Here is a 115,343-nt window from a genome sequence, read left to right as displayed (position 1 = left end):
TCCACTCGACGCCGAACTTCAGGCCGCTTACGACGCCTACATGGCCGAAGAGCCGGAGCTGGCGCCGGTGAGCCTTGAGAAGCTGCCGGGGATCCGCGCGGAGGTCGACGCCGCTGTGGCTGCGCTGGAGGACCTCAGCTGCGGCGGGCGCTTCACCGTTTCCCAGCCGTCGGTGCCCGGTCTGCATGGCGATCCCGAGATCCCGCTGCTGATCTGCACGCCCATCGGCGCACCCACATCGCGGCCGACGCTCTACTACATGCACGGCGGCGGCCTGAGCGCCGCGCTCGCCCTGACCGTGCGCGACAAGGGCGGTCCCCGCCTGCTCGGCCAACTGCTGATGTGCCCCATGCTCGATGACCGCAACGACAGTGCCTCAGCCATGCAGGGAGGTCCTCGAGTACGCCGGCCGGATCTGGCAGGCGGGCGGCAGGGCCGAGTTGCACGTGTGGCCCGGCGGAATCCACGCCTTCGATCGGGAGGTTCCCGAAGCACGGATCAGCAAGGCCGCTGTCGCGGCGCGCCACAACTGGCTGGAGCGCCTCCTCACCACCGGCTGACAATCCCTTCCGGCAGTAGTCCGTGGCGGATGGGCGGCATGTTCGACCCGCCCCCGCATGGCCTCATCCTTGCAGAAGCCGAACTCAAAACGGACGTTCCACCCGCCCCCGGAGCCGGTCGCCGAACTCACCACGATCCCAGCAACACCATCACGACGTACTCGCCTGGCTCGCCGACTACAGCATCAAGCTCAAACCCCAGGGGTAGCCATCCACAGGTATTGACTATTCGTCTCGGCAACCGGGCTAGCTTTTCGCTCGGCGGCGCTGCCCCCGGCCTGTCCGTACCTTCGGCCCGCCAACCGGAGCTAGGCCTGGGAGCGCCAACCGGCGTGCCGGACCGTTGATCTCGGTGACCGGATTCGCTTTCCACTCACGCGCGCTGACCTGACCCGCCAGATCTTCAGCCATTCAGGTGATCCCGGTGCGAATGGCCCATTCGCACCGGTTCACGGCTTGAAAACCCCTGCTCAGACCCTATCCCCTGTAGACTGGAGCAGGGACACCCCCCGGGTTGGGTGGGGGACTGTCTTCTTCTTGTAGTGGGGGTTAAATCGGTTTGGGGTTCTGTGCTGTTGGTTGGGGTGGCGTCACGGCCAGACTTGCCACCATTGGTCGTTGTAGCCGAGGATGCAGTCGTAGTTGACGGCGTTCGCGCCGTTCTGGCCCTGGTCGGAGGGGACGGCGAGGCAGCGGCCGCTCTTGTAGTTGCGGAAGCGGTAGTGGAGGTTGTCGGGCATGAGCTCGGGCAACCACCATTGGTCGTAGTAGCTGTCGACGCAGTCGTACTGGACCATGCGGGCGCCGTTGTTGGGATTCGCGGCGGCGACGCATCGGTCGGTGCGCTGGTTGCGGATCCGGTAGTAGCCGGGGGCCGCGGCGATGGGCTCGAACCGCCAGTACTGATCTGTGAACGAAGAGTAGCAGTCGTAGTGGATCAGGGGCTTGCCGTTGCGGTTGTCCGCCGAGTTCACGGCAAGGCACTTGCGGTGGTAGTTGTTGATCAAGTTCTGGTACGTGCCCGGGTTGATGCCCTGTACCGCCGGTTGCGTGGACTCGGTTGCGGACGCTGCCGGTGACAGGCACAGCATTGCCGCCGCGGCCGCCGCGAACGCCAATGCCTTGCGTAACCAGATGCTCATCCATCCTCCAGGAAACGAGGCCGGTCTGACCCGCTCAGCGTTGCCGCCGGGTCATGAGCATTTCGTTGGTATCACATGAGTGCCCTGGTCAGGGCCGTCAGCGGATGCCTCGGGTTCTGCTGGCCGCCGCCAGCGCGCCGACGCTCAGCAGGGATGCGGCCAGCAGGTAGTACGCCGGGGAGGTCTGGGAGCCGGTCCCGGCGATCAGTGCCGCGGCGATCGTCGGAGTGAAGCCGCCGAAGACGCCGACCGCCATGTTGTAGCTGAACGAAAGCCCGGTCGCTCGAGCGTCCACAGTGAACGCGTCGGACATCACCGATGGCAGGGCGGCGAAGTAGACGGCCTTCAACAGACCGAGAATCGTCATGCACAGCGCAAGGGTCAGGAAGGATGGAGCCGTCGTCAGCCAGACGAACAGGGGGACGGCACTCACGCCGATCAGCACCGCGGACGGCACCATGATCCTCAGTCTGCCGAACCGGTCGGCGAGCAGGCCGACGACCGGCGTCACCACTGTCAGGATGACGCCCGTGATGAACAGGGCGACGAACGACAGGGAGTCGTCCAGGCCCAGTTCCTTGATCCCGAAGGTCGGCATGTACTGCAGGATGAAGTTGAGCGCGGTCGAGACCACCAACGCTCCACCGGCGATCAGCAGACCGGCCCAGTGGTCCCGGAACACCGTACGGATCGGCGAGGACTTCTTGGCCTGCTGCGTCATCGCCGGCGACTCGTCCACATGCCGGCGGATGTAGTAGCCGACTGGGCCGACCAGCAGGCCGAACACGAACGGCACCCGCCAGCCCCACTCCACCATCTGTTGCTGGGACAGCACTGCCGTCAGCCCGGCGGCGAATCCTGCGGCCATCAATGTGGACAGTCCCTGGCTGGCGAACTGGAAACTGCCGAGCAGGCTCTTGCGTTTTTCGTTCTGCTCCACCAGGAACGAGGTGGCGGCGCCGAACTCGCCGCCGGCCGCGAATCCCTGGATCAGGCGCGCGACCACGATCCCCATGGGCGCGAAGATCCCCAGTGTGGCGTAACCGGGCATGATCGCGATCAGTAGTGTGCCGATGAGCATCAGCCAGATCGTCACCATCAGCGCTTTCTTACGCCCGTGCCGGTCGGCGTAAGCGCCGAGGACCAGCCCGCCGAGCGGGCGGATCAGGTACGTCACACCGAAAACCGCGTACGCCTGCACCACCTGGACGCCAGGATCTCCGGGCGGGAAGAACGCCTTTCCGATGTAGACAGCCATCAGCGCGTAGACGGCCAAGTCGAACCACTCAAGCGCGTTGCCGATTGTCGCGGCCGCGATCGCACGCTTCGTGGACACTCTGGGCGCAGGCGTCACAGTCGTCATTGACTGTCCTTTCCGGACGATACCTGGTTGCCGAGGGCATGGAACAGGGCGATCGCAAGCACAATCCCCTCGCGAGCGATCGGGCGGAGCATGTGTTCGTCCGGCGCGTGCTGCAGACAGCCCGGATACGAGTGCGGCAGCCACAGCGTGGGCAGGCCGAGAATGTCGGTGAAAACGTGGTTTGGCAGGGAACCGCCGATGTTGGGCAGGACGGCGACGGGCTTGCCGGTGACTTGCTCAAGCGTCTGCTTGGCCCACTGCGGCCATGTGCCGTCGATTTCGGTACGGCTGGCCGGAAAACTGTTCAGCATGGTGACGCCGACCATCGGATAGCCATGGGTAGCTAGATGCCTAGCGATGACCTCGGTCAGATGGTCCACGTTTGTTCCGGCGACATATCGCAGTTGCAGGATCGCGCGCGCCCGGCCCGGGATGGCGTTGACGGGGTTGTCGACGTCCGCGGCCCCGAGCGAAAGGACTTCGAGTGTGTTCCAGCCATAAAGCCGCTCGGCGGCAGTCAGGCTGGTGTCGCCCCAGCCTTCGTCCGCAACCGGGTCGCCAGGGCTGTTCGCGACCTGGACACCGGCCAGAGCCGCACGCACGGCGTCCGGGAGTTCGGGCGGCAGCAACTCCGGCACCTGGATGCGACCGTGCCCGTCGACAAGGCTCGCGATCGCTCCGGCGAGAGTTGTCGCCGGATTGCGCAGGACGCCGCCCCAGTTGCCGGAGTGGTACGCATCAGGCCGCAGGTCGACGTCGAGCATGATCCCCACGCCACCCCGCGCTCCCAGAAACAACGTCGGTGTGGTCGCGTCGAGCCTCGGGCCGTCCGAGGCGATCAGGACGTCCGCCTTCAGTTCGTCGCGATGCGCGGCCGCGAACTCGGCAAGGCCGGGAGAACCGATCTCCTCACCGGTTTCGAACAGCCAGGTCAGGTTGAACCCGAGCGCGCCCTGGTCGGCGAGCAACAGCCGCAACGCCGTGATGTTGACCAGGTGCTGCCCTTTGTTGTCGGCCGCCCCACGGCCGTACCAGCGGTCCCCTTCGGCAGTAAGGGTCCACGGGTCGCGGCAGTCACGCCACTGCCCGGACTGACCGTCGACGACATCGGCATGGCCGTAGCACAGCACTGTCGGCGACTCGGGCGACTCGACCCGGGTCCCGACCAGGAACGGGCCGCCGGCGGGATCCGGGTTGGGGTACTCGGTCACCGAACATCCCAGTCCGGCCAGTGCCGGCGTCAGGATCTCGTCGAGGTATGCCTTGAGGGCAACGCGGCCGCCCGCACTGGTGCTTTCCGTGCGATAGCCGACCATCGTCGCCAGCTCGCCGAAGAAGGCGCCGAAGTCGACGTGATTCTCGGCCTGTTCGATCAGTTTCGCGGAGATCACCGGGCATGCTCCAGGATTGACGGTCGCTGCGCTGATCAGCAGCGTAAGCCGCTCGCCGGTCACCGGCCATTGCCGTTTGCGCCACTCAGCGTTCTAATATCGGCAAACCGAGCACGGAGGCCCCGATGCAGTTGCTGCCCGTAGGCATCACCTATTTCCTCGAGGTCGCCCGCACCGGAACGCTGACCGAGGCCGCACAAGCGCTGACCGTCGCACCGTCGGCGATCAGCAGGCAGATCGGCAAGCTCGAGTCCGGATTCGGCGTGCCCCTGTTCGTCCGGCACGCCCGGGGCATGACGTTGACCGACGCCGGATCCCGGCTCCTGGCGCATGCCCGCCGCAGCGAAGCCGAGGCCGCCGCCTTGGTCCACGAGCTACGCGCAGGCCCTGACGTGGAAACCCGCACCATCACCGTCGCCTGCTCGGAGGGCTTCGGGCGCCGGATCATTCCCCGTGCGATGGCGGCATTCCGGCGCGAAAATCCAGACGTGACCTTCCAGCTGGACGTCGTGTCCCGCCAGGAAGCGACTCGCCGGGTCGTCGAGGGGATCGCCGACATCGCCGTCACGTACACAATGGGGCCACAGCACAACGTACGAGTGGAATGCGCGGTCGAGGTACCCGTGGCCGGAATCGTCCCCATTGGACACGAGCTGGCCGGACGAGACCGGGTCGGCCTGGCGGAACTCTGCGAATACCCGCTCGCCCTCGGTTCGACCGCGACCAGCCAGCGCGAACTGTTCGACATCGGCGTGCAGCTGGAAGGCCTGACCATCCACCCGGTACTGGTCTGCGACGCACTGGCCCCGCTGTACGAATTCGTCCGCTGCGCCGGCGGCGTCGCACTCGTCGGCGACCTGGGCGACCTCGACGTCGACGGAGTCGCCTACGTACGACTCGACCATCCGGTGTTCCGCCAGCGCGAGGCCCAGGTCCAGACCATGCCCGGCCGTCGCCTGCCCTGGTCGGCCACCCAGTTCACCAGCAAGCTGGTCTCGTTGCTCACTTCCCCAGGATCGGCAGGATGATCGCGGACGGGTGTTGCGGGTCGTGGTACGCACTCTGGTCAGCGGCCAGAAGCGTAGTGGCGGTCGCGCGTGACTCGCCGGTACCGGGATTGCGTGCGTAGCGTGGGAAAGCACCGCTGGAGACCTGCACCCGGATTCGGTGTCCACGCTTGAACCGGTACGCGGTCGGCCAGAGTTTGACGTCCACGCGTTGTGAAGTCTCGGCGTCGGTGACGCTGACCAGGCCGTCACTGACGTTCCAGGAACGCCCTTCCTGGTCGACGTCGCAGAGGCGGACGAACACGTCCGCGTGGGGCAGGCTGGAGGAGAACCAGATCTGGGCGCTGACCTCACCGATGACCTCGACGTCCTGGTCGAGGATCGGGGTGGTGTAGGTGAGCACATCCGGACGGGCCTCCAGTGTGGTGTTGTCCGCGCGGCCGCTGTCCTTGACCATGCGTACGCCGCCGACGGCCGGGGTCGGGTCGTTCGGGTCGTAGCGGTAACTGTCCGGTTTGGACTCAGTTGGCGGTTCGGACGTCAGTACGCCACCGGAACCGAGGTGGAAGGACTGCGGCGAGTAGCCGGCGGGCGGCCAGGATTCAAAGTCGTGCCAGGCGTTCTCGCCCATGACGTACAACCGGACCGGGGCGCGTCGCGCCGGTTGTTCACCGCGAGCGTAGGCAAGTCCAAACTCGACAGCCTGCTCGACCGGCGTGCTGTTGAACTCCGCGTGGGTCCATGGGCCGACCGTCAGCCGGGCTGGATTTCCGTTTTCCTGCAGGATTTTGAAGTCGCGGAGCTGACCTGGCAGGAAGATGTCGTACCAGCCGCCGATCGAGCTGACCGGCACAGTCACGTCGGCCACGCGGCTGGAGTGGTCGAAACCGGCCCAACGCGGCGCGTCCGCGTCGTGGGCGAGAATGTCCTGAATGTACTCGGAACGCTCGCCGAACGCGGCGATGTCGGCCCGGTTGAGCGGAAGCGTCCGTATCGCCCGCGCCGCCTTCCTCGCCTGCGGAAACCTGCGCAACAGCGCCAGCGGGCGAGTCTGGGTGCCGACCAGGACTCCCCATTCGAACGGCGTCTCCAGTGACATGCCGTCGCAACGCAGGAACTCCAGCGTCAGCGCCGACTCGGTCACCACCGGGATCATCGCCTTGACCTGCGGTGGTAATTGATCGGCGACGGCCCACTGCACATACCCCAGGTAGCTCAGGCCGTACAGCACGATCGCGTCGCCGGACCAGGGCTGCTTCACGACCCAGTCGATGGTCGCCAGACCATCCGCGCGTTCCTGACGCATCGGATCGAAGGCGCCGCCGGAGCCGAACCCGCCGCGCACACTCTGGATCAGCACCTGGTACCCGCGCTCAGCCAGTGGCCTGGCAAAGATCATGCCGAAAGCGCCGCTGCGGCCGTACGGGGTGCGGATCAACGCGGTCGGCAGACCCTTACCGCCGGCCCGCGGTGCCCACCGGTCCGCCAGCAGTTCGACCCCGTCGGGCATCGGCACGCGCAGATCTCGCTGGACCACCACGTCGCGGGTCAGTGGCGGCGGCAGCTTGAGCTGACGCTGGATGATGTGGCTCATCAGGTTCATCGGACATCCTCCGCATCGATTCGGCCTGTGGCAGTCATCAGCACGGACATCACGTCCAAAAGCCGATCGGTGAACGCCTCGGGATCAAGCGGGTCGTCGCCCTCGACGACCCAGCTTGTGATGAAGGACCCCGCACCCCCGGTCAGCAGGACGGCGAGATCGTCGACGACCTGCCGGCTGAGCCGATCGCCGTACAGTTTCCCGATGGCCTGCCGGTTGATCGGCAGGAGCAGGCTGATCAGCCCACGATCCAGTGCGAACGCGCAGGAACCGGTCAGCAGGGCGCGGTAGAACGCCCGGTGATCGGCGAAATGCCGGGCCGTCGCGAGCGTCTGCTCACGCCCGGTCGCCTCCTGCGGGGTCTCCGCCAGGCGTGGCAACAACTCTCGTCGCGCGAGATCGAGACCAGCCTCCAGCAGCAACGTGTCACGGTCCCCGAAGTGCTGGTACACCACTCGGCGGCTCACGTCCGCAGCCCCGGCGATGTCGGAAAGCGTGACGGCCGCCGTGCCACGCTCGCTGACCAACTCGACTGCGGCCCGCATCAGCGCTGCGCGCGAGCGGCGCACCCGGCGATCCCGCGCCGGTTCAGCCTCGTTCAGGTCCATATCGAGATAATGCACAGATGTAACTAAAGGAGCAAGTGTTACTTTGATCCTGAGTGGCCGTCCGCATGCCCTGGAAGTACCTTGTCGATGATCATCGGGACGGGAGCGGTTCATGGAGCTGACCAGGGTCAACCCTGAATTGCGCAAAGCAGTGAAACGCGTTCCCTCGCTGCCGCTGAGCCGTACATGGGTACGCCGGCTGCTGAGGGCGGCGCAGCGTCGGCTCAGCCGGGACGCGGTGGTCGACGGGGTCCGATTCCAGGACGTCGACGCGGGTGGAACGCCCGCGCGTGTCTACCGGCCGCAGTCCGGCGCGTCCGGCGCCGGACTGCTCTGGATCCATGGCGGTGGCCTGGTCATGGGCATACCCGCGCAGGACGACCGCCTCTGTTCCACCATCGCACGCGAGCTGGGCATGGTCGTGGTCTCGGTCGACTATCGCCTGGCGCCAGAGGATCCGTTCCCGGCGGCGATCGACGACTGCGCCACGGCGTGGGACTTCTTCCAGCGCTCGGCTGAGGATCTCGGCGTGGACCCGGCGCGGATCGCGATCGGGGGCCAGAGCGCGGGCGGCGGTCTGGCCGCCAGCCTGGTCCACAGGATTCACGACGAAGGCGGGCCCCAGCCGCGCGCCCAACTGCTGTTCTGCCCGATGCTCGACGACCGGACCGCGGCCAGGACGGAACTCGACGACATCCGGCATCACGTCTGGAACAACCGCTCCAACCGGTTCGGCTGGCGCGCCTACCTGGGCCACCCCGGACAGGCGGCAAAGCCCTATTCGGTGGCTGCCCGACGCGAGGACCTCAGCGGCCTTCCCCCGGCGTGGGTCGGCGTGGGCGATATCGACCTGTTCTACGACGAGGACACCGACTACGCGCGACGGCTGCGTGAAGCCGGCGTCGACTGCGAGCTGGACGTGGTTTCCGGCGCGCCCCACGGATTCGAGTCATGGGCAGCCAGGACGACCTTGGCCGAGGACTTTGTCGCGCGTGGCCGCGAATGGCTCAGGCGGGCCACCGCATAGACACTTGCGGCGCGCGATGCTCCGAACGCATGAATCCATGATCACCTCTTGCCTCGTGCTACTACTCCTAACGCAGGAGCAAGGGGAGGACCATTAGATGGACCGCAGGCTCAAGCGGGCCGCGTTCGGGGTTGCCGCGTGCGCGGCGGCGGCTGTCGCGACGCTGCTGGTGAATCAGCCCGACCAGCCCGTCGGCACGCAGATCGTTGTGCCGCAGGCGCGGTATTCCGAAGCGGATGTACCGAAACCGCCGCAGTCAAGCGTTTCCGTGCCGCTCCCGTCGCCGTCGATCGGCACTGTGAGCAGAACGCCCGCACCATCCACTTCGGAGTATCGCCAGCCGGTCATGCCTTCGCCGAGGCCACCCTCACCGACCACTCCGCCGAAGCCCGCAGCCGTGGATTACCAGGCCGAGGACGCCCGGGTCTACTACGCGAGGTTCGCGGCCAACCACAGTGGATTCACTGGCTCCGGATTCATCGACTACGACAACGCGCAGGGTGGAGCGATCGAATGGACCGTGACCACGGCCGCCGCGGACATCGTCTTCAGGTTTGCCAACGGTAGCGGTGAGGCGCGGATCGCGGCCATCACCGTCAACGGGACTGTGGTCGAGTACGCGTTCTTCCCGGTGACCAACGGCTGGTCGGACTGGCGGACGCTGACCGTTCACGCGACTGTGCCGGCCGGCACCACCAAGATCAGGGCGACCGCGATCACCAAGACCGGCGGCCCGAACATCGACAAGATCACCCTCGTACCGCCGGTGTGATCCGGTACTTTCCGCAATCGAAGGCGCGCCGGCCGGCGGCCTGCGCGCGGCACGCACCATCTCCCGGTACACAGGTGGCCACATGATCGAGGTAACGGCACTGCTGCGCGAGTACGACCACGCCCGCGCATATACCGACGAGCTGTGGAAGGACCTCAGCCCGGACGAGGTGACCTGGCGGCCCAGTGAGGACTCCAGCGCCATCGGCTGGCACCTCGGCCACCAGGCCCACGTCGCGCACTTCATGATCCGCAACCTCACCGCGGCCGAGCCCAGCCCCGACCCCGAACTGGACGGTCTGATGGACTCCGCACAGCCCGAACGGTTCCGCGGCGCACTGCCCACCATCAAGCGGCTCACCGAATTCCGGGACACCGTCGCCGAACGCGTGCACGCCCGGATGAACGACATCGCCGCCGGCCGTGTCGGCGCCCCGGCCCAGCTCACCGTCGTGGCGACTCATCTGCTGATCGCCTTGATCAACCACGAGTACCAGCACGACCAGTGGATCGGCGAGGTCCGCGCCAACGACCTCGGCCACGCCCTCCCGCCCGACCCGGACACCGGTCAGGTGTCCCGTTTGGACGGATACCTCGTCCTCAATCCTCTTGCGTAGGCTTCTCGTCGACGCAGGCTTGGTCGGTGTCCACCGCGAGCACCACCTGCACCAGCTCGCCCAGTGCGCGAGCCAGGTGCGCGTCGGCCAGTGCGTAGCGGACCTGGCGGCCCTCATAAGTGGCCACGACCAGGCCGCAGCCGCGCAGGCAGGACAGGTGGTTGGACACGTTCGAGCGAGTCAACCCGAGCTGCGACGCCAGCTGACCCGGGTAACACACCCCGTCCAACAGCGCCACCAGGATGCGGCAACGGGTCGGGTCGGCCAGCGCCCGCCCCAGCCGGGCCAGCGCCGATTCCCGCGTCTCACACGTCAGCATGACTAAAACAGTACAGCGACAGCTGACACAGATGTGTCCTGAGTGTTGTCCCCTTCGTCCGCACGGGATTCACCTGAATGGCGCAAGGGGGTGAGGCGGCACTGCGAAGGCTCAGCTGGGGATCTGGTCTCCTATCAAGGCTAGGCACTGGATGGCGGCCAGTCCATATTGGGCGGTGGCGTTGGTTGATACCCAGGTTGCTTCGTCGACTGGGTTGAGGACTGCGGGGCCGGATATTCTTGTGCTTGTCCACGGGCTTGTTGTGGGGTAGCCGGCTTCGCCTCGGTCGAGTTCGGTCCAGGCGCGGGCGGCCAGGGTTGGGTTGTTTGTTTTTGCTGCGGCGTAGGCGGTCAGGCGGGCGTGTGCTTGTTTCAGGTTGAGGGTTCCGAAGGACTGGCCGACGGCGGCTGTTTGCTCGGCGGCGGTGGCGTTGTAGAGCGTGCAGTACTGGAGCCAGGCGCGTTCGAACTCGGGAAGGGTGGCCGCGGCGATGATCTCGCTGCACATTTCCACCAGTCCGAACACCGCGCTGAGGTGTGATACGGAAACTGCCACGGTGTCGGTGGCGAACTTGCCTGTGGTCAGGTTGTAGCGGCCTTCGCCTGTGATGAATCCGTTCGTCAGTTTGCCGATTGCGGTGCATGTGTCTGTCAGCTTTGTGCGCGCGATTGGGTCGCCGGCTCTTTCCCATTCGGTGAACCAGGCCGCGGCGAGTGCGCCCCAGTCTGTTCCCAGGCTGACGGCCAAGGCTTTGGGGTCGGGCTCGTAGGGCTCTGTGCGGATTTTGCGCAGTGGGTCGAGGGCGAGGAATGTCTTGTCCGCGTCGACCAGATCGTGCAGTAGGTCGCCGATGCGTTCGTCGGCGGTGAGGAAGTAGAGGAACCTGCGGTTGGCGGCGGTGCTGATCCGCAACTGCTTGGCGCTGTCGGCCCAGTGCTGGACGCCGTGGCGTGTGCCGAGGTCGGCGTACTTGCCGATGTGGTACACGTCGACCTCGCCGGTGTGACGGGTCATGGCTTCGGCCATGCGGAAGATGTCCGCTCGTCCGGTCCTGAGGTAGCTGTACCACAGCCACAGGTCGGTGCTGAGCTCCGAGTTGTCCCACGCGTAGCCGCCGATGTCGTAGCGCCACTCGTGCCGGTCGTTGTCGTAGGTGTGCATTACGTCGCCGTAGTCCCAGAATCCGTACCATCGGCGCTGGTCTACTTGCTTGCGGTGGAAGTCGAAGAGGAAATCGAGCCGGTCCTCGATCCGCGCCTTGGCCGGCGTCGATCTGTCCACAGGGGACCAGTCGCCGAACACGCCCGCGTCCCGCATCCGCTGCGGAGCGGTGACCAGCACAGGCGGAGTGCGAACCACTGCGGCCTGCGCGGCGAGCCGTTCCGCTGATGGTGTTGCGTCCAGCGCCCAGAATGTCAGCTCGCTTGTCCGGGCTATGCCGTACGGGTCGCCGAATCCGGGTTCGTAGTCCTCGTAGGTGATCTCCAACCCTTCGAGCTGCTTGGGATACGTGTCCATGCCCATGCCGTCGTGGTAGAACCGCAGATCCATCGGCCTGGCGTCCGGCGACCACAGCCACAGAGTGACCTCGGCCGACGTTCCCGCGGCACCACGGATGTCCAGCTGTGTCGGGTGTAGCTGCCAGAAGTCGCGCATGCCGAAGGCAAAACCGCCGCTCGCCCCACCGACGTAGCCGAACCCGCCCGCCCGAGTGCCCGCGGCGGCCTGGATCCAGCTGTGGCCCGGTTTCGTCCGCTTGCGGATCACGAATCCGTCGGCCGTCAACTGGCTGAGTGTGTAGTCATTCCAGGCCGGGATCAGCTGAAGCCGCGAGCTCACCCGCGTGTCCCAAGTGGACACGTCAGGCGTGGCGCGGCCGGCGACCTGTGCGGCACGGACAGCCGAGCCCGGATCACGGCGCAGCCCGGTGATGCCACGCACCGCCTCGGTGAACAAGCCTCCTTCGGCACTGGCGAACCGGACATGCCGGTTGTGCGGTTCATCGTTCAACGGCACCTGGAAGCGGACACCGAGCCCTCGGATGAAGTCCTTGCCGGCATTGCCATCGAAGACAAAGCTGTGCACCATCCGGAAGTTCTCCGCACCCGCGTGGAAGTACAGCCTGACAGTGAAGGGCAGCCACTCCCGGCCACGGTTCTTGGCACGGTGCTTGCCATCGATCCGCAACACCGCGCGGACCGGTCCGCTCTGTTCGACCGTCACCCGCTGCACTTCGCCGGTATACCTCTCGACCTTACGGCCGCCTTCGTCGTTCTCGTCGGGATCGTTCTGGTGCAAGCAGACCAGCTCACCTGCCCTCGCCACCACCTTGCCGCCTCGCGAGACGGCATCGATCAACACCTTTCCGCCCATGTTGATCGTGCACCGCAGCAGCCCGGTATCCACCACGATCCGGCCTGCCTGCCAGGTCACGGTGACCGCTTTCGCCGGTGCCGCAGCCGGTCCGGGCGCCAACAGGTACCGCTCAGCCGCTGGTGCACCGGCGGCCATGGCGTGCGCACTCCACTTCAACGAGCCGTCAGGCCAGTAGCCGATTGGCCATGTCTGCACAGGCACCGTGGTTCCGTCGGCTGTGCGCAGGCTGAACGACTGATCCGGTCGCAACTTCCCCTTCGGCCAGGGCAATCCCCATGTCACACCGGTCATCTCGCCGGGCACACCGCCTTCGAGCCAGTGCACCTCAGTCGGTTCGGCGGCCTCTGCCGCCCTGCCTACCTGCGCGGATAACGTCAGCGGCAATACGGTGCCGCCGGCCAACAGGGTCCGTCGGGTGAAGGGGGACATTCGTCGACTCCGTTCCGGGTCCGAGGTGCCGACTCCAGGAAAACGCTTTCCGAAGCCGGCCGCAAGGGGGACGGTGACACGGACGTCGAATCGCTTCGACTGCACGCACGTACGGGGGTGCCGTTGCCGCCGGCACCCCCGCAACGGATTCCGGCTGTCAGGAGGAGGAAACGGAGTAGCTGTTGGCGGTGAAGTTCATGCCGCCCGCCGACGAGGTGATCTCGAAGCCGAACTGGACTTCGCCGAGGGTCACGTCGCCGTACCAGCCACGGTTGCGGATCCAGTTCAGCACTGCGAGCACATCGACCGAACCGGAGTTCGTGTTGGACGTGCGCACGAAGGAGAACACGGCGTTGGAACCGTTGCTCCCGCGATAGACGTCCCATGTGTGGCCGCCGACCGTCGCCGTGGCCTGTTTCGAGCCGATCGGCCCCACGGCGCCTTGCTTGTTCATCCACAGCATGACTTCGTAGGCGTTGTTGTTCGCCCAGATGTCGTAGGCCGTCGCGTAGGCTCCGCCGCCTGGCCTGGACACGTTGAAGTTGCTGACCAGGCTTCGCAGGCCGCTCAGGTTCCGGCCGATGTTGCGGCCCGCGTGCGGATAGGACTTCACGCCGCCGGTGTTGGGGTGGTTCGCCCAGACTCCCCAGTTGCTGTACGAGTTCGCCCAGATCGACTGCGGGCCGGCGCCACCACCCCAGACGTCGTTACGGACTGTGTAGCCACCGTTGGACCAGGTTCCCCATTTGTCCGTCGATGACCAGGCGGCCGCCTGTGCCGTCCCCACTGGCGCCAGGGTGACGAGGAGGACCGCGGCGATTCCGCTCACCAGCGAACGTAGTGGATTGCGCATGGATGGGTTCCTTCCGGGCGTCGTTGCACGGACAGGTGCAGGGTCGCGCCAATCGAAGCGCTTCGACGACTATGGCACTGACAGAGCGTGACGGTCAAGAGTTACCCGGTCATGTCCGATATGGACCCTCGGCGGACCGGGCTCTCCCGGCGAGGACGAGGTAGGCACTGGCTGTCCACGTATACGCCCGGTCGCGTAGCCCCTCGCCGGTCAGGGCATCGAAGTTCTCCGCGAACCCTGATTTCTCACATGTGGCACGGAAACGTTCGCTCACCTGGTCGGCGAGTTCGACGGCGCCGCCTCGGCGCAGGCCGTCCTCGATCAGGACGGTGGCCGGCGCCCACACGGGCCCTCGCCAATATCCGTCGGCCTCGTAGTGCGGCGAACCCGGCAGCTCCGTGGCCAGTCCCACCGAGGTCAGATGCTCCGTGACGCCTGCGCACAGCCGGCTGAACACGTCGCGTGGCAGGTACTCGCCCAGCACGACGGGCATGAGGTCGAGCAGGCTGGAGCTGGACCGGACTGTCCCAGTGGTCACGCCGCGACTGACGAACCTGGTGCCGTTCCACAGTTCGTTCATCATCGCGTCGAGCATGCTGTCGGCACGCTCTGCCCATCGAGCGGACTCATCGCCCAGTTCGGCTGCCAGAGTGGCGAGCTCCTTCATCTGCAGCACAAGGAAAGCAGCGAGATCCGCGGATTGGACAAGACGTTCTTCGCCGAACACGGTGGAGTTGTCCCAGCCGCTGTCGTTGCCGTGTTCGTAGTACGCCAGGTTCTGGCCAGGTGCACGCCGGTGGTTCAGCCAGAAGGATGTCCAGGCCGCGAGCTGGCGGTAGGCCAGTTCGGGGTCGGGGAGCCCGCCGGGGAGACGTTCGCGCAGGCGGGTCAGGGCCCAGCCGTGGATGGGCGGTTTGACGAAGTTGTGGAGCACTTCCGCGTGTGTGACCGAGTCCGGCAGCGCGCCCTGGGCGTCCTGGTGGTCGAACATCACCTGGAACTGGTCCCAGGCCAGGCCGGGCGCGCCAGGGGCGAGGCTCAGCGCGTTGAAGCAGTGGTCCCAGCTCCACACCTTGTCCATCCAGTGCTTCGACATCAGCACCGCGGGGCGGGTGATGAATCCGGCGGGATTCACAGTCGCGGACCAGATCACGTAACAGGCCAGCTCGGCGGCCGGCGTCCGGTCGTCGCGCCACGGCGCCACCGCGTCGGTGAACTGGCCGAAGGCATCGCGCGTAGCGGTAACTGTTGCCGGAAAGTCTGCTGCGGGCGTAAACGACGGCCGCGCGGTGGTGAGCTCCTCGACAACGAGCTCCCATGAGCCGTCGTCACCTCCCACGACGACCGTTCGATCGGCTTCACCGAGTTCCTGTTCACCGGCTCGATCGAATTGTCCGAAAAGGACTGTCAGGCGGAAGCGGTGCCCGGTCTCATAGGAGGTGAATACCAGCCCGCCGACGGGATCACCGAAGAAGTACGTGCCGGTGAACGGAGTCAGGACCGGTTCGGCCGCACTGATCCGCATTCCCATGCCGGTTCCGGAGATCCGAAGCGTGTCCGGGGAGGCGAACACAGCAGTGATCCGCTTGTCCCCCGCACTCCAGGTGAGCGTCGCGGGCTCGGCTGTGATCTCCGCGGTCGCGGGCTGGCCGTCGGCCACGGGAACGAGCGACAACACAGGGTGCATGCCGTTGCGATGGGACACCAGGTGAACGTCGTCGGCATAGGTTGCCAGGCCTACCACGGGTGAGAGGTTGAACCAGGCGCCGGACCGGCTGAAGGGGATCTCCCTGACGGAGAACTCGGGTACCACAGAGGAGTTCCTTTCAGTCTTTGACGGCCCCGGCGGTGACGCCGGCGGCGACATAACGCTGGGCCACCACGAGAAGCACTGTCGCGGGAACGGAAGCGACCACGGCCGTTGCCATGATGGAGTTCCATTCCTGGTTGTTGTTGCCGATGTAGCGGTAGATCCCCAGGGTGAGCGGCTGCATCCGGCCGCCTGCGTCCAATGTGGCCGCGAAGATGAAGTCCGACCACGCCCACAGGAACGAGAACAGCGCCGCGGTCACCACGCCGTTGCGGCTGGCGGGCAGCACGATCGAGACGAACGTCCGCCACGGCCCGGCGCCGTCGATCCGAGCGGCCTGCAGCAGTTCGCCGGGCACGGATGCCATGAAGGACGTGAGGATCAGCACGGCGAACGGCACCGCGATGGTCGAGTCGGCGAAGATCAGGCCCCAGACCGTGTTGGTGATGCCCAGGCTGACGTAGATACCGTAGAAACCCAGCGCCATGATGATGCCGGGAATCATCTGGGCGACCAGCAGGACGAAGCCGAGTGTGCCGCGCCCCCGCGGACGAAGCTTGGCCAGCGAGTACGCGGCGGGCGCGGCCAGCACCAGGGTCAGCACGACCGTACCCAGCGCGACGAGCAGGCTCGTCCCGAAGTAGGGCAACTGCTCGCGCAGGACCCGTTGATATCCCTCGAATGTCGGCGCGGCCGGGAACAGGCTGGGCGGTGACTTGCGCATGTCGCTCGCGGGCGTGAGCGACACGTTGACCATCCAGTAGACCGGGAACAACATCACCGCGGTCAGCAGCAGACCGATGACCGTGCGCCAGGACCCACGCCTCATGCCGCCTCCTGCCTGCGCTGCATGCGGATGTACACCAGCCCGGCGGCCAGCGCGATCAGGATGAGGACGTTGCCGACCGCGGCGCTGGGCCCGAACCGGGGCACCATGCTGCCGAACCCGAGTTCGTAGGACCAGGTGGCCAGCGTGGTGGAGGAACCGCTCGGCCCGCCCTTTGTCATGATCCAGATGATGTCGAACACCTTCAGCGTGTAGACCAGGCCGAGCAGCAGGGTGATCGCGGAGACCGGGCGCAGCATGGGAAAGGTGATGTGCCGGAAGGTCTGCCAGCCGCTCGCGCCGTCCAACGAGGACGCCTCGTACACCTCGCGGGGGATGTTCTGCAGTCCACTGTAGAGCACGGCGAGGTTGAACGGGATGCCGATCCAGATGTTGGCGATGGTCACCGACACCAGCGACCAGGACGGCGAGGTCAGCCAGTTGACCGGGTCCACGCCCACGAGTCCCAGTGCCGCGTTGACCAGGCCGGACTCACTGTTGAGCAGCCAGGCCCAGGTGGACGCCGACACGATCAACGGCAGCAGCCAGGGCACCAGGAACAGCCCGCGCAGGGTCGCCGACAACCGGAAGCCGCGGGCGAAGAACACGGCCATCGCCAGGCCGATCACGTACTGGAAAGCCAGTGACGCGACGGTGAAGACGACCGTGTTGATCAACGCCGTGCCGAAGGTCGGGTCACCGAACACTGTGACGTAGTTGGTGAACCCGGCCAGCGGCGCGCCGCCGTGGACGAACGTACGGACGGTGTAGTTGCGGATGCTCAGGTCGATGTTGGTGAACAACGGGTAGGCGTAACACACCAACAGGTAGGCGACCAGAGGTACCAGGAACGCCCATCCGGTGAGTTGCCGGGCGACGGCCTGCGAACGCGCCTGCATCTACTTCGCTGACGCCGCAGCGGTTTGGGCGTCCTTGAGCGCCGCCTCCGGCGTCTTCGCACCGGTGAGGGCAGCCTGCACGGCACCCCACAGCGGCTGTGAGATCCGCGGATAGCGCGTGCCGAGATTGTCGCCGGTGCGGCCTTTCGCGCTCTTCACCGCCGCCACCCAGACAGCCAGTTCCGGTTGTGCGGCAACCTGTTGCTGCTGCACGGACGCCACGGCCGAGACGTAGGTCAGCGCGGTGTCCGTGGCCATCACCTTGTCCGGGCTGGTCAGGCAGGTGGCGATGCGACCAGCCTTCGCCTCGCTGTCCTTGTTGTCCTGCACGGTGACGGTCACGAACTCACCACCTGTCGGCGCGGGTGCCGTGGCGCCGCTCTTGCCGGGGATCGGGATGACGCCGTACTCGAAGCCGGTCTTCTTCGCGTTCTGCAACTGCCAGGTGCCGTTCTCGGCGAACGCGTACTCACCGGTCGCGAACTCCTGCCAGCTGGTGGTCTGGGTGTTGTTGACCACCGAGTTCGGCGCGTACCCCTTGTCCAGCCAGGACTTCCACAGCGACAGCGCCGAGACCGCGTCGGCCGAGGAGAGATCGGTGAGCGCCGCTCCGGAGCCCCAGAACCACGGCAGGAACTGGAATGTGCCTTCCTCGGTGCCGATCGCGGAGAATGTGATGCCCTTCTTGCCCGCGGCCTTCACCTTCCCCAACGCCGCGTCCAGGGACGCCCAGTCCTTGACCGCCGCCGGATCGACACCGGCAGCGCTGAGCACGGCCTTGTTGTAGTAAAGCGCCAGGGTGTTCGCACCGATCGGCACGCCGTAGGTCTGACCACCCTGCGATCCGGCGGACACCAGGTTCGGCGACGCCTGCGACGCGTCCAGCCCGACCTCCTGGTTGGCTTTGAGCACGCCTGCTTCGGCGAGCGTGGACACCACCGGGTTGTCCAGGACGAGCACATTCGGCGCGGTGCGTTGCTGCGCGGCCAGCAGGACCTTGTTGGTCAGGTCGGTGGTGTCGTAGGCCTGGCGCTCGATCTTCACGCCCGCCTCCGTCCCGCATTTGTCGATCACCTTCGCCCACTCGGAACCGGCGTCGAACTGCGGATACGGATCCCAGAGCGAGAAGGTCCCCGGTGTGGCGGGGCCACCGGCATCGGGTGCCGACGAGCACGCAGCCAGGGACACGACCAGGCCGGCCAGCACAGCCGGGAGTCGTCGGGAGAGAGATGTGCCGTGCATGGTGATCCTTCCTGCCGGCTTCACTGACGACGTTCATCGAACCGGTTCGATGCGCGGAAAGTGCGGCTAACGTAAACCCCGAGCCGACCACGCGCAAGTACGAGATGCCATACGATGACCTGAGGTCGAACCGGTTCCCCCAGACGGGCCCGGAGACGGGACACGGACATGAACATCGGGGAGATCGCCAAGCGGGCCGGGGTGTCGCGGAGCACGGTGTCCTACGCCCTGAGCGGCAAACGGCCGGTGTCCGCGGCGACCGTGCGCCGGATCAACGACGTCATCGCCGAACTGGGCTACCGGCCCAACGCCAGCGCCCGCGCGCTGGCCGAAGGCCGCACCCGGACGTTCGGCCTGGTGATCCCCCCGGCGAGCACCCGGCTGACCGATGTCCAGCTCGAGTTCGTGGCCAGCGTCGTGGAGGCGGCCGCGGTCCATGACCACGACGTGCTGCTCTCCCCCAGCGGGGGTGACCACGACCGGTCCTTCGAGCGGATCGTCACCGGCCGCCGGGTCGACGGGGTCATCCTGATGGAGATCCTGCTGGCGGACCCGCGGGTCGACCGGCTCAGCCAGGCCGGCCTGCCCTTTGTGACGATCGGCCACGTCGAGCACCCCGGCGCGTCCTGGTGGGTCGACGTCGACTACGCCGGACTCATCAGCCGCTGCGTGCGTCACCTCGCTGACCTGGGACATCAGCACGTCGTGCTGATCAACCGCTCCGATGAGCTGGTCGCCGCAGGCTATGGTCCGGCGCTGCGCTCGACGGCCGGATTCCTCGAAGCGGCCGGGCAACGCGGCCTGACCGCGCACAACGTGTGCTGCGCCGACGACCCCGCCGCCGGGCTGGCGTGCTTCGAGCAGATCCGCGAGCGCTGGCCGGGAGTGACCGCCGCGGTGACGATCAACGAGGCCGCGCTGCCCGGCGTGCAGCGTGCGTTGCATCGCGCGGCGCTGGACGTGCCACGGGCCTTCTCGCTCACCGGGGTGATCGCCGACCGGCTCGCCGAGGACTTCTACCCGCCGCTGACCGCCGCGGACGTGCCCGCCAGGCAGATGGCCCGGCTTGCCGTGGACCTCCTGCTGGAACAGATCAACGATCCGTCGGCCACGCCACGCCACGCCCTGCTGGAACCGGCGATCACCCTGCGCTCCAGCACCGGGGCCCGTCACGGCTGACAGTTCGCCGAACCGTTTCGATACGCCTGCCTCTTGCCTAGCAGCGCTCATCACGCGTACGTTCACTCGCTAATCGAACCGGTTCGATTTCCTGTGTCCGCCGACCTGTTCGGAGCACCCATGGTTCAACGGCGAACTGTCCGTGGTATCGCGCTGTCCGTGATACTCGCGTCGACCGCGCTGCTTCCCACAGCGACCGTGAGCACGGCCGCTGCCAGCACACTCACCATCGATCTCGACACCAGCACGGGACCGTTCCACGGCGGCGCCGCGGGTTCGCTCTACGGGGTCTACGGCCCTGGCGTGCCCAGCGACGCTGTCCTGGCGGGCTTCTACCCCAAGACGCTCGCGACCAAGGCCCAGGACGGCCCGCAGCACCCCGGCGCGGACGCACTCGAGGTGGCAAAGCCGTTCGTGGCCAACGGCGGCCGGGATGTCTACATCTACATGACCGACATCTACCGGGGCTTCCCGTACCAGCGCGCCCAGGGGCAGGCAGGCCGCGACGACTTCCGTGCCAAGGTCCAGACCCAGGTCCGCCAGGTGCTCGCGTCCGGCTACCGCGACCACGTCGTCTACGTGCCGTTCAACGAGCCGGAGGGCAACTGGTACGGCACCGGCCAGTACAGCTACAACAACATCAACTGGCTGGACGACCCGCGCTACTTCTTCGAGGAGTGGCAGCAGGTCTACGGCCTGATCAGGAGCATCGACCCGAAAGCCCGGATCGCCGGACCGAACACCAGCGTGCTCTACAACCAGGTCAAGGGATTCCTGCAGTACTGCAAGGCGAACAACTGCCTGCCGGACGTGATCACCTGGCACGAGCTGTCGTCACCGGGTGCGGTGCGATCGAGCGTGGCGACGTATCGCGGCTGGGAACGTGAGCTCGGCATCGCGCCGCTGCCGATCAACATCGACGAGTACGCCTTCCGATATCACCTGTCCGTGCCCGGCCAGATGATCCAGTGGATGGCCGCACTCGAAGAGTCCAAAGTCGACGGCGATCTGGCGTACTGGAACATCGACGGAAACCTCAACGATTCGACGGTCGAGGCCAACAAGGGCAACGGCCAGTGGTGGCTGTTCAACGCCTACGGCCAGATGACCGGCAACACAGTACGCGTCACGCCGCCTTCCCCTGGCCAGCAGTACACCCTGCAGGGTATCGCCACGCTGGACCGCGACAAGCGGCAGTCCCGCGCCATCTTCGGCGGCGCCAACGGGTCGGCCGATGTTCGTTTCACCAATGTGGACAGAAACATCTTCGGCAACACCGTGCACGCCAGTGTGCGTGAGATCCCGTGGACCGGTCAGGTCGGCGACTCACCCGAGCCGGCACCCGTGCTGAACACCAAACTCGCGGTCGCGGCCGACGGCAGCGTGTTGCTGCCCTTCACCGGAATGAACGAGATGTCGGCCTACCAGGTGATCCTCAGCCCAGGCGGGAGCGGTACCGCGGCCGCGGTGAGTACCCCGTGGCGCCGCACTTACGAGGCCGAGAACGCCGCCCACACCGGCTCGGGCTGGAGCCGCAACGGGCCGGAGGGAAACCCCAACGATGTCAGTAAGTTCGCCACTTCTGGCGTCTACAACGTCGGTGGCTTGCGCACGGGATCGAACGTGGTGCTGTCGTTCGACGTGGACGTCCCGCAGAACGGTGTCTACGACCTGAGCGTCTTCTCCAGCACCTACAACAAATACGCCAGCGTCGTGCCCCAAGGTCCGACCAACGTGTTCCTGCGAGTCGACGGCGCACAACCACAAGAGCTACGACTGCCAGTGTCCTACGGGTGGGTCGTGTGGGACCACACGAACACACGCGTCCAACTTGGTGCCGGTAGGCATACGATCACCTTGGCAGCGTCCGATCCGCAGCTGGGCACGACCCGCGGTGACGCGATCATCGACAAGATCGACCTTGCCCTGGTCGACCCGGTCACCGACGGACAGTCAAGCTACGAAGCGGAATACGCGGACCTCGCCAAGGCCAAGATCCGTTACGGTACAGCCGATTCCTCCGGGCCGGGCGTCGTGGCCTTGCCGTTTGGGGCGTCAGCCACGTTCTGGGTGCACGCGGACCGCGACGGGCACGCCCTGGTGTCCTTCGACCACTTCGGGGGCGGCCTTGCGTCGGTGAAGCTGAACGGCCAGAACGTCGACGGCGTGATCGTCGGTGGGACACGGCGAAACCAGTCGGTGCCACTGTTGCTGTCGGCCGGGATCAACCAGCTCACCGTCACCGGCACCATGGGAAATCTCCTGCTCGACCGCGTTCGCACCATGCCGGCCGTGCAACCCGCGCCGGTGAAAGTCGAAGCGGAAACCGGAACTGTCACCGGAGCGGCCAAGGTGAGCGGTGACTTCTCCTTCGCGTCCGGGACAGTGGTGACCGCCGTGGGCGACGGCCCGGCCAACGCGCTCACCATGAAAGTCTCCGCACAGCGGCCAGGCCAGCACATTCTGGTGGTCCGCTACGCCAACGCCCAGGAGTCCATCCCCACCCACTACAACCCGGACCCGGTCACCAGGCACGCGGACATCTCCGTCAACGGCGGGCTCCCCCGCCGCGTGGAGTTCCCGAACACGTTCCATTTCAACCAGTTCCGCGACCTGGCCGTTCCGGTCTGGCTCAGCCCGGGAGTGAACACCATCCGGTTCACCTCCCAGGAACTGCCGAACTGGGATGGCAGGACGTACAACGAGTACGGCCAACGCTCGAAGTACGCCCCCAACATCGACTACATCACCTTGGCTGCTCTGCGGGGCCAGTGAACCCGGTTCTTGGCGCCACTGTGGACAGTGGCGCCAAGAACGCTGTCAGCCTTCCCTCAGCGGGCCGGCGACACTCAGCTGATCGTGTTCGATGAGCCATCGGACGGATTCGAGTACTGCCTCTTCGGGCTCGTACCGTGGCGCGTAGCCGAGGAGCTTGATGGCTTTCTCGATGGTGAGGCAGTGGCTGCGCAAGAGGTGGTCCCAGGCGGCTTCCGCGTACTCCGGCGTGGTGGATCGGCGGAAGTGGTCCCAGGTCACTGTTTCCAGCGTCGCGGTCTGCCCGAACCAGGAGGCGGCGATTTCGGCGTAGCCACGGACGTTGAGCGCGGTCGGGGCGACGACGTTGAAGTCCTCACCGGCGGCCGCGTCCCGGCGCTCGACTGCTTTCTCGAATGCCTGGGCAACGTCGTCAGCGTGCACGTGATGCATCAGCTCGACCCCGATCCCGGGGATCTCCAACGGCTCTCCGGCCGAAAGGGTGTACCAGACGGCAGGATCCAGGTTCCCGAGCGGCCCGATCGGGTGCCAGCCGGGCCCGACGATGTGACCGGGGTGCAGGGATGTGGTCACCAGCCCGCCGGAGGCGGTTTCCTCCTTCAGCATCCGCGCGATCAGGTCCTTCTGGATGCCGTAGTCCCCGACTGGCGCCGTGCCGGAGCCGGTGTGCTCGGAGATCGGCAACTGCCGGCTCGGACCGTATCGCCAGAGCGTCCCGCAGTGCAGCAAGTGCCCGGCCGTCCCGCGAAGCCGGTCGACCAGCGCGGTCGCCGATCCGAGGGTGAAGCAGACCAGGTCGATGACGGCATCGGCCTGCAGCTCCGCGACCCGATCCCCGAACGTGCCCTCGCGGTCCTCTTGTTCACGGTCGGCGACAACCTGACGAACTTGCTGCCATTCGGGGGCGTCGGCATAGGTTTTGTGGGTCCCACGGCTGATGTTGACGACCTCGTGCCCGGCACGCACCAGCCGGGGGACGAGGAAGGTACCGATGTGACCACTACCACCGATGACGACGATTTTCATGGTTCTCCGATCGTTCGTGCGGCGTCAGCAGAGTCCCTGCATCCTTACACGTCGATGTGCGCGCCCATGATGACCGTGCGTTCCCGTGGCAGGGCGAAGTGTTCGGCGGCATCAGCAGCTATGTACGAGGTGGCGATGAAAAGCCGCTTGCGCCAGGCTGCCATCGTCGGCCGATCGCCGCGCTGCAGTTCGATCTTGGACAGGAAGTAGGACGCCTGGTCGAGCGGGATTCTTCCTTCGGTCGTGGCCGGGTCCAGCATCGCGAGCGCGCCCGGCACATCGGGGGTTTCCGCGTAGCCGAACTTGGCTGTGACGTGGGTGATCCCGTCGTCGGCGTAGCCGAGGTCGTCCACGACGACCCGTTGATCGGCCGGAACACGCGGCACCGGCTCGGTTTCGATCGACATGATCACGACATGGTCGTGCCGCACGTGGTTGTGCTCCACATTGGCCCGCATCGCCAACGGCGCCGTCCGTTTGCCCCGATTTAGAAAGATCGCCGCGCCAGGGACTCGCCGCATCGGCTTTTTCCCGTTGCGCAACTGGTCGATGAACTCGTGCAGTGACCCTTCGCGCCGTTCGCGTTCGCTGGTGACGATCTCGCGGCCCCGTTGCCAGGTGTTCATGACCGTGAACATCGTGAGGCCGATCAGCAGCGGCAACCACGCGCCGTGCACAAGCTTGGTCATGTTGGCCGCCAGGAACAACAGATCCACCGCGATCAGCAGCCCTCCGCCAGCACCGACCAGCCACAGCGGCGCGTGCCACCGTTGGCGGGCAACGTAGAGGAACAACGAAGTCGTGATGGTGATCGTCCCCGTCACCGCCATGCCGAACGCGAACGCCAACGCCGCCGAGCTGCGGAACGCGAACACCAGCGTGAGCACCGAGACCATCAGCAGCCAGTTCACCCACGGAACGTAGATCTGCCCGATTCGGGACTCCGACGTGTGCGCGATCCTCAGCCTGGGCAGATAGCCGAGCTGGGCGGCCTGGGACGCCACCGAGAACGCGCCGGTGATCACCGCCTGGGACGCGATCACCGTGGCCGCCGTGGCCAGCACAACCATCGGCAACCGTCCCCACTCGGGCACAAGCAGGAAGAACGGACTGCTGATATTGCGGGAATCCTCGAGGATCAGCGCGCCCTGGCCCATATAGCTGAGCACACACGCGGGAAACACCAGAATCAGCCAGGCCCGCGTGATCGGCCGTCGGCCGAAATGCCCCATATCGGCGTACAACGCCTCAGCACCCGTCACCGCGAGCACAACAGCTGCCAATGCGAAGAACGCGATACCGAAATTGCCAACGAGGAAATTCAACGCGTACATCGGCGACAACGCTTTGAGAATATCGGGATGATGCGCGATACCGGCAACGCCGCAGGCGCCGATCGCCACGAACCAGACGATCATCACCGGCCCGAACACCCGCCCGACCGCCGCGGTCCCCCGCTTCTGCACCAGGAACAGCAGCACAATGATCACTGCGGTGATCGGCACGACCAGCTCGTCCAGCGACTCCTCGACAACCTTGAGCCCCTCCACCGCCGACAGCACCGAGATGGCCGGAGTGATCATACTGTCGCCGAAGAACAAGGCCGCCCCGAAAATACCCACCCCGGCCAGCACGGCGGCCGCCCGGCGCCCCCGCTGCGCACTCCACCGCCGCAACAACGTGATCAGGGCCATAATGCCGCCCTCACCATCATTGTCCGCCCGCATCGCCAGCAATATATAGGTGACCGTGACGATGATCATCACCGACCAGAACACCAGCGAGACAATCCCGAACACATTCTCCGTGCTGACCGGTACCGGATGGGGATCACCCGGATTGAACACCGTCTGAATGGTATAGATCGGGCTCGTCCCGATATCGCCGAACACCACCCCGAGCGCACCGACGATCAAGGCGAGCCGCACAGCCGATCCAGTGTCCGAAGTGGTCGCTTGCTGACGGTCGGTCACAACGATCCTCCTGCCGTACGGCGCATCCAGGCGGACAATACCGCCCTGCCGGCCTGACCGCCGATGGTTGTTCCGGTGTTGTCGAGCTTGACCGGCGTCCACTTTGAAGTTCGGTCTTGCGAACGATCCCGCCAGTGTCCGGAGTGGATAGTCTTATGTGGCTAGCCGTTTCCAGGGCTCGGTAACCGGGCCAGGTTCGCGACCAGGGGCGCTAACCGGGGCTCGCGCCTTCGCCTCGGCAACCATTGTTCGTCGCTTTGATCAGTCCCGGTGGCGGCTGGGTGGTGTCCGGCTTGGCTGTTGGTGGGGCCTGGGTGGGGTTGCACGTGCCGTTGCGGCATGTGCTGTTCTTGGGGCATCACAGCATGAAAGGGTCCGTTTTTGATGTACCTTTCCGTCACGCCTCCGCGTCAGGTCAAGATCGGTGATGCTGCCGCCTTCGCCGGGACAACTCCGCGCGCCATCCGCCACTACCATCAGATTGGGCTGCTTCGGGAGCCTGAGCGTGGCGGGGACGGCCGGCGCCGCTACGGCTACGACGACATGATCCGTCTGCTGTGGATCCGCAAGATGGCAGGGGTTGGGATCAGGCTTGACGATATGCGGGCCGCGTTCGACGAGACCCGGGACCTCGAGGAAAACCTGGGCCTCCTGGACGAAACCTTGGCTGTCCAGGAGGCCGCCATCAGACGTCAGCGCGTGGCCATCCAGCGCCTGCGGGCCGTGGGTAGCCCGCTGGGGCTGCTTTCCGACCTGGTGACGGACCGGCTCAGCCACCTGCCTCCTGGTGCGCTGCGTCCCTCCGAGCTGGATGCCCTGCTGGTCACGGAACGGATCTTCGGCCCGCTGGGCGCCGCCGTCCAGGCCAGTACGTTCATCGCGCTGGCTACCCATCCTGGCCTGCGGGCTGAGGAGGACCGGCTCGACGCGGCTGAGGCCGCCCTCGACGACGGCGTCGAGCCTGATGATCCGCGCGTCGAAGAACTTGCCACACAGCGATACGCCCACCATAAGGCCCTGTGCCAGGCCATCGAGGCTGCTGGGCTGGATATGGCCGAGGAGAAGCTCTTCGAGATCGACGGCGATCTGGACGGGGAGCACGACACGCAGATGAGCGCCTTCGAAGCGTTCACCAAGATGCCGTACGACTTCTCTCCCGCTCGGATGCGCTGCATCGAGCGCACGGGACAACTCCTCGGTCAGGACCTCGCGGACAGCTGACGCCCGTGCGGGGCACTCGAACTGGCCTCACCCGCTTTGCCGGAAACCCCGCCCCACAGGCAGGGTTTCCGGCGAAGTCCGCTGCTGTGTTCACCCCTGGTTCTGGGTGGTGTTCATCCAGGCTGTCTCCCAGTGGTGGCCGTCGAGGTCGGTGAAGGTGCGTACGTACATGAATCCGTGGTCCTGGGGGGCTTTTGGTTCGGAGCCGCCTGCGGCGAGGGCTTTGTCGGCGAGTTCGTCGACTGCGGCTCGGGTTTCGGCGCTCAGCGCGATGATCACCTCGGTAGTCTTGGTTGCGTCGGCGATCTCTTTGTCGGTGAAGTCCTTGAAGTGGGGTTCGGACAGCAGCATGGCTGTGATGTGCTCGCTGATCACGATGCAGGCTGACTGGTCGCCGGTGAACTGCGGGTTGATCGAGTAGCCGAGTCCGGTGTAGAACCGCTGCGCCGCGGCGACATCCTTGACCGGCAGGTTCACGAAGATCTGGGTGGCCATCGGTGGGTCCCTTCTGGGCTGGTCGGTCAGGCTCTCTGCCTGGCTCGCACCCATAGGTCGAAGGGGTCCTCGGCCGATCGACACGGGCCTCGAACTTTTTTCGCCGACTTTTTCCTTCGGGGCATTGCGGCGTGGCTCGGTGGTGTCTGAAGGGGTGAAACGAGGGAGAACAGATGAGTCCAGAGGACGAGCGGGAGTTCCACGACTTCGTGACTGCCCGGTCGCCTGTGTTGCTGCGCACGGCATACCTGCTGACTGGGAACGTGCACCATGCGCAGGACCTGCTGCAGACCGCGTTGATGGGGACCGCGCGGCGTTGGTCGCGCATCCGTCGGCGGGATCAGCCCGATGCCTATGTCCGGCGTGCGATGTACAACTACCAGGCGCGATGGTGGCGGTTACGGGCTCGTCGGCCGGAGTCGCCGGTTGCTGAGCCGCCCGAACGGGCTGCGAGTGGTGACCATGCTGAGCAGATTGCCGCACGGGACGCGCTGATAGCCGCTCTTTGGCAGTTGCCTCCCCGGCAGCGTGCCGTCGTGGTGCTGCGTTACTACGAGGACCGGTCCGAGGCGGAAGTCGCCGATGTCCTGGGCATATCGCTGGGCACTGTCCGCAGCCAGGCCTCCAAGGCCCTGGCGAAGCTGCGTGCTCTCGAGCCCTCTCTTGCCGATTCACCGACCTCACAGGAGGCATGGTTATGACCCACCCCGACAAGCTCCGCGACCGGCTGCACGCGCTGCCGATGCCGCCCACGCTCGTTCCTCCTGCCGATCTGGCTGACGGTGTAGTCGCGTCGGCGCGCCGCCGGAGCCGCAATGGCTGGATCGGTGCCACCGCGGCGGCTGTGGTCGCGGCGGGTGTGGCCACGCCGTACCTCCTGCAGGCGGGTGGACCGGGACCGGGAGGGCAGCTCGATGTCGCCGCCAGCCCGGTCGTGCCCACCACGAGCAGTCCGGCGAATGCGGGCAAATTGGTGCCTGGGCCTGCGCCGTCGCTCGGCACGTTCCCGTTCACGCCGGGCAAGGCGCACGCTTACCGGCTCGGTCGCCAGGGTGCGGGCACGAAGCTGACGTCGTCCAGCAATAACCGCCATATCCCGTCGGGTCCGGACGTCTATGTCGTTTCCGACCCGAAGCTGCCGACCGACGGTCAGGCGACCGGCTCGACGACCACCACTGTGCGCGGCATGTCCGCCACGGTGACCCGGATGAAGGACAAGGTCAAGGTCACCTGGCAGGAGAAGCCCGGCCAGTGGGTAGTGGTGGAATCGGGCGTCGTGCCCGAGGCGGACGTGGTGCGTTACGCGCAGGAGTTGCGCCCGGACCCCCAGCCGATCCCCATGCCACTTGACTTCGCCTGGCTTCCCGCGGGCATGAAGGTCGCCGCCACCTCGGACGGCGCCGTCGACGAGTCCGTGGCGTTCGCCTCCGAGAAAGGGGGCGACAGCGGCCCGATCATTGTCAGCCGCACGGGCAACGACGTCGGCAAGGTCGGCGACCCCGTATCGGTCGGCGACCGCACGGGCCTGGTCAGCCACCAGAACGGGGTCACGATCCTGTGGGTGCCGTTGCCAGGGCACGGAAACCTCAGCATCGACGTGCCGGACGCCCTCGGGTTCACCCAGGCGGACCTGGTTCAGTTCGCACAGGGCATTTCGAACCCCTGAGCAGTGCTCGTCGGTGGCCGTGACGGCCACCGACGAGTTCCTCTGTTCGAGATTGGCCAACCGAGTCCACAAAGCCCGGAATTCAGTTGCCCACACCGAGTCCGGACATGAACATGGCCGGGTACCGGTCGCCGCGTGCCGCGCCTGCCGGCACGGCCTTCTCGATCTCGACGAGGTCGTCCTCGGTGAGGTCGAGCTCCATCGCGGGCAGCGCTTCGGCCAGTCGCTCGCGGGTGCGTGCGCCGACCAGCGGCACGATGTCCTTGCCCTGTGCGGCAACCCAGGCGATGGCCAGCTGAGCGACTGTGCACCCCTTCGCCTCGGCGACCCTGCGCAGAGCCTCCACCAGGGCCAGGTTGTGTTCCACGTTCTCGCTGGAGAACCGGGGGCTGACGCTGCGGCTGTCCCCTGGGCCGGCGGTGCGGCCGGTGGACCAGTGCCCGGAGATGAGGCCACGGCCGAGGACGCCGTACGCGGTCAGGCCGATGCCGAGCTCCCGCAGCGTGGGCAGGACGTCCGCCTCCACCGCGCGAGAAATAAGCGAGTATTCGATCTGCAGGTCGGTGACCGGGTGCACGGCGTGTGCCCGGCGGATGGTCGCAGCATCAACCTCGGAAAGGCCGAGGTGCCGCACGTACCCGGCGTCGATCATCTCCTTGATCGCGCCCACCGTCTCCTCGATCGGTACCGCCGGGTCGAGCCGGGCGGGACGATAGACGTCGATGTAGTCGGTGCCCAGCCGGGTCAGGGAGTAACCCAGGAAGTTCTTCACCGCCTCCGGGCGGCAGTCCTGCCCGCCGAACTGCGGACCTGGCCCGCGCAGCATGCCGAACTTGACGCTCAGCTGGTAGCTGCCGCGATCCCGGCCGCGCAACGCCTGCGCGAGCAGCAACTCGTTGTCGCCCATGCCGTAGAAGTCGCCGGTGTCGATCAGTGTGACACCGGCCTCCAGCGCGGCGTGCACGGTGGCGATGCTCTCCGCGCGGTCGGCAACGCCGTAAGCACCGGACATACCCATCGCGCCCAGGCCCAGGGTTCGTGACTGCATTACTTTCTCCTTCGTCGTCGATCTGTCACCCACCATGGGCCAGCGCCGCGACGCGCGGGAGCGGAGAGTTCATCGTGGGAGCGCGGCTCCCTGGATGAGCTCGCCGCTGCGAGAGACCATGGAGCCATGCAACGTGACGAGCTCGCCGACTTCCTACGCCGCCGCCGTACGGCAATCCGGCCGGCCGAGGTCGGCATCGCGCACGGCCCTCGCCGCCGCACCACCGGCCTGCGCCGGGAAGAGGTGGCCATGCTCGCCGGCATGTCGGTGGACTACGTCGTACGCCTTGAGCAGGGCCGCAGCAGCCAGCCTTCGACACAGCTACTGGCCGCGCTGGCCCGGGCGTTGCGCCTGTCCGACGACGAACGCGATCACCTGTTCCACCTGGCCGGTCACCAGCCCCCGCCCGCTGCCGGCGTGGCCCGCCTGGCCCGCGCCGGCCTGATGCGCATGCTCGACCTGCTCGGCGACACGCCGGCCATGGTGCTCTCCGACCTGAGCGAAGTCCTCGCCCAAAACCACGCAGCCGTCCTGCTGACAGCCGACCACACGGTTTTCACCGGCGACCAGCGCTACCTCATATACCGGTGGTTCACCGACCCCGATGCCCGCACCGTCCACTCGCCCGAGGAGCACGAGTACCACGCTCGTCGGCTCGTCGCCGACCTACGCGCAGTCGTCGGCCGTCGCTCCGGCGATCCCACAGTCACCGGCCTCGTCGACCGGTTGCAGGCCGCGAGCGCCGACTTCCGCCGACTCTGGGCGGAGCACGAGGTGGAGGTCCGGCGCGCCGACCGCAAGACCCTGCTGCACCCGCGAGTCGGCCCCATGCTGATGGACTGCGAAACCCTGGTCACACCCGACCAGCGCCAGCAACTGCTGGTGCTCACCCCGGCGAACGACGAGGCCCGCGAACGGCTGGAACTCCTGCGGGTCGTCGGCATCGAGGAATTCCCAGCGGGCACGCGGTAAAGCCGTCAGGCAAAGTACTTCCCGACGATGCCGGGAGGGCAGGCTCCACTTCGGACTCTCTGCTGATGTTCGCAACTTCGCCAGCACAGCAGCCTCGACACGATCCACCGGAATCTCGGCCTTCGCAGGTTCCGTCTGTGCTGTTGTCGGCCGCGGAGGCTCGTCCGGCGTCGTGCACCCCGCCACCACGGGGCTGTGTGTCAGTGGCTGTGTCAGGTGGGGGACAGGGCTGTGTCAGGGTGGGCGGTGACAGTGGGCGCATGACGAGTTCAGCGATTGTTGCTTCGGGGCTGAGGAAAGCCTATGGGGACAAGGTCGTGCTCGACGGCATCGATCTGGATGTGCGGGCGGGTACGGTTTTCTCTCTGCTCGGCCCGAATGGGGCCGGTAAGACGACGATGGTGAATGTACTGACCACCTTGTTGGATTCTGACGGTGGGACTGTGCGTGTTGCCGGATATGACATCGCGTCCGAGACCAGGAAGGTGCGGGCGGCGATCGGGGTCACTGGGCAGTTCGCGTCGGTGGACGAGCTGCTGTCCGGGGAGGAGAACCTTCAGCTGATGGCGGATCTTCTCCATCTCAAGGACAAGCGGGTCGTCAAGGACTTGCTGAGACGGTTCGATCTGGAGGCGACGGCCGGCAAGCTGGCTTCGACCTATTCCGGGGGTATGCGGCGGAAACTGGATCTGGCGATGACGCTGGTCGGCCGGCCTCGGATCGTTTTCCTGGACGAGCCGACGACGGGACTGGATCCGCGCAGCCGCCGGACTATGTGGAACATCGTCCGTGAGTTGGTGGCCGACGGGATGACCATCTTTCTCACCACTCAGTACCTGGAGGAGGCCGACCAGCTCGCTGACCGGGTCGCGGTGCTCGACCAGGGCCGGCTGGTCGCCGAGGGCACTCCCGACGAGCTCAAGCGGCAGATCCCCGGCGGCCACGTCCGGTTCCGGTTCGCCGGCACCGTCCAGCTTGACGCGGCGACGCGGGTTCTGACCGGGTCCACCCCGGATTCGGAGAGCCTGGTGCTGCGGGTGCCCAGTGATGGTGGCGTCAAATCCGTGCGGGGACTGCTGGACCGGCTCGACGAGTACGCGATCGATGCCGAGGAGTTCACCGTGCACATGCCGGACCTCGACGACGTTTTCCTTGCCCTGACCGGTCATTCAAGCACGGAGGCCTCGAAATGAGCACCGCTTCGGCGATCATGCTGCGCCGCAACTTCAAGCACACCGTCCGCAATCCCGTCACGCTGTTCAACGCGATCTTCATGCCGATCATCATGATGCTGATCTTCGTGTACGTGTTCGGGGACGCTTTCAGCGTCGGCACCGACTACATCGACTACGCGACACCCGGCATGCTCATGATGACCCTCGCGTACGGCCTCTCGGCCACCGCGGTCGCCGTGAACTCGGACATGGCAAAGGGAATCATCAACCGGTTCAAGGTCATGGACGTCTCCCGGGGCGCGGTGCTGACCGGCCATGTCGTGGCCACCATGGTGCGCACCGTGGTGGCATTGGCAGTCATCGTCGGGGTGGCCTTCCTGATGGGATTCAGCCCGTCCGCGACCTTTCCGCAGTGGCTCGCCGTGGCCGGGGTCCTGCTGCTGACGAGTTTCGCGGTCAGCTGGCTCATCGTGGCCTTGGGACTGGCCGCGAAAACCGCCGAGTCCGCAGGCTTCGCCAGTGTGCCGCTGCTGATGCTGCCGTTTCTGTCCAGCGCGATCGTGCCGGCCGACAAGATGGGCCCCGGGATCCGGGAGTTCGCGGAATACCAGCCGTTCACGCCGATCATCGAATCTGTGCGCGGATTCCTCAACGGCACACCGTCGTCCGGGCACACGATCGCAGCGATCGCCTGGTGCGTCGGGATCGCTGTGGTCGGTTACGTGTGGGCACGCACGAAGTTCAGCAAGCGAGCGTGACCGCGGCCAGTTCACGCCAGTCCGCTTGCGCCCCTTGCTGAGTCGCCTCGGTGAATCGCTTGTCACCGAGGCGATTCCGCGCGTCCCGCTCGATCCGGGCGGCGTCCGGCTGGGACCGGTCCGGCAGTCCACGCACGTGGTCGCTCGCCGCGAGCAGCCGTGCGGCCTGCTCGTACTGTTCTTCGCGCAGGGCCAGGTCCGCGATTCCGACAAGTACCTGCGCGACCAAAGGGGCATGGCCCGACTCGGACACCGCCTCGAAGGCCGCGATGCGGTGTTGCCTTGCCTCTTCGAGGTTCTCGGCGAGGTAGCCGAGCGTGTCCTGTGTCATCACGTGGATGTTCGCCTGCTCGGTGTCGCCCAGCAGGGCAGCGGCTATGCCGAGTTGCCGGAGTGCCTCCTCGGCGTCACCGTTCCAGCGCGCGAGCTCCACCTTCGCCAGGGCCAGCTCAGTCAGCGCATCCGGCCAGGCGATCCGTTCCGCGTACCGCTGCGCCTCCGCCATGGCAGCCGCACTCGACTCCTTGTCTCCTGCCACCCAGTACAACTGGGCCTGCCGCGACCGCATCGGCACGACATCCTCGATGGCACCGAGTTCGGTGACGGCTGCGATTGCCTGTTCGTAGTGCTCGCACGCGCTGGCGAACTCGCCCCGCATGGCAAGCCGATCGGCCAGTTGCGTCGAGGCGAACGAGACCCCCCACCGTTCGCCGAGCGCACGGAACTCGGCGAACGCCATTTCCAGGTACGCGTCCGCTTCCTCCTCGTCCTGGCCAAGCAGGATCCGCTGCTTACCGAGCTGTAACCGGGCGATCGCGCGTGCCCAGGGGTCCTCGTCGGCGAGCACCGGTTCGAACGCGGCCACGAACGCGTCCGGCCCATCCAGCAGGCGTTCCAGTGCGGCGGTGAGCCCCATCACCGGGTGACGGCTCTGACTGAGCCGGCCGAAGTGGGTCGCCTTGCGGATCCACTCCTCCGCGTTGTACTGGTTGCGCCGCCCGGCGCTCATGAACCCCGCGGCGAACGCGTAGACCTGGGCCCGGATCTCATCGGCCACCTCGCCAGGCATATCGACCGCCGCCATGAGCAGTTCAGTGCCCTCGGCCTTGCGGCCGCCAAGCCACCAGTACCAGCCACCGACAGCCGCGAGCCGCATCGCTCCCTGTGCGTCGCCTGCCGCGAGCGCACCACGCATGGCCGCACCGATGTTGTCGTGCTCGACCTTGAGCTTGGCGAGCCATTCCACCTGCTCAGCGCGGCGAAGGTGCGGCTCCGCGGTTTCGGCGAGTTCGGTGAAGTACGCGAGGTGCGCACGACGCGCCAGGTCCGATTCGCCCGCTTCGGTCAGCCGCTGGCCGGCGTATTCCTTGATCGTGCCGAGCATCCGGTAGCGCGGTGCCCCCTCGTCCTTGGTGACCACCAAGGATTTCTCGGTCAACGCGGTCAGCAGCTCGAGCACGTCCCCCGCACCGGCCGGATCGTCCGCGCAGACACGTTCGGCCGCTTCCAGGCTCGCGCCACCGGCGAACACCGAGAGCCTGCGCAGGACCATCCGTTCGGCATCGGTGAGCAGTTCCCAGCTCCAGTCGACCATCGCACGCAACGTCCGGTGCCGCGGCAACGCCGTACGGCTGCCGCCGGTCAGCAGGCGGAACCGGTCGTCGAGCCGATCGGCGAGCTGATCGAGGGTCATGGTGCGCAACCTGGCCGCGGCGAGTTCGATGGCCAGCGGCATACCGTCCAGCGCCCGGCAGACACGCGCCATGGTCGACAACGTCCGGACGTCGGCCACGAGGTCCTTACGCACCGCGCCGGCTCGGTCCCGCAGCAGCTGGACGGCCGCTGAGGACTCGATCTCGGCGGGAGCGGCGTTCTCCGCAGGCAGCGCCAGCGGCACGACCTGCCACAGTGCCTCACCGGTGATGCCGAGCGGTTCCCTGCTCGTCGCGAGGATCCGCAGCCGGCGGCACTCCCCCAGCACCTGATGGGCGAACTTCGCCGCCGCCTCGATCACATGCTCGCAGTTGTCCAGGATCAGCAGTGCTTCCCGGTCACGGACCGCGGCGATGACCCGGTCCGTCGGCTCCGCGTCCGGTGACCCGCTGAACAGCCCGTCCCGCTGGCCGAGCGCGGAGAGCGTCGCCTGGGCAACGTCACCGCCCGCACCGATGGATGCGAGCTCCACCATCCAGGCCCCGTCCGGCAGGTCGTCGACCAGCCCGCGCACGGTTTCCGTGGCCAGCCTGGTCTTCCCTGAGCCACCCGGGCCGATCAACGTGGTGAGCCGATGGTCGGCGATGAGTTCGCGGACCACGGCGACATCGGCGTCCCTGCCGATGAAGTTGGTCAGCTCGGCACGCAGGTTGCTGTTACGGCTGTCCTCCACTTGCCGTCCCACCTCGCCCCGCAGCAGCGCGACGTGCAATGCGGACAGCTCTGGGGAGGGGTCGACGCCCAGTTCGTCGGCGAGGGCTTCCCGCGCACGCTGGTACACGGTCAGCGCCTCGGTGCTGCGACCTGCCGCGCCGAGGGCACGCATCAGCGAGGCGACGAGCCGCTCCCGCACGGGATGCGTGGCCACCAAGTCGGTCAGTTCCGTGACGAACTCGGCACCGCGACCAAGGCGGGTCTCGGCTTCGAACCGGTCCTCCATCGCGGCCAGGCGCAGCCCGTCGAGCCGGGCGACGGCCGCGTCGAATGCCTCACTGTCCTGCAGGCCGACGTCCTGCATGGCCGCGCCACGCCATAACCCGAGGGCCTCACGCAGGAACTTCGCCTGCTGGGAATCCTCGCCACCGCGTGCCTGACCGACCAGGCGTTCGAACCGCACAGCGTCGACCGCGTCGGGTTCCACCATCAACCGGTAGCCGCCCACCTGCCCGTCGACAACGCCGTCCGGCAGCGCCCTCCGTAGCCTGGATGCCAAGCGCTGCAACGCGTTCGCCGCGTCAGCGGGCGGGTTCTCGCCCCAGATCCAGTCGACCAGCGTCGCCTTCGGTACCACCCGGCCAGGTTCGAGGGCGAGTGCGATCAACAGCGCGCGCAACCGGGCACCCGGCACTTCCGCCACACCGCCGTCGCCAGTGTCGACCTCAAAGGGTCCAAGCATCCCGATCCGCACGCGACTGATTCTGCCGTGAACGACCGGTAAGCCCGCAAAGCGGCCCGAAACCTGGGTGTCTGAGCCGTGTCAGGCCCATGTCAGGACGGTCGGCGAACGTGGTCGTCACAACCACCACCGAAAGGAAATCCGGTGACTCAGACGGTTCCCGTCCCACACGGCCTTCCCATGCAACGCGATGTGAGCCCTTTCGACCCGTCCAGCCAGCTCACCCGGCTGCGCGAGGCCCGCCCGGTCAGCCCCCTGGTGTTCCCGGACGGTCACGAGGGCTGGCTCGTCACCGGCCACGACGCCGTCCGCCAGGTCCTGGCCGACACCCGGTTCAGCTCCCGCCTGGACATCGGCGTCGTCCACGTGCCCTACGAGACCCCAGGCATGCCCACCCCCGTCGAGCCGTCCCCGCAGATGCCCGGCGTGTTCGTCTCGATGGATCCGCCGGACCACACCCGCCTGCGGAAACGGCTCATCGGCGCGTTCACCGTCAAACGCATGAAAATGCTCGAAGAGCACATCATGGACATCGTCGAGCGGCAGCTGGACGAGCTGGCACGCCTGACCCCACCGGTCGACCTGGTCAAGGAGTTCGCACTGCCGGTGCCCTCGCTGGTGATCTGCGAACTGCTCGGCGTCCCGTACGAGGACCGGGAGACCTTCCAGACCAACTCCACCCGATTCATGACCAGGGACCTGCCGCTGGAGGAGAAGATCACCGTGGTCGGCGCCCTGACCACGTACCTCGCCGAACTGGTCATGGCCAAACGCGCCCAGCCCGGCGAGGACATCCTGTCCGACCTGGCCGCCCAGGAGGACCTCACCATCGAGGAGCTGACCGGCGTCGCCTTCCTGCTGCTGCTCGCCGGCCACGAGACCACCGCCAACATGCTGGCGCTGGGTACCTTCGCGCTGCTGGAGCACCCCGAGCAGCTGGCCGCACTGCGCGCCGAGAAGGACCTGATGCCCGGTGCCGTCGAGGAACTCCTGCGCTACCTGTCGGTTGCCGACGTCTTCTACCGCTACGCCACCGAGGATCTCGAACTCGGCGGCGAAACGATCCCCAAGGGATCGACCGTGGTGGTCGCGCTGCTGGCCGCCAACCACGACCCCCAGCGGTTCGAGAACCCCAGCACCCTGGACGTGCGCCGCCAGGCTCGCGGTCACGTCTCCTTCGGCCACGGCATCCACCAATGCCTCGGCCAGCAACTGGCCCGCATCGAGATGCGCGCCGGTTTCGACGGATTGCTGCGCCGTTTCCCGACCCTCAAGCTCGCTGTCCCCGCCGCCGAGGTGAAACTCAGGACTGACATGAACATCTACGGCGTCCACGAACTGCCGGTCACGTGGACACAAACGGCCTCGTAGCACCCAGGCTGTCGACAAGGCCGGCCAGGGTGTTCGCGGCGCGTGCCAGCCGGGTGAGGTCGACGTGCTCGTTCACGCTGTGCGCGTGGTCGCTGGGGAGGGTGAAGCCCAGCAAAAGCAGGGCGGCCTGGGGCGTCAGCCTGGCCAGTAACGGCACGGCCGCGATGGACCCTCCACTTCGGACAAGGGCGGGTTCGCTTCCCCAGGTCGCTTTTACGGCCGCGCGTGCTGCCTGGATGGCTGGGTGCCGCACGTCGGTGAGCTGCCATGGCCCGGTTTGGATGAGAGGGTCGAGGCGTAGCTGGATGCCTGGCGGGCGGTTGGCTGTCAGATGGGTGATGAGCAGGCCCGTTATCCGTTCCGGTTGCTGGCCGGGGACCAGTCTGATGTTGATTCTGGCGGTTGCCTTCGCCGGGATGGCGTGCCAGGGGGCTGGGCTTGTACGCAAGCTGGTGACCACGATTGCCGGACGGGTCGTGACGCGTTCGGTCGCGGTGCGGCAGGGTTCGCCCCAGCCTGACGTGGCCACGGGGGCGAGCCTGGCCTCGTGATCGGCTGTCACGATCGACGCCGGCAGCCGAACGCCTTCGTAGAATCCTGGAACGGCAACTGTGCCGTCGTGTTTGTGGAGCGACGCGATCACCATCGCCAGTGCTTGTGCTGGATTGGGCACGGCTCCGCCATAACGGCCCGCGTGCAGTGTGCGGCCGCTCCCAGTGGCCGTCAGGTCGAGAGTGAGGCCTCCGCGCAGCGAACAGGTCAGTGTCGGCCTTCCTGTCTCTGTGGCCTCGGTGTCGCAGATCAGCACAGCGTCCACATCGGAAAGCCAGCCGTGCAGGCGTCTTGACAGGCGGGACAGTGTTGGGCTGCCGATTTCCTCTTCGCCGTCGTAGAGGAACTTCAGGGTGACCCGCCGACCCGGAGCGGTCAGCTTCTCCACCGCGTACAACCCGGCCACAACTGGTCCTTTGTCGTCGCTGGCGCCGCGTCCCCAGAGTGTCCGGCCGGTCCGGACCGCCGCGTACGGCGGCCTGGCCCAGCGGTCCCGTGGCCCAGCGGGGACAACGTCGTAGTGACCATAAATCAGCACGGTAGGGGCTGCCGGGTCTCCTTTGCGTTCTGCAGCCACGACTGGACCAGGCATCAGGATTCGTTGCGCGCCAAGGGAGGCGAGCCGGTCACTCAGCCATATCTCGGCCTGGCGCAGAGCAGGTGAGCAGCTGTCGTCCGCACTTACCGTCGGCAGTCGTTGCAGCGCTGCCAAGTCGTCGGCGAGACCGGTCATCACGCCGCCCACAGCTCAGAAAACGCTTGCGCGAGCGCGTCAACAGCGCGAGAGATGTCGGCGGATGTGTGCCCGGCATTGAGCAGGAACGCGATGCCAAGCCCGGCGCGGCACCGACGGTTGACAGCCACGGTACGAACTCCGTTTCGCAGCAGGGAAGCATGGACGAAAGAGCAGGAAGCCGCCGGTACCGGAACGGTCTGCATGGGCCACCGGCCACCGTCGGCCATCGGCAGGCGGCATTGACGCAACCCCGAGCGGAACAGCGCGATCAGGTCGGCCAAGACCTGTCTGCGCTGCTCGCCTTCGGCCTGGTCAGCGGCCAACGCACGGGCCAGCGCCGCCTCCGCGGCCGCCGACGGGCCACTGCTGTGCAACCGGCTCGGTGCCGAGCGCCGAACGTGGGACACCAACGAAGACGGACCTGCCAACACGGCAAGTGGTACGCCGTACCCCTTCGCGGTTGACGCCACCGCGATGATCGGCGCCGACGACGGCATCCCCAGCGATGCCGTGGCGCCGACTCCCAAGGCCTGTGTTTCATCCACCAGAATCACGCCACGGCGTTGAGCCAGCACAGTCGCGAGTTCGTCGAGCGGGGCGAGCCGGCCACAACCCGGGCACATACCGTCCACAAGCAACACCGGTCGCCGTCCCGACGGCAATCTGCGTACCACCTCGGACACATGGATCGGATCGAAGTGGCGGACGGCTGTCGCGACGAGACCGCTGGCACGCAACCCGATCCGGCCGATGGGGTAGGAGGCCTCGTCGATGAGCGCGGCGGTCGGCCGGGCGGTCAGTGCCGCCCAGCCGTCCACGAACGCGTGCAGCGTCGAGGTTTCCAGCACACCTGCCGGCCGGCCCGTGCGCCTGGCCAGCTCCGCTGCCAGGCGCCTGGACCGTCTGAACTCCCCCAGGGCCGGGGGCAGGCCGGTGGTCAGCCGTCCCCACGGCCGTAGCTGGTCGTGGCCGTGCCGGTAATCCAGGTAGTTGCTCGACCTGAAATCGACCGTGAAATCGACACCGACGCTGTTCACGTGTGTTCGTGAACGGTACGGGGCGCCACCTCCGGAACGCGTGTGCTGCGTCCGACAGTGGGCGCTGTGCGTTGTTGCACGGCGGAGTTCCGTTCGGCGAGCCGCTGTTCCAGCAACCGGCCTGGCATCGACGTGTCCACAGTAGAACGCAGGTCGGCTCCGGTCGCTGCGCGGTAGGCGTGCACGTATCCCTGGATCTCCGGGCGCCAGTACCGGGCCCAGTTCACCGCGGACTCCGGTTCGATCTCGGTGGCCCAGCTGCCGTACCGGATCGACAGCACGATCTGCTCGCCGAACGTGCCCAGGTCACGGAAGTGGGTCACGTTCACGTCCGTCCATCCCATCATGGACTTGACCGCGTCCACCCGATCCATCCACGGCTCCTTGTACGGCACCATGACGCGGCCGCCGAGGAACTCCCGCATCTCCGGGCGGGCGAACATCCACATCTGCATGAGCATCTCGACCCTGGCGGTCCACGGCAGGTCGCCGTACTGGTTGTGCGCGCCCGCGGTGACCACCAGTTGCGTCTCCCGCAAGGCGTTCAGCAGCGGGAACCCGTCGGCCTGCATGGTGAGGTCGTCGTCCTGCTGGTAGAAGATCGTGCACTGGTGCAGCAGGTTGTGGAACGCCGAGATGAACTGCGACCGGCTGTCGACGCCGTCGACGTCGCCGACCGCTGTGCCCAGAAGTGTGACACCGTAATGGTGGTCGTACTCGAAAGCCCTGCGGCGCACCGACAACAGGAACGGCCGGTTCTGGATCCAGCCCCACAGCACGTTGTTCAGCCGGCGCAGCGGGTCGATCTCCATCCGGGCCAGTGGATCGTGCCCGGTCCGGACCGTGCGCTGGTTCTGGAACCGGTTGGTCACCGCGTTGTGCGCCTGCACAAGCATGCCCTCCTCCATCCAGTACGACCAGATCAGCTCAAGGCCGAGCGGGCCGACCAGCCTGGACGGCAGCACGCCGTAACTGAAGTTCTCGTCCTGGACCGGGTTGGTCGCCGCACCGACCTCGCCGGGCTCCTTGAGCGGCAGGTCGCTGAGCCGATCCATGATCAGCTTCAGGTACGGCAGCACCTTCGGCTCAGCTGTGGCGCCGAGCCGCTGGAGGTAGTCGTTGCGCATGTCAGCGAGCCAGGAAGCCGACAGCGGGACGCCGTTGCGCCGCCGCCTTTCGCTCTCGTACCCAGCGGTCCCAGTCACGTAGTCGTAGCGTTTCTGCAGGTACTCGGCTGTGAGAGGCTCGGTGTAGTAGTCCTCGACGATCAGGCCCACCTCGTGCATCAGGAAGAACTGAGTCGCGGCACGCAGCACCTCGAAGCCGTCCAGCCCAAGGAACGCGAGGTCCTTCACCTGCCGCCGGATCGTCCTCGACAGTGAGTCCGTGGCCTCGGCGTTCGGGCGCAGCACCTCGTTGATGTACCGGTTGTAGTTGTTGAAGGAGATCGCGTTCGTCCGGTTGCGGATCAGTGTCCACAGATTCTGGTCCGGGGTCGGCCCGGCGGCCGGCCGGGCCAGCCGGACCTCGGGGATCGGGCCGGGTGGCGGCGTCTGGGGAGGCAGCGGCGGATCCGTATTCGGGTCGTCGATGTCCTCGTTGAGCCCCGGCCCGATGAGCGACCCGTCCGGCCCGGCCGGCTGGTTCGGGAAGTCCTGTACGGAAACGGAGTCGTCCGTGGTGACCAACGCCTTCTCCACCTCGGCCTCGGTGCTCTCGCTCCTCGCGCCGTCGGACTTCGGTGTTGCGGGCTTTCGTTGTGCAGGAGGCATTTCAGTGCCTTTCAGTGATAGCGCTTGAGGTGGACATGGCCATCCGCAGGGTTGAGCGCGCGGCCCAGCCGGTGAGCATCCGGCCGACCACCCGGCTCTCCTGCCCGGCGGCCAGCCGTCGATCCCATCTGGCCTGGCCGAGCATGGCGAATCGGAGCATCGGCCGCAGCCGCGCGGGCTGCCGGGCACTCGTGCTGTACAGCCTCCGCAATGCGTCCGGGCTCCTGCTGCGGTGAGCCAGTGCGTCCTGCAGAGTCATGCCGTTCAGCTTTTCCGGCGTGTGGGTGGCGATGAGATCGGCCAGCTCCGGGATGGTCGGTTCCAGCCGGTCGATCACCTCGGCCACCCCGGGCGCGGCCCCGGCCGGGGGATACAGCTCCCGCCACAACCGGGCCAGCCGCGTCCATTGTGGATCCGGGTACAGCCGGTCGCCGATCCCCGCCGACACCAGCACCCTGATCCACGGGAACGGATGCGGATCATCCAGGGTGAAGCGGAAGACGAACGGCCTGGGCAGGCTGACCACGCCGATCAGGCCGAGCGTCGAGCCGATGCCCAGCCTGGCCACCGACCAGAAGTCCGCGACGATCTCGGAGATCCACGCCGCCCAGCAGTGCCACGCGTCCCCTGTGGACTGTGACCGGCCGCGGAGTTCGGCCCGCAGACAGGCCACCAGGTCCAGCAGTGCGGCGCCCTGGTGGCCGACCTCGTGCACGAGCGAGGAGGCGATGCCGTGACCGACCATCCGTTCCCTGGGGATCCGGACGACCGCGACCGGATTGGCCACCCCGCCCGGCAACCGGGTCCTGGCCCGGCGGATGGCCGCGCCCGGGCCACGGTCCAGGTAGCAGATGATCGGCACCTCCTCGACGCCCGCGCCGTTGTCGAGCCGGAGCGCGTCACTGGCCGCGACGTCCAATCCGGACAGCCACAGACCGGTCTCGTGCTCCGACCGCTGGGTGATCGCGTCGGCGAACAGGTCGAGCTGAGCCAGATGCTCGTTGAACCGCAACCTGATCGTGGCGAATCTGCGTTGCTGTTCGGCGGCAGGCGCCGACCGCCCCGGTCCGGCGAGCCAACGCAGATAGGACTGGCCCAGCCCATGCAGCTTCGCCCGTTCGCCCAGCAGCAGAGCCTCGATCGCGACCAGTGTGCGGGGCAGCAGCACCGCGGCGGGCAGCATGGTCTCCTGCAGGACGAACGGCTTGAGCCGGTCGACGCGGGTGAGCATGGCGCGCATCTCGTCGGCCAGGAAGTCACCCGCCGGGACATCGGCCATGGGCTGGCTCGTCATCGGCTCAGACGCCGTGGATGACGATGCTACGACCGCGCCGGACCCATTTGCCGGTGCTCATCTCTTGGTCGTCGTGACCGTCATCAGGCTCAGCGCCGTTGGTCGGCACGTCCACGTGATACGGGTAAGCGGCGACGCCGTAGCCGAAGCGCGGACGCATGCGGTGGCGTCCCGGGTACGGCCGACGGCGGCCGCGCCTGCGTGGGAGCGCAGCCGGTGCGTGCCTGCGGGTCGCGGCGATCAGTGCACGATGGGCGGCCTGACGGGGATCCGCGCTCCGGCCGGCCGCGGCAACGTTACGAGCCGCCGCCGCACCGATCCGGACCACCCGGCGGGCCATCTCGAGCTCCAGCTCCTGGACGGCACTCTCGTTCTCGAACTCGAACAACCTGCTCGCCATGGAACCGAGCCTGGTACCAATGGCGGTCCCGATGCCCGGCGCCACCCAGGACCCGATGGCCCCGCCGACCACCGGCAGTGCCTTGCGGGCCACGCTCTTCAACGCCCCACCCAGCGCCCGGCCCGCGGAGGACCGCGCGAAGCTGCGCACGCCCCTGACCGCCTTGCGGAACACGTTGCCGATGAACTGCTCCAGCTCCTGCTCGTTGGTGACCTCGAGCAGCTGGTTGGCGAACTCCAGCTCCTCCTGCTCCGACAGTGGCCCGGCCACCTCGCCGCCGCCGAGCGCGGAGTTCAGCATCCCGCTGACGTAGTCCTCGTACTCCGACTCGTCCTCGAACTCCAGCTCGCCGTTCTGCTCGTAGGACTCGTCCTCGAACTCCAGGTAGTCCTCGAACTCGGTCATCGTTGTGGTCACAGGATTTCCTTTCAGATGGGGTTAGCTCCGGAAAAGGACGATCGTGTCGCCGCGGGTCTCCCAGCGGCCGCTGCGGGCACCGGTCTTGCCGCCGCACACACAGCCGTTGCCGCGGGCGTGAGCACCGCCGGTGCGGCCGGCGGCCGCCGGTGCGGATCGCGTGGTCCGTGCGGACTGCAGGATGTCGTCAGTGAGCAGGCCGGGGGCGAACTGTTCGGCCGCTGACACGGCCGCCTGCCTGGCGACCTGGGGTGCCGGTGCGGTGCCCATCCGGTCGAGGGTGTTGCCGATCGCCTTGGCGCCGAACCGGACGAACTGGCGGGCCATCTCGAACTCCTGGTCCTCCGCGCTGATGCCCTCCAGCTCGAGTCCGAAATAGCGTTTGGCCGCACGCCCGGCGGCCGCCCCCAGCTGCCCGCCCGCCTTGCGGTAGCGGGCCCGGTTGCCGCCGGTCAGCCGGGACAGCCCGGCCCCCGCGGCCTGGCCCGCAGCCCGGCCGACGACCGGCAGGACCCGCCCGGCCGCCTTCTTGAGGATGCCGCCGATCTGGCGCCCCTCCCGGCTGCGGGCGAAGTCCTTGGCCGCGCCGGTGACGGTCTTGAGCAGGTTGCCGAGGAAGTGCTCCAGCTCCTGCTCGCTGGACACCTCCAGGAACTCCGCGGCCAGTTCCGTCTCGGTGTTCTCGTCGAGAACCGACTCGTAGGCCGCGCTCTCGTCCTCGAACTCGAGGACCTCCTCTTCGTCCTCGAACTCTTCGTATTCCTGCTCGCGCAATGCGAACGGGGGTCCTGACTCCTCGAGCTGGACCTGATCGATGTCGTGCATTCGTCGCCTCCACTGGGTCGTGGCTCTACTGGCAACAGATGCAAGTTCCGTGCCACCCGCGTACGAGGCGCCGACCTGGGGTTAGGTGGACCGGCCGGCGAAGCGTGCTTCGCCCTGGGAGGGAAGTCAGCTTCGCCGGTACTTGTTGACGGCGCGACGGCTGACCACGATTCCGCGCTCGGCAAGCAGCTCGGCGATCATGCGGTCGGACGGGCGGGGCAAGATGGCGGAGAGCTCGGCCACTGCCGCGCGTGCGTCGTGGTTGGCGCCGAACATCCGGCGCAATGGCACGACTTCCCCGCTCACCAGTCGTGCACACCGATGCGCGACCGCACGGCTGATGGTCGATTCGTGCACCGTGAGCCGTTGCGCCGCCTGGGCCTGCGTCAACGACCGGAAGGCGAGCGACCCGGCGAGCAACTGGTCCGCGTGGTGGTCGGCGAGCAGGTCGCCGAGGCCTTGCAACATCGACCAGCGGCGGTGCACGCGGCGGATCGTGGCTCCGGCATCCCTGAGCTGGGCGCGAACCGTGGCCGGTCCTGTCCGCGCGACTTCGGCATAACCCGGATCCAGGCCCAGGTCCAGAGTCTCCCGCTCGGTGACCCGGGCCCGCACCCGGTCGCCGTCCGGCTCGAAGATCAGATCTGGCGGTGCCGGCGGAGCCGGGTCGAAGCCGGGTTCGCCGAGGCCGGGATAGGGACGCAGCAGCCGTCGCAGGCGCACGAGCATGGACTCGATCACGTCTGCCGCACAGCCTTCGAGTTCCGCCGCTCGCGCGAGATCCCCGTCCGCGATCAGTCCGGCGTGGACAGTCAGCAACCGCCGGGCCAGCGCACGCTGGGTGGCGTCCAGCGGCGCCGACTCGAGTTGCACGACCAGGCTCTCGGCTGGATCCACGGCGGCTATTCCCGGTGGGCCCACCTCGCGCAGCACCTGCACCGCAAGGGCAAGCCTGTCCGGCTCGACTCCATTGGCCTGTAAGACGTCTCTGGCTTCAGCGGGCAGCAATCCCCGGTCGTCCAACGCGGTCAGCACCCAAGTGACCACGTCTGCCAAGCCTCGCGGAGCGATCATCAAGGCATCACTGCGCAATTGTTCCCATGCCGAAACCGAGGCAACCGGTTCGGCGGTCTGAGAACGTGCGGACGAACCGCCGCAGCGGGGACACGATCCGGCAACGAGAGCACGGAGGCACCGATGGCAGACCGGTCGTTGCCGGACCAGCAAGGCCGGATTGCGTTGTGCCTCCGTGAGCATGCTTTCGTGGAGTTGCAGCGTGGGCATCGCCAGGACGGTCGCCGACACCATTGCCGAGACGCTGGCCTGTGCGCGGATTTCCAGCCGGGGAACGAATTCCAGCGTCACCGGGTTTGTTCGCCGGCACGGCGCAGCTGGACCGCACGAGCGGTCACGCCGAGCCGTTTGGCTGCCTGGATCACGTTGCCGCCCGTCGCGGTCAACGCCGTGCTGACCGCGAGATCGGCGACCGTGGACTTCAGCGTGCGCAGGTCCAGCCCGTCCTCCAGGGCTTGGCGCACGGACTCGGCCAGCCCTTCCGTGCGAGGCGCGGGGCACAACTCGGCGACTCGCTCCTCGTCCGGCAGCATGCCCGCCGTGATCAGCGGCCCGCCGACGTGCCGGATCGCGATCTGGGTGACGAGCTGACGCAACTCCCGGACATTGCCCGGATACGCCCGCGACAGCAGGAACCGCTCGACCGCCGGATCCAGGCCGGGCGTGGGATCGGCCACCAGCTGTCTGAGGAAGTGCCTGGCGAGCAAGGGGATGTCGTCGATCCGTTCCCGCAGCGACGGCAGGCGCACGGTCGCCGCCGACAGCCGGAAAAGCAGGTCGCGCCGGAACCGCCCGGCTCTCTCCAAGGCGCTTAGGTCCTGGTTGGTGGCGCAGACGAGCCGGAAGTCCGTGCGCTCCCATTTCTGGGAGCCGATGGCCTTGAACGCACGTTCCTGCAGGACACGCAGCAGCTCCGGTTGCAGTGACGGTGGCAGCTCGCCGATCTCGTCGAGGAACAGCACACCACCGTCAGCTTCACCGAACGCCCCGCGCCGCGCGATGTGGGCGCCGGTGAAAGCACCACGCTCGTGCCCGAACAACTCCGGGCCGGACAGCGACTCCATGATCGTGGTGCAGTCGACGACAACGAACTTTCCCTTGGCGCGCTGCGGATCCAGCGCGTGGATCAGCCGGGCGGCGAGCTCCTTGCCGGTACCGCTCTCCCCCGCCACGAGCACCGAGGCATCGGAGTACCGGGCGACCTCCACCAGCCACCGCAGCGCCGACATCCAGGCCGGGCTCCGCCCGACCATCCTGCTGGTGACCGGGCCCGCCCTGGCCAGCCGGTCCACTTGGAACCACCGCTGGATCCGCGCCGCCACCGTGTGCATCGTCTCGACTCCGTTGGTGCTCCACGGCAGCACGTCGGACGCCCCGGCGCCGAGCAGTTCCCACGGATCGGCCACCGGTTCCCCGACGACGACCACGACCACGCGAACGCGTCCGTTGTCCGACAATTCCGCGATCATTCCGGGCAGACGTCCGCAGGCACGCGTGATCAGAACACCGGGACAATCGCCGCTCGCTTCCGCGACGACATCAAGGCCACGCGATCCGAGAACGTCGCTCGCTACTTTCCAACGCGACGGATCACCGGGCGCGAGAAGCCACGCCCGCATTTCGTGATGATCCATTCCACCCCCCGAAGTGGACTGATGAGCTATAGACACCCCTTACCCGATAGTCCGGAACCGGCCCGGTTTCGTTAGCGACTCACCACTATGTGCCGCAGTTCGGGAACCAATTGGCTGAGTCGTCTCAAAGCAGGCGTTTGATCTCCCCGCGTGCCCGGTAGAAACCACCATTCACCGAAGTGTGGATCTCAGCCACGACGTATCGCGCACCAGGCACACGAATGTCCTTCGGGAACTGCACGGCCCGCGTCCGGTCATACCCGTCGGACACCACGTGCACGCGCAACCGGCCCGCCTCCTGCACACACTCGACGACAACACCGTTTCCGGACACGGCAACGGTTTCCACAACAGCGGAGGCCTCGACGCGGCGCCAGCCGTCGGCCTTGATGTCGCGTGGCTGCGGGACAGCGCCCTGTTCGGCACCGTGGATGGCGGCCGCACTGGCGTCGATACATGCCAACGAACCATCAGTGGTGACGACGTAGAGACGCTCGTCGCGGTACTGCATCGAGAACGCGGAACCGCAACCCGTGGCCAGCTTCCACAGCCGGGTGCCGTCTGCGGCGAAACAGTAGACCGACGAGTGGTTGTCGCCCGCGAACACGTACTCACCCCCGGGCGAGGTGGCGCAGGAGAACACCGCGGCGTCGCAGCGGTAGCGGGCGATCTCGGCACCGGTGGACTTGGCCAGGCGGTGTACCCAGCCGTTGGCCGTACCCGCGAACACCTCAGTGGTCTCCTGCCAACCGAACAGCACACCGCCAACAGTGTTGGTATGCCACAACGGATCCCCGCTACGAGACGCGTAGTGCGTGACACCACGCGAGTGCCCGTGGAACACGCCTTCGTCGGCACAGCGGACCATCCACGCGCCGTCGCCAGTGCTGCGACGCGACCACTTGAACTCGTCCTCGTGGTCGACCGTGGTGATACCGCCTTCACGGTCGGAGACACCGAGAACGCCGTCATGGATGTCCAGCCAGTAGATGTCGACGTCGCTGGCGATCTCGTAGGCCACGCGCGGGACTTTGCCGCCCAGGTCGTACACGCGGCCGTCGTCGCATCCCGCATAGATCCAGTAGTCGTCGGCCACGATGCACTTCACACCATCCGGTAAGCCGAACCGACCGGTGACCGTGCCGTCGTGAGTGACGGTATAGACATCACCGTTTTCGTTGCCCACCCAGGCCTCGTCCGCACCGATGAAAATGCCGAACGCCGGCCCACCGGAGTTGAAGCGCCACAACACAGGCGCCTGAAGAGCGGTGGAACGGGTACTGGTGATCTGGCGGCGAGTAACAGGGCGGCGCTGGCGCACTCCTTTCACTGCCGGTGCATAGCCTTTCCGGACCTTCTCGTCGATCTTCTTCTTCGCCGTCTGCGCGGCCTTGGCAACGTCGGGATATGTCGTCGTACGGATCGTGCCGGTCTCACCGATGCGCCCATAGCTGATGGTGACAGTCGCCCCTTGCACGCACACCTCGTAGAACTTGTGCGCGCTAGCCTCCGACAGCTCCAAGTAAGTCGTGGTAGCAGTCATCGTCATCCCCCTCCAGACCCGGAAACCCAATGGAGATGACGTTAGCGAGGGGGTCTGACAATTTCGGTGCGGCCGAGCCTGGCCTGTTCGGCTATGGGCGGCGGTAGATGGTGATGGAGTGGCCGACCTCGTCGATCGGTATGCCGGCGGCGATCAACGCCTTCAGGCTGTCGTTGGCCTTGGCGATCGAGGAATCCGAGATCACGAGCAGTCCGCGGACCTGGTCCGGGGGCACTTTGAGGGGGTCGGCGGCGTTGATTCCGTAGTGGGATGGCACGCCGCTGCCCTTGTAGATGAGCCAGATCTGCTCGTTGGGGTAACGCTGCTTCAGATGGTCTGCCAGGCGGCCCAGGTCCTGGCCCCAGTCGACGTTCGAGTCGTGCAGGCGCAGATGGGTTTCTGCCGGTCCGCCGAATGCTTCGTTGGAGTAGGGCAGGTAGTACGGGAATGTTCGAAGCGAGCTGACTGCGGCGAAGATGACCAGGACCACGGTGGCGATGTGGGCCCAGCGCCGGCGTACGGCGACCACGCCGGCTACTGCGACCGCTAGAAACATCGGGATGAAGATCGCGTACCGGACGCCGAGGTTGCGTTCGCTGGTCATGGCCGCGGCCAGCAGAATTACTGTGGGGGCGAGTATGTAGAGGGCCGCGGGACGCAACCGGGGGACCGCGACCGTCACGGCGGCACCGGCCAGCCAGAGCACCAGCATGCCCAGCGGTGTCTTCACCAGCAGCGCGGCCGGTAGGTAGTACCACAGCGAACCGAGGTAGTGCCGGCCGAACAGGAAGCCTCCCCATCCGCCGTCCTCGATGGCGAACTGGACGCGCATCCCGTCGCGGTAGGGCTCGGGGAACGGCAGCCAGTCGACAAGCGTGCGCAGGCCATGGGCAGCCGGCAGGCTCGACGGCGTCTCCCAGCGCAGCCGCAGGTCGACGACAAGGTAGGAGACCCACACCACGGCGACCGCGATCAGCGCCACCCCAGCCGCCGCCGCTCCAAGTTTAAGGATCCGGGCAGCCCTGTCCGGGCCAAGGTCACGCGTACGCACGGACAGCACGACCAGAAGCAGCAGCACCGGAACCGCGGCCAGCGTGCTCATTTTCGTGGCCAGGGCCGCGCCGAGGGCAAGCCCGGCGAGGGGCAGGTACAGAGCCGGGCGGCGCCGGGCCCGCCACAGCAGCCAGGCCGTCGTCAGCAGGAAACCGGCCGCGGGCACGTCGAGCGTGGCCAGCGATCCGTGCGCGATGAGGTCAGGCGAGAACGTGTACAGCGCGAGCGCCACCAACCCACCGACCGGACCGACCAGATCACGGGCGAACATGAAGACGACCAGCCCGAACAGCAGCGTGAGCACGATCATCGGCAGCCGTGCCAGCAGCATCAGCCGCCCCGGATCGTTGCCTGACTCGTAGAGCACATGCCGCCCGAGCTGCGTCTGGTCGCCCACGAAAGCCGGGTCGAGGTGCGCGTCGGCGAAGGCCAGCCCGGCCGCGATGATCAGCTTGCCCAGCGGTGGATGCTCCGGGTTGTACCGCAGGCTGTGTTGCTCCAGGTAGACCACTGCCGTGCCCACGTAGACCGGCTCGTCGATGGTCGGGGTCTGCTGCACAGCCGTCGTGATCATCGCGATCGCCATCTGGGCGAGCAGCACGACGACCACGAGCGCGAACAACCACCGCCGATGCCGCCGCAGCCAGTCCGACCGGCCCGGCGAACGCGCGTCATCCGAGGTCGTGCTGCTTAGCCGGCTCGTGGAGAGCAACAACCGGGAGGTCCTTCCGTGAGGAAACAAGCTCGCCATCAGGTGACGGCTTACCCCGCGGTTTAGTTGAGGACCTACGCCAAGTCAGTACACGATCAGCTGGCCTCCGTCCCGTTTGCGCACGTCAAGCTGGGAAAGGTAACGCCGGCTGTTCTCCGCGCGACATCGTTGCGTCAGAACGCCGGCCGAACAGGTCTGGGCCTGAATGCCGCTCGCGGCACAAGGGCGGGTATGTGATGCGATGGAACGAGCTTGGCCCAGTTATTGCCGCGGTCGCGACCGTGACCGCACTTGTCGGCGGATATGTGCAATTCGTGCTTCGACGGGCCATCTATCCGTGTATCGAGTTCGATGTCGACTTCATCCTGCTGCGGATGGACGCCGTGCGTAAGGTCGGTGACATCGTGCTGACCGTCAGGAACGTCGGCCCTGGAGTCGGTCATGTCGTCAATGTCCAGGGGCGAGTCCGGTACTCGGCCGACGACGGGGCCGGGGTGAGCCGGGACGGCATCGAACCGGCCTTCGGTCATCTCGTCCAGCCGCAGGCGTCACCCGGACCGGCATTTCAACCGATTCTTGGCAACGGCGCTTTCCTGTTCGCGCCCAATTGGCCGCGCGCCTTCATACAGCCAGGCGTCACGCAGATGTACCGCAAGCCACTCGCGATACCCGGCGAAGCGGTTCTGATCCACGTGTGGGGCGCGTTCGAGTACCACATCCCAGTCGGGCCGTTCAGCCGACTGCTTGCCAGGGTGTTCATCCATCACGCCAAGACTCCGAAACGCCTCAACTACACCGTCCGGCGCACATTCGCCGTCGACCAGGCCCCTTGACCCGAGCCAGGGTTTGCGTCTCATCTCCGCGCGTAGCCGCGGACGATCCGGCGCAGGTGCGGCGTGATCATGTCCGCGGCGATGCCGAGGCGTCTGGCGATGAGCTTGTGTGGCAGGCCGTGCGCGACCATTGTCAGTACTTCCTGTTCGTCGGCTGACAGCCGGGTTGCCACGGCTGGGTCGGTCACGATCGCGTGCGCCAATCGGCTGGAGACGGAGAACTCGCCGGTTTGTGCCGTCAGGATGGCCTCTGTCATCCGTGACTCCGGATCGCCTTTGAGCACCAGCGCCAGTGCCCCGGCTTCGATCGCGGACCGGACCACCGCAGGCCGGGAGTCGGACGTGAAGATGACGACCCGTGGGCCGGCCGCCTGGAGCCGGCCGATGTTGGCCACCACATCCGGTTCTTCCGGCAGCAGCAGGTCGAGCAACACCACGTCGGCATGCCGGCCTGGTCCGGCCAGCAGCGCCGCGACGCTACCGGCCGACGCGACCAGTTCGATGTTGTGCGGTGACTCTTGCAGCATCTGCCTCAGGTTGTGCAGGGCCACCGGGTGGTCGTCGACGGCAGCCACGGCGCACCTCATCGGCCGGCCAGCCCAAGTGCGGCACTGATGTCCTTGTCCGATCCGAGGTCCAGGTCGGTGACCAGGCGCAGCCCGGGTGTCCGGCGGGCCAGCACCCGCGCGAGGTCGGTCGGCTCGGTCAGGGTGACAACAACCAGTTTGGGTATCTCACGCCGTCTGGCCTCGGTGTGCAGCCGCGAGACCGTTGCTGAGTCCAGTGGGAAGGACGTGTGCCGCACGGCGATCGCGACCCGTTCGCCGTGCCCCTCGGCGACGAAGTCGAACGGCCCTTTCATCGCGCGGACCAGGTTCCAGTCCCCGGAAAGCCGTCTGAGCAACGAGTCCCGGACCTGTTGTGCGTCATCGCTGTCCGGGCTGGAGGCCGTCCCGTTCAACGCCTCCGCGACCCCGTCCTGGACGCCTTGCCCGATCCGCACACCCAGCAGCCGCTCGATCATGAGCAGCGGAGCGAGCAGGAGGACAGCGGAGCCCAGCTCGAGGGCCATCGCCTGGAGGTAACCGGTCAGGAAGGCACCGAGGCTGACGACGGCGGCGCCGCCCGCGATGGTCGAGACCATCGCGAAGCGGCCACCGCCTGCTGCCGATCCGACGTTCATGCCGAGAGGGCTTCGATCTCGTCGGCCAGGATCATGCCGACCGGGCCCTTGGCGTTGTGCGACAACCTGATCTGCACGTGCTGACCGATGTGGTACCGGTCCTGGGCACCGGGACCGAGGTCCAAGAACAAGTCCCGCACCGCGCCCTGGCCGTCGGACACCCGGCTGAACCCGAACGCGGAGCACACCCTGTCTACGCGGACGGTCAGCTCCGCACCGGACGACACCGCACACGTCGCTCGCGGGCTGCGTCCTTCCTGGTGCGAAGGTTCGGCGACGAAGAACACGGTGTCACCAGTACGGATCGACGGCATGCCCGCGCAGGTGCTGTCACGGTGCAGGTAGTAGCTCCCGCCATCGCTGCCCCTGACGAACCCGTAGTCACGATCGTCGTTCCAGCTGGAGAGAATTCCGCGCTGCCAAGGCGGTTGCGTGGGGCGACGCCTCTCGGCCGACGGCACGGAAGTGTTGTTCTGGACGCTGATCTCGGTCACCGTGCTGGACCGGACACCGTACGGCTGCGCCGCCCACAGGATTTCGTGGTAGCGGATCCGTTCGGCGTCCCAGCCGGTCGGCAGCTCCTCCACCTTCGCCAGGTACTGGCCGCCCTCGCGACTCACGGCGTTTCCGTAGTGGGAGAACACGGTCATCATGTTCGACGCGTTGCGAGTGGACTCGTCGACGAAGATGGCGCCGGCGTTCGCCCCGTCGGACAACCGCTCCGAAGTGTCCACACTGCCACCGATGTAGTCGGTGTAGATGCCATTGGTAAACTCCACGACGCGGCCGGTCGCGATCCCGATGGCGCAGTTGCAACGGTAGGTGTTGTCACGGTGCGCCTCGCTGATCCGCTCCTGGATCAGGATCGCCGAGTTGATCGCCTCAGCCGCCTTGTCCATCGGGAACGTCGCCACGACACTGTCGTTGAGGTACTTGTTCACCGTCCCTCCGTGTTCCCGCACCGCATCGCCGACCTGGTCGAAGAACCAGCCCATGGTCGGCAGCCAGTTCACCTCCCCACCGGATTTCTTGATCGACCGCGCGTCGGTGAGGGTCACGTACATCACCACACGCGGCACACGGAGGGGGTTATTGAATGTTTCGCGTAGCGAGCTCATTGTCTGCCACCTTCGATCATCGTGGCCGGGCTCTCTGCCCGGCATGTCAATGGTGGCAAGCAGGAGGATGCTCGCGCTGTCCGCGAAAACCAGGACATCACTCCGCGGGCACGGAAAGCTCGACGCACGTGGCGTCCGCATCGTCGTCGTCCACCTTCGCGGACGCGGGCAATGCCGCGCGCAGCACAGCGGACCGGACGGCGTCACCCGGCAGGCACACCAGGCTGATCAGCACCTCGTCTCCGGCCGGGTGCAGGCTCAGGATGACCTCCTGTGGCGCGGATTCGGTCGACAACGCCGAGTCCAGCAACGTCCGCACCGCCTGCGGCGGGTTGAACGTGTCCGTATCGGCCTGGATCGTCACCACACAGCCGGCGCGACGGGCATTCTCCAACCGCTTGCGCGCCGGCAAGTCGAGCACACCAGGGATATGCAGCTCGTCGCGAGCCGTCCATTCAAGCAGCCTGGCGCGCTCCCGCACGGCATCGTCGATCGGGCCGCCAGTCGCGATGCCCCGCAGGAACGGCAGGATCTCCTGCCCGATGTCCGCGATCCTCCTCGCGTGCAAGGACATTCGCCCGTCCCGGGCAGCAGCGGTCACCGCTATCCTCGTCCGCCCCGCGTTCGCGGCCAGGACGACGTCACCGAGCCGCGCGATGGTGCTGATGATGACAAAGCCCATCGCGAGACACAGCAACGAGGACACCGCCGCCGGCAGAACATCCAAATAGGACTCGACCACGAACGAGCCGTCGACCACCATGGCGTTCAGCACGATCTCCTGGATCAGCAGCGCCCCGACGGCGATCCACGGCGGCTGCACCGTGACCAGGACGACGAGCATCGGCCCGATCGCGCCGATCGGCCATGACGCGTAGTTCGTCAAACTGTCCGCCGGAATCACTTGCAACGCCCACACCGCACCGGCAACCGTCCACACAGCCGCGAGCGGGGCCGCCCACCTGATCACCGGCCGGTGAGCCGCGAGGATCAGCAGTGTCGTCCCGACGATCAACGAGCCGTACCAGCCGGCCACCCACGGCATCAACGGCGTGGCGTGCAAGTGCCGGACCACTGGGATGACCATGCTGAGCAGGTAGGGCAGGCACACCGCGGCCAACGGCGGGCGGATGTCGTCGAGTGCCGCACGCAGACCGCGCCGCAGGTGACGATCTACGTCGGAAGCCGGCAAGCCGGCTGCGGTCGGTGCCCATCTGAGCGCGATCGTGGTTCCCTTGCCTGGCGCGGTGTCGACTTCGGCCATGCCACCGACATCCGCCAGCCGCTGGTTCACCGAATCGCGCAGACCCACCGAGGTCTGCTTGACGTCCTGCGGCCGGAAGCCGATGCCATCGTCGCGTACCCGAACGACGAACCCCTTCTCGTCGCCCTCGACGCTGATCGTCACGGTCTTGGCCCGCGCGTGCCGCTCGACGTTGGCCAAAGCCTGCCGGGCCGCTGCCACGACCGCTTTCGCGACGTCCGCCGGGATCCTGATCGCGTCGCCTCGGGCCATGACCCGCTGGGTGCCTGCCGGGATCGGCAGATCCGCCAAGCCGGCCCACAGCTCGGCGGTCCCGTCCGCCGGTTCGGCCGGCGACTCGGTCGCCCTGGTGACCGCCACCGAACAGGCCTGCCGTACCTCGGCGATGTCCAGACCGGTCGTGGCCACGGCACGCAGGGCTGACGCCACGTCGTCATGCAGGGTTCGCTGGAAATGCCGGTGGGCGGCTCGCCGGGCGACCGCGTCGGCCGCCCGGACCTTGGCGGCTTGCAGGGCTTGCTCGGACTGGTCGGCGCGCAGCGAGGCACTGCGGAGCACTCGGGTGACGACTGCGGCCGCCACCGGCGCGGCGATGAGCGGCCACAGGCTTTCCACAGCGCCCATCGGCCCGTCGACGCTCAACGAGACCCAGAAGTGCACAGCCGCGAGACCGGAGCAGATGAGCCACGCACGCCGTCGCTGGTGGAACCCGGCCACGAGCAACGTGGCGACCACGAGGGAGTTGGACCTCGTGGCCATCGGGAGTGCCTCCTGGCCCAGCACAAGGTAGGCAAGAGTGTTCGCTGTCGCCACGATCGACGCGACGGTGCCGTCGTGGGCGGTGAGCCGGGCCTGCCAGCTGCGGACCGCGATCACCAGCAGAAATCCCGCGAAGACAATGGACATCACCACCACCGGCGCCGGCGCACCGGCCGCCGGTGACAGAACCGATCCCGTACCGGAAATCAGCAGAAGTACCACGAGAATGGCGAACGAGCGCTGCATCCCGCGTTCGACGCTCTGCTGGTAAGTGCCGGTCGAAAGCGGTCCGGTCACGGCATCGGGCGGCGCTCGGACGACAATTCGATGTAGCCGTCCTGCAATGCGAACGCCGCCAACTCGCTGGGACTGGCGGCCGGATGGTGAGCGTCGGCGTAACGCTGGCTCGCGCGAGTCAGGTAGGTCGGCAGGGTGTTCTCACTGATCCCCAGCTGTTTGGCGATCAGTCTGCGCGGCAGTCCTTTCGCGACAAGTGTGAGTACTTCGCGCTCACGGGCGGTCAGCCGCACATCGGCGCGCGGATCGGTGATCATGGAATAGGCGAGCTGGCTGGAGACGAAATGTTCTCCCGCGGCCGCGGCCCGGACCGCCTCGATGATCCGCTCCTCCGGGTCGCCCTTCAGCACCAGGCCCAGGGCACCGCAGTCGACGGCCTCCCGCAGGATGCCAGGGCGTGACTCGGAGGTGTAGAGCACGACCTGGGCACCGGACTCGCGAATCCGGCGAATGTTGTCCGCGACATCCGGTTCGCCGGGCAGAAGAATGTCCAGCAGTACCACCGAGGCCCGGACGCACGAGTCCACCAGCGCGGAGACCGACGGATAGACCGCGGTCAATTCCAGGTCGCCGATATCGTCAAGACATGCCTGCAGGCCTTTCAGAAGCATCGGGTGATCGTCCACCGCCACAATCGTGATCACCGGCGTTTTCCCCTCTCGACACTGCTTGTGTGAAAGGCATCGGTGAACCCGTGAGGCGGGTTACCGAACCAGCCGGCCGTTACGATTTCGATGCGCTGCCGACCGGCAGGTACTACGCGCGGATGGACACGATGTTCTCGGTGCTGATTCCGGCAACGGTGTTTCGGCCTTGGTGTTTGGCTTGGTAGACGTAGTTGTCGGCGACGCGCAGGCAGTCCTGGACCGTGGCGCCGTGGTGGGGGTAGGTCGCGGCGCCGATGGATGCTGTGACGTCGCTGATCACGGTCTGGACGCCGTTCTTGTCGACGGTGGTGATGTGCAGTGCTGCGATTGCGGTGCGGATGCGTTCGGCTATGGCGATTGTGTCGACGACGTTGGTTTCGGGGAGGAGCACGGTGAACTCCTCGCCGCCGAAGCGTCCGCCGAGATCTGCTTGGCGCAGGTTGGATTTCAGGCACTCCCCCACGGCGGCGAGGACGTCGTCGCCGGCGCGGTGGCCGTAGGTGTCGTTGAGGCGCTTGAACTTGTCCAAGTCGACCATCAGAATGCCGACCTCACGGCGATCCTGTGCCACGTCGGCGATGACGCGTTCGGCGTACGCCTGCCACGACGCTGCGTTGGCCAGTCCTGTTTTCTGGTCGACGAAGGCGGTGCCCTCGAGTTGCTTGGTCGTGGCGGCGCTGTAGAGCATGACGACGACCGGGATGGTGGCCAGCACTACGACGGGCGTACCGGTCATGAGTACGCCGGTGACGGCACCGACAGTCAGCAGTGCCGCGTCGAGTCCGATGTCCGCGATGTGACCGAATGATGTGCGGGAGACGCGGCGGTCGCGTAGGACGCGCCCGATCGTGGCGAGCGCGTAGTTGACGATGAGGTGGGTGGCCGCCGCTGCGGCTACGGCGACCACCCGGGTTGTGTTGGCCTGCAGGGTCGGTATCGCCCACGCGCCAGATGAGGCTGCGAAGTGGGCGGCGACGAGTGGCCAAGCGATTGTGAATTCGTGGTTCCCGCGCAGGTAGCGGTAGGCGCACACGGCCAGCACGAGGGCGAGGGCCAGTGTGAGGTGCACCGAGACCGCAGCCGCGACTGACCAGACCGATGTCATGGTGAACTCGTTGCGGCGGACGGTTTGTGTCCGGCGCACGAGTTCAGTGGTGACGATCGCCGCCGCCAGGATCACGCAGGCACGTACCCAGTCGATCGCCGCAGTCGGCACCTCGATGGCGGCGAACACTGCGACACCGACGGGCGGCAGGAGTCCGGCGAGACGCCATACGGGGGTCATGCGGCGGCCGCCAGTGCCGGGCCGCACACGCGGTTGCGGCCGAGTTCCTTTGCCTCATAGAGGAAGCGGTCGGCTTTCACGAGCAGGTCATCGACGCCGGCTTCAGTGTGGTGTGTCGTGGCGACGCCGATGGAGGCGGTGACGCCGCTGATCGTCGTGGGCTGACCGTGGAGGTTCGTAGTGGTCACGTCCAGCGCTTCGATCCGGTGGCGGATGCGTTCCGCGGCCTCGTTCGCCTCGTGCTCGGTGACACCCGGGAGCAGGATGCTGAACTCCTCGCCGCCGAAGCGGGCGACGATGTCGCCCCGGCGAGTGGTGGTTTGCAGCACGTGCGCCACGCTGGTGAGGACATCGTCGCCGGCCTGGTGGCCGTAGGTGTCGTTGAGGCGCTTGAAGTGGTCCAAGTCGACCATGAGCACCGCCGAACGCGCACGGGCGCGGTGACTGGCGAGCGCCGCGGTGCTGAGCGTCTGCCAGGCCGCGTGGTTCCACAGCTGGGTTTTCGCATCGTGCGCCGCGGCGTGGTGCAACGCGCGGCCGCGCATGGCTCGTTGCAGGTAGGCCGCTGGCAACAGGATGAAGGGAACGACGAAGACGGAGAAGTGCGCGAACAGTCCCAGGAGCACCCCAAGGGCCGCGCGTGCGAAAAGGTTGCCGTACACCCCGGGCCCTGCCTCCGCGGGGTGTACGGCAAGGATGGGCCGACGCACTACCCCCAGTAGCGCGGGCCCATCGGCCATAACGAGATAGGCCAATCCGGCAAGGCCCGCCACGAGTACGGCAGGAGTGCTCATGACGTCCGCCGGAGACGGCCACACGAGCCACGCGAGCGTCGCGCCGCCGACACTGGCCAGAACGCGACCGACATCACGAGCACCGCGCAACAGCTCGTGTGCATGCAACACAACCGCCACAACCAAGACCGCGGCGAGAGGCAAGACCAGTACCGCACCAATGATCCACACCGCCGCGGTGGGCACGCCCGGCGTGTCCAGGGCCCGGTGACGGGCCAGCTCCGCGTGGACGAGCCCGCAGAGCGCGAACACAAGTGCCGTCAGCCACGAGATCGCGGGTGCCAGCACGAGCGCCGGCACCAGGATTCCCGTCAGGACGGCAACGACGTGTACGTGGCTCCACCGACCTGGTGGACTGAGATCGATTGCTGTGGCGATTCCCCCTGTGCGCATGACACATAGGTTGCCGACGAGCACGGACAGTTCACGGACACATGACGGACAGCGACACGGCGATCGCCATCAGTCATCTGGTCACTGGACCGCTTCGCCAGGCTTCCTCGCGCCCCCAGGTACCGCCCTGACCTGCACGGACCGGCTCACCGACAGCCACGCGACAGCCAGGCCAATCACCAGGACCGTGCCTGTCACCCCAGACACCCCTATCACCGCGGATGACGGCGAATTCTGCGCGGCCAGCCCGAATACCAGGATGGCGATGCCCTGGGTGACACGCATCGTCGTGGTGAGCAGTCCAACTGCCTGTCCGCGCATACTGTCCGGGACGGTCTGCGTGAACTCGGCGGCGAGCGGGATCCAGTAGTACAGGGCTATTCCCGAAACCACAATAAGCACGCATGCCATCGCCACCCCGGGCACCGCGAGGAACAGCGCCAGCGGGGCACAGCTGACCACCGACAGGACCACGAGATGCCGGGCCCGTTGGTCTGAGATGAGCATGGGCAGCAACCAGAGCCCGATGACGATGCCGGCGGGGCCAGCGCCCATCAGCAGCCCGGCGACGGCAGGCCCGTGACTGATCTGCGCCGCGTACGGTGCCGCGAGCGTCTCGCACGCGAGCGTGGTGGCGATGGCGAACGGGAACAACATGATCAACCGCAGCCGCGGGTGGCCGACGATGTAGCGGGTCGCGGTGCGGGCCGAACCGAGCAGAGTCGGCGGGGAATCAGTGCTTGCGGTCGCCGGGCGGGCGAGCACACCCAGCAGGATCACGAGTCCTGATAGGACAAAGGTGGCGGAGTTGAACACCAGGACCAGCGACAACCCGGTTACCCCGACGACCACACCGCCGAGGCCGTAACCGATTGTGTAGGCGATGTGGTTGACCAGCTGCGTGACCGCGGACCCTCGCACCAGCTTCTTGCCTGGCAGGACAACGGACATGGTGGAGATGTAGGCGCTGTTGAACGGTGAGTCCAGTAGCCGGATCGCGAAGAGCAAGGCCCACAACCCACCCAGCGGCATCCCGGGGATCGCCATGACCAGCAGGAGCAGCGCCCGTCCGAGGTCCGCGGTGACCATGACGGCGCGGCGCGGGAAACGGTCCGCGAGTCCGGCGAGTACCGGGCCGCCGATCAGGTCCGGCAGCGTGGACAGGGCGAACGTGATGCCCATGAGCGCCGCGGACCCGGTGTCGACGAACACCGCGATGGTCAGGGCCGCGCGTGCGAGGTAGTCGCCGACCGTGGACAGCGCCCGGCTGATGAACAGCGCCCGGAACTCACGTTCGGCGAAAATCTCCGCGTAGGTGACGCGCTCGCCTGTCTGGCGCTCCCCCGACACCCAGCGCCCCCTTTCGACTACTCTACGTGTTCACCTGTGGTCATACCTGTGCCGCTCCAATCACAGAACAGCCCATCACCAACTCGCGTGCGGCGTCAATCCCCAGGAAGTCTTCCAATCGCTCGTCCCGGATGGCCGCGGTGAAGGTCATTCCCAGCCCCAGCGCGGAAGCCAGCAGGTAGAAGGTCTGGCTGAGGTGGCCGACGTCCAGATGCAGCATGCGATATGTGCGCGGTGTGGAGTACTTCCACATGCTCCGGGCGAGCACACAGGTGAAGAACACCAGGCAATCGCTGTCGGCGACCCAGTCCTGGTCGCCAAGCAGTTCCACGAGGGCGTCCGGCGTCTGCGGCGGCCCGACAAGCTCAAGTTCGTCGCGTGCGGTGTTCAGGTGGTACAACCCCGGCTCAAGGCCGTTGACGCGGTGCGCGTGGACGTAGATCTCCGTGGGGTGCCTGCCTCCGCCGGAAGCGGAGGTCTTGAAGGCGGTCTGGGTCGGTTCGTCGAGTCCCGTGATCCCGCCACCCAACCGCAACAGAGCGCTGATCGCCTCGAACGACACGCCTTCGCCGCTGAACTTGCGGGTACTTCGGCGATGGGAAAGGACATCCAGGAAACCGGACCGGGCCAGCGCCGTCGTGTCGGCCCCCGCCAGCGGGACACGGCGTGTTGTCGGGAGCTGCCGGCTGACGGGTGGCGGCGGCTCGTGGTCGAGGCGATCGCGCAGCCGCTCCTGATCGGCCTCGGTCGTGATGAACGGCTGATCGCGGAGATTGCGTGTCTCGGTGTGGAACAGGGCGGCAAGCCGGCCCCAGCGATGCCATGCCGCCTCATGGGCGTCCTCCGCGCGATGGCGTTCCGACTCCCACGTGATGAGGATGCTGGCCGCGCGCAACCGCTCTGTGATCGCGACCAGAGACCTGGCGTGGTCGTCGTCGTGGGCGTACTTGCGTACCGTGCTCAGCGGTTGCCAGGTGGTGAAACAGCGCAGCACGGGGTCAGCGTCCTCGCCGATGGCGAAACGCCGATGGGCGAGAGTGTCATGCCAGATCAGCTGATCGGCGTGCCACAACAACGCACCATATGACGAAATGCGCAGTCTTGGATCATCCACGTGCTGGTCAGCCGGGTGTGTGGGTCCTGGGTCAGTCGGCGTCCGACGGCCGCTCGGCCCAGGAAGTCAGTCGCTCGGCGGGCTTGTAGTCGCCGGATAACTCAGTAACGACGTTCTCGACGGCCGTGGTGTTCATCGCGCGCTCCTCATGCCCGGGCACAACTCGGAATGAGGGTACCCCAATACCGTTTGCCAGCGCGTATTCGTACGCATAGTCAGCGCTGATAACACGCATAGTGAACATCGATAGCCTACGGTGCCCGCATTTGCCGTGGCGTCCACATTTAACGGCCCGCGGTTGAAGTTTGGCGGACCCTTACCGCTGTCCCGGCCGGGCGGATTATCCTAAGGGGAACCGACAGCATCGACACATGCACAGCGGGTAGCCGGGGCGTCGATTGGATAATGTCGACGGAGACTGGGGAAGGGGCTGCGACGAGGTGCCTGCAATCGATTTTCGCTTGCTGGGACCGATCACCGTTGTGCGCGCCGGACAGCCCGTCCATGTGCCCGTGGGCAGCCAGCAGGTCGTCCTGGCCTGCCTTCTGTTGCGTGCCAACCAGGTCGTGCCGATCCACGAGCTGGTCGCGTGGCTGTGGGAGGACGAGCCGCCGAGCGACGCCTGGGAAAGCGCGAAGGCATACGTCCGCCGATTACGCCGAACGTTGGAAGCCCCTGACCTGATCGCGGCCCTGCCGGACGGGTTCCGCCTCACGGTGCCCGACAGCGCGGTGGATCTGTTGCGATTCCGGCGTTTGCTGCAGGAAGCCGAAACCCTGCGCGGCGCCGCGCGGCTTGACCGGCTTGACCAAGCACTCGCGCTGTGGGGCGACGAGCCGCTGGCGAGCCTGCCGCCGAGTACGGCGAAGTCGCGTGCCGCACACGCACTTGTCGAGGAGTACGGCCAAGCCGTCGAGAAACGCGCTGACGCGTATCTGAGTCTTGGGCGTCATGCCGAATTGGTCACGGATCTGCGCGCGATGACGGCACGTTACCCCGCGCGTGAACGCGTCTGGTCCCAGTTGATGGTCGCGTTGTATCGCTCAGGCAAGCGGGTGGACGCGCTCGCGGCGTATAGACGGGCGCGTGCCTACCTGGCGGATGAATTCGGTATCACGCCGGGGACTGAACTCGAACGCACCCACCACGGGGTGCTCACCGACACTCTCGACGACACCACGCACGGCGATATGGTCACCGCCACCGCTTCTGCGTTCGTGCACCTCACTCCTGCTCAGTTACCGGCCGACATCGGCGACTTCGTCGGACGCGCCAATGAACTGGCCACAGCGCGAACATCGCTGACCACACCGTCCGGGGCGGGCGCACCGGTGCTTGTCGTCAGCGGCATGCCGGGTGTCGGCAAGAGCGCTTTCGCGGTCAAACTCGCGCACGAGATACGCACCCGTTTCCCTGACGGGCAACTGTTCCTCGACCTGCACGGCTACTCCGAGCACACGCCGCTGAGCCCGGCGCGGATGCTCAGCCGCATCCTGCCCGCACTGGGCCTGCCGTCCACCCAGGTTCCGACCGACCTGGACGATCTCACCAACACCTACCGCAGCCTGGTCGCCGACCGCCGCATCCTGCTCGTCCTGGACAACGCGGCGAACGCCCAGCAGGTGCACGATCTCATCCCGGCCGCGCCCGAGTCCGCGGTCCTGATCACCAGCCGGTCGCAGATGCCGAGCCTGGCCGCGCTGACCGGCGCGCGCCTGCTGCCGCTGGCGCCGCTTTCGGCACGCGATTCCGAACAACTGGTCCGCACCATCCTGGCCACCGCCCCGAAGCCGGCCGACACCGACATCGGGCAGATCACCGAACTGTGCGGGTACCTGCCGCTGGCCATCCGTGTTGCGGCAACCGCCTACCTGCACAGCGCGCGCCCGCTCTCGGAGTTCATCACCGAACTCGAACAGCACGACCGTCTCTCCGCGCTGTCGATCGCCGACAACCCGCGGGCGACGGTACGCGCCGTGTTCGATCTGTCGTACCGGACCCTCAGCGCCGCAGCGGCCCGCCTATTCCGGTTGCTGAGCCTCGTGCCAGGACCTGACTTCTGCCGCAGCTGCGCGTACCACGTGGCCGACATTTCTCCCGCACAGGCCGATCTGTTGCTCCGGGAACTCACCGCGGCCAGCCTCATCCACCCCGGCCGGGCCAGGCACTACCGGTTCCACGACCTGGTGCGCTTGTACGCCCATGATCGGTGCGTCACCGAGGATGACCACGACAAGCTGCACGCCGCACTCTCGCGGCTGCACAGCTACTACGTCACCACCGCAGATCAAGCTGCGGACGCTTTGTATCCGACCTGGATCCGCCTGCCGCGCACCCACCCCACCATCGTCACGTCCGAGCACTCCCCTGTCGTGTCGAACGCCGCCAAGTGGATGGGCGACGAAGCCCCCAACCTGATCGCGACCATCCGCTACACAGCCCAATACGGCCCGGTCGAGATCGCTTGGTATCTGTCCGAGTCGTTGCGTCCCTACGTCGTGACGCACGGCGAGTACCGCATCGAGGCGCTTGGTGCCTTCGAGATCGCGTTGCAGGCAGCCAAGAATGCCCAGAACCACCGCGCGGTGGCCGCGATGCACTCCGCCTTCTCCTCGGTCTACGTACGCGTCCGGGATATCCAACGCGCGCTCCCGCACATCAGGGCCGAGTTGAACCAGTACCTCGAACTGGGGTTCGCCGAAGGGGAAGCCCGTGCCCGCATCGCGCTCGGCGACGCGCTGGCGACGCAGGGGTACCTGCAGGACGCGGCCGACCAGCTCGCCGAAGCCTTGCGTATCACCGAGCGCCACGACTTCACCGCCCTGCAGTTGCTGGCATTGTTGAACTTCAGCTTCCTCGAGGAGGGACGGGACCAGCTCGACGTGGCCAAGAAGTACGTCCTGTCCGCCTTCGACCTGATCGACGCCACCTCCAGCAGCTCCACCAAGGGGTCGGTGCACACCACGCTGGGCATGATCATGATTCGCCGCGGCGAGTTCACCGCCGCCATCGAACAACACCTGATCGCGCTCGACTGCTACCGCCAAAGCGGCGACCAGCACTACGAGTCGGAAGCGCTGCGCGGGCTGGCGCAGGCCTACTCGAAAACCGGCGACACCCAGGTATCCATCGCGCACGCGACCAAGGCCCTTGCGGTCGCCGAAGAACTCGGCGACGAATACGACATCGCCGACTCTCTGGTCTCGCTCGCCGGGACCTATCACGAACTCGACCTCACCGCGCAGGCGCGTTCCTATGCCGACTCGGCGCTCGCCATGTGCGAAAAGCTGGAATACAAGAAAGCGCACATCGAAGCCCTGCTCCAGCTCGCGTCGATCGACAAGACCGACGGCATGCTCGACCACGCCGAAGAACACACCCACCGCGCCATCGAGCTGGCCCACCAGGGGGAACTGCTGCGGCTACGAGGCGACGCCGAGATCCTCCTCGCCTGGATCACCCACGAAAAAGGCAACCACGACCAAGCCCTGCGCCACGCCGGCCACGCGCTCACAATCCACCAGAAAGTGAACTCCCCCTACGGCCAGACACGCGCGGCACACATCAAAGGCCTCGCCCTGCTCGCCCAGGGCCACCGCGAACAAGCCAAACTCGAATGGACGACATCACTGGAGTTCTTCCAGGGCCCCGCCCCCGAAATCGACGCGATCCGAAGAGCCATAGCCGAGATTTCCACAAGCTGAGCGCTTTATTGCTCGACGTAGATGCCTGTGGTGGTCGCAGGCGTCAGATCTGTGCCGGTGAGGTCGGCGGAGCGGATGACTGCGTGGCTCAGGTCGGCGCCGGTGACGTCGACACGGGCGAACGAGCCGCGGCCGATGGTGATGCGTTGAGCGCGTGCGCCTTTCATGCAGGCGCCGGTCAGATCACATTGCCAGAGTTCGGCTTTGATCAGGACGGCGTCGCTGAGGTCGGCCGAGACCAGGTGACAGTCGAACAGACGGGCGCCGGCGAGGTCTGCGCCGGCGAGTGTGGCGCGGTCGAAACGGCAGTTGGTGAACGTCGCCTCGAACAGCGTGCCACCGGCCAGCCTGGCCTCGGTCAGGTCCGCATTGGACAGTTCGGCTTGGGACAGGTTGGCGTGCGAGAGGTCCACGCCTGCCAGGTCCACGCCGTCCAGGCGCAGGGGGCGGCCGGTGGACGGGTCGTTGAGCCAGGCCTCGTGCGCGGCGAGCTCACGTTCGATCATTGTGCACGGATCCGTTCCACACCGGGCGGCATGAACCGGATCTCGGCATGTGGCCGCGCCCCCAACTGTTCGGTCACCAATGTTCGCACGCCTGCCTGATCCCGCATGCTCATACCCCGCAGGTCGCCGAGGCAGGGCCGGCCCGCCAGCGCCTCACCGGCGATCAGCCCGGCCGTCGAGTCCACTGTAGAGCTCGGTCCGGTTCCCTTGACGCTCCACGCCACACCGGCACCGTCCATTATGTCCGTACCGGGCGCTGTCGAACGGGCGACCGGGCCGGACAGCACGCCGGATTCCTCGGCGGCGATCGCCTGGCGCGCTTCGGAGACACGGTATGTGCCGATGTCGGGGTCGTAGGCGATCTCCTTGTGCCGTGGGCTCGCGTTCAGCCAGTCCAGATCCTCCTGGCTGATCCGACGGCGGTGGGTGCCGGCCGCGAGCTCCCGGTCGACGCGGGCGATGCCTTCCTGGATCTCGGTCTGCCTGGCCTGTTCGGCCCGTGCGGCCCGGGCGGCGTCGAGACGTTCACGCGCGGTCGGCGGCTGTCCCGGGCCCAGCTGCCGTTCCGGCGGGATCGTCGCCGGTTCGCCCGCGGGGAGCTGGCGCGGGGCGTTGCCGACGTTGTCGGCGTTCTCCAGCACTTCCTCGGTCTGCTGGGTGATCTCCTGGACCACCACGCGCTCGCCGTCGTCCAGTTCGCTCTCCAGCGAACGCACCGCGGCCCGCCAGTTCACATACGACGTGCGGAAACCGTTGATGATCTGGCCCATGCTGATCGCCAGGCGCGCGAAACCGTACATGGCCGTCGCGCTCTGCACGATGTCGACATAACGCAGGAACTGGCGGCCGGAATCGCCGAAGCGTTCGATGATCTCGCCGCGGTGCTCGTTGATCACCGTCGCGATCGTGCCGAGCACGAACGCCGCCCGGTCGGCCCACAGCAGCACGCGTGCTGCCATGCTCGCCTCGACACCAAGGCCGACAAGGGCACCCGTGCCCAGGGTCAGCCCGATCCCGGCGATCTCCGCGATCTTGGTCAGCGTCTGGGTGTCGTTCTGGTTGGCGACCTGGATGAGGAACAACGCCGGCCGGTAGACGACCTCGCCGCCCAAGTCGTAGAACTTCACGCCGACAACTTCGTTCTCCGGCAACAGCACGCCGCCGATGAACACGTCCGTGGGCAGCGTCGAGGTCTCCTCACGGAACATGCTCGTTCCCAGCACCCGGGTCGGTTGTTTGACCCAGATCTGGCCGCGCTCGCGGCGCTCGGCCATGACCGGCGCGTCGTCGAGCACGGTGATCCCGGACGAACGGAACGGGAAGATCTTGCCGCCCAGCATCTGCTGCTGTGCCTGGGCCGGATCCACGCCCTGCGACTTGACCCGCAGAATCCGGTCGGCCTGCGTCTGCTCGTCGTCGCCCAGGCTGCCCTCGGTGAGCTCGTCGTACATCCGATCGAGCAAGCGCCTGCCGCTCTCCGAGCCGGCGATCGCCACCAGCTGCTCATTGCTGGCCGCCTGCGTCAACTCGAGCGACACGTCGTCGCGGTTGCGCCACCCCAGTTCGCTGAGCACAGCCTGGACGAACTGGTGCTCGCCTCGAACCGCCCGCGCCAGCAACGCTCGTCCGAGATCGTCCTCCGCGAGATTGCCCCAGCTCGTGTGCTCGTCGATCAGATCGCTCTCGGCCGAGAGCTGCACGCTCAGATGCGCTGCGACGGCGCGGTTTCCAGCCATACGCTGCAGCCACAGCACACGATCGGCGCCGACCCCCTGCCCTGGTGAAGCCGGGGTCTCGCGCAACGAGTCCGAGTGGTCAGGCGACCGCCTGACTACCCGCTCTCCTCCAGCCACACTCCAACAATTCCACGCAACACCACGTTGTGGGCCAGGCGGCCACAACACCGCCCGAAAGGGCACCGCCCAGTCACCTCTACCAGCACTTCCTGACCCGCATCCACCAATCGGTTGATGCTGGGATCCACCGGGCCCGGAGTCAGCCCTGGCCACGTAGTTGATTCGGTGCACCCCTGCCCGGCGACACGCTTGCCGCATGGCAATCATCGAGGTAACCAACCTCGTCAAGCGCTACGGCGACTTCACCGCGGTCAACGGGGTCAGCTTCGCCGTCGAGCAGGGCGAGATCTTCGGCATCCTGGGCCCCAACGGAGCCGGCAAGACCACCACCGTCGAGTGCATCGAAGGACTACGCATCCCGGACGGCGGCGCCATCAAAGTCTGCGGTCTCGACCCGCAACGCGACACCGGCGAGCTGCGGCAACTGCTCGGCGTGCAGCTGCAGAAGAGCGAGCTGCCCGACAAGCTCAAGGTCGGCGAGGCGATGGAGCTCTACAGTTCCTTCTACCGCCACCCCGCCGACTGGCGGGAGCTTCTCGAGACACTGAATCTCACCGGCAAGCTCGACGCGCAGTTCCGGCGGCTGTCCGGCGGGCAGAAACAGCGCCTGTCCATCGCGCTGGCGCTGGTCGGCAACCCGCGGGTGGCGGTGCTGGACGAGCTGACCACCGGCCTCGATCCGCAGGCCCGCCGTGACGCGTGGGACCTCATCGAGCGGATCCGGGACAGGGGCGTGACGGTCCTGATGGTCACGCACTTCATGGAGGAGGCCGAGCGGCTCTGCGATCGGCTGGCCTTGATCGACTCCGGCCGTCTCGTCGCGCTCGACACCCCGGCCGGGCTGGTTTCGAAGGCCGACGACCAGCAGCGGCTGCGGTTCCGGCCGTCCGCGCCGCTGGATCACACCGTGCTGACCACATTGCCTGAGGTCACCTCGGTCGAGCGGGCCGGCAGTCAGCTTGTCGTGACCGGCACGGGCAACCTGCTACTCGCTGTGACCACTGTGCTCGCCCGTAACCAGGTCGTGGCAGGCGACCTGCGTGTCGAGCAGACCACGCTGGACGACGCGTTCGTCGCGCTCACCGGCCGCCGCATCGAATCCTGAGGAGACTCCATCATGTCGGTCATGTCGTCCTTGCCCCGGCTCACCGTCACCGAGACCAAACTGTTCTTCCGTGAGCCGATAGTCGTGTTCTTCACGCTCGCGTTCGCCCCGATCCTGCTCGTCGTGCTCGGCCTGATCCCCTCCATGCGAGAAGTCAGCGCGGACCTCGGCGGCGTCCCGGCGATCAACGCGTACCTGCCGGTCATCATCGCGATGGGCCTCGCCCTGTTCGCGCTCAACGGCCTGGCCCAACTGTTCGCCTCCTACCGGGAGAAGGGCGTCCTGCGACGCATGCAGACCACCCCGGTCAAGCCGATCGTCATGATCAGCGCCCAGATTCTGATGGCGACGATCCTTTCGGTGGTGACGATGCTGGTCATGATCGTCATCGGCCGGTTCGCTTTCGATGTGAACCTGCCCCGGCAACTGCCGGGCTTCCTGGTCAGCTACCTGCTGGCAGCGCTGGCGATGCTGGCGGTCGGCCTGCTCGTGGCCGCGCTCGCGCCGTCCGGCAAGAGCGCCAGCGCGATCAGCACGCTGGTCTTCTTCCCGCTCGTGTTCTTCGCCGGCCTCTGGGTGCCGCGCGCCACCATGAACGACGTCCTGCGAACGATCAGCGATTTGACCCCGCTCGGCGCCGCCGTGCAATCATTGCAGGACACCACAGCCGGTAACTGGCCGCAGCCGCTGTACCTGGCCGTCCTGCTGGGGTGGACGATCGTGGCCGGGGGGCTGGCCGCGCGATACTTCCGCTGGGAGTAACTGGGCATCGAGGCCGTGCTGGCGGAGAACGCCTTGCTGCACGCCCGGCTGACAGTGCTGGACGAGCGGCAGCGCACAGCACGGGAGATCCACGACACCCTGGCCCAGGCCCTGGCCGGGATCCTCACCCAGCTCCAGGCGGCCGAGCAGATGCTGGGCGAGCAGCCGGCGTTGCGCCGGCACATGACCAACGCGATGAACCTGGCCCGCGAGAGCCTCACCGAGGCCCGCCGGACAGTCCACGCGGTGCGGCCGGCAGTGCCAGAGTCCCGGCTCCCGGCCGCGATCAGCGACGTGACCAGGCAGTGGTCGGCGGCCAACCACATCGAAGCGGTGCTGACCACCACTGGCGACGCCCGGCCGATGCACACCGACGTCGAAGTGACCCTCCTGCGGGCCGCGCAGGAGACACTGGCCAATGTGGCCGAACACGCGAGAGCCAGCCGGGTCCGCCTGACCCTGTCCTATATGGAGGATCTGGTGACCCTCGATGTCCGGGACGACGGGGTGGGCTTCGAGCAGGCCGACGGTTGTCTGGCCGGTTTGCGGCAGCGGGTGCAGCGGCTGGCGGGCCGGTTGGACATCGAGTCGCAACCAGGTGGCGGCACGGCGATCTCGGCGAGAATACCGGCCATACCCGCAGGAGGTGGCGAGTGATCTCGCTGTTGATCGTCGACGATCACCCGGTGGTACGGGACGGGCTGCGCGGCATGTTCAGCACCGACCCGCGCTTCGAGGTGCTCGGCGAGGCCGGTGACGGCGCGGAGGCCGTCGCCGCCGGGGAGAAGCTCCGGCCTGACGTGATCCTGATGGATCTGCGCATGCCGAAGACCGACGGGGTCACCGCCATCAAGGAGCTGACCAAACGCGGTGTGTCAGCGCGAGTGCTGGTGCTCACGACGTATGACACCGACAGCGACGTCCTGCCCGCCATCGAGGCCGGTGCCACCGGCTACCTGCTGAAAGACGCGCCGAGGGAGGAACTCTTCCGTGCGGTGGAGGCGGCCGCGAAGGGGCAGGCGGTGCTGTCCCCGGCCGTCGCGACCCGCCTCATGGGGCAGATGCGCCAGCCCGCGTCCGAACCACTGTCGCAGCGCGAACTGGAAGTCCTGCAACTGATCGCCCAGGGCTCGACGAACCGCGAGGCGGCGAAACAGTTGTTCATCAGTGAGGCAACCGTCAAGACGCACCTGCTGCACGTGTACGCGAAGCTTGGCGTCAGCGACCGGGCGGCTGCCGTGGCCACCGCGTTCTCCCGCGGGTACCTGACACCCTGAACTCAGGGACGTTGGAAGAACTCGATTTCACCGAAGGCGATGTGACGGCCTGGGGCGAGACCTGCGGCGCCGCGGATCACCACCCGGATGGTGACAACGTCGCTGATGCCTGTGTCTGTGCGCTGCGGGCCGGGTTGGTCCGCGAGACTGACCGGCAAGGTGGTGGTCGTACCGTCGGAACTGGTGATGACGAGGTCCAGCGCGGTGGGGCGGGCCTGCTGGTCGAAGTCCGCCCGGTTGGTGGACGCACCGGTGTGGATGACCACGCCGAGCAGCCGGAACGGGTGGTCGAAGCCGAACTCAGCCCAGTCGCCGACCGCAGGGGCACCCCAGTAACGGTTGGTGACGCCGTCCACGGCCGCGGTGACGGGATGGCCGGGCACCTCGGCGCTCGCCACTGTCCGAACAGGACCGATCGGGGCCGGGGACGACAGCTTGTCCCGCACGTCCTGCACCAGATTCCCGGCGAACGGGAACAGCAGGAAACCGGCCACCACGAGCGCGGCGAGCACGAGGAGCACCACGATCCGGCGTGGCCAAGGTGATCCGCCGCCGGTTGCCCGCCACAGGCGCGGCAGCTTCAACTTCCGCCACCACGGTACCGAAGGCGGCGGGGCCACCTCTGTGAGTGGCGACGCGCATCGACGGCAGAACTTGCGCCCCAGCGGATTCGCTGTGCCACAGACCTTGCACGGCGGTCCGTTCTGGGCCGTCTCGGTCACCGGAGGGGCAGCGGGGCGAGGTCTCTGCGCGACCGGCTTGGCCGGTTGAACCGCCGCGGGCTGAACGACAGCGGGCGGGGTGTCCGGTTCGGACTGTTCGGGTTTGAGCCAGTCGAGGTATGTGCCGCAGTTGCCGCAGAAGTCGTCGGTGTCCTGAACACTCGCACCGCACTGGGGGCATGACCGCACGGCTACTCGCCTTCCTGCCGAGGCGGGCCGGGAAGCATTTCGACCCGGCAGGTCACGTGTACCGGGCAAACGGCTTCCACCATCGCGACCACCCGGGCCTGGTCGGCATCTCCGGGCCAGACCCGCACCACGACCTCGGTCGTGGCCTCGCCCGGCAGTTCTGTGCCCGGCGTTGCCGACCAGATGGCTCCGGCTCCGTCAATGACCTCGGCATGCACGCCGAAGCACAGCCGCAGCCGCTCCACCAACCCTCGTGCCGTGCCCTGCCAGCGATGCAGCTCGACGGCGTGCCGCACGACGACTCGCCGCAGCTCGACCGGCCAGCTCGGATCCACGTCCGCCGCAACCCAGGACGCCAGCCATGTCAGGAAGTCGTCCGGCGCCAGCCGGGCGTCCACATAGGCCGGTAAGTTGTCCAAAGTAGATATGATGGCCGCGAGCACGGCGTCCAGACCGGCCGTGAATCGCTGCGCGAAGTCGTCTGAGGCGTACATCGACGGCAGCAACGTGCCGAGCGGGTGACGGCTCGGCAGGCCCGCAAGCGCCGCGCGGCTCACGCCGGGCCGCCAGGGGTGACGACCACCTGATGCTGATGGGAGAAGATGAGCGCGTTCGGCTCCAGCTCCAAGCGTTCGACCAGCGACCCCCGCTGTCCAGTGATCGGGTCAGCCGGATACAACCGGACCTCCCGGACGAGCCCTACTCCCGCGACTCGTTGCAGCACAGAGAAAACCTCGCCGAACTGGACCGGCCTGCCGAAGTCCCACCCGGCTGCGGCCATACCTCCGTGCAACGGGTTGAGATAGCGGTAGAGGGCCGCCAGCGCGTCCCGTTGCACCACAGCAGCGTCGGCTCCGCCGGCCGTCACCAGCCGGGCCACCACGGTAATGCCTTGGTAGCGCGGGGCTTCCACCACCAGCCGGGTGCCGAGCAGCTTGCGTTCGGCCAGCCGCTCGGTGATCGCGGCGAGCAACAGCCCGGACGGGATCAACTGCTCGAACCGCAGCCGGTCCCCTTCGTCGGCGACGGCCTGCGGGACCACCAGCACGCGAACCGCGCCCGGCTCGGACTCGCCGGACGCCGGTAGGCAGCGGATCCGCGCGGCGGAGGGTCCTGCTTCGCGCGCGATGAGCTCGTAGTCCGCCGCGGTCACCGCACGCTCTTGGATCCTCAGTTGTTGCGGTGCACGGATTTTCGCTTCGTCAACGGTTTCGCCGTCGACTCCTCCGCCGGCCGCCTCACGGTTCTGCACGCTGGCCACGTACGGAACGGAACTGCGCAGCACGGAGATTGCCCCACGAGCCACGTTGCCCGCACGCCCGCCACCTGTGCGGTAGCGCCGAACCCTGACGTGTTCTCCCTTGCCAGGCACAGCACCGAAATACCGAAGGGTCCCGTCGGACTCACGAACCGCGGGCGGGAACAGCAACTCGCCACCGGCCGCGTCCAGGACGACGTGCCGGTCCTGTGGGCCGGATCGGCCGAAATGGTCCACCACGGTCCAGTCCTGCCAGCCATCGGGTGATGAGACCTGCACGGTGACCGGTCCCCCGTCAAGCAGTACCGGCGCCCGGGGTGCCGGGAACCGTTGCCCCGCAACGCCTTCCGACACCCCGAACGGCACGTCGGTCATGGTCTCGGCGTGTTCGACCGTCATCGTGCCGCCGATGGTGAAAGCCTCCGCGACCCGGACTGTCGGGGACTCGGAGTAGAAGGGCTGGCCCGGTTCGGTCTCCGTGACGCGGCACCGGATCCATCCGGCCCGGATGCCACCGATCACAGACAACACGTGCCCGGCAGGAATGTGCAGCACGACTTCGCCCGGCCGGTTGAGACCGCCGGTAGTGTCCTCATCGGATAGACACTCAGTCCATGCCGAGCCGTCCCACGCCTCCCACACCAGCGGTGGCCATGTCGGGTCGACGCCGATGCCCTCGACCCGGCTGTCCAGTTGCAGGGCCACTATGCAGCGCGGCACAGCGGCGGACAGGCCGAACAGCACGGCGTCGCCTGGCACGGGTCTGGTTTGGAAGCACGGCACGTCCTTGCCTGCGCGCAGGTCGTTGGTGCGCTCGGTCTGCTCACCGGAGGCCGACACGGTGAAAAGCCGGTCAAGGGCGCACGGCACCAGGGAAAGATCCTCGATCGTGGCGAACACGACTGCTTCCCGCGTCTGCGTCCGTGCGGTCGCGACCTCGGTACCGGCCGGCAGCAGGACGATCTCCGGTTGTGGCGCGGACAACCGGAACGTGACGTCCGCCCGTGCGGCCGCAGGCGGGAACAGCCGGACTCCCAGCAGGTCGAGGAACGCCAGGTAGTTCTTCTCCGGCACCCGGTTGAGCCGGTAGACCAGCTGGTCGACCATCTGCGCGAAGACCTCGATCAGCGTCACGCCGGGGTCGGACACGTTGTGGTCGGTCCACTCCGGACAGCTCTGCTGCACGTACCGCTTGGCCTCGTCGACCAGCTGCTGGAAGCGCCGGTCGTCGAGGTTCGGGGCGGGAAGCGCCATCAGCCTGCTCCTTCGGCCGCCGGGATGGTGTAGAAGGGGAAGACGAGGTTGCGCGGGTCGTTGGTGGACCGGATCGTGTAGCGCACGTCGATGTAGAGCGTGCCGATCTCGACCGAGTCGAACGCGATCACCACGTCGGTCACCTCCACCCGGGGTTCCCAGCGTTCCAGCGCGATCCGCACCTCATGCGCGATCCGTCCCGCGGTCGCGCCGTCCGCGGTGGCGAACACGTATTCGTGGATGCCGCACCCGAACTCCGGGCGCATCGGCCGCTCGCCGGGCGCGGTGCCCAGCACCAGCCGGATCGCCTCCTCGATCTCCCGCTCGCGCTCGACCATGCCGATCCCGCCGGTCGGACCGGTGCGCATCGGGAACGCCCAGCCCCGCCCGATGAACTGTTCACTCACAACACACCGCCGATCAACACTGTCGGCTCGCCGAGCACGATCTTGGCCTGGCACACGGCCTCGTCGCCTACGCACGCGGCGGGCAACCCGCCGATCAGCACGGTACCGGACGTCATCCGGCTGGGCGAAGGCTTGATCACGTTCGCCGGTCCGAGCGGAATGTGTTGCGGCACCTTGCACACGTGCAGGCTGCCGATCACCGCGGCCGGCTTGCCGCCGATCAGCACCGTCGACACGGCCGTGGCGGCGGCAGGCGGCGGGGTGCCGATCGAGCCTGCGTGGGATGTCTTGTCCCCCAACCGAGCGGCGGGTGGCATCGCTGGTTCTCCTTGTCACTTCAGTTGATTCGTACGATCCTGCCCCGCAGCACGGCCTGGACGCCGCCTTCCACGTGCACACCGGTCGTGCCGTTGATCGAGATGTCGCGGCCACGCAGGGAAAGCTCGCCACGCCCGGCATCCAGCGTGATTCCCCGTTCGGTCAGGGTGATCGAACTGAGCGCGGTCCGGCCGCCCGCGCCCCGCACCGAGATCACGATCTGCTTGCCCTGCTGGTCCAGCCGGACCTCGAGCTTCTCGTCACCGGTGGCCAGCCGGACCCCGGCCGGGCCACGGCGTGCGTCGAGCAGTTCGATCCGTTGGCCGCCGCGCGACACCAAGGACCGGCGGTTGACCCGGCCGCTGGTCCGGTCGACCAACGGCACATCGTGCGGGGACGGCCGGTCGACGCCGTTGTACAGCCCACCGAGCACGTAGGGCCGGTCAAGGCTGCCCTGTTCGAAACCGACCAGCACTTCGTCGTTCACCTCGGGGCTGAACACCCCGCCGCCCCCGTGCCCGCCGAGCTGGACGGTCCGCACCCAGTCGGTGACGTAATCGTCTGCCAGCCATGGAAACTTCAGCCGGACCCAGCCGCGTTCGGCCTTGCCCACCTCCTTGATGTCGGTGACGACACCGATCGCCAGGCCCGGCATCCGCGGGCCCCGTGAGGGTGCGTTGCCGCCGATGGCCAAACCGGCCAGCGAACGGTCCGGTGACGCGCTGACCAGCACAGTGGTCCGGTAACCAGAACCGGGCTCCAGTACGTGATGGGCGGCCGTGGCGGTGTAACGGCCGGAGAACGCCGGTCCGGCGTTGCCCAGCGCGACCGGGACGCCCGCCCGCAACCGAGGATTTCCCTCGGCGACAGCCTCGACCTCACCCACACCGGCGCTCACGGACGCGGCGATCGAGCGGGCTGCGGCGGCGGTCTCGGCCTGGGTGCCGTACGGGGTGTCGGTGACCGTCATCTTGGTCTTGCCGTTCGGCCGGAGCTTCATCCCGGGGACCACGGTCTTGCTGGTGACAGCCGGTTCCCTGGCGACAAGCGCCCGCTTGGTGGCCACGTCCCAGCCTCGGACCTCGACACTGTCGACCTGATCGGCAGTGGTCAGTACCGCGCGCAGCGCCATCAGGTTCCGGCCGTACTCCAGGACCAGCGGGTTCTGTGTGGCCGGCGTCGTCGGCGCGGGAGCGCCCGCCGCCGGCTTGGGCCGCACCATCTCCAGCTTGCCCGTCCGGTCGACTCGTAGCGTCGTACCGTGTTCCTGGGCGATGCCCTGCAGGAACTCCCAGTCGGACACGTTGGCCTGGGTCAGCTGTGGGTAGGTGATCGCGGCGGTCTGGATCTGCCCGGTCGGCAGTCCCGCGCCACTGGCGACCTTGCGCACGATGTCCGCGGCGCTCATGTTGCGGAACGCCAGCACCCGGCGTCCGCGGAAGAGCCGGTGGGCCTTGCTCAGCGCACGGATGACCGTGAACGAGCCGGTGGTGTCGGAATCCAGTTCCAGCGCGGTCACCTCACCGGAGAACAGCAGCTCCTGTGCCTGGCCGGTAACCGTGGCCACGGAGACCTTCAATGGCGTACCGATGCTGATTCCGGTGGCGGTCATCAGGTCGTGGTCCGGATCGCGGAAGGTCAGCGTCGCCGCGTCGGGCAGGTCGACGTTCTCGTCGACCGCGCACGAGACCAGCTGCGTCACCCAGGCAGGCGGCAACGGCCCCGGTGCGGCGATGATCGGGTCGGCCGCGAAGGACCGGCCTTCGGTACCGCTCACCACTCACCATCCACTTCAGACTCGACAGTGCCCGGCACGAGCAGCTCGCGACCGGGCACCAGAACGAACGGGTCGTCGATGTCGTTGGCCTCCGCGATCACCCGCCACGCCGTCGCGTCGCCGTACTCACGCCAGGCAAGCTGCGGAAGGCTGTCACCCGCGACCACCGTGTGGGTACGGCGTGCCTCGCGTGACCCGGAGGTCGGATTCTGGCCCGGCGCGTCGGTACTGGCCTCCTCCAGCGTCAGGGAGCAAGTCGCGCGCAGCGGTTTACCGTCCACATCGAACAGTGAGTAGTTCACCGAGAAACTGGTCAGCACGCCGTTGAACGAAGTGGTACGCGCGGTCCCCCACTCGAACCGGATCCACGGGCTGGCCGGTTTCTTGGCCGCGAGGCTGCGCGGGGTCGGCACACAGCCCAGCATCAGGCGCTCCACCTTCTGCTCGACCGAGTTGTCGTGCTTGGCGGTGGCATCCAGGAACACCTCGACATCAAGCGACCGGGGCCCGCTGCCGACGAACTCCGGCAGCGCCGACTCGCTGGCCATCCGGGACGGTTTGCGCCGCCACTCGGTACTTTTGCGCAACGCGAGCTTGTTCGGGTTGAACTGCAACGGGACTGTGGCGATCACGCCGCCCGGCCGGGCACCGACCCGGGCGGGCGGTTCCATGATCCGCAGCTGCGCACGGGCCAGGCCGGTCGCGGGCAGGGAAGCCATTTCTGTTCCTCTCAGGAGGCCCGCAGGCCCTCGTGCGCGACTTCCAAGGTCTCCACAGCAGGCTGTGAGCTGGCCGGGTCGAAGGAAGGCCCCTGCCAGCGAACCGGCACAATGCCCTGAACCTGCCACCGGGCGATCGGACTGAGATCCGGGCGCAGCGCGACGATCTCACCGTCCTTGCGGTCCACCCGGTTGACAGTCCTCGCCAGCCAGTCGGCCACCCGCGTGGTGTCCTCGGTGACCGGCCGGGTCAGCGTGATGTTGGACCAGGTGATCCGGGACGGAAGTTGCCAGGCGAACCCGTTGTTGCCGCCCTCCACCACCTGTTCCACCTCCACCTCGGCACCCAGCCCGCTACACGTGTGGAACGCACCGAGGTCATTGCCCGCGATGGTCAGGCGGAAGAAGACTGTGCTCGCGAAAACACGATTGGTCATATCCTGGTCCTCCTACCGGCGGCGGTCATGCAGCCGGCCCGTCCGTTCCCGGCCCTGCCGCAAGTCCGCCCGCAACAACCGGCTGATCGGCTCAAAAAGCCGCCGCGCCAAATCATCCAGATCAGTCCCGTCAGAACTGGACTCCACTGCCTTCGCAACAGGAGCCGGTTCCGTGGGTGCGGTCGATCTCGCGACGACTTTGCTCACCGGCACCGGCTGCCCGAAAACCGTTGTGGTCGGGGGAATAGTCGGCGGCGCCGTAGTCAGAGGTGCACGCTGCACAGCGGCAACCGGCATAGAGGCCGGCTTGTTCGCCCCATGGCCCATCGCGACCAGTTCGACACCGGCGTCCCCGGTCCGCTGGACGCGTGTCTGCCCGACCGGCTGGACGGGAAGTGTGCTGGCGCTCGTTCGCCGCCACACAGCCCGGGTCACCCGCCTATCTGATGTGGACTGTGTCGGCAGGGGAACGAGCTTTCTCGCGGGCAGCAACGGCAGGATCGGGCCGACGTGCCGCGTGACCGGAGCCGACGCGACCGCACGGGCCACGACGATCGTTTTCGGTAGTGATTCCTGGGAAGCCTCGGTGGTCCGGTTGCGCACAGGAGCACGAGACACCGGGTTCGCCTGGACGCCGGAAGGCAGGACAGCTGTCGCCGGAATGGACCGAAGTGGTTCTCCGATCACGGGAGATACCTTGGTGGATGGCGCATGGGGCTTGGCCGCCACCTGCCGGCCGGGCACCGCCTTCATTTCATGAACCTCATCGACCCGTTGCACCACCGGCAGAGCCCCGGCAGCCACAGGCCGACCCGGCACCGACAGCTCACCAACCCGGGCATCCTCGCCGAGCGCCGGGACATCTGTCATTGGATGGCCTGGCTCCAGCGCACCGACCTGATCAGCCCGCTGCACCACCGGCAGAGCCTCAGCCCCGGTATCGATGGCGGTAGCGACAGGCCTGCCCGCCACCACCGACCCACCCTGCCCGCCAACCTCATCAACCCGCTGCACCACAGGCAGTGCCCCAGCCCCGGCATCCATGGGGGCAGCGACAGGCGCACCCGGCACCGACAGCTCATCAACCCGACCATCCGCCGACCGCACACCGCCTCCGGCACCCTCACCAAGCATCGGAACATCTCTCACCGAACCACCCGGCGCCAGCCCACCAACCTGATCAGCCCGCTGCACGACTGGCAGAACCCCATCCCTGGCAGCCACCGGCTCAGCAGCCCGGTCAACCGCTGACCGCATACCCTCACCAAGCACCGGAACATCCCTCACCGAACCACCCGGCTCCAGCCCACCCAGCTCATCAATCCGCTGCACCACAGGCAGAGCCCCAGCATCCGCAGGGACAGCCGCAGCAGGCCTGCTCCGCACCGGCAACCCACCAACCTGATCACCCGCCGGCCGAACACCATCTCCGGTATCTTCACCAAGGATCGGCACGTCTCTCACCGGGCCACCCTGCCCGCCAGCCTCATCAAGCCGCGTCACCGCAGGGGCAGGCCCATGTGGCACCACCGCCTCATCAACCCGCTGTACGACAGGCAGGGCCTCGACCCCGGCGGCCACACCACGCCCGGCTACATCGGCAACCGGCGCCGGGCGCCCCATGTCCGGCCGGCCAGCCTCATCAACAACCCGCTGCGCGACATGCCCTGCACCCATGCCGACCATCGGAGCGTCCGGCACCAACCCACCGATCTGATCAGCGCGCTGCACAACCGGTAGAGCGCCATCCCCGGCGGCCACACCAGTCTCGGCGTTTCGCTGCGGTGAACCTGACGGAACAACACTGTCCATAATGGAGGGGAGTGTCCGGACAGGCAAGGTCGCTACGCGGCGGGCGACGGTCAGCGGCTGTCCCACAGCATGCGGACGCACCGGAGGATCCGCATCATGGGGCCCCGCCACAACAAACGGGGCAGGAGCGCCGGAAGCCCGTAACAGCAATGGGCCACCGCCCTGAACCATTGATCCACCCGGTGATCGGTAGCGCACTACTGCATGCATCGTTCCGGCCGGTGCCTCCGGACTGAGCGAGTGGCCGAGAGTAGAGCCAAATCTCAGGTCCTGCCAGGATGCGAGGCCGTCGCGGAACCGCAATCCCGCACCGACCCGGACGTCCGACCGCTGGATCAGTGGCGTGATCGGTGCGACACCGCGCCAGCCTCCGTCCCACGGCGAGGCTGTCCACTCCGGACTTTTCGGGGCCGGTGCGCGCCGCCGCCGGAACCAGTCCACGATGCCCACCGGTCACCCGCCCTCGTTCATCCTTGTGTTGATCCGGGCGATCTCCCGGACCCAGCTTTGGCGCTCGTGGTGTTCCATGTCGAGGATTTCCGCACGCGGCCAGTGGAAGTGGTATGCCACATATGCGACCTCCTCGTGCAGCCGCGTGGCCGCGTACGTCACGATTCCCCCAGGCGGCTCCCGGCCAGGTCCACCTCGAAGCCCGCGCCGCAGGAGGGGCACGTGACAGCGGCCCTGGTGTGTCCCTCGCTGTTGATTCGGCGGTAGAAGTCCTGCAGGAAGGCGATGTCGGTGGCGTACATCTGTTCGACCACGCCCGCGTGGATCTCGCCGACCGTGCCCAGTGCGGTGATCACCTGGCTGAGCAGCACCACGCTCAGGTACGCGGGATTTTCCTTGACCCGCAGGTCGATCTGCGGACGCAACTCGTCGCGTGCGGTCGCCAGCCGCATCCGGCCGTGGCGGTGCACGGTGCCGTCCTGGTCGACGTACCCACGGGGCAGTTCGAACTCGAACTCCGTGCGGGAGCTGGACTGCGGGGCCTGTTTGGTGGGCGCGACAAGGTCGTCGAGATCGGCCATGCTCACGGTACGGCGCCTCATTCGACCACGATCTCCTCGAACGTGATGGTGACCTTCTCGGTCGCCGCGGTCGACTCGCCCGCCTTCAGCGACGGACCCTCCCATTTGGACGCCCAGCCCTGCATCAGCTGGATTCGCCGGACGGTCTGGCCCTCGGTGTCCTTGATCTCGATGGTGAGGTTCTGCCGTGCGGTCTCCACCGCACCCTTGTTGAGGGTTTCCTTGATCCAGGTGGTGAACTCGCTGCTCTTGTCCAGGCCACGGGTGATGGTCACCTCACCGCCCTTGCGGGCACCGGGCTGCTTGCGGATCAACGGCTTGCCCTCGGCGGTGACCTGCTGGGTCTCCACCACGTCCTCCTCCACGGTCAGCCCGCTGACCTCCTGGATGGACTCGACCAGATACCCGCCGAGCTGTACCCCGAAGATGTGGGTGGACAGCGCATCGCCTTCTGCCATGGGGTCTTCTCACCTTCACTCGTTGACGAGACTGGTGCTGTCGGAGAACTGGGCCAGCCGGAACACCACGAACTCCGCGGGTTTCACCGGTGCCACCCCGATCTCGCAGATCACCTGACCGAGATCGATCGACTCAGACGGGTTGTTGTCCCGGTCGCACTTGACGTAGAAGGCCTCCTCGGCGGTCCGCCCGAACAGCGCTCCGCGCCGCCACTCCTCGGTCAGGAACGCGGTGACGTTGCGGCGGATGCTGGACCACAGCCGGTCGTCGTTCGGCTCGAACACCACCCACTGGGTGCCGAGCAGGATCGACTCCTCCAAGTAGTTGAACAGCCTGCGCACGTTGAGATACCGCCACGCCGGGTCGGACGACAGCGTCCTGGCGCCCCAGATCCGGATGCCCCGGCCGGGGAACGCGCGCACGCAGTTCACGCCGATCGGGTTGAGCAGATCCTGTTCGCCCTTGCTCAGCGAGATCTGCAGGTCTATCGCGCCACGGATCACCTCGTTGGCTGGTGCTTTGTGCACACCGCGTTCGGCGTCGCTGCGCGCCCACACTCCGGCCACGTGCCCGCTGGGCGGTACCGTGATCGTCTGGCCGCTCACTGGGTCGAACACCTTGAGCCACGGGTAGTACAGCGCGGCGAACCGGGAGTCGTAGCCTGCCTCGTCCTGCCGCCAGGCCCGGACCCGTTGCGCGGCCAGGCCCGGCGGGGTGTCCAGGATCGCGACCCGGTCACCCATCTGCTCACAGTGCGAGATCACCGCCAGCTGCACCGCTTTCACGCCATCGGCGTCGATCAGGCCGCGCTGGTGGGCGCTCATCAGATCTGGCACGGCCACCATGGTGATCTCGTCGATCGTTTCCAGACCGCCGAAGCCGGTACGGTCCGCGACATCGCCCACGTACTCCTGGGTGTCCACTTTGACCGGCGCGTCCGCCGGCAGAGCAGGGGCGGGCACCATGACCGACTGCTTGTCCGGCCGGGTGAGCGTCGTGCCGGACTGCTCGCTGACCTCGATCAGCTTGGAACGCTCACGAACCTGGTTGACCACATAGTTCTTGATATTCCTGCGGGTGGACACGTCAAAGGTCTCGACCACCTTGCCGTCCTGACGGACCAGCAGCTTGAACCGGTCGTCCGGCGGGTTCTCACCATCGGCGTCCGCGACCTCCACTGAGATCTCCCCGGTCGCGGACGGCAACGCCGCGACCCGCAGTCCACCGAGGACAGCAGGCACCGGCGCGGCCGGTTCCGTCCGCTCACCCGCGGCCGCCCCGCCAACCCGGACCACATAAGCGGTTCCGCCACCGTTGGAGAAGTAGCCGTACACGGAGTGCGGCAGATAGCAGCCCTCGACGAACCCGCCGAAGAGCTGCACGTACTGGTTCCAGTTGGCCACCAGAGTCGGCTGGTGGAACGGCCCGCGCTCGGCGAACCCGACGAAGGCGGCCACCGCGGTGCCGACCCCCTCGATCGGCCGGGCTCCGGACTGGACCTCCTCGACGTACACGCCCGGGGAGAGGTACGACGGCATGCTCGCTCCTTCGTGTTCCCGTTGCTGTCACTACAAATCCTGATCTCATCCGATGCGGGCCGACAGGGCCTCGGGTCCCCCGGCGGGGGCACCGCGGATGCCTCCCGGGGATACTGTGCGGCCTACGGGAATCTCAGCGGCTTGTCCAAGCCGAGCTGCTCGAAGAGCTGGAAGGCCGCCAGTGCCAGCGGTTGGAGGTCACCAACCAGCCGGTCGCCGCGCATCCTGCGCAACTCGACGATCAGCGCGGCGACCCGCTCGCCGTCGGGTTTGCGAACCGTGTCGGGCAAGGTGCCGAGCCCGCCGAGTGAGGGATGGATCACCGACCAGTCTGCTTGCTGCGGCATCCCCGGCTGAGCCGGGCCCATCTTCTGGTCGTCCCTGAGCAGGTCCCAGTTCTTGAGCCGGTCGACCCCCTCGGCCATGCCCTCCAGCCAGATGCGCCGGGTCAACGGCAGGGTGACCGGCGGCCGGTTGCCGACATCCCCGCGTTCCAGGGTGTTCGGGTAGACACGCGCGTCGGCGTCCTGCACGGTCATGCCGGCGGCGGTCATCGCGAGCGCGATGAAGCGCGCCGCGTCCTCGTGCAGATACTCCTTGATCTCCCGGGGCAGCAGCGAGTAGTTGTGCCCGAAGTCGGTGCGGGCGAGCATGCCACCGGCGATCGACTTCGGATTGGCCCCGTCGCCCAGACTCGCCGCGGTACGCAGGTAACTGCCGACCAGCGCGAGCAGCCCCACGAGCCCGGCGGTGTCCATGGTGGTCAGTTGCGGATCTGCCTGTATCGCCCCGCGGGCCGCGTGGATGGAATCGATCATCGGTGTCGTCCCCTCCGTGAACATCTGAGTCGCGGCTCTGGAGCCCTCGCTCGGCGCGGGCTGGACGAGGAACTCGATCAGGTCCGCCAGGGTGTCGATGCGCAGGCCACCGGTCACCTGCGGGGTGAAGCTCAGTTCCTCGCCGTTGAGCGGGTAGATGCGCAGGTTCGGCCGGGAGGTGCCGCCGCCCGATGTGCGTACGTCCTCGGATCGGACGTACTCCCTGCTGCGACGGTCGTTGAGGAACCTGGCCATCTTGGTGATCGCCTTGACCACCCGCTCGACCTGGCCCGACGACTCCAGTGGATCGGTCACCCACTCCAGCTGGGATCCGCCGGAGGGACTCACGTCGGCGGTCAGGGCGAACCTGTCGCCCCTGAGGATCAGGCTGCCCTTGGAGAGATTGGCGCCCAGCAGCGGCCGTTCGGTGACCCGCGAGTCGACCATCAGCGACTGGACCGCGGCATTCCACGGACCGGTGCCGGATATCAGCTGGAGCGACTGGAGCTTGGTCTCGCCGACCGGCGTCGGTGTGTCCCCATTGAGCCACGCCTGTTCCAGCGCATCCGCCGTTTGGGCCAGGTCGCCCGCGGTCAACCAGTTGGTAGGGACGTTGCGGCGGCGCGAGTTGACTATTCTGCGCAGCAGCTCGACCTTGATGCGCTGGTCACGGGCCGCGAGCTGCTGATTCTGCACGGCGGTGGCGCCCGCGAGATCGCTGACGTCCCGGACGTTCCACTGCGCCTCGAACTCGAACCCCACCCGGCGCTGCACGGTCTCGTCGACCGGATGTCCCCGCGGGTACGGCTCGGCACGCTGGACCGGTGCCTCTCCGGACATCGCCCGATGGGCGTTGGCCTCGGCGGCCTGCTCGAACCGGTCGGACGGGTCGCTCACCCGCAGCCCCGATCCATTGTCCACCCCGGACACCGGGCCGCCGCGCTGCTGAATCACGTGGGTGAGCTCGTGCGCGAGAGTGTGCGGGTCGGCGCCGCCTCGGCCGATCACCACGTGGTTTCCGGAGGTGTAGGCACGGGCCCCGATCTCAGTGGCGGACCGCTGAGCCGCGGCGCCGGTGTGCAGCCGGACGTCGGAGAAGTCGGCGCCGAGCCGGGCCTCCATGTCCTGCCGTACCGGTTCGTCCAGCGGCCTGCCGGACGAGTTCAGGACACTTTGGACCATCCCGGCCACCGCCTCGTTGCCGATGGCACGTTGCAATGCGAAGATCCCCTCGGGCGCGGCAGGCTGGACAGGCGGGGTTTTCGCCTTCTCGGTCGATTCGTCGTGTGCGTGCACTCGCGCCTCCTTCAGTGAAACGGGGCGAACTCGCTGTCCAGCAGCAACCGGCCGAGTTTGCGGTACTCCTGGCGGATCGCGGTGATCAGTTCCACCGTTCCCACTGGACAGCCTGTGTCGGCGGCCAAGTACGCCGCTGTCACTGCGCACGCACGGATTGAGCCACCGGTGAGCTCGAACTTCTCGGCACAGAAAGCGAGGTCCAAATCGTCCGCGCGAGGCAGCGCAGTGCCGAGGCAGCGGTCCCACAGGGCAAGCCGGTTGGCCTCGTCGGGCACCGGGAAGTCGGCGATCACGTCCAGCCGGCGGGTGAACGCCTCGTCCAGGTTGGCCCGCAGGTTCGTGGTCAGCACCGCGATTCCGTCGAAGGATTCCATGCGCTGCAACAGAAATGCGGACTCCAGGTTGGCGTAGCGGTCGTGGGCGTCCTTGACCTGGGAACGTTTGCCGAAGATCGCGTCGGCCTCGTCGAACAGCAGCACGCCTTGCACGGCCGCGGCCTCGGCGAAGACCCGCTCCAGGTTCTTCTCGGTCTCGCCGACGTACTTGTCGACCACTGTCGACAGGTCGACCACGTACAGGTCCATGCCCAGTTCGGCGGCTACGACCTCGGCTGACATCGTCTTGCCGGTTCCGGACTCCCCCGCGAAGAGTGCTGTGACGCCACGACCCCGGCCACCGCCAGGACGCATCCGCCAGGTGCCGAGCACATGATCCCGGTGCCGGGCCCGGACGACCAGCTCGGCGAGTTGGTCGCGGGTCTGCTCGGGCAGCACCAGATCACTCCAGCCGACCGAGGGCTCGATCCGGCGGGCCAGCTTGTCCAGCCCAGCGGCGTTCTGTGCCCGCACACCGGCCCTGATGTCGCCCGCGCTGATCGGACGTGCGTCGAGCATCGCGTTCTGGGCCGCTACCGAAGCGGCACGCTGGATCTGCTCGGGTCCGAGCCGGTACGGTCCCGGTTCGCTTGTGATCTCTCCGGCAGAGCCGGCGAGTGCCGCGCCCCATTCTGCCTTGCGTTGAGCCGCGTCTGCCGGTTCTACGGTACGCGAGACCGGGGTTCGCTCACCCCACAACGGGTCCCAGCTTCTTTGCCCATAAAGGATCAACGGCACATCGGAAGTTCGAGCGACCAGCTCACGCAACACTTTTTTCTCACCGAGAGAATCCACCGGGCCGAGCACGATTCCAGCACCGCGCAGGCGCGCTTCCCTGACCACTGCCGCCAACGCGTCGCCCAGCCGCAACGGATCCAGGACCAGGCTGGGACAGCCCGCCGCGGTGAGCACTGGCACTGCAAGCCTTTCTCCACCGCGCAAATACAGCAGCCGCACACCGGCTTTCACACCAGCACCGAGCTTCGCCACGACAGGATCGTCCGATGCGACAGTCCGAATGCGACAGAAATCCACTATGGACGAGTCCAGCTCGTTGTCTCCCAGCAGATAAGCAACGACCCGGTCCGGTACCCGCAGCCCGCGTGCCAGTGCCGGACTGTCCTGTTCCAGGATGTCGATCAGGCCACCGGAAACCAGCGGTGAGTTTGGCGCGAGCCGGAACCGCGCGGCTCCTGCCGCCTGAAGCCCGCACAGGTCCAGCACGAGGCCGATCGTCGCCCGGCGCCGGGTCATGTCGTCGTTGAGGTACGCGTAGAGCCGCTCGAACCGCGGATCGACGTCCGGCGCCAGTGCTATGAGCAGGAATCGCACATCCAACGGGGTAAGGCCGAAGTCCTCGGCCAGTTTGCCGAGCAGCGGTCCGGGTTCGTTCCACGGCGGCATGACCGGATTCCCCGCAAGGATCCGGTCCACCGCCTCCGCGGTGAGATACAGACCACGGTACGGATCGTCCGGCATGGGATCACCCGCTCGCCGGGCCTGGATCGCCTGTCGGACCCGTAGTTCCACATCGACAAGCGCCGTAAGCACCTCACTGCCAGTCATGGACCCGCCCCCGTCCGTCTGCGTCGCGCAGGCGGCGCCGGTTTCGGCCGCACGACAGCGAATCCTTCGCCCTGAGCGGTCGTGGTGCCCTCATAACGCAGATGGCGGTCGGTGTCGGCCCGGAGCACGACCCCCTCGGTGACCGGCGGTCCCGCGGACGTCCGCGGCCCGGCGAGCGGGGCGGTCACCTTCAAGTCGATCGCGGGTTTGAGTTCGCCACCGAGCGCGGACCAGACATCGGTGGCGGCCCGCCCCTCGGTCACCGGTCCGGCCGTCTCCAGCGGGATCGGCATACCGAGCTCGGCCAGTGTCCCGGTCAGCCACTGTGATCCGATGGCATCCGTGCGGGTCAGGCAGATGAGCACCTGCGACAGCAGCCGATGCTCGTCGGCCGGCCGGTTCGTCCACGCTGTCACCAGATACGACAGCTGGAACCAGCGTGGCCGGTGCCGCCAGCCGACGATCATGCCCTCGTCGTCGTGTTCCTCGGTCGTGCCGGTCCGCCGGCGGGACAAGTCCTCATGGATGTCGTAGAGGAAGACGTTGACCGTGGGGGCGTTTCGTTTGGCCGTCCAGTCCCGGGTGGGCGCGTCGAAGGCGAGCTCACCCCCGCCGCCCGGCACGCCACCGTCGGCCAGCAGCCGCCTGATCGCCTCGTCGACCTCGTGGATCATCTGCGCACCACCATGTCAGGTGGCCCGAAAACACCGGCCACGACAAGGAAACGAGTCGTCACCGGGCTGAATCCGGGGCCGGTCGCGGTGATTTCCCGCCGCCCGGTCTGGTCCTTGGGCAGGATCAGCAGTTGCGCGATGAACCGGCCGTTGACCGCAGGCCGGGTAGGCACTGCGGACGCGGTGATACCTGGTGTCCAAGTGAGCACAACCGGCACACCTGGCGGGAAGTCGTTGCCACGCACGGAGGTGACGAAGCCTGGTTTGCCGATCGCGGGCACTGCGACAATACGCGGCTGGAGCACGCGGAGTGGAGCGGTAACGGCGTTGTCAGCAGGGTTCGCGTCGGTTCCGGTGGTTCGCAGAGTGCCGGACACCACGGTGTTGATGGCCGCCTTCGGCGTGAGCACAATCCGCACCACCTGGGACGTACCTGGTGCGAGATCGGCGAGAGCACAACCGGTCGCAGTGCATCCCGGTGTCACGGTTCCGATCGGAACCTGCGCAGGCAACGCGATGGCAAGGTTCAAGCCAGTGGCGGTGGAGTCACCACCGTTGCGTGCCGTGTATGTCACGGTCACCGTGCCGCCGACATAGCCAGGCGTGGGTTGAACGGTCACAGCCAACGCGGGCCCTGCCAGAGGTGGGGGCGGTACCTCGACAGGAACCAGCGTCTCGGCAGTGTTGTCCGCGGGTTGCGGATCTTGCACAGCGCCGGTGACCGACCACGTAACCTGGTGCGTTCCTTGCGTCACGCCGACCAGGACCACGGTAACGCCGATGCTCTCACCTGGCGCCAGCACGCCGAAGTCGCACCGGAGTTCGGCGCATGTGCCTCGATCCGGTTGTATCCCGTCGAGCCGGACACCTGGCGGCACGGTCAGGGTCAGCACGGTTCCCGGCGAAGGCGCAGGTCCTCGGTTGATCACTGTGATGCCCACGGTCTGGCTACCGCCCACCGGCACGACCGGTGTGCTGGGCGGGGCCAGGACCGCGAGGTCTACTGTCTGCTGCCAGCTCGGCTCCTTCTGCCTGCCGGGCAACGAGTCCGTGATGAAGGTCAACTGTCCGTTCGCGATTGTCAGGACCACCAACGCTTCCGGTGAAACCGGCGCGGCGGCCCGGCGGGTGGTCAGCACCAGCTGCGTTCCGTCCGGCGAATAGGCGACGTCACGCGGCTGGAACGGCCCGCTGGGCGCGGCGATCGGCCCGGCGCAGGAGGACTGCCCGGCGGGCAACAGCACCCGGCACCCGGACCCGTTGGCGGACACCACAAGTATCGCGTCGTCCTTGCGGTTGAAGGCGACCTGGGTGCCGTCCGGAGAGAACGCCGGGCTGTCGTCGATCACCGCGCACTCGGCCCCGCAGACCGCGGCGGTGAGGTCACGCTGGTCACCGAGTGCGGTCGCCGAAGCGATCCAGATGTGTTTGTTGGCAAGCGATCCGCCGATGTCCGCGACACGCGTGAACGCGATCGAACCACCGTCGGACGACCAGACCGGCTGGGCGTCGTCCAGGCGCTGGTCGACCGCGGGCAACGCGCTGATCACCTGACCAGTAGCCACATCGGCGACGAAGACCCGGCTCGGGCCGCCAAGCGAGCGCCGGGCGAACGCCAGCAACCGGCCATCCGGCGACCAGGTCGCGTCGGTCTCCTGATCCCCCGGCGCCCGATCGGACAGTGGCAGCGGAGCGGCATTGCCGCCGTCCGGGTCGGCCAGCCAGATCCGTTGCACGCGCAGGCCACCGACGTCCTCGAAGCGGCTCACCGCGATCCGCCTGCCGTCCGGGGAGTAGTTCTGCCGCTCGGTCCACGGATCGAACCCCGGCCGTGGCTGGAACAACCGGTCCGGGTTGGTCGCGGCCTCCGGGTCCTCACGCAGGACAGCCAGACCGAGGTCACGCGGATCGGTACCGTCGGGCAGAACGTCTTGCAGCGTGGCGGTGAACCGGTCGGCAGCAGTCGTCCTGGCCACGACAAGCCGTCCCTGCGCCCAAGTGGGCGAGTCGATGGCCCGGTCCTCGACGAGCAGCAGTTGCGGGAACGTGGTCACCGGCAGACCACCCGAAGTGTCTACTTGGTACACACGGTTGACGTCGTCGCACACGCACACCTGGTTCGGGCTGACGAACAGCAGCAGGTCGCCGTCGGGCCGCCAGGATGGGGAGAACGACTGCCAGGCCGCCTGATCACCGCCGAGCACCGGGATCCCGGTCTGGTCGCCGTCGATCATCCGCAGCTGCCTGCCCGGCGGCCCGAGATCCACTGTGTACGCGATCAGGTCGGCACGAACGGGATTCCATGACGGCTGACCGGCTCCGCCCGCAGTGGTCAGCCTGCGCGCCGGGCCACCTGCCAGCGGTTGCCGGTAGATCTCGGACACGCCGTCCTGATCGCAGGCGAACGCGATCTCGGTGCCGTCCGGGGAGAACGTCGGACTGCTCTCATTGGCCGGAGTGTCGGTGAGACGGCGCAGGCCGCTGCCGTCGCTGCCGATCAGCCACAGATCCCGTTGCACGCCAGCGCCCGGCTGTGCAGCGTCGAACACGACAGACCGGCCGTCCGGGGACAGTTGCGGATGAGCGGCGTCGAAGCCGCTGGTCAGCTGCCGAATCGCGCCCCCGGCTTCGCGCAGGTAGACCTGCGGGCGCGCCGCGTCCCGCATGCTGGTGAACACCAGCTGCGTGCCACGAGCGGCCGGCTGGTCGTCCATATGGGTGGGACCAGGACCCAACAACGGCACGGACTGTTCGGTGCTCACGGCCGCGCCGAGGCTGCGGTGTTGTGTCCCGGCGAACAGCACCCGGCCCGTGGTCGGAGCGTCCAACGGTCCGACCACGGGCTGGGCTGCCACACTCGCTGAACTGGCCACTGTGGACATCAGGAGCGCAGCCGCGGCGAACGCCCACGGCCGCGACGGCATACCCAAATCCCAGCCCTCCTCGCGCAGTGCCTCTGTCGCGATCCTCGCTGGACCGGACACCCTGTGCCGAGGCCCCGGCAGGCAATTGCGCGGCAGGCCGTCATGACCTTTCGGGCAAGGGCGTCAGATCAAGCCGTGCCGCATCACGTATCCGACCGCGTGTGCCCGGTTACGCAGGTTGAGCCGGGTGATGACCTCATGCAGGACGTTCTTCACGGTGCGCTCCGAGAACGAGGTCTTCGCGGCGATCTCGGCGGTGTCGAGTCCTTCGGCCACCAGCCGCAGCATGTCCGCCTCGCGTGCGGTGAGCGTGGACAGCGTCAGCCCCCGTGGGTCGAGAACCTTGCGCTGCAACCGCCCCACCTGGTCGAGCAGCCTGCCGAGCAGGTCACCGGGCAGCACACCTTCGCCCCGCGCCAGCGCGGTGATCATCGTCACCAGCCGGTCCTGGCTCGCCTCGGAACGGCGGATCAACGCCGCCACTCCACATTCCACCGTCGTGTGCAACACGTTGTGCTCGAACTGGCCGACCATCAGCCCGACACGTGCCCTGGAAGACCGTTGCAGCCTGCGCAGCAACTGGATCGCCTCGTCGTCCACACGGTCCACCACGACGAGCGCGACCGTGGCGCTCTCCTCCTCATCCGGACTCACCAGCACGACCTCAGGCCGGGAACGCAGCTGGTGCACGACCCCTGCCTCAAGGATCGGATCCTGGGCATACAGTGCGAATGGCACTCTCGTCATTCGTGTGCTCCCGTTCACCATGCCAGGGCGCCCTGTCACAGCCCTGGTTGCTCTGTGGGCAGTGCGATCACGCTCGCCGGGGCACCACTCGTGCCCACCGCCTGCCCTCTGTCCCCTGTCACGCGGAAGTCCGCCGCACCTAGCTTCGGGGCGTGACCACTTCCGCTGAGCTGGACCGCCCGACCGTCGTCGTCACGCCCGGCGGGGAAACGGCCACCACACTGACTGTCCGCAACGACAGCGACATCGTCGAGGCGTACGAGTTCGAAGTGCTCGGCGAGTGCGCGCCATGGACCACTGTCGAGCCGGTACGACTGTCCCTGTACCCGGGCACCAGTGAGAACGTGACCGTCCTGCTGCGCCCACCGCGCTCGCCGGACGTGCGGGCAGGCGAGGTACCACTGGGCATCCGTGTGCTTCCGGTCGAACGGCCGCAGACCGGGGTCATCTCGGAAAGCACCGTGATCATCGAACCGTTCCTGCTCACGGGCGCGGAGCTGGTCCCTCAGCGCAGACGCGCGTGGCGCCGGGCGCGGTACTCGGTGTTGTTGCACAACCTTGGGAACACGCCGATCACCGGATCGCTCGCGGCAGCCGATACCGAACAACAACTTCGGTTCCGGCTGCCCGCCCAGCTTCCCGAGATCGCCCCGGGCACACGCGAACCGATCAGGCTGCGGGCCCGGGCGCGCAAGTTGATCTGGTTCGGCAGGCCGGTCACCAGGGCGTTCCGCGTCGAGGCGGACCTGGCCGCCACCATGGTCACCGAGCCGGATGTACCCGAAAAGCACGCTCTGGACGGCGAATTCGTGCAGCTGCCGTTGCTGCCGCGCTGGCTGCTTGCGCTGTTGGCCGCGTTGCTGGCGCTGGTGCTCGCGTGGTTCGCGCTGGTACGGCCGGCGATCCAGAGTGCGGCCACCGAAGCCGCCGAGGACAAAGCCCAGCAAATCGCCCAGGCAGCCGGACAGCAACCCAGGACGAGCACCGGCGATCAGCCTCCCGGTGGCAGCGGCGGTGGCGGTGGGGCACCGAGCAGCCAGCCGCCTGCCAGCACTCCAGCGCCGGGGCCGCCGCCACCGGCCGGACTGGGACAGCAGAGTTCGGCCACCATCGAGGTCCGGACCAACCCCGGCGGACGTGGCACACGCAGCTACGTGGTGCCGGAGGGCAAGATCTTCCGGATCACCGACATCCTGCTGGCCAATCCGCAGGGCGACGAGGGCCTGCTGACCATCGTGTTCGGCGAGCGGACCATCACCACCATCGCGCTGGAGACGTTCCGCAACCAGGACTACCACTGGGTGACGCCGATCGAGGTACCCGCGGGCGCGATCGTGGACGCCACCGTGACGTGCAACAAGCCGGGCACCCCCGCCTCGGGCGTACAGGCCCGCAGCTGTCTGCAACTGCTGAACGTCAGCGGGGAGCTGGTCGACCAGCCGCAATGACCCATCTCACCTCGCCCCCTTCCGCGGTGCCGCCGGGATGTCCCACCAGCCAACTCCGCACGGCGGCGGGGCACCACGAAGACCAGCCCGCAGAAGTACTTCTTCGGTTTCTTCCGGCCGGTCTTCGCGGCATTGGGCCGAACGGGTCAACGACCGCAACTGTCTACTATGGACGATAACCGGCGTTCATCACACTTTTGCCACCTTACGTAACGTGTTGATCACTGACAGAATCGAGGGTCGATATCGATATCCAGGGGTTGATCCCACGATTGCGAGCGGCAGGCGAATGTCGGACACCGGCCCGGAAGCGGTGCGCGAGCCCGGGGACAACTTCGGTGACCTGCTCGCGCGTTATCGCAGATCAGCTCGGTTGACGCAGGAGGAACTGGCGTCCGCGTCGGGGATCAGCGCACGCTCGATCAGCGACATGGAGCGCGGCCGGGTCCGTGTGCCGCAGCGGCGGAGCGTCCAGGCGCTCGCCTCCGCACTCACCCTGGACACGCATGCGCAGTGGGAGTTCGTGCGCCTTGCCAAGGCAGGACGTGTCCGGACCGGCACCAGGCCCACCGGCACAGCCGCTACGCCGTCCGGCCGACCCCAGCAGTGCCAGCTCCCACCCGAGGTCGCCGATTTCACCGGCCGGGACAACGAGGTGGAGCAGACCCTGCAACTGGTCGGGGAGCACCTGCGCACCAACCTCCGGGCCACGCCCGTGGTCGTGTTGTTCGGCGCTCCCGGCGTGGGCAAGACGTCGTTCGCCGTGCACATCGGGCACCGGGTCGGCAAGCGGTATCCGGACGGCCGGGTGTTCGTCAACATGCGTGGCATCGACACGAATCCGCTCAGCGCGCACGACGCACTCGGACAACTGCTGGCAGCAATGGGTGTCGCGGCCGCTCATCTCCCCACCGGCGTCCACGGACGGTCCACTTTGTACCGTCAGCTGCTGAGCGAACGGCGGATGCTGGTGATCCTGGACAACGTGGCAGACGACGCGCAGGTCCGCCCGCTGTTGCCGGGCAGCTCGGGCAGCCTGGTGCTGATCACCAGCAGGCGAGTGCTGTCCGGTCTGGAGGCAGTCGGCCGGATCCAGCTGGATGTCCTGGACGCGGCCGCGGGCGTACGCCTGCTGGAGTCGATCATCCGGCCGGACCGGGCCGCCCGCGAGCTCGATGCCGTGCACCGGGTGGCCGAGCTGTGCGGAAACCTGCCGCTGGCGTTGCGGATCGCCGGCAACCGGCTGGCCAGCCGGCCGCGGTGGCCGATCGCCAACCTGGTGCGGCAACTGAACGACGAGCAACGCAGACTGACCGCCCTGACCGCGGGCGACCTGCAGGTACGCGCCGCGTTCGAGGTGTCCTACCAGCAGTGCGACGCCATCTCCGGCATGGTGTTCCGGCGGCTGTCGCTGGCGGGTGGCCCGGACGTGACCGTGGCACAGACCGCCGTGCTGGCCGAACTGGACGAGACCACCGCCGAGCGCCACCTCGAAGAACTGGTCGACGCCAGCCTGCTCGACACCGACGTACGAGAGGGCCGGTACATCCTGCACGACCTGCTACGGCTGTTCGCCGGCGAGCGGCTCGCGGGCGAGGACACCGCCGCCGACATCCAGGCGGCCGAGTGGCGGCTGACAGAATGGTTGCTGCGCAACGGGATTCGTGCCGCGAAGCTCCTTGCCCCGGACTGGTCAGAGCGCGATCCGGACGCCGTGGTGGACACCGCGGAAGACGCGGTGGAATGGCTGGACGACGAGCAGGCCCACTGGCTGGCCGCGTTGCGCCAGGCTGTGCGCCTGCGGTGGCACGCTGCAGTGCTTGAGTTCAGCTCCTCCGTACGCTGGTATTCCGCTCTGCGCAAGACCAGCGACGTATGGCGTGAGGTGTTCACCTATGGCGTCAACGCGGCCCGCGCGCTCGACCGCCGCCGAGACGAGGCCGAGCAACTGAATTTCCTTGGCTGGGCGCTCAACCTGGTCCCCGCACTGCACCACGAGGCGTACCAGACCCACCGCCGTGCGCTCGCTGTGGCCAGAGAAGTGGGCGACCGCATCGCAGAAGCGTGGTCCTTGATGCACAGCGGGCGAGCCGAACTGGACGACGGCAGGCCGGGCCGCTCGGTCGAGCTTCTGACCTCGGCGATCGCGGTGTTCCACCAGACCGGCCACACTTTCGAGGAGCACATCGCGTTGTCGTACGTCGGCCTGGCATTGCACGCCCTTGGCCGATATGAACAGGCCGCGGCCGCACACCGGACCGCCGTGGGCGAATTCCGGCGGACCGACTCGCTGTCGCACCGCAACCTGGTCGCGACCGGCCTGCAGCGACTGGCCGAGACACTCGAGGCGACCGGCGACTGGCAGACCGCGAACGCCACGTTCCAGGAGGCCGGCGCGATCGCCGTCGGTGTGGACTCCCCTGCAGTGGAAGCGGACGCCTGGTTCGGGTGCGGCCGGTGCCGCCACGAAATGGGCGACCTGCGTCCGGCTGAACGGCATCTGGACATCGCACTGAGCATCTACACCGACATCGGCGACCGCTGGAAGCAGGCCCGCGTACTGCAGCGGCGCGCATCCGTGCTCGACCAGACCAGACCCGCCCACGCCCGCGCGGACCGCGAACAGGCACTGGAGATCTGCCGGGGCCTGAACACCGCCAAGGCACACAGCCTGGCCGCCGCGTTGTCAGCCGCCATCAACGCATCCGAAGACCTCAGTTGATTGGCCCGGTCCATTGCCAGGCTTGATCGGTCAAGCCCTTGACCGGACCGGTCCGGACGGCGAAACCTGGCCGATGGCCCGGTCGGGGGCACCGGGCGGCACTGGGGGTGTCGTTGTGGCACGGCATGGTTTTCTCTCGGCTTTTCTGAGTGTGGCGGTGATCTGGACCAGCACGGCTGTCCCTACGGCAGCCGCCGACGAGCCAGGCAATCGGCAGATTTACGTTACGAACATCCTGTCGGACAACATTTCGACGTTCGACATAGCGGCGGACGGCCGGCTGGTCCGGCGTGCCGAACTGGTCACCACGGACGCCGCACCAAGGTCCATTGTGGTCACTCCAGACGGAAGATTCGCTTACACGGCCAACGGCGTGAAACCGATGACGCCGGACGACTCCAACTCGATCAGCATGTTCCGGATAGCACCGGGCGGGCAGCTTGTCCCGTTGAGAGATCCTGTCAAAGCGAACAAGGATCCGGACGCGTTGGCGGTCGCGCCGAACGGAAGAACGCTGTACGTGGTCAACCGCGGGACGGATACGGTGCTGGCATTCAGGATCGGCGGCGACGGCCGGCTCACCCGGCTTGCCGAACCGATTGCGACCGGTGCCGAGTCCGCGCGGGGCATGGCGATGCCCCCCGACGGCCGGTTCCTGTTTGTCAGCCATGGTGATCCGCTGGGCACGGCACAGGACTGGCTGACACGGTTCGCTGTGTATGGCGACGGAACGTTGAAGCAGCTGGGCGACCGGATCCCGATCGGCACCGCGGGCGGCGCCATGGCCGTCACACCCGACGGGAGGTTCCTTTACGTGCCTTGTTCGGGTTCACAGGAGGTCTTCGGTTTCCGCATCGAGCCGGACGGCGAACTGACCCCGGTACCAGGATCACGGTTCGACGCACCCGACGTCCCGATCGCGGCCGTGGCCACCCCCGACGGACGCCACCTGTACGTGGCCGACGGCGGACTGATCGCCAGCACAAGCCAGCTGGTGTCGGCCTATCGCATCAAGGACAACGGCGCACTGGTGCGGCTCGGCGATTTCACCGCGGGCCGGGCACCGGTCGCACTCACGCCGACGCCGAACGGCGAGCATCTGTACGTGTCGAACATCAACTCATGGGATGTGGCCGGTTTCCGCATCGAAAAGGACGGGCAGCTCGAAACGGTCGAAGGTTCACCGTTCCCCACAGGCGGACGGCAACCCGCCTTCCAGTCCATTGTAGTCAAACCAAACCTCGGCCCAGTCGCGCAGTTCTCGGCATATCCGACCCCGGCAGGCCGGCCGGCGACCTTCGATGCCACCGGCTCACGGGACCCCGACGGCCGGATCGCCCGCTACGACTGGGACTTCGGCGACGGAACAGTACTTCAGAACGGCGGCGCCACACCGGCGCACGTCTACCAGCAGGCCGGGACTTACCACGTGCGCCTGACAGTCACCGACAACGAGAACTGCTCGGCCAAGCTCGTCTACACAGGGACATCTGTCCTCTGCGCCGGTTCAGCAGCCGCCATGCGGAATGAGACCATCGTCGTACCAAGGACTTCGGCATGATTGCACTGGCAGTGCTCGTAGCGTGCGGTCTCCTCGTCGCCCCCGTGAATCCTCCTGGCTCAGTGGGCCGACCCGTGTACGTCACCACTAGTGGGCGTAACTTCACCGGAACCGGACCACACAACGTCTCGGCCTACACCGTCGGCGGGGATGGTGCTCTCAATCCGCTCGGCGCCCCACTGCCGACTGGCGCGGGAGCGCGGGGAATCGTGTTCACCCCGAACGGAAAGCACGCCTACATTGTGGCGCTTGAGGAGAACGCGGTTTATCCCTACGCCGTGGCCAATGATGGCAGACTCGTACCCAACGGCCAGCCGGTGCAGACCCGTGGCGAATCGCCGATCGGCATCGCCATGGCCCCGGACGGGCGGACACTCTACGTCGCGAACCAGTTCTCCGACCCATTCGGAACCGTGACAGTTTTCCCAGTCTATCCGGACGGAACAATCGCCCGGCGCGGTGATCCAGTTCCCACAGGCGTTCCGGAGGCCAGAAACGTCGCGGTGAGCCCGGATGGCCGGTTTCTGTTCGTGAGCCACGGCACGCCGGGCGACGTGGACCCGGACGTGATCGTCACGTTCCCACTCCGTCCTGACGGGACACTGGGCAACGCCCGGCCACCGGTGCCGATCGGCGCGGCCGGCGGCGGAATCGGCATCACGCCGGACGGCAGATTCCTGTACATCGCATGCCTGGAAACCGATGACATACACGGATTCCAGATCGGGGCCGACGGCTCACTCACTCCGGTACCGGGTTCGCCCTTCCCAGCGCCAAGGACACCCGAAGGCATAGCAATGGCACCCGACGGAAGCCATCTCTACGTAGCCAGTGTCGCCAGCCGTCCGGTCCATACGCCGGAAGAAGACGGCATATGGACCTTCTCCATAAACAGCAAGGGAACACTGCAACGCGTCCAGTCCCGTGTGGAGGCCGGGACCGGCCCAGTGGGAATCACCACGACACCGGACGGAAAATGGCTGTACGCAGGCAACTTCTTCAGCGACAACGTATCAGGATTCGCCATCGACCCCGTGCCACGCGAGGTCACCGGTTCCCCGTTCCCGGCAAACGGAATCGGACCGGCCTTCGACTCAGTCACAGTCCTGCCCAACCAGGGACCGACAGCATCGTTCACCGCGGTCCCAGGACGACCAACCCGCTTCGACGCCACCGGATCCCAGGACCCAGACGGCCAGGTCACCCGCTACGACTGGGACTTCGGCGACGGCACCACACTCCGCGACGGCGGCCCCAAACCGGACCACGTCTACAGCCGACCCGGAACCTTCACTATCACCCTGGTGATCACCGACGACGAAGGCTGCTCAACACATCACGTGTTCACCGGCCGCACAGCACTTTGCAACGGCTCACCCGCCGCACGCACATCCAGATCCATCGTCGTCCCAGGGCCGACCCTTACACAACGATCATGACGGCACCACCGGTGTGGGGTTGCCCCATTCCCCGCGCCGCTCGACATCCCGTCCGGCCGCGGCCGCTCCGTTCAGCCAGGCCACGTGGGTTTGTGGCACCGCAACCGCCACCAGTTCAGCCTTGATTCCCGGACTTTCCGGCGGGTTGCCGGTCTTGGTACACAGCCAGATCGAGCTCGGCTCGTCCTTGATCGTGCACAGGCCCTGCGGGTAGTAGATTTTCCCTACGGTGACAAACGCGTAGACCTGCTGATTCGAATTCGGCAAGGCAATATGCACCGTGCCCGCGACAACCGGAGGCGGATTTGGCTGGACTGGCGCCGGAGTCGTGACCTCAGGTTGCGGCGTGGCAGCGGACTGCTGAACCTGCGCGGGCCCACCGGCCAGGTAGCCCAGCACGAAAACCAACGCCAGCACGGCGAGCAGCGCGACAGCGGCGATCATCGGTAGATGCCAGCGCTTGGAGCCGAACCGCAGGCGTCGCGCGACATGCCGGGGCTGGAGACCACTCACCGACCACCGTTTGTACGCGGCTTCGACGATCTGAGGCGTGTTGTGGCGTTTTCCGGCAACGCCCAGCATGATCGCGATCTGCTCGGACTGGCCGTCCTGAACGAGTCTCGCCGCGTGCCGCTGAGCCTCGTGCGACCGCAGATCCCGGCCGTCTGCCCCGTACATCACCTCCAGCAACTTGCTCATCAGCTGGTATCGGGCATCGACCTCCACGAACTCGACGATCCGGTCCAGAACCCTGACGTCGGCGGCCGCGCGCAGGCTCTCGCGGCCGCGGTCGTCCAGTTTGGCAAGCCGGAACAGGAAGCTGTGCAGATCCATCACGGTGGTCGCCGCCAGCAGGTCCTCGACCGCACGGGCACCGACGTCCTCCACCCTGTGCGTTTTCTGTGCCACTGTCCCACGAACTTGCTGGCTTGGAACGGATTCACGCAAACCCTTCCGGACGGCAGCGACCGGTTCGGGCTGCCGCGGGACAGCCACCTCCCGGGTTTGGTCCGAGTGCCAACTGCCGTTGAGATCAGCGTCGGCGACCACAGCTTCGGGCGTACCTTCGCACAGGGCCGCGATCAACTGATTGGCCAGACCGGTATAGCTGCTGACGCGCGATCCCCGGTCAAGATCGACGACATTGCGGCGGGCGCTCGTGTCCGGGCTCCGCATGGGCAGGAACACAATCTCCGGCAGGTTCGCGATGCTGTCCCCGTGGCGATCCTCGTAGGTGGAATACGACCAGCACCGCCGTATCCCGTTCTTCCGCAGGTGCGGATCTGCTGCGGCATGGAGGCATCGCACCAGTGCGAGCCGGTCTGCGTCAGGGCAACCGATTATGCTCAGCGGTTCGTCTGGGTGGTCCAGCAACCGGGCCAGCACAGTGACCACCATCGGCTCCAGCCGATCGACCTCTTCAGGCCGAAGCCCAGCCGGACCGGCCGCACCGACCAGCGACGACAGGGCGATCTGCTCCATCAGCCCTGTTTCCGGGACCTTCACCCGCCACTGTGGCCAGTTCTCCAGACGCAGGGCGAGCGAGACGTCAAGACCAGGCTTCCAGCCGATCAGTACGTGGGCGTTGCCGCGGCCAGGCGAGTGTCCAAGATGGACCCTTCGAACCACCGCACCGAGGTCCTCGCCGAACGTCAGGTACGACATGGCACTGTGGGGAACTCCTCCCCCGCCGTGCACCGGTTGCAGCCGCACATGATCCTGCAGCCGGACACGCCATTTCTGTTCGGTGAGCTCATCGAGTGAAGAAGCCAGAATCGTGTGTTTGTTCTGATCCGGAGACCACCCGAAGAACGCCTGGTGGACTACCTCGTCGGACCGAGGCTCGGTCATGGCGTTCCCACTTTCTCGGCTTGCAGGCCGGTGATCAGTCCACTCATCGCGAGAATCGAGACCAGCGGCTCGAGCACCCTGGTCGGGCGGAACCCACGTGGGAAATGCTTCTCCGAGTCCTCGTCGCCGGGGTCGACGGGGACCGCGTCTCCTCCACTGGCAGAGACGAAGTGCAGTGAGCACTTGGTGAACGCCTCGAACGGGCGCAGGGAAGCCCCGGCTCCGGCCCGGTGGAGGTAGGCGTAGACGTCCTTGCTCTCCGCGCGGATGCGGTCGGCGTCGACTCGCGTCTCGTCCCCCCGGTGCAGCCATCGATCCGCGGGCGGGACAAAGCGCAGTCTGTCCGATTTGGTCACGGCGATCACAGCGGGGATCTGGCGTCCTCGCAACCGTTCCACGGCCAGATCGAACGACTGGTTCTCACCGGCCGGCAGTTGCCCGGCCGCATCCCGGTCCTCCGACGCGTGGACGAAGATCACCGCAGTCGCCCCTACAAGGAACCTCGTGGCACGGTTGCGCGCGTTGGTGCTCTCCAGGTCCTCACCCGCGACATCGAAGAACGTCACCGGCCGGTCGCCCCCTGGCCCGCGCAGCAACAGGATGTCGGCCGCCTCGACCACACCAGTGCCTGTTCCCGCAAGCGTGCCGCCTTTCTCGAACGGCTTGATGAACTGGCGGAGGAAGTGGTTGTGCCTGAGGATGTCCAGCGCTGACACAGTCACCCCGTGTGCGGCCAGTCCACTCAGGTACGCCTGCCGGATCATCGCGGTCAACAGGTGAGTCTTGCCCGACGCGGGCGCGCCGACCAGACCGATCACCAACGGTGGGCCATAGTCGGCGTAGGTCGCAGGCAGATAGTGCAACGCGGTGTCGCCTGACGGGTTCGGACACTGCCGGTAGCCCTGGCGGGCCAGATCCGCTTGTTTCATCGGCGGCTGCCCGGAGATGTCGAACAGTTCGTAGCGGCTGCTCTCCTCGTCGTACAGGAAGATGTTCGGGTCACCGCTCGGCCAGACGAAGTCGTCGGCGCAGATCGGGCACCGCATATGGCGAACACCGTTGCCTGGAGTCACTTCGACACCACCAGCCCGATGACCGTCGTCGCCAGCACAACGGTCAACGCGAGGAACGAGCGCATCCATCTGCCTCGTCTGCGAGACGGTTTGCCCGGTGGCTCGGGCTCCTGCGACCCGAGTTTGCCTTGGCTGACGTGTTCGAACAGGTCATGCCCGGCGGCGAGCAAGCCATCCGGGTCATCGTGGGGCGGCGGCCGGTTGTCCACCCGCAGCTTGGCGAGCAGGTCGGCCGGATAGGGCCGCCGGTCGACCGGATTGTCGAAGACCGGGTCGAGCAGCGCGCGAAGCCGGTCCGGATCACGGCTGCGGTCGGGACTCGACCCATTCGACGGCACGCCCGGCTGCACGTGCCGGACGAGTATGGCGGCCGCCAGCATGTCGTCCCGGACGTCGACCTGATCCACTCCGGTGGGCTGCCCCAGCGACCGGCGACGTCGCAGTTCACCGACGCGCTCCGCGGACTCGAAATCGACGAGTTGCAACCGGCCGTCGTGCCATCGCACGGCGTCGATCGTCACCGCGCCATGCACAATGCCGGCAACACCGAGGTTCTGCATGGCACGAAACAGACCCTGCTCGAACGCCTTGCGCTGGCCGTCATCGAAATGGCGCACCTGATCGGCCGCCGGCGCGCCGACGTATTCCCGCAGCAACGCGAACGGCTGCTCCACGTCCACGTTGTACGCGACAAGGCCGGCGAGGTCCGGAGGGAACCTCTCACCGAAAACCTGTCCGAGCCGGCAGCCGGCACGTATCTCGTTCTCCAGCAAGTCATACCGTTGGGGATCCCGGCGGCCTGCCGTGCGAGAGACGAACTTGCGCACATAGTTCCGCCCGTTCACCCGCACCAGCCGCTGGTCGAGCACAGATCCTGGGGTACGGAACTCGTTGACGTCCTCGATCTCTATCTGCCGCAACACGCCCCACACATCCCGGCAGCTCACGAACTCGATCTGCCCGCTCATCTATTGCACACCACCCAACACCTGACGTACCGACTCCGGCCGCAACGGCACCAGCCGCAACGCGCCGACGTACTCACCACCGTCGCTCCACACGATCCCGAGGTCCGAGACGAGCTCGTTGCGCAGACCATCCTGTTCGAGGACGCGCCGCAGCTGGGCCGGGGCGAACCGGAGCAGGCCCGGCTCGGCGGTCCTGCTGAGATAGCCGAGCTGACTGCTGCGGCAAAGTTGTGTCATGTCTCCGTCCACATCCGTTCGCAACGCCGCCAGCGCCGCTGGGGACTGCGACCACACGAGGGCTGTCAGGTCGTCGCGCGGGCCGTGCGATCGGCTGAACCGGTTCGCCGCCAGCAACCCGTGCTGCCGGACCTCGACGCCGTACTCACCGAGCAGTCGATCCAATCGTCGTGCGTACACACCTTGCGCCGTACGCAAAGCGGCCTCCGCCGCGGGCCACGCCGGGTCCAGGGCGGTCCGGCACACGTCGAGCAGATCGCCGCGCACGACCGCATACAGCTCGTGGGGAACCGGCCGAGCCATCCGTGCCGCACCGGCAGTTGCCGCCGATGGCCGGGACGCGGCGAAGAGCCGATTCCCCGCTTCCTCAAGGGTCGCGGCGATCTCCTCCAGCCCTCCGGCGACCTCGGCGGCCGCAGCCGAGACGATCTGCCGGTGCCGCATCGGAAGCCATTCGCGCACGGCCGTCTCCTCTGCGAGCCGGGTCAGCTCGTCCACGGCCACGCGTATTTCGTTCACCCGCAGTCCGTCGCGCCAGGACTGAGTGGCTGACCGCCAGCTCACTGTTGCGGCCGTGACCGTGAGCAAGACCGCCACAACAGCCACCAGTTGCCCCACGGGCGGCGGCGCAGTGAACTGGCCCTCCAGGAGAAGCCCGGCAACAACCCCCACTGCTGTCCCGGACAACCCGGCCAGCCCATAGGTCAGCAGTGCAGGCACGACCGTCGCACCGAGCCCTGCCTCGTCTTCGGCATCAGGCCGGCGGCCCAGCAGCACCCAGCCCGACAGAAACCACAGGACGGCGAGCACTCCGCCGGACAACCAGCCAGGCGCGAGCAGGAAGGCTACCGCCGCGCAACTGAGAAAGATCAGTGGCAACAGCGCCGGACGCAGCGGCCATCTCGGAAACGCAGGCATGCCAAGGCTGAGCGGTCCCTTGGCGCGCACCTCGTCCAGCGCTGCTGTGCAACCCTGCGGAGCGGTGTTCGCGGCAACGTGCCGCAACTCCTGAGCCAAAGTGGACAGCGCGACGCCCTGATCCAGCAGAGTATCGACCTCGGCGCGCAAGTTCTCGGCGATCTCACCGCTGTCGGCCGTGCGGGGCTCCGGCGCACCGAGCTCGGTCACATCGGCCACGGACGGATGCCCGACCTGGAGATGACCGTCCATCCGGTTGAGCACCTCGGCTACCACGCGACGGTGGTTCTCCGCCGCCTGACCGGCCCAGCCCACCTGCTTGCCCAGCTGCCGGCCGGCACGGTTCGGGCCGAACAACGCTTTGGGCGTCGCCAGCTCGCGGGCCAGCTCGCGGACGTGGTCGATGCGCTGGACGGCCTCGGTCCCGGCCGCCTGCACCCGTCCGGACAACGTACTGCCTTCACCGGTCCTCGCGTAGGACTGCCGGATCAGCGTCTCCAGATCATGCGGACTCGACGTGCCACCGACGCACAGCGAACGCACTGCCGCGGCTCGGGCCTCAGCCAGTTCTGCCGGGTCGGCAGCACTGGAGACCAGCCGGATCCCAGGGTTGACCGCCGGGCCGGAGAGCTCATCCGCCGCGGCGACAACGTGGTCGAACAACTCCGAGACCTGCAGCGCGGCGATCATACTGTCCAATGTGTCCCCTGAATGCCCGGCGGGCCGTGGCGAGGAACTGTCGGGCGCCCAGTCGATCCCGTGGTGATCACCGACCCACAGGACGGTCGCGCGCCAGAGCGCGGGCGGCAGATCCAGCACCACGCCGTCGAGCGGGTTGCCGGTGTCGATCTCCCCGACGGCGACACAGACAACCGCTGTCACCATGCTCTCGCTGAGCAGAGACAGGTACGTCTCCGCATGCTCGACGAGGCAGCCGGCATGATCGACCACCAGGAGGCCGCCCACGAGGTCCGACGGCGGGTCGCCTGTCAGGTCGCGCAGGTCCACGACCGTGACCTTCGAGTCGCTCATCCGCGGAAGTCACCTCCCAGCCCGTGCGTGACGTCCACCTGCTCGCGTAGGTCGAGAAGGCTCTTCTTCGTGCTCCCGACGTGCTTGTCCAGCGCCGCGGGCAGGTCCTGCGACCAGAACTGCCGGAACACAGCCAGTTGCGAGTCCTGGCTCAGCACCCGGCTGCGTTCGGCTTCCTTGATCTTCAGCAGTTCCTGCTCGGCGAGGTCGGCGACGACGGTGAAGACCTCGGCGGGCGGGAGCGGCGACCGATCGGCCTGCGCGGGCATCGACGACATGAGCCGCGCGGCCATGCTGCGCCGGTTCGGGTCGTCGTTGGTGATCACCCATTGCTCGTAGGCCTGCAGCACACTGGCCCAGGAGGAAAGTGCGCCGATCGGGGCCAGCTCCAGTTTCATGGGTGTGGCGTCCTTGCTGCCGATGTGGACGCTGATGGACACCGGACTGGCCGGGTCTCCTGCCAGCGTGACTTTTCCGTCCCAGGCCGCGCACAACAGCCGGTGCAGGACCTCCTGGCGGTCGCGTTGGTTCATCAGGAGGTAGTCGCTGTCCTGGCTCAGCCGCCGCCGCCACGCCAAGGTGTCCTGCGGCTGTGGTTCACGCTGCGCCTCGGCCCAGAGTTTCACCACCCGGCGGAGTTCCGGAACCTCGGTGACACCCATCGAGCTGCGGTTGAGCACGACCACCATCGCGTCGGCCTGCACGGCCCGGAACTCCGGTTCACCGGCCATATCGATCGGCAGGGAGACCTCGCGGCGCAGGAACCGCTCGATGTCGTCGTTCTCCTGCGCCGCGGGGTAGGTGAACAGAGCCTGGAGCGGACCTTGACCGTCCGGGGCGAAACCCCCGGGCACGAGTTCGGCCAGCTTCTGGCGGAACCTGTTCAGGTCCCCGTCGGTGACGTTGTTGTCCCGCCGCGAAACGGCGTTGGCGAGCAGATCGTCCATGCGGGGCAGCAGTGCGGGGCGGCTGCGATCACCCGGGCGCACCCGCTCGGTCACCGCTTCCTTGATCCGCTGACGGATATCGGCGACCGCGGCTTCCGGGTCCTGCCTGCCGAGGGCGAACGCTGTCGCCCAGCCATCCTGACCCAGCAACAGGTTCAGAACGTGTCCCTCGGTGGCGTTGGGGCCCAGGTGCTGGGAGAAATCCTGCTTCAACCGAGCCAGCACGTTCTGATAGAAGCCTTCCAGCCCACGATCCTCGGGCGGCAGCAGGTAGGTCACCCCGACGCGGGATTTGTACAGGTCCCTGGACCGCTGGTCGAACTGCTGCGGGTCGTTGCGCGCATGGGTCACGAACTGGTCGTAGATGGCGCGGAACCCCTCGACGAAGGCCTGCCACGGCCGGACCCACAACCTGTGGCTGTCGTTCCACGCCGCGTTCCAGATCAGCCTCGTCTGCCAGGCGTACCACGAGTTCTGCGCCCTGATCACGACCTGGGCGGGCTCGTCTGCGATCCGCAGCCGTTGCAGGAACTTCTTGGGGAGGTTGGTGGGCAGCGGCGGGGCCGCTCCGGTCAGGCCTGGCGGACCGGCCGGAGCCGCGCGCCATCCTTCCAGCAGAGACCGGAAACCACCTTTGTCCAACGGATCCACCAGATCACGATGGCCGAAGATGGCCCGCTGCAACCGGAACAGGTCGACATGGTGCAACAGCGAGCCGGCCGCGGACGCCGGATCGAAGTCCTGCGCCAGGGTCGCGATCGGACTGGCAAGTGCCTCCCGCGCACGCTCTATGTTGGCAGCCATGGCATTCGCCCGCTCGGTGAGGGCGGCGACCACCGGTCCGTAGCCCACTGGGGTGCCCTCCGGCGGGATCCGTGCGGGCGCCGCCTCCAACAGCTGGTCCAGCCCTGCCGCCGTGATGAACTGCCGGATGAACTGTTTGTTCGTCTCGGCGGCGCCGGGCGGGACGAGCAACTCGTCGACGGCATTGGCAAGCAGGTGGGAACTGACGACATCGGTCAGTTCGAGCAGTGGTGTGGTCAGCGCTGCCACCGCGCTCGTGGTCACCCCGCGACGGCCCACACCGGTGTCCGCGGTCGTATGCCGGTCCACCTTGCTGTTGATGAACCCGTCCGCGAACGACTGGTACGGACGGCTCGGGGCGTCCTCGTCATCATCCTGGTCGGTGGGCCCGGCACCGATCAGGGATGTCATCAGAGAGACCATGGACCTGTTGAGATCGTCCCGGCGGACCCCGCCGACCGGACGGCCGAACAGGAATGCCGTCTGAACCGTGTTCGGCAACAGTTGCACCTGCCCCAGTTGCGGATACCGGACCGACACCGCACCGTGGGCACCCCTGGCGTCAAGCTCGTCCGGCGAGCCCTGGGCGTTCTGGTCGTCGATCAGCCGGAACAAGTCCACCAGCGCGGAACCGGCGTTGAGATCGGCCGGACGGCCACCGCCCTGACCGGAGTCGAACGCCGACGGCATGAGCACCAGCGGGTAGATCTCGGCCTGCTTCCCACCCCGCTGCATCAGATCGCCGATCAGATGCAGGTAGTCGTAGAAGATCCCGCTGCCGGTGCCGCCGGCCACCGAGAAGACGACGAACACGATCACCGTGTCGACCCGCTGGGTTCGCTTGCCGCTCACCACATACAGGTCGCCCGCGGACTCGTTGATGTCGGCGAGCGCGTTCTCGATCCCGAGCCTGGCGGTATCCGGATTACGCCTGATCGTCTCGAAGAGCACGCCCCTTCCGACTGTGGGCAGCTGACCCGCGCCACGGATCAGCGGACCGATCCGTGGGTCGCTTTCCTTGGCCGGCAGCCAGTGGATGGTCTCCTCGTCGATGTTGATCCGCAGGCTCTGGGCGACCTCGGCGGAGTTGCCGAGCCGGGCCGGCACCAGATCGGTGATCTGGTGCATCGTCTTGTAGGCCGCCTCCTCGTGTTCCCGCCCCGGCACGACCTCACGGCGGACCCGCTGCAACTCGGTGGTGCTGAGATCGGCGTAGACGAACTGCAGACAGGACGGAAGCTGGTAGGGCCGGAAGTTCGGATCCTGGATATCGGTGAGCAGGCGGGTGCCGTCGGGACCGCACAGCTCCTCCCGCAGCCGCTTCTCCAACTCGGTCCCGACCTTGCAGCCTGTCCCGCCGAGCCCGACGAACAGCATCGGTTGATAGATCCTCATTACGGCATCGTCCTTACGGGCATCTGTGGCTGGCGCCGACGGGCGGGCAGGGCAAGGCGGTCAAGGCCTCTCATCGGCGGCTCTCCCGTCGTTCGATCGTGTCGCGGAGCTGGTTCAGTGCGTCCGCCACCTTCCTGGGCAGTTCGTCGAACAGTCCGTCGTCCCCAGGCGGTGTGGTCTGGTCCATGGCCGCTCCGAAGACGCGCTGACCGAGCAGCCGGCGCAGTTCGACTCCGTCGTCACCGAGTGGCTGCACGTAGTCCGGGAGCGTCTGCATCGCGATCGCCAGGTGATTCGCCCATGTGGCCGACCGCCGATGATTGGAGGACTCCTTGGCGAGATAGCCGGCGAGGACCGCGATCGGCACCGTCGCCGACAACCGGACGAGCTCGGCGCCCACGGACACAGCGTCGAACAGGAAGTTCAGGCACACGGCGCCACCGGTGATCGCGACCAGCAGGATGGCAGCCCCCGTCCGCAACCAGTCCGCTCGCCGTCCCTCTTGGGCGGCATGTGTCAGGTAGTACTCCGCGAGCTCACGGGTTCCACGATCGCTGTCTGCTTTCTGCCGGGCGATCCGTGCGCGTTCGGCCTCGTGGATGAGCTGGCGTGCCTTGAGCCGGCTTCGGATGTCATCGGCGACGCTCAGCGCCTTCGTCCGTGCGTCCACATGATTGTGATTGTTGGTCGTCTGTTGGTTGACCACCTGAATGAAGGCCTCGATGGCCTCATGCAGCTGCGACCGCAGGGAGTCGGCCAGTCCACTGAGAAGCTCGACCAGAGTGCAGTACGATCCGGACGGATTCCTGTCACGGGAATCAGCCTTGTCGATGGCGAACAGGGTGGCTGCGAAGTCGTCGGCCGTCGACCGGATCTTCGCGAACGCCGCGACAAAGTCGTCGTTTTTCCTTACCACGTCAGTGATCGAGGAAGGCACCTCGTTCGTTCTGAAACAGCGGTCGATGAAGTCCGCTGTCAACTCGACGTCGTCGCACGCCGACTGGATCTGCTTGTCGGTGGATTCCCGCCAGTGCCGGCCGATCTGCCTGTTCAGCTTCCTGACGGCGTTCATCGCCTCGCGAAGTGTCTGGGTCCATACCGGGTCGTTGCTGCCATTGGGATCCATCGGCTACCGCTCGTCTCTGCCTCGAAGGAAATCCGCGACCGGTCTGGCGTCCGGATGCCAATGATCGGTGTCGATCTGCTCGGCGGCCTCGTCCGCGAATTCCGTACGGTTCCTGGTGCGGCGGTAGACCCGCCGGGCGATGAGCCGGAACCCGGACAGGTCGATGGCGACAGACAGACCCAATGTGCCGACAGAGATCAGGATCATCCAGAACGCCTGTTGCTCACCGACGGTCCACAATGCACCGAGCCAGCTGCGCTTCTCTCCGGAACTCGCGGGGAACTCACGCAGCCGGCGATCGATGTCCGCCATGCGGTCCACCGCCCTGCTCTTGTCCTGAACACGCTGCGCGAACCGGCTCTCGGCCGCCTTCTTCGCCGAGGCCAGATCTGCCGACAGTGCGTCCATCCTCCCCTTCACCTGGAGGCTGTAGGCGACCTTCTCGAAGTAGGCCTTTCCCTGACCGGGCACGCGGGTACCACAGGTGCCGTCCAGCTCGCACAACTCTTCGCGCTTCGCATCGCCGAACTCCTTGGTCGCGACGTCGATCCGCTGCTGGATGCCGCCCACGTCGGCGTCCTTGTCCGGAGTGGGCACGGGTTGCTCGGCGATCCCGCGCAAGGCTTCCTTTTCCTTCTGCAGATTGTCGATCTCCGTGATACGGCCTGGAATCGCCGCTGGTTGCAGGGCTTCTTCGATCTTGGTGTCGAACGCCCACGACATGGCCGCGTAGGTGATGACCAGCGCGACGCCCAGGGCGAACCAGCGACGGGCCCGAGGCAGGACAACCAGCGGCGCGTTTTTGTCCACCGCGGCGGCCGTCCTCATGTTGACAAACCAGAAGACCAGCACTGTCGCGACAAGAGCGACCGGTACGAACGCCGGCGACAGGTGCACCCCGAAGCAGATCGGCGGCAGGGCGAGTGCCGCCTCGGCGAATGCGAACATTCTCGCCCACCGGCACAGGCGCTTGAACTGGGTACGTTGGTGTTCGTCTGCCCTGTCCGCTTCAGCCTGCGTGCTGGGGCGGGTCGAGGCGTTGGTTCTGCGGATGCCTCTCATGAGCCCTGCACTCCTCTCACAGTCGAGGTTCGCGGTCAGGCGAACGGGTTGTTCGGGTCTGCGTAGTGACCGCCGCCCAGAGCGGGTGGCTGCCCGGCCCAAGACGTGTCGTCGTGGTGTTTGCCATTCGCGGGTCCGCTGTCGAACGGGTCGGGCTGGAAGGCGGGCGCGACAGGAGAACCGTTCGCGACAGGCGGCTCGGCGAATGGATCCCCGTAGGTGCCCATGAGCGGATCCGGCGGTGCGGCGGACATCTGCGGCCCCGGCGTGGCCGGACCCGCAAATGTGTCCATGGTGGAACCCGCGAACGGGTCCGTGGGCGCACCGGGAACAGCGCCACCACCGATCTCACGGCGCTGGTCGAGGACGACGATCGACAGAGCACTGTCGATCTCGTGGTGCTCGCCGGGGGCCACCAGGAACGGTTTCCGCTGTGGAGAATTCAGACGGATACCGTGGGCGGCACGGCGAACCTGGTACACGCGAGGCTCGCCCGGGCCGGCGTGCTGGAGCTGCGGACCGGTGAACTCCTCAAGCTGGACGAACCCGAAGACCTTGCTGTTCGGGTTGCGCGGTGCGAGTTCGCTGACGAGAACGCCACTACGCCACAGTTGTACGGTCAGCCCACGCACTTTCCTGGCCTCGTTGCGGGCACGCAGCTTCACGAACACCCAGACAGATGCGATCGCCAGCAGGGCGGCGACACCCATCCAGACCCAGAACAACTTCTCGAACAGTCCTGGTTCCGGCGAGACCTCGGTGGCGAACAGCCTCTCGGTCACGACCACCGAGGGATCGGCGTCCTCGACGAGGCGCAGCGTGGCTCCGCTTGTGCCGATGGCGGTCTCCGGCGCGAACCTCAACGTGAAGCGGGTTTCGCTGGAGCCCGGCGCCGCCTGCAAGGCGGCCGGATCGACGGTCATCATGGTGCGGGCCGAGAGATCATCGATTCGCAGCCGCAGGCGAGCCGGGTTGCCCGAGTTGTTGAGAATCGAGACGGTTCCGCTGACGACGCCGCCGGGAGTGACCGTCGCCCTGTTGGTATCGAACAGGATCTGAGCCTGGACGGCCGAGGCTCCCTTCTGCACCTTGGTCGACAGCACTCTGGTGTCGCCGCTGACTCCGATTCCGCTGACCTGGCCGGTGTAGGTCAGGTCACCTGCGGCGTCATCCGGGACCTTGAGCTGTCCGGCGAACACGCCGTCGTGGTCCGGATCGGAGAGGGTCACCTGCTGTGGCGGAAAACCGTTGCCACTCAAGGTCGTGGTGAACGTCAGGTCCTGCAGCGTCTGCGCGTCGGTGACGGCCTGGCCGCGCGCCCACACCTGCATGTTGACATCAACCGTCTGTCCCGCGGCCGGTTGCGGGGCACTGGTGGTCAGGTAGGCCTTGACGGCTGCCTGGAAGACCACGGTGGCAGCCACGTCCTGTGCGGGGATGTTCGCCGAGGACAGGTGGATCGTCCACTGCCCCGGTTCGGGATCGGTGATGCGCAGCGACTCCGTCCCGGTCGTCTGCCCGGCAAACTCGAAATGCGAGCCACCCGCCTCCGGAGCCGGCTTGCTCGCGTTCGGCGCGCGGTACTCGACCTGCACGCGCGGATCGCGCTTGTACACGACGATCGACGCATCGCTTGCCACAGCGGGAATGTCAACGTGCAGATCGGTCGAACCACCTGAGGGAACGCGGCCGGTGTCCAGCGGGCCGAACTTGACGCAACTCGCCGAACTGAGCGCATCCCGCACCGCCGCGGTCAGGTCGGCGGACGGCGGCACGACCTGCTCGCGCGGATCAGGCGCGGCGGGCGTGCAACTCTTGCCCTTCGCGAACCCGCCCAGGGCGCTGATGTCCACCGAGCCGAAACCGAATGGCCACACCTGTGCGCCGGCCCGATCCAGGTCGGTCAGCACGTCCCTGACCTTCGCCGCCGCCGCGCCATTGCGGCGATCCGGCCGGTCTCCCCAGGCCGGGCTCGCCGAGACATCCAGCTTGCCGTCGGTCAGCAGGAACACGACCTTCTTCTCCGGTCCGCCCGCCCGCACGAAATCAACGGCCTGCTGCAACGCGGCAACATGGTCCGTGCCATCGCCCTCTTGATCTGTCCGCTTGTGCAGACCGTCGACGCACTTGGCCAGCGAGTCCCGTTTCTGTGCCGAATCGACACGCGTGGGCTGGCACACCACGTCGACCGCGCTCTGCCCTGGCCTCTCGGAACTGCCGAAGCCGACCACTGATACCACTGAACTGGGAGCCAACGCGCTGGATGCGATCGTTCTCGCGGCTTCCTTCTCGCGCTCCAAATCGGGTTCACCGATACTTCCCGATTCGTCGACCAGCACGACAACTTGGAGCGCCGGCAGCGATGGCGCCTGTTCCTGCGCAGCGGCGCCCGCCGCCAAGGGGAACAGCGACCCCATACACAACGCCGCCATCAGCCGGCACGTCAGTTTTTGTCCCCGAAATGCCATGCGGCTCAGCCAATCCACGCTCGTTCCGGACAAAACATCAACTCGCACAAGGCCCGCCCGCCTCCACAACCAGCCGTGCTCGTACCCCTTCTACAAGGCCAGAGTGATGAACGACCACCAGCACCACTCCGTACTTGTCAGCCCCGAAGGCAATCTTCAATGAAAGGACGTCTGCCCATGCATCGAGCAGCCAAAGAAGACCGTTACGCATCATTTGACAACCGATACACAAGACCGCGCCGCGACGATTGACACAGTTCCTGGATACGCCATCCGAGTGACTACCCACCAGTTCTTCAACAATGACAGGTAACGCTTCTCGCAGCATGGACGACAGTTCTGCCGCAATATCACACTTCTAGCGCTCACCTGGGAAAACGCCGAAGCGGCCACACATTGGGCAGCACACTGTTCACGTACAGTCACCCGTGACTCGTCCGTGACTGACATGTCACCTGGAATGAAGATGGCGAATACGGCCACAGATGGCCCGGCTTGCACCACCTGCCCGGGTATGTCGACAATTGGTCACCCTGGGCTCAGGCAGATCTGGCGTGCCCGGCATCGCCCACATACCCGCAATGCCAGGAGTGCCGCCATGACGGTTCCACGAACGCCGAACTATCACGGCGGGAACTGCCGCACAGGCTCAAACGATTGCGTAAGCAGGTCGGCAACGAGCCACGCATGACGCTGCGGAAACTCAGCCGGATCGAGAACGGCAGGCTACCGGATACCACGAAACAGAGGGGGATACCGCAACAAATCCCGAGGAATCTCCCGGCATGATCTGCGCGACACGAGTAACCGCCCGGTACGCACGCGAACACGACTGGCTGTGAGATGCCTAGCAGCCACGAGATAGGCAATGAATGCCGATGAGCCGTGGGCCGGCGTCGAGGCAGACTCGCCCAGGTGACAACGTCATCTCAACATCGGGAACTGGTCGTCGTGACGGGGGCGTCGGGCGGATTGGGCGCCAACGTCAAAAAGGGCCTGGCTGTCGAGAAGGCCGCCAAAGTCGTCGCCAGGGCAGTGACCGATCGCCGGTCCCGCACGCGCTACGCCATCGGCACGGAATCGGCCGCGAACATCGGCTTCAGCCGCGTCATGCCCGACCGGATGCTCGACCGCGTGCTCGCGGCCGGCCTGCGACCGCACTACCCGACGACCCCCGCCTCCTGATGATCGCCGCACTTGCGCGCTTCTTTTCACTCAATCCTGTAAATCAAGTGGGAGTACACGCATGTCCACAGCAGTCATGTCACGGACCGTCCGCAAACGCTGGTGGTGGTTGCTGTGGGGGTCCCTCACCGTGCTGGCGCTCGCTGTCGCAGGCTATTTCGTACCGCCGTACCTGTCCGGAGGCACGACTATTCCGAACATCGACAGGATCACGCCCGGGTACTACACGAGCCTGGTGATTCACGCCGTGCCCGCCGGAATCGCATTGATCACTGGTCCGTGGCAGTTCGTACCGAGACTGCGGGCCCGCTTTCCCCGTTCGCACCGGGTCATGGGCCGGGTCTATCTGATCGCGGTCGTCGCCGCCGCGCTGGCCGCGGTGTACTCGTCCGCGGTGACGAAGAGCGGTTTCCCGCTGCAGGTCGCCTTCTTCGTGCTGATCGTGGCGTGGCTGTACACCGCTGCGAAGGCCTACCGCGCGATCCGGCGGCGTGACGTGGCGCTACACCGGATCTGGACGATCCGCAACTACACACTCACGTTCGCCGCTGTGCCCCTGCGGCTCTACCAGTTGCCGCTTCTCGCACTGATGAACTCGGTCACCTGGCTGGAGTACAAGGACGTCTACACCGTGAGCGCCTGGATGTCCCTGCTCGGCAGCATACTCGTCGCCGAGTACTTCATCATCCAGCGTATCCGCGCGCCGCGGTCCCGCCATGCGACGGTCACCGAGGCTCCCGAACCCGGCTATGCCACAAAGTGACAGAAGACCGCTTTGACGGGACTCGCTTCTGGTCGTGCTTGGTGACGGGTCGCTCGCCGCCTCCGGCGTGTATGACTTTGTCAACTGTAGGATGAGCGGCATGGTCAGCCGCGTCGAAGCATGGTGACATCAACGCCCGAAACCGAACTGCCGCTGGTCGGCCGGCACGGTGAGAAGCGTCGTGTCGACGAGCTCATCGGCGTTGCGCGTGCGGGCCAGGGCGGTTCGCTGGTGCTCGGCGGCGAGGCCGGCATCGGCAAAAGCACCCTGTTGGAGCATGCGGTACGAGCGGCCTCCGGCTTCCGCGTGCTTCGGGCCTCTGGGGCGGAGTTCGAGCAGGAGCTGCCGTACTCCGCCTTGCACCAGCTGTGTATCCCCATCCTGGCGCACCTCACCGCATTGCCTGACCGGCATCGCGACGCGTTGCGGATCGCGTTCGGCTTGTCGGACGGGGAACCCCACCCTTTTCAGGTCGGCCTGGCGATTCTGGAGCTCGTCACGACAGTAAGCGGTGAACAGCCGGTGTTGTGCGTGATCGACGACGCGCAATGGCTGGACGCGGCGTCGTCGCAGGCAATGGCCTTTCTCGCGCGTCGTGTCGCGGCTGACCCGGTCGCCATGGTGTTCGCGCTTCGTTCACAGTCCACTGTAGAAGGATTGAATGAGCTGCCGTGGCTGAACGTCGGCCGGTTGAGTGACCAGGACGCCAAGGTTCTGCTGGCCGTGCGTAATCCGTTCCCGCTCGACGACCGGGTCCGTGACCGGCTCGTCGCCGAGGCGAACGGCAATCCCCTCGCGCTGCTCGAACTACCGCGGGCTGGTGGTTTCGTCCTGCCCGCAGCGTCCACAGTGCCGTCCCGGATCGAAGACGGCTTCCGGGCGCGACTGGCCGGTCTGCGGGACGACGCGCGGCTCTTGCTGACTGTTGCCAGCGCGGATCCGACCGGCGATCCTGGCCTGCTGTGGCCGGCCGCCGACGCCTTGGGCATCGACGTGCCGGTAGCGAGCGTGCCGCGGCCGCCACAGGGCTGGTCGAATTCGCGGCGCGCACCCGCTTCTGTCATCCGCTGGCGCGCTCGGCGGTCTATCGCGCTGCGGAGGACGGTGTGCGTCG

General features: G+C 67.0%; 94 protein-coding genes and 1 pseudogene (3 of these 95 only partly in view). 31 read left to right on the top strand and 64 right to left on the bottom strand.

All coding sequences use genetic code 11. The features are described from left to right. On the top strand, nt 1-907 hold the 3' portion of the coding sequence (locus tag JOF56_RS60220) for an alpha/beta hydrolase family protein (protein WP_307855263.1). 17 nt of this gene lie to the left of the window's left edge; only the last 907 of its 924 coding nucleotides appear in the window; its start codon lies off the left edge, out of view; the stop codon is at nt 905-907. A 243-nt stretch (nt 908-1,150) separates the two neighbouring features. Here the strand turns inward: JOF56_RS60220 and JOF56_RS26235 are convergent, their stop codons facing one another. From JOF56_RS26235 to JOF56_RS26225, 3 genes are all read right to left on the bottom strand, one after another. Then, on the bottom strand, nt 1,151-1,702 hold the full coding sequence (locus tag JOF56_RS26235; protein WP_209642168.1) for an RICIN domain-containing protein: 552 nt from the start codon (nt 1,700-1,702) through the stop codon (nt 1,151-1,153). 97 nt (nt 1,703-1,799) lie between these two features. Then, on the bottom strand, nt 1,800-3,065 hold the full coding sequence (locus JOF56_RS26230; RefSeq protein WP_209642167.1) for an MFS transporter: 1,266 nt from the start codon (nt 3,063-3,065) through the stop codon (nt 1,800-1,802). Further along, nucleotides 3,062-4,456, bottom strand: coding sequence for a M20 family metallopeptidase (locus tag JOF56_RS26225; RefSeq protein ID WP_209642166.1), 1,395 nt, complete (start codon nt 4,454-4,456; stop codon nt 3,062-3,064). Before JOF56_RS26225 ends, JOF56_RS26230 begins: the two co-directional genes overlap by 4 nt. 125 nt (nt 4,457-4,581) lie before the next feature. On the opposite strand from JOF56_RS26225, the gene JOF56_RS26220 reads away from it, so the two are divergent. Next, nucleotides 4,582-5,484: a LysR family transcriptional regulator gene (locus JOF56_RS26220; RefSeq protein ID WP_209642165.1), complete on the top strand. Its 903-nt coding sequence runs from the start codon at nt 4,582-4,584 to the stop codon at nt 5,482-5,484. On the opposite strand, the gene JOF56_RS26215 is transcribed toward JOF56_RS26220, so the two are convergent. Both JOF56_RS26215 and JOF56_RS26210 read right to left on the bottom strand, forming a co-directional pair. After that, entirely contained in the window at nt 5,459-7,066 is a 1,608-nt protein-coding gene (locus JOF56_RS26215) for a CocE/NonD family hydrolase (protein ID WP_209642164.1), read from the bottom strand. The two genes, JOF56_RS26220 and JOF56_RS26215, sit on opposite strands and share 26 nt — an antisense overlap. After that, a complete protein-coding gene (locus JOF56_RS26210) occupies nt 7,063-7,674 on the bottom strand; it encodes a TetR/AcrR family transcriptional regulator (protein ID WP_209642163.1) in 612 nt (203 codons plus the stop codon). The genes JOF56_RS26215 and JOF56_RS26210 overlap by 4 nt, the downstream gene beginning before the upstream one ends. Before the next feature lie 112 nt (nt 7,675-7,786). On the opposite strand from JOF56_RS26210, the gene JOF56_RS26205 reads away from it, so the two are divergent. The 3 genes from JOF56_RS26205 to JOF56_RS26195 all read left to right on the top strand — a co-directional run bounded on the left by JOF56_RS26205 (nt 7,787) and on the right by JOF56_RS26195 (nt 10,089). Continuing rightward, nucleotides 7,787-8,701: an alpha/beta hydrolase gene (locus JOF56_RS26205; RefSeq protein ID WP_209642162.1), complete on the top strand. Its 915-nt coding sequence runs from the start codon at nt 7,787-7,789 to the stop codon at nt 8,699-8,701. Between the two features lie 97 nt (nt 8,702-8,798). Next, nucleotides 8,799-9,473 (top strand): carbohydrate-binding protein, encoded by a 675-nt coding sequence (locus JOF56_RS26200; protein WP_209642161.1) that lies wholly within the window; start codon nt 8,799-8,801, stop codon nt 9,471-9,473. 82 nt (nt 9,474-9,555) lie between these two features. Further along, nucleotides 9,556-10,089, top strand: a complete 534-nt coding sequence (locus JOF56_RS26195; RefSeq protein WP_209642160.1) for a DinB family protein — start codon at nt 9,556-9,558, stop codon at nt 10,087-10,089. On the opposite strand, the gene cmtR is transcribed toward JOF56_RS26195, so the two are convergent. The 7 genes from cmtR to JOF56_RS26160 form a co-directional block, all read right to left on the bottom strand. Beyond that, on the bottom strand, nt 10,073-10,408 hold the full coding sequence (gene cmtR / locus JOF56_RS26190) for a Cd(II)/Pb(II)-sensing metalloregulatory transcriptional regulator CmtR (RefSeq protein ID WP_209642159.1): 336 nt from the start codon (nt 10,406-10,408) through the stop codon (nt 10,073-10,075). The two genes, JOF56_RS26195 and cmtR, sit on opposite strands and share 17 nt — an antisense overlap. A 111-nt stretch (nt 10,409-10,519) precedes the next feature. Continuing rightward, nucleotides 10,520-13,213, bottom strand: coding sequence for an exo-rhamnogalacturonan lyase family protein (locus JOF56_RS26185; RefSeq protein ID WP_209642158.1), 2,694 nt, complete (start codon nt 13,211-13,213; stop codon nt 10,520-10,522). Nucleotides 13,214-13,370: 157 nt separating this feature from the next. Continuing rightward, nucleotides 13,371-14,066, bottom strand: a complete 696-nt coding sequence (locus JOF56_RS26180) for a glycoside hydrolase family 12 protein (RefSeq protein WP_209642157.1) — start codon at nt 14,064-14,066, stop codon at nt 13,371-13,373. Between the two features lie 109 nt (nt 14,067-14,175). Next, a complete protein-coding gene (locus JOF56_RS26175) occupies nt 14,176-15,879 on the bottom strand; it encodes an amylo-alpha-1,6-glucosidase (protein WP_307855262.1) in 1,704 nt (567 codons plus the stop codon). Between the two features lie 13 nt (nt 15,880-15,892). Further along, nucleotides 15,893-16,705 (bottom strand): carbohydrate ABC transporter permease, encoded by an 813-nt coding sequence (locus JOF56_RS26170; RefSeq protein ID WP_209642155.1) that lies wholly within the window; start codon nt 16,703-16,705, stop codon nt 15,893-15,895. After that, the gene (locus tag JOF56_RS26165; RefSeq protein WP_209642154.1) at nt 16,702-17,601 is read right to left on the bottom strand and encodes a carbohydrate ABC transporter permease; all 900 of its coding nucleotides are present in this window, start codon (nt 17,599-17,601) and stop codon (nt 16,702-16,704) included. The genes JOF56_RS26170 and JOF56_RS26165 overlap by 4 nt, the downstream gene beginning before the upstream one ends. After that, the gene (locus tag JOF56_RS26160) at nt 17,602-18,843 is read right to left on the bottom strand and encodes a sugar ABC transporter substrate-binding protein (protein ID WP_209642153.1); all 1,242 of its coding nucleotides are present in this window, start codon (nt 18,841-18,843) and stop codon (nt 17,602-17,604) included. A gap of 156 nt (nt 18,844-18,999) precedes the next feature. Between JOF56_RS26160 and JOF56_RS60775 the strand changes: the two are divergent. The 3 genes and pseudogenes from JOF56_RS60775 to JOF56_RS26150 all read left to right on the top strand — a co-directional run. Further along, nucleotides 19,000-19,140 (top strand): annotated as a pseudogene (locus JOF56_RS60775) (LacI family DNA-binding transcriptional regulator); the annotation flags it as partial. 60 nt (nt 19,141-19,200) lie between these two features. Next, complete coding sequence (locus tag JOF56_RS26155) at nt 19,201-20,022, top strand: LacI family DNA-binding transcriptional regulator (protein ID WP_372448392.1); 822 nt, start codon at nt 19,201-19,203, stop codon at nt 20,020-20,022. Nucleotides 20,023-20,142: 120 nt separating this feature from the next. Then, nucleotides 20,143-22,797 (top strand): hypothetical protein, encoded by a 2,655-nt coding sequence (locus JOF56_RS26150; protein WP_209642151.1) that lies wholly within the window; start codon nt 20,143-20,145, stop codon nt 22,795-22,797. A 45-nt stretch (nt 22,798-22,842) separates the two neighbouring features. Here the strand turns inward: JOF56_RS26150 and JOF56_RS26145 are convergent, their stop codons facing one another. Further along, complete coding sequence (locus JOF56_RS26145) at nt 22,843-23,823, bottom strand: NAD-dependent epimerase/dehydratase family protein (protein ID WP_209642150.1); 981 nt, start codon at nt 23,821-23,823, stop codon at nt 22,843-22,845. Between the two features lie 44 nt (nt 23,824-23,867). Next, entirely contained in the window at nt 23,868-25,796 is a 1,929-nt protein-coding gene (locus JOF56_RS26140; RefSeq protein ID WP_307855261.1) for a potassium transporter Kup, read from the bottom strand. Between the two features lie 384 nt (nt 25,797-26,180). On the opposite strand from JOF56_RS26140, the gene JOF56_RS26135 reads away from it, so the two are divergent. Beyond that, a complete protein-coding gene (locus JOF56_RS26135) occupies nt 26,181-27,017 on the top strand; it encodes a MerR family transcriptional regulator (protein WP_209642149.1) in 837 nt (278 codons plus the stop codon). 90 nt (nt 27,018-27,107) lie between these two features. Here JOF56_RS26135 and JOF56_RS26130 read toward each other — a convergent pair whose 3' ends face one another. Further along, nucleotides 27,108-27,512 carry a VOC family protein gene (locus JOF56_RS26130; protein WP_209642148.1) on the bottom strand — a complete coding sequence of 135 codons (405 nt, stop codon included), beginning with the start codon at nt 27,510-27,512 and terminating at the stop codon, nt 27,108-27,110. Between the two features lie 173 nt (nt 27,513-27,685). On the opposite strand from JOF56_RS26130, the gene JOF56_RS26125 reads away from it, so the two are divergent. After that, nucleotides 27,686-28,213: a SigE family RNA polymerase sigma factor gene (locus JOF56_RS26125; RefSeq protein WP_209642147.1), complete on the top strand. Its 528-nt coding sequence runs from the start codon at nt 27,686-27,688 to the stop codon at nt 28,211-28,213. Next, complete coding sequence (locus tag JOF56_RS26120) at nt 28,210-29,178, top strand: hypothetical protein (protein ID WP_209642146.1); 969 nt, start codon at nt 28,210-28,212, stop codon at nt 29,176-29,178. The genes JOF56_RS26125 and JOF56_RS26120 overlap by 4 nt, the downstream gene beginning before the upstream one ends. A gap of 82 nt (nt 29,179-29,260) precedes the next feature. Here the strand turns inward: JOF56_RS26120 and JOF56_RS26115 are convergent, their stop codons facing one another. Further along, on the bottom strand, nt 29,261-30,226 hold the full coding sequence (locus JOF56_RS26115) for an aldo/keto reductase (RefSeq protein ID WP_245378403.1): 966 nt from the start codon (nt 30,224-30,226) through the stop codon (nt 29,261-29,263). Between the two features lie 126 nt (nt 30,227-30,352). On the opposite strand from JOF56_RS26115, the gene JOF56_RS26110 reads away from it, so the two are divergent. The 3 genes from JOF56_RS26110 (at nt 30,353) to JOF56_RS26100 (ending at nt 33,131) form a co-directional block, all read left to right on the top strand. Then, the gene (locus JOF56_RS26110) at nt 30,353-31,198 is read left to right on the top strand and encodes a helix-turn-helix transcriptional regulator (protein WP_209642145.1); all 846 of its coding nucleotides are present in this window, start codon (nt 30,353-30,355) and stop codon (nt 31,196-31,198) included. A 260-nt stretch (nt 31,199-31,458) separates the two neighbouring features. Beyond that, a complete protein-coding gene (locus JOF56_RS26105; RefSeq protein WP_209642144.1) occupies nt 31,459-32,391 on the top strand; it encodes an ATP-binding cassette domain-containing protein in 933 nt (310 codons plus the stop codon). After that, complete coding sequence (locus JOF56_RS26100) at nt 32,388-33,131, top strand: ABC transporter permease (protein WP_209642143.1); 744 nt, start codon at nt 32,388-32,390, stop codon at nt 33,129-33,131. Before JOF56_RS26105 ends, JOF56_RS26100 begins: the two co-directional genes overlap by 4 nt. Here the strand turns inward: JOF56_RS26100 and JOF56_RS26095 are convergent. Next, the gene (locus JOF56_RS26095; RefSeq protein WP_209642142.1) at nt 33,115-36,252 is read right to left on the bottom strand and encodes an ATP-binding protein; all 3,138 of its coding nucleotides are present in this window, start codon (nt 36,250-36,252) and stop codon (nt 33,115-33,117) included. The genes JOF56_RS26100 and JOF56_RS26095 overlap by 17 nt on opposite strands. A 132-nt stretch (nt 36,253-36,384) precedes the next feature. On the opposite strand from JOF56_RS26095, the gene JOF56_RS26090 reads away from it, so the two are divergent. Further along, the gene (locus JOF56_RS26090) at nt 36,385-37,611 is read left to right on the top strand and encodes a cytochrome P450 (protein WP_209642141.1); all 1,227 of its coding nucleotides are present in this window, start codon (nt 36,385-36,387) and stop codon (nt 37,609-37,611) included. Here the strand turns inward: JOF56_RS26090 and JOF56_RS26085 are convergent. The 10 genes from JOF56_RS26085 to JOF56_RS26040 form a co-directional block, all read right to left on the bottom strand. Continuing rightward, nucleotides 37,586-38,896, bottom strand: coding sequence for a M20/M25/M40 family metallo-hydrolase (locus tag JOF56_RS26085; protein ID WP_209642140.1), 1,311 nt, complete (start codon nt 38,894-38,896; stop codon nt 37,586-37,588). The genes JOF56_RS26090 and JOF56_RS26085 overlap by 26 nt on opposite strands. Further along, nucleotides 38,896-39,936: an aminotransferase class I/II-fold pyridoxal phosphate-dependent enzyme gene (locus JOF56_RS26080; protein WP_209642139.1), complete on the bottom strand. Its 1,041-nt coding sequence runs from the start codon at nt 39,934-39,936 to the stop codon at nt 38,896-38,898. Before JOF56_RS26080 ends, JOF56_RS26085 begins: the two co-directional genes overlap by 1 nt. Continuing rightward, complete coding sequence (locus tag JOF56_RS26075; RefSeq protein WP_209642138.1) at nt 39,933-41,708, bottom strand: hypothetical protein; 1,776 nt, start codon at nt 41,706-41,708, stop codon at nt 39,933-39,935. The genes JOF56_RS26080 and JOF56_RS26075 overlap by 4 nt, the downstream gene beginning before the upstream one ends. Nucleotide 41,709: 1 nt before the next feature. Further along, complete coding sequence (locus JOF56_RS26070; protein ID WP_209642137.1) at nt 41,710-42,987, bottom strand: hypothetical protein; 1,278 nt, start codon at nt 42,985-42,987, stop codon at nt 41,710-41,712. A 19-nt stretch (nt 42,988-43,006) separates the two neighbouring features. Then, complete coding sequence (locus JOF56_RS26065; protein ID WP_209642136.1) at nt 43,007-43,819, bottom strand: hypothetical protein; 813 nt, start codon at nt 43,817-43,819, stop codon at nt 43,007-43,009. Nucleotides 43,820-43,840: 21 nt separating this feature from the next. Then, a complete protein-coding gene (locus JOF56_RS26060; RefSeq protein ID WP_209642135.1) occupies nt 43,841-44,644 on the bottom strand; it encodes a hypothetical protein in 804 nt (267 codons plus the stop codon). 126 nt (nt 44,645-44,770) lie between these two features. Further along, nucleotides 44,771-45,718 (bottom strand): RNA polymerase factor sigma-54, encoded by a 948-nt coding sequence (locus JOF56_RS26055; RefSeq protein ID WP_209642134.1) that lies wholly within the window; start codon nt 45,716-45,718, stop codon nt 44,771-44,773. 287 nt (nt 45,719-46,005) lie between these two features. Then, nucleotides 46,006-47,337 carry a sigma 54-interacting transcriptional regulator gene (locus JOF56_RS26050; protein ID WP_209642133.1) on the bottom strand — a complete coding sequence of 444 codons (1,332 nt, stop codon included), beginning with the start codon at nt 47,335-47,337 and terminating at the stop codon, nt 46,006-46,008. A gap of 139 nt (nt 47,338-47,476) precedes the next feature. Beyond that, nucleotides 47,477-48,895, bottom strand: coding sequence for a WGR domain-containing protein (locus tag JOF56_RS26045; protein WP_209642132.1), 1,419 nt, complete (start codon nt 48,893-48,895; stop codon nt 47,477-47,479). Nucleotides 48,896-48,986: 91 nt separating this feature from the next. After that, nucleotides 48,987-50,663, bottom strand: a complete 1,677-nt coding sequence (locus JOF56_RS26040) for a phospholipid carrier-dependent glycosyltransferase (protein WP_245378402.1) — start codon at nt 50,661-50,663, stop codon at nt 48,987-48,989. 233 nt (nt 50,664-50,896) lie between these two features. Between JOF56_RS26040 and JOF56_RS26035 the strand changes: the two genes are divergently transcribed. After that, nucleotides 50,897-51,493 (top strand): hypothetical protein, encoded by a 597-nt coding sequence (locus JOF56_RS26035; RefSeq protein WP_209642130.1) that lies wholly within the window; start codon nt 50,897-50,899, stop codon nt 51,491-51,493. 20 nt (nt 51,494-51,513) lie between these two features. Here JOF56_RS26035 and JOF56_RS26030 read toward each other — a convergent pair whose 3' ends face one another. From JOF56_RS26030 to JOF56_RS25990, 9 genes are all read right to left on the bottom strand, one after another. Continuing rightward, nucleotides 51,514-52,068 carry a response regulator gene (locus tag JOF56_RS26030; RefSeq protein WP_209642129.1) on the bottom strand — a complete coding sequence of 185 codons (555 nt, stop codon included), beginning with the start codon at nt 52,066-52,068 and terminating at the stop codon, nt 51,514-51,516. A gap of 8 nt (nt 52,069-52,076) precedes the next feature. Then, nucleotides 52,077-52,676 (bottom strand): restriction endonuclease, encoded by a 600-nt coding sequence (locus JOF56_RS26025; protein ID WP_209642128.1) that lies wholly within the window; start codon nt 52,674-52,676, stop codon nt 52,077-52,079. Continuing rightward, a complete protein-coding gene (locus tag JOF56_RS26020; RefSeq protein ID WP_209642127.1) occupies nt 52,673-53,734 on the bottom strand; it encodes a hypothetical protein in 1,062 nt (353 codons plus the stop codon). The genes JOF56_RS26025 and JOF56_RS26020 overlap by 4 nt, the downstream gene beginning before the upstream one ends. Before the next feature lie 157 nt (nt 53,735-53,891). Further along, a complete protein-coding gene (locus tag JOF56_RS26015) occupies nt 53,892-56,114 on the bottom strand; it encodes a sensor histidine kinase (protein WP_209642126.1) in 2,223 nt (740 codons plus the stop codon). After that, nucleotides 56,111-56,758, bottom strand: coding sequence for a LuxR C-terminal-related transcriptional regulator (locus JOF56_RS60215; protein WP_209642125.1), 648 nt, complete (start codon nt 56,756-56,758; stop codon nt 56,111-56,113). The genes JOF56_RS26015 and JOF56_RS60215 overlap by 4 nt, the downstream gene beginning before the upstream one ends. A gap of 112 nt (nt 56,759-56,870) precedes the next feature. Continuing rightward, on the bottom strand, nt 56,871-58,046 hold the full coding sequence (locus tag JOF56_RS26005; protein WP_209642124.1) for a GGDEF domain-containing protein: 1,176 nt from the start codon (nt 58,044-58,046) through the stop codon (nt 56,871-56,873). Continuing rightward, on the bottom strand, nt 58,043-59,233 hold the full coding sequence (locus tag JOF56_RS26000; protein WP_209642123.1) for a GGDEF domain-containing protein: 1,191 nt from the start codon (nt 59,231-59,233) through the stop codon (nt 58,043-58,045). The genes JOF56_RS26005 and JOF56_RS26000 overlap by 4 nt, the downstream gene beginning before the upstream one ends. 81 nt (nt 59,234-59,314) lie before the next feature. Continuing rightward, nucleotides 59,315-60,583, bottom strand: coding sequence for an MFS transporter (locus JOF56_RS25995; RefSeq protein WP_209642122.1), 1,269 nt, complete (start codon nt 60,581-60,583; stop codon nt 59,315-59,317). A gap of 40 nt (nt 60,584-60,623) precedes the next feature. After that, nucleotides 60,624-61,655, bottom strand: coding sequence for a SagB family peptide dehydrogenase (locus tag JOF56_RS25990; RefSeq protein WP_209642121.1), 1,032 nt, complete (start codon nt 61,653-61,655; stop codon nt 60,624-60,626). 482 nt (nt 61,656-62,137) lie between these two features. On the opposite strand from JOF56_RS25990, the gene JOF56_RS25985 reads away from it, so the two are divergent. After that, entirely contained in the window at nt 62,138-65,401 is a 3,264-nt protein-coding gene (locus JOF56_RS25985; RefSeq protein ID WP_209642120.1) for an AfsR/SARP family transcriptional regulator, read from the top strand. Between the two features lie 5 nt (nt 65,402-65,406). Here JOF56_RS25985 and JOF56_RS25980 read toward each other — a convergent pair whose 3' ends face one another. Beyond that, the gene (locus tag JOF56_RS25980) at nt 65,407-65,907 is read right to left on the bottom strand and encodes a pentapeptide repeat-containing protein (protein WP_209642119.1); all 501 of its coding nucleotides are present in this window, start codon (nt 65,905-65,907) and stop codon (nt 65,407-65,409) included. Next, entirely contained in the window at nt 65,904-67,643 is a 1,740-nt protein-coding gene (locus JOF56_RS25975) for a hypothetical protein (protein WP_209642118.1), read from the bottom strand. Before JOF56_RS25975 ends, JOF56_RS25980 begins: the two co-directional genes overlap by 4 nt. Nucleotides 67,644-67,959: 316 nt before the next feature. Between JOF56_RS25975 and JOF56_RS25970 the strand changes: the two genes are divergently transcribed. Genes JOF56_RS25970 through JOF56_RS25955 form a run of 4 tightly spaced genes read left to right on the top strand, consistent with a single transcriptional unit; the run spans nt 67,960 to nt 70,907 of the window. Next, a complete protein-coding gene (locus JOF56_RS25970) occupies nt 67,960-68,868 on the top strand; it encodes an ABC transporter ATP-binding protein (protein WP_209642117.1) in 909 nt (302 codons plus the stop codon). Nucleotides 68,869-68,880: 12 nt separating this feature from the next. Beyond that, nucleotides 68,881-69,630: an ABC transporter permease gene (locus JOF56_RS25965; protein ID WP_245378401.1), complete on the top strand. Its 750-nt coding sequence runs from the start codon at nt 68,881-68,883 to the stop codon at nt 69,628-69,630. Between the two features lie 15 nt (nt 69,631-69,645). After that, nucleotides 69,646-70,287 carry a sensor histidine kinase gene (locus JOF56_RS25960; RefSeq protein WP_307855260.1) on the top strand — a complete coding sequence of 214 codons (642 nt, stop codon included), beginning with the start codon at nt 69,646-69,648 and terminating at the stop codon, nt 70,285-70,287. Continuing rightward, nucleotides 70,284-70,907: a response regulator gene (locus JOF56_RS25955; RefSeq protein WP_209642116.1), complete on the top strand. Its 624-nt coding sequence runs from the start codon at nt 70,284-70,286 to the stop codon at nt 70,905-70,907. The genes JOF56_RS25960 and JOF56_RS25955 overlap by 4 nt, the downstream gene beginning before the upstream one ends. A 2-nt stretch (nt 70,908-70,909) precedes the next feature. Here JOF56_RS25955 and JOF56_RS25950 read toward each other — a convergent pair whose 3' ends face one another. From JOF56_RS25950 to JOF56_RS25910, 9 genes are read right to left on the bottom strand one after another with little or no spacing between them, the layout of a single operon-like run. Further along, complete coding sequence (locus tag JOF56_RS25950; protein WP_209642115.1) at nt 70,910-71,818, bottom strand: NADase-type glycan-binding domain-containing protein; 909 nt, start codon at nt 71,816-71,818, stop codon at nt 70,910-70,912. Between the two features lie 2 nt (nt 71,819-71,820). Continuing rightward, nucleotides 71,821-72,375, bottom strand: a complete 555-nt coding sequence (locus JOF56_RS25945; RefSeq protein ID WP_209642114.1) for a phage tail protein — start codon at nt 72,373-72,375, stop codon at nt 71,821-71,823. After that, nucleotides 72,372-74,330, bottom strand: a complete 1,959-nt coding sequence (locus tag JOF56_RS25940; RefSeq protein WP_209642113.1) for a putative baseplate assembly protein — start codon at nt 74,328-74,330, stop codon at nt 72,372-72,374. Before JOF56_RS25940 ends, JOF56_RS25945 begins: the two co-directional genes overlap by 4 nt. After that, nucleotides 74,330-74,737, bottom strand: a complete 408-nt coding sequence (locus tag JOF56_RS25935; RefSeq protein WP_307855259.1) for a GPW/gp25 family protein — start codon at nt 74,735-74,737, stop codon at nt 74,330-74,332. The genes JOF56_RS25940 and JOF56_RS25935 overlap by 1 nt, the downstream gene beginning before the upstream one ends. Then, complete coding sequence (locus JOF56_RS25930) at nt 74,734-75,054, bottom strand: PAAR domain-containing protein (RefSeq protein WP_209642112.1); 321 nt, start codon at nt 75,052-75,054, stop codon at nt 74,734-74,736. Before JOF56_RS25930 ends, JOF56_RS25935 begins: the two co-directional genes overlap by 4 nt. A 20-nt stretch (nt 75,055-75,074) precedes the next feature. Then, nucleotides 75,075-76,832, bottom strand: coding sequence for a VgrG-related protein (locus tag JOF56_RS25925; protein ID WP_209642111.1), 1,758 nt, complete (start codon nt 76,830-76,832; stop codon nt 75,075-75,077). Then, nucleotides 76,829-77,551, bottom strand: coding sequence for a CIS tube protein (locus tag JOF56_RS25920; protein ID WP_209642110.1), 723 nt, complete (start codon nt 77,549-77,551; stop codon nt 76,829-76,831). The genes JOF56_RS25925 and JOF56_RS25920 overlap by 4 nt, the downstream gene beginning before the upstream one ends. Nucleotides 77,552-77,562: 11 nt before the next feature. Further along, nucleotides 77,563-77,988 carry a phage tail protein gene (locus JOF56_RS25915; RefSeq protein ID WP_209642109.1) on the bottom strand — a complete coding sequence of 142 codons (426 nt, stop codon included), beginning with the start codon at nt 77,986-77,988 and terminating at the stop codon, nt 77,563-77,565. A gap of 12 nt (nt 77,989-78,000) precedes the next feature. Continuing rightward, a complete protein-coding gene (locus JOF56_RS25910) occupies nt 78,001-78,675 on the bottom strand; it encodes a hypothetical protein (RefSeq protein WP_209642108.1) in 675 nt (224 codons plus the stop codon). A 69-nt stretch (nt 78,676-78,744) separates the two neighbouring features. Here JOF56_RS25910 and JOF56_RS25905 point away from each other — a divergent pair, with 69 nt between their 5' ends. Together JOF56_RS25905 and JOF56_RS25900 are read left to right on the top strand one after the other, a co-directional pair. Beyond that, nucleotides 78,745-79,239, top strand: a complete 495-nt coding sequence (locus JOF56_RS25905; RefSeq protein ID WP_209642107.1) for a hypothetical protein — start codon at nt 78,745-78,747, stop codon at nt 79,237-79,239. A gap of 267 nt (nt 79,240-79,506) precedes the next feature. Beyond that, nucleotides 79,507-79,728: a hypothetical protein gene (locus tag JOF56_RS25900; RefSeq protein WP_209642106.1), complete on the top strand. Its 222-nt coding sequence runs from the start codon at nt 79,507-79,509 to the stop codon at nt 79,726-79,728. A gap of 525 nt (nt 79,729-80,253) precedes the next feature. Here JOF56_RS25900 and JOF56_RS25895 read toward each other — a convergent pair. The 9 genes from JOF56_RS25895 to JOF56_RS25855 all read right to left on the bottom strand — a co-directional run bounded on the left by JOF56_RS25895 (nt 80,254) and on the right by JOF56_RS25855 (nt 91,230). Continuing rightward, complete coding sequence (locus tag JOF56_RS25895; protein WP_209642105.1) at nt 80,254-80,412, bottom strand: DUF6760 family protein; 159 nt, start codon at nt 80,410-80,412, stop codon at nt 80,254-80,256. Next, nucleotides 80,409-80,852, bottom strand: a complete 444-nt coding sequence (locus JOF56_RS25890; protein WP_209642104.1) for a hypothetical protein — start codon at nt 80,850-80,852, stop codon at nt 80,409-80,411. The genes JOF56_RS25895 and JOF56_RS25890 overlap by 4 nt, the downstream gene beginning before the upstream one ends. Further along, nucleotides 80,849-81,289 (bottom strand): phage tail protein, encoded by a 441-nt coding sequence (locus JOF56_RS25885; RefSeq protein WP_209642103.1) that lies wholly within the window; start codon nt 81,287-81,289, stop codon nt 80,849-80,851. Before JOF56_RS25885 ends, JOF56_RS25890 begins: the two co-directional genes overlap by 4 nt. Nucleotides 81,290-81,304: 15 nt before the next feature. Continuing rightward, nucleotides 81,305-82,828, bottom strand: coding sequence for a phage tail sheath family protein (locus JOF56_RS25880; protein WP_209642102.1), 1,524 nt, complete (start codon nt 82,826-82,828; stop codon nt 81,305-81,307). A gap of 122 nt (nt 82,829-82,950) precedes the next feature. Next, entirely contained in the window at nt 82,951-84,942 is a 1,992-nt protein-coding gene (locus tag JOF56_RS25875) for an eCIS core domain-containing protein (RefSeq protein ID WP_209642101.1), read from the bottom strand. Between the two features lie 11 nt (nt 84,943-84,953). Further along, nucleotides 84,954-86,885 carry an ATP-binding protein gene (locus JOF56_RS25870; RefSeq protein ID WP_209642100.1) on the bottom strand — a complete coding sequence of 644 codons (1,932 nt, stop codon included), beginning with the start codon at nt 86,883-86,885 and terminating at the stop codon, nt 84,954-84,956. Beyond that, nucleotides 86,882-87,559 carry a Pvc16 family protein gene (locus JOF56_RS25865; protein ID WP_209642099.1) on the bottom strand — a complete coding sequence of 226 codons (678 nt, stop codon included), beginning with the start codon at nt 87,557-87,559 and terminating at the stop codon, nt 86,882-86,884. Before JOF56_RS25865 ends, JOF56_RS25870 begins: the two co-directional genes overlap by 4 nt. Continuing rightward, entirely contained in the window at nt 87,556-90,483 is a 2,928-nt protein-coding gene (locus JOF56_RS25860) for a DUF11 domain-containing protein (protein WP_209642098.1), read from the bottom strand. Before JOF56_RS25860 ends, JOF56_RS25865 begins: the two co-directional genes overlap by 4 nt. Nucleotides 90,484-90,606: 123 nt before the next feature. Then, a complete protein-coding gene (locus JOF56_RS25855) occupies nt 90,607-91,230 on the bottom strand; it encodes a helix-turn-helix transcriptional regulator (RefSeq protein WP_209642097.1) in 624 nt (207 codons plus the stop codon). Between the two features lie 152 nt (nt 91,231-91,382). Between JOF56_RS25855 and JOF56_RS25850 the strand changes: the two genes are divergently transcribed. The 4 genes from JOF56_RS25850 to JOF56_RS25835 all read left to right on the top strand — a co-directional run bounded on the left by JOF56_RS25850 (nt 91,383) and on the right by JOF56_RS25835 (nt 98,400). Beyond that, on the top strand, nt 91,383-92,678 hold the full coding sequence (locus JOF56_RS25850) for a COG1470 family protein (protein WP_209642096.1): 1,296 nt from the start codon (nt 91,383-91,385) through the stop codon (nt 92,676-92,678). A gap of 289 nt (nt 92,679-92,967) precedes the next feature. Then, nucleotides 92,968-95,400: an ATP-binding protein gene (locus tag JOF56_RS25845; RefSeq protein WP_209642095.1), complete on the top strand. Its 2,433-nt coding sequence runs from the start codon at nt 92,968-92,970 to the stop codon at nt 95,398-95,400. Between the two features lie 157 nt (nt 95,401-95,557). Next, entirely contained in the window at nt 95,558-96,961 is a 1,404-nt protein-coding gene (locus JOF56_RS25840) for a beta-propeller fold lactonase family protein (RefSeq protein ID WP_209642094.1), read from the top strand. A 62-nt stretch (nt 96,962-97,023) separates the two neighbouring features. Next, nucleotides 97,024-98,400, top strand: coding sequence for a beta-propeller fold lactonase family protein (locus tag JOF56_RS25835; RefSeq protein WP_209642093.1), 1,377 nt, complete (start codon nt 97,024-97,026; stop codon nt 98,398-98,400). Here the strand turns inward: JOF56_RS25835 and JOF56_RS25830 are convergent. The 8 genes from JOF56_RS25830 to JOF56_RS25795 form a co-directional block, all read right to left on the bottom strand. Then, on the bottom strand, nt 98,395-100,251 hold the full coding sequence (locus JOF56_RS25830) for a hypothetical protein (protein ID WP_209642092.1): 1,857 nt from the start codon (nt 100,249-100,251) through the stop codon (nt 98,395-98,397). The two genes, JOF56_RS25835 and JOF56_RS25830, sit on opposite strands and share 6 nt — an antisense overlap. Next, a complete protein-coding gene (locus tag JOF56_RS25825; RefSeq protein WP_209642091.1) occupies nt 100,248-101,324 on the bottom strand; it encodes a P-loop NTPase family protein in 1,077 nt (358 codons plus the stop codon). The genes JOF56_RS25830 and JOF56_RS25825 overlap by 4 nt, the downstream gene beginning before the upstream one ends. After that, complete coding sequence (locus JOF56_RS25820; RefSeq protein WP_209642090.1) at nt 101,321-102,292, bottom strand: BUD32 family EKC/KEOPS complex subunit; 972 nt, start codon at nt 102,290-102,292, stop codon at nt 101,321-101,323. The genes JOF56_RS25825 and JOF56_RS25820 overlap by 4 nt, the downstream gene beginning before the upstream one ends. Continuing rightward, nucleotides 102,293-104,479: a hypothetical protein gene (locus JOF56_RS25815; RefSeq protein WP_209642089.1), complete on the bottom strand. Its 2,187-nt coding sequence runs from the start codon at nt 104,477-104,479 to the stop codon at nt 102,293-102,295. It lies immediately after the preceding gene. Further along, entirely contained in the window at nt 104,476-107,625 is a 3,150-nt protein-coding gene (locus JOF56_RS25810; RefSeq protein WP_209642088.1) for a tubulin-like doman-containing protein, read from the bottom strand. Before JOF56_RS25810 ends, JOF56_RS25815 begins: the two co-directional genes overlap by 4 nt. Before the next feature lie 70 nt (nt 107,626-107,695). Continuing rightward, nucleotides 107,696-108,751 carry a hypothetical protein gene (locus JOF56_RS25805; protein WP_209642087.1) on the bottom strand — a complete coding sequence of 352 codons (1,056 nt, stop codon included), beginning with the start codon at nt 108,749-108,751 and terminating at the stop codon, nt 107,696-107,698. Between the two features lie 3 nt (nt 108,752-108,754). Beyond that, nucleotides 108,755-109,699: a DUF4407 domain-containing protein gene (locus JOF56_RS25800; protein WP_209642086.1), complete on the bottom strand. Its 945-nt coding sequence runs from the start codon at nt 109,697-109,699 to the stop codon at nt 108,755-108,757. 149 nt (nt 109,700-109,848) lie between these two features. Further along, complete coding sequence (locus tag JOF56_RS25795) at nt 109,849-112,281, bottom strand: VWA domain-containing protein (RefSeq protein WP_209642085.1); 2,433 nt, start codon at nt 112,279-112,281, stop codon at nt 109,849-109,851. Nucleotides 112,282-113,196: 915 nt separating this feature from the next. On the opposite strand from JOF56_RS25795, the gene JOF56_RS25790 reads away from it, so the two are divergent. Continuing rightward, complete coding sequence (locus JOF56_RS25790; RefSeq protein WP_209642084.1) at nt 113,197-113,466, top strand: hypothetical protein; 270 nt, start codon at nt 113,197-113,199, stop codon at nt 113,464-113,466. A gap of 61 nt (nt 113,467-113,527) precedes the next feature. Then, complete coding sequence (locus tag JOF56_RS25785) at nt 113,528-114,229, top strand: DUF2306 domain-containing protein (RefSeq protein WP_209642083.1); 702 nt, start codon at nt 113,528-113,530, stop codon at nt 114,227-114,229. Between the two features lie 120 nt (nt 114,230-114,349). After that, a protein-coding gene (locus tag JOF56_RS58250) for an AAA family ATPase (RefSeq protein ID WP_245378399.1) crosses the window boundary here: on the top strand, nt 114,350-115,343 show its 5' portion. The gene runs 20 nt beyond the window's last position; only the first 994 of its 1,014 coding nucleotides appear in the window; its start codon is at nt 114,350-114,352; its stop codon lies off the right edge, out of view. Beyond that, nucleotides 115,336-115,343, top strand: partial view of a hypothetical protein gene (locus JOF56_RS58245; RefSeq protein WP_245378398.1) — the 5' portion only. It continues 580 nt past the right edge of the window; 8 of the gene's 588 nt are visible here — the first part of the coding sequence; it begins with the start codon at nt 115,336-115,338; its stop codon lies beyond the right edge, outside the window. The genes JOF56_RS58250 and JOF56_RS58245 overlap by 28 nt, the downstream gene beginning before the upstream one ends.

Source organism: Kibdelosporangium banguiense (genome assembly GCF_017876405.1).
GTDB lineage: Bacteria > Actinomycetota > Actinomycetes > Mycobacteriales > Pseudonocardiaceae > Kibdelosporangium > Kibdelosporangium banguiense.
This window is presented reverse-complemented; position numbering and strand designations above follow the sequence as displayed.

Bases quoted from the DNA above. Each gene is read 5' to 3' on its own strand.
- JOF56_RS25920 (WP_209642110.1), bottom strand. From the start codon at position 77,551: ATGGCTTCCCTGCCCGCGACCGGCCTGGCCCGTGCGCAGCTGCGGATC.
- JOF56_RS26025 (WP_209642128.1), bottom strand. From the start codon at position 52,676: ATGAACGTCGGATCGGCAGCAGGCGGTGGCCGCTTCGCGATGGTCTCG.
- JOF56_RS26195 (WP_209642160.1), top strand. From the start codon at position 9,556: ATGATCGAGGTAACGGCACTGCTGCGCGAGTACGACCACGCCCGCGCA.
- JOF56_RS26230 (WP_209642167.1), bottom strand. From the start codon at position 3,065: ATGACGACTGTGACGCCTGCGCCCAGAGTGTCCACGAAGCGTGCGATC.
- JOF56_RS26050 (WP_209642133.1), bottom strand. From the start codon at position 47,337: ATGCGGGCGTGGCTTCTCGCGCCCGGTGATCCGTCGCGTTGGAAAGTA.
- JOF56_RS26170 (WP_209642155.1), bottom strand. From the start codon at position 16,705: ATGAGGCGTGGGTCCTGGCGCACGGTCATCGGTCTGCTGCTGACCGCG.
- JOF56_RS26105 (WP_209642144.1), top strand. From the start codon at position 31,459: ATGACGAGTTCAGCGATTGTTGCTTCGGGGCTGAGGAAAGCCTATGGG.
- JOF56_RS25940 (WP_209642113.1), bottom strand. From the start codon at position 74,330: ATGGCGCTTCCCGCCCCGAACCTCGACGACCGGCGCTTCCAGCAGCTG.
- JOF56_RS26035 (WP_209642130.1), top strand. From the start codon at position 50,897: ATGCGATGGAACGAGCTTGGCCCAGTTATTGCCGCGGTCGCGACCGTG.
- JOF56_RS26000 (WP_209642123.1), bottom strand. From the start codon at position 59,233: ATGCGCACAGGGGGAATCGCCACAGCAATCGATCTCAGTCCACCAGGT.
- JOF56_RS25880 (WP_209642102.1), bottom strand. From the start codon at position 82,828: ATGCCGTCGTACCTCTCCCCGGGCGTGTACGTCGAGGAGGTCCAGTCC.
- JOF56_RS26135 (WP_209642149.1), top strand. From the start codon at position 26,181: ATGTACCTTTCCGTCACGCCTCCGCGTCAGGTCAAGATCGGTGATGCT.
- JOF56_RS25785 (WP_209642083.1), top strand. From the start codon at position 113,528: ATGTCCACAGCAGTCATGTCACGGACCGTCCGCAAACGCTGGTGGTGG.
- JOF56_RS26210 (WP_209642163.1), bottom strand. From the start codon at position 7,674: ATGGACCTGAACGAGGCTGAACCGGCGCGGGATCGCCGGGTGCGCCGC.
- JOF56_RS25795 (WP_209642085.1), bottom strand. From the start codon at position 112,281: ATGGCATTTCGGGGACAAAAACTGACGTGCCGGCTGATGGCGGCGTTG.
- JOF56_RS25810 (WP_209642088.1), bottom strand. From the start codon at position 107,625: ATGAGGATCTATCAACCGATGCTGTTCGTCGGGCTCGGCGGGACAGGC.
- JOF56_RS25905 (WP_209642107.1), top strand. From the start codon at position 78,745: ATGAACCTCATCGACCCGTTGCACCACCGGCAGAGCCCCGGCAGCCAC.
- JOF56_RS25970 (WP_209642117.1), top strand. From the start codon at position 67,960: ATGGCAATCATCGAGGTAACCAACCTCGTCAAGCGCTACGGCGACTTC.
- JOF56_RS25860 (WP_209642098.1), bottom strand. From the start codon at position 90,483: ATGCCGTCGCGGCCGTGGGCGTTCGCCGCGGCTGCGCTCCTGATGTCC.
- JOF56_RS26165 (WP_209642154.1), bottom strand. From the start codon at position 17,601: ATGCAGGCGCGTTCGCAGGCCGTCGCCCGGCAACTCACCGGATGGGCG.
- JOF56_RS26100 (WP_209642143.1), top strand. From the start codon at position 32,388: ATGAGCACCGCTTCGGCGATCATGCTGCGCCGCAACTTCAAGCACACC.
- JOF56_RS25900 (WP_209642106.1), top strand. From the start codon at position 79,507: ATGTGGCACCACCGCCTCATCAACCCGCTGTACGACAGGCAGGGCCTC.
- JOF56_RS25980 (WP_209642119.1), bottom strand. From the start codon at position 65,907: ATGATCGAACGTGAGCTCGCCGCGCACGAGGCCTGGCTCAACGACCCG.
- JOF56_RS26055 (WP_209642134.1), bottom strand. From the start codon at position 45,718: ATGATCGCTCCGCGAGGCTTGGCAGACGTGGTCACTTGGGTGCTGACC.
- JOF56_RS26180 (WP_209642157.1), bottom strand. From the start codon at position 14,066: ATGCGCAATCCACTACGTTCGCTGGTGAGCGGAATCGCCGCGGTCCTC.
- JOF56_RS25885 (WP_209642103.1), bottom strand. From the start codon at position 81,289: ATGGCAGAAGGCGATGCGCTGTCCACCCACATCTTCGGGGTACAGCTC.
- JOF56_RS26185 (WP_209642158.1), bottom strand. From the start codon at position 13,213: ATGTCCCCCTTCACCCGACGGACCCTGTTGGCCGGCGGCACCGTATTG.
- JOF56_RS26205 (WP_209642162.1), top strand. From the start codon at position 7,787: ATGGAGCTGACCAGGGTCAACCCTGAATTGCGCAAAGCAGTGAAACGC.
- JOF56_RS26045 (WP_209642132.1), bottom strand. From the start codon at position 48,895: ATGACTGCTACCACGACTTACTTGGAGCTGTCGGAGGCTAGCGCGCAC.
- JOF56_RS26075 (WP_209642138.1), bottom strand. From the start codon at position 41,708: ATGCCTCCTGCACAACGAAAGCCCGCAACACCGAAGTCCGACGGCGCG.
- JOF56_RS26110 (WP_209642145.1), top strand. From the start codon at position 30,353: ATGCAACGTGACGAGCTCGCCGACTTCCTACGCCGCCGCCGTACGGCA.
- JOF56_RS26200 (WP_209642161.1), top strand. From the start codon at position 8,799: ATGGACCGCAGGCTCAAGCGGGCCGCGTTCGGGGTTGCCGCGTGCGCG.
- JOF56_RS25965 (WP_245378401.1), top strand. From the start codon at position 68,881: ATGTCGGTCATGTCGTCCTTGCCCCGGCTCACCGTCACCGAGACCAAA.
- JOF56_RS26005 (WP_209642124.1), bottom strand. From the start codon at position 58,046: ATGACCCCCGTATGGCGTCTCGCCGGACTCCTGCCGCCCGTCGGTGTC.
- JOF56_RS26220 (WP_209642165.1), top strand. From the start codon at position 4,582: ATGCAGTTGCTGCCCGTAGGCATCACCTATTTCCTCGAGGTCGCCCGC.
- JOF56_RS25890 (WP_209642104.1), bottom strand. From the start codon at position 80,852: ATGAGGCGCCGTACCGTGAGCATGGCCGATCTCGACGACCTTGTCGCG.
- JOF56_RS26145 (WP_209642150.1), bottom strand. From the start codon at position 23,823: ATGAAAATCGTCGTCATCGGTGGTAGTGGTCACATCGGTACCTTCCTC.
- JOF56_RS25930 (WP_209642112.1), bottom strand. From the start codon at position 75,054: ATGCCACCCGCCGCTCGGTTGGGGGACAAGACATCCCACGCAGGCTCG.
- JOF56_RS26150 (WP_209642151.1), top strand. From the start codon at position 20,143: ATGGTTCAACGGCGAACTGTCCGTGGTATCGCGCTGTCCGTGATACTC.
- JOF56_RS26120 (WP_209642146.1), top strand. From the start codon at position 28,210: ATGACCCACCCCGACAAGCTCCGCGACCGGCTGCACGCGCTGCCGATG.
- JOF56_RS25805 (WP_209642087.1), bottom strand. From the start codon at position 108,751: ATGGATCCCAATGGCAGCAACGACCCGGTATGGACCCAGACACTTCGC.
- JOF56_RS25915 (WP_209642109.1), bottom strand. From the start codon at position 77,988: ATGACCAATCGTGTTTTCGCGAGCACAGTCTTCTTCCGCCTGACCATC.
- JOF56_RS25845 (WP_209642095.1), top strand. From the start codon at position 92,968: ATGTCGGACACCGGCCCGGAAGCGGTGCGCGAGCCCGGGGACAACTTC.
- JOF56_RS25830 (WP_209642092.1), bottom strand. From the start codon at position 100,251: ATGACCGAGCCTCGGTCCGACGAGGTAGTCCACCAGGCGTTCTTCGGG.
- JOF56_RS25800 (WP_209642086.1), bottom strand. From the start codon at position 109,699: ATGTTCGCATTCGCCGAGGCGGCACTCGCCCTGCCGCCGATCTGCTTC.
- JOF56_RS26160 (WP_209642153.1), bottom strand. From the start codon at position 18,843: ATGCACGGCACATCTCTCTCCCGACGACTCCCGGCTGTGCTGGCCGGC.
- JOF56_RS25865 (WP_209642099.1), bottom strand. From the start codon at position 87,559: ATGATCCACGAGGTCGACGAGGCGATCAGGCGGCTGCTGGCCGACGGT.
- JOF56_RS26130 (WP_209642148.1), bottom strand. From the start codon at position 27,512: ATGGCCACCCAGATCTTCGTGAACCTGCCGGTCAAGGATGTCGCCGCG.
- JOF56_RS26235 (WP_209642168.1), bottom strand. From the start codon at position 1,702: ATGAGCATCTGGTTACGCAAGGCATTGGCGTTCGCGGCGGCCGCGGCG.
- JOF56_RS26115 (WP_245378403.1), bottom strand. From the start codon at position 30,226: ATGCAGTCACGAACCCTGGGCCTGGGCGCGATGGGTATGTCCGGTGCT.
- JOF56_RS25870 (WP_209642100.1), bottom strand. From the start codon at position 86,885: ATGACTGGCAGTGAGGTGCTTACGGCGCTTGTCGATGTGGAACTACGG.
- JOF56_RS26060 (WP_209642135.1), bottom strand. From the start codon at position 44,644: ATGCACGACATCGATCAGGTCCAGCTCGAGGAGTCAGGACCCCCGTTC.
- JOF56_RS26125 (WP_209642147.1), top strand. From the start codon at position 27,686: ATGAGTCCAGAGGACGAGCGGGAGTTCCACGACTTCGTGACTGCCCGG.
- JOF56_RS25975 (WP_209642118.1), bottom strand. From the start codon at position 67,643: ATGGCTGGAAACCGCGCCGTCGCAGCGCATCTGAGCGTGCAGCTCTCG.
- JOF56_RS26215 (WP_209642164.1), bottom strand. From the start codon at position 7,066: ATGAACCTGATGAGCCACATCATCCAGCGTCAGCTCAAGCTGCCGCCG.
- JOF56_RS26070 (WP_209642137.1), bottom strand. From the start codon at position 42,987: ATGGCCGATGTCCCGGCGGGTGACTTCCTGGCCGACGAGATGCGCGCC.
- JOF56_RS25820 (WP_209642090.1), bottom strand. From the start codon at position 102,292: ATGAGCGGGCAGATCGAGTTCGTGAGCTGCCGGGATGTGTGGGGCGTG.
- JOF56_RS26085 (WP_209642140.1), bottom strand. From the start codon at position 38,896: ATGACCGGTCTCGCCGACGACTTGGCAGCGCTGCAACGACTGCCGACG.
- cmtR (WP_209642159.1), bottom strand. From the start codon at position 10,408: ATGCTGACGTGTGAGACGCGGGAATCGGCGCTGGCCCGGCTGGGGCGG.
- JOF56_RS25815 (WP_209642089.1), bottom strand. From the start codon at position 104,479: ATGAGCGACTCGAAGGTCACGGTCGTGGACCTGCGCGACCTGACAGGC.
- JOF56_RS25855 (WP_209642097.1), bottom strand. From the start codon at position 91,230: ATGACGAGAGTGCCATTCGCACTGTATGCCCAGGATCCGATCCTTGAG.